Here is an 88,984-nt window from a genome sequence, read left to right on the forward strand (position 1 = left end):
AAAGCTGTTCGCCAACGACATCGACGTAACGCTGCAAGGTCGCTTGACATTTGGGCTTCTGCCTTAACTTGACACCAATGGCGTCTCGCCCGCCCTTAAGCAAAGGCTGACTCGACAAAAACTTTAGGTACTTCTGGAACTCTAGCAGGGCAAAATGAAATCAATATAATAGTTAGCACAGGGGCAACATTGCAATTAAAAAAGTCCACCATCACTTATTCGCAGCATTTTTGTTGCTCAGACTACCTTTCGGTGGTATCTTTTGCCCTGATGATTTTCTGGCTATACTAGTGACTTAAGCCGATTGATTGATAAATTTCATCCTCCAGCATAAAATACACAAAAACTCTAAATTTTGGACAGATAGGACATATATTCAGTATGCATTTACTTCTAACTGACACAAAAATATTGTCTGATGTTGGAGTAAATTAATTTTCTTGGAGGCTACAAAAATTCGATCGCTAAGGTTAACACTAACACTACAGAGTGAATCTACATCAATCAAACATCTTCCGAGTAAGCACCTATGAAAGAAGAATTGATAGCCAGAGTCGTGCAGGTCTTGCGAATTAATATGAGTTGGATGACTTGGAATTTGTTTCTGGCTTTTATACCTTTGGCTTTGAGTGTCTGGCTATTTCGCATGAGGCGCGGCGGCACTTGGCTTTGGTGGCTAGGATTCTTAGTTTTCTATGCTTTCTTACCAAATGCACCATATTTGTTAACCGATGTAATTCACTTGATAGATGATATCCGCACGATTCAATCGGTGTGGATGATTACTTTAGTACTTATTCCTGTGTATTTGCTAGTAATTCTCGGTGGATTTGAAGCTTATGTAATATCGTTAATTAATTGGGGTCACTACTTACATCGCATCGGTAAGAGCCAATGGATTTGGCGCGTTGAGACGATTACACATTTTCTCTGTGCTGTTGGTGTTTATTGGGGGCGATTTTTGCGTTTCAACAGTTGGGATTTTATTACTCAACCCGATGCCGTAATAACCAAAGGGGTAGAAGAAATTCTGGGAAAACAGCCCTTGGTGATTATTGCTATCACCTTTGTGGTACTTGCAGGTTTGTACTGGATTATGAAACGAGTAACTTTAGGTCTTAGCCAATCAAATAGCAGAATAGGGATAAACTCAGAACGCACGAACTCTAACACGCCGAATATTTGATCGAGATGGCGATTTTGGCTATATTGAACATTTTGCTGGTGTTGTATAAAGTTGAATGTGCTATATACAACACCAATGATGATTACTATTCGCTCCTTTAGCAGTCAGTCTCTAATCTGTTTAGCTCTTTTGAGCGCAACGGCTGTATTTACCCAGACGGCAATAGCAGAAACAATAACTGGGCAATCAGGCAATGTGCGGGCAGAAATATCTTACGAGAAGCCAGAGGAATATCAGTATAAAAATGTCCGGTTGAAAATTATCCGGGCGGGTAAAACTGTTTTGGATCAAAAACTGCCGCAAGAAGATGAATATGACAGACCTGTAGGGAATATATCTGAACAAGAAAATAACTTACCAGTGCAAGACTTGGACGGTAACAAAGAACCAGAAATAATTACCGATTTCTTTACAGGTGGAGCGCACTGTTGTACTTATTCATTGATTTACCGCTACGACAGCAAATCTCAGAAGTATATTAAGATTCGTCATGAATGGGGTAATGGTGGTTATCAACTTAAAGATTTAGACAAAGATGGACTTCCAGAGTTTGATAGTCGAGACGATCGCTTTGCCTATGCTTTTACAGCTTATGCTGCTTCTGCCTACCCCCTACAAATTTGGCGTTATCGCCAAGGGAAAATGGTTGATGTGACTCGTAGCTATCCCAAATTAATCTTCAATCATGCCTCAGAGCTATGGCAAACTTATACCCAGGCAACGGCAACAAGGCGATGATGGCAAGGGCTTTTTAGCAGCTTATTTGGCAGATAAATATCTGCTGAATCAAGGACAGGATGGATGGGGGCGAGTGCAACAAGCTTATAAAAAAAGCGAATCTCCTTCGGAGACGCTTCGCGAACGCACTAAATTCTTCGCCGATTTACGGAAGTTTTTGCGCGAAACTGGCTACATCAAATAAATTAGTAGTGAGCAATTAATTCATAACTCCTAACTCCTAATTCCTAACTCCTAACTCCTAACTAATTAAGTTTTCGTCGTGCTGCTGCTAAAATTATGCGTTGTTCAGCACGAGCGATCGCTTGATATGTTCGTTCGACTGCTTCCGGTTCAACAGAAATGGAAGTAATACCCCATTCCACTAACTTATCAATAATTTCTGGATAGAGGGCTGGTGCTTGACCGCAGATTGAACAAGGTATACCGGCACTTTTAGCCATCTGGATCAGTTGAGCGATCGCACTCATAACGGCTGGATGACGTTCATTAAATACTTTTGCTAGCTGTCCTTGTTCTCGATCCACTCCTAGCAATAATTGGGTCAGGTCATTTGTACCAATAGAAATTCCGGCCACACCTGCTTTTACATATTCTGGTAATAAAAACAAGACACTTGGTACTTCTGCCATCATCCACAATTGAAACTGTGCCACTTCGGTTAAAAAAGCTTGCTCAACTTTGCGACGGCAAAAAATAAATTCTTCTACAGTCCGCACAAAAGGCAACAGTAGGTTGACATTGGTATAACCAGCTTGCTGTACACTCGCCAAAGCTTGTAGTTCCAACTCAAATACTGCGGGATTTCGTAAATAACTAAAGGTGCCGCGTTCACCTAACATCGATTGTGGCGAAGATTCTAAACTATCACGCAATGATGGTAAATCCTGCGATCGCCAATCTAAAGAACGATAAAAAACTGGTCTTGGTGCAAAGGCACGAGCAAATTGCATAATCTGCTCAGACCATAGCTCTAACAATTCTGCCTGACGCCCGCTTAAAATCCAACTATTGGGATGTTGCCCGTTCAATATATTTAGTACCATCAATTCGGAACGCAACAATCCCACTCCATCCACAGGCAAGTTTTGCACTTGTTCTATTAAAGTGGATTGACTCAAGTTAACCAGCAGTTGGGTAGCAATCATAGGTAGATGAGACGTAACAGCAGGATGAGGCGCTTTCGGATTGGGGTAATGGGAGGAAAGAAGATTTTCTTCTCTCCCTCTCTCCATCTCCTCCTTTGAGTCTCCTTTGATGCGATAAACTTCTCCTCTGTCGCCATCAAGCAGCAATCGTTCGCCAGTTTGGATTAAAGTTGTGGCAGATGTTGCGTTTACTACTGCTGTAATACCTAATTCTCTAGCTAGAATTGCCGCGTGACTGGTTAATCCCCCTTGTTCTGTGATAATACCACCAACTTGTTGTAAGAATGGCAACCAATCAGGTGTAATCGTTGGTATTACTAAAATGACTCCCTTCGGTAGTTGTTCGGGTTTCTGTTGCGGATTAATTACCAGGGCAGTGGCTGCAACACGTCCCCCGGCTGCTCCTAGTCCCCGAATGAAGTGTAAGTGGGGAATTACAGATTGTGAAGGACTAACTTGTGTGATGTAGAGCTTTCCAGATGTAGTTTGCTCGGCGATAGTCCATTTAATAGTAAAGGTTTTACCTAGTTCACTTACCAGTTGAGTTCCCAGAGCAATTATTTGTTGTAAGTATTCTTCTTGTAAAGAGTACTGTTTTTGTTGCGCTTCTGGAAGTAGATAGGTAATCAGACAGGTGCGATCTGGTGTTAACGCTGAGTTCGGCAAGGGTTGCGAAAAAACTTTAGGCGCTGCATCATCAACGCCATAAGCCAAGATTTTATTGCCCAGTTGTTGCTCAAGCACAACCCCAGTTTCCGGTTGAATGTAGTAAACATCTGGCTGGACTTCGCCAAGAGCGATCGCAATTCCTAATCCGAAAGTCGCTTCAATTTCCCAGCCAGAGGGATTGGTTGTGAGCGAACCACTGGCGATCGCATTTTCAACAGGTTGCACCAAAACTGCGAGATTAATTTGTTGCAGATTAATTCCTAAGTGCTGCCAATATAATAGACTCCGGGCCCGAAATATTTGACTCCAGGTACGCTTTAAAGCCAGTGCGATCGCTTCCGGTTCGCACTGGCAAAATACCGACTCCAGTAAACCCGATATATTGTTGTTTATACCTGGAGTAGCAGTTGATACTGCCAAAGAAGGCCGAAGAATCAAACAGCTAGTTTGCCATTCCCTAGCGGCTTGGAAAATTGGACTCACCCACTCCTGGGTTACAGTCGCAGTCAGAATTTCTTGGCGCAAGCGACTAGCCACCTGCTGGAGTTGACGCCAATTAGTGACATCAAGGTGTAGCGAAGAATGGGGTAAGTCAGCTACTAATGATTCTGAACTATTGAGATTTTCGAGAAATTGCCGCAAAATTTCTGCCGAAACTACAAAACTAGGCATCACCGGATAGCCACGCTGGATAATTTTGCTCAAGTAAAAGGCTTTGTCACCTACTTTGGCACGGTCTTGTAGTTTAATTTGATCTAGCCAGTAGAGTTTATTCACTCAATTTGTTATTTGTAGCCACAGCTATTTCTTTTTGGTATGTTATCAGGTTAATCCACTGACTTCTAAATAAAAAGTACTCAGGACTTACAGCAGTTTTCTTTTGCATAAATTACAAAGTTACGGGTTTTGAAGCAGGATAGAGGAGAATTCAGAATGGGCTACGCCCCGCTGCGCTAACAGGAGTCAGAAATCAGAAGTAAAACAGGCTTGATAGCTGGTTTTGAGACGAATCGTTGTGTACTTCAGTAACTTTAAATACGCTGTATAGCTGATTTGCTCTACTTATACATGGTCGGATCCTATTTAATTGTTGAGTATATATAGCAATCCGATTTGATTTCTGAATCACTCATAGAGGTAAGGGACTGGGGACTGGGGAACTCGGGGCCCCCTCTGGGGATTAGGGGCAATGGGGACTGGAAAGAAGGAATAAAGGTGTACTGAGTTTTGTTCAAAAATCAAATATGAGTCCTATAGGTTAAATCTAACAATTTAAGGTATAATTTTTTAGCTCAGTCATTTTAAATAGTCAAACAACTATTTAATAAACTTAAAATTCATGTAGTTTGCCCAAATGACGATCGTTGCCACAATTTAACAATGCAAATCTCTATTCCTTGACCAGAATAATATTATATTGTTGAAAAATAATCCTAATAATGGAAAATGTTAATTTTCCGTTTCAAAAGCATTCCTGAATTGATAGATTCCAATATGAGATAGACTATTGCACTACACCCATTGGATTAAACTCCATTAATTAAACATTAGAATAGTTTTGTACTATTTTTATAAAAATATTACGATTTAACCTAGTATATAGAATTCTCCATATCAGACTAAACATTGTCAAACACTTACTACCTTGCAACTAATGATTGGCTGAATATCAGCTTCCGGCTATGTATTGCATTGTTTATTGGAGCAATCATCGGCTTAGAACGTCAAATTAGGCGTAAACCAGCTGGTTTAAGAACTCATATGCTGGTAAGTTTAGGTTCAGCCTTATTTACCTTAATAATCATGCAAACAGGAGGACTGCAAGCTAGTCCTGATGCACTTAGCCGTGTGATTCAAGGGATTGCAGCTGGTGTAGGATTTCTCGGTGCTGGAGAAATTGTGCGCCAATCTTCCCAAGAGTCACAGCAACTTGAAATTCACGGACTCACCTCAGCAGCGGCTATTTGGGTTTCGTCTGCATTGGGAATTGCTGCTGGCTGTGGTTTATGGCAGTTAGGATTAATCAGTGCTATGCTGACTTTTTTGGTTCTCAATGTTTTTAAAAGGTTTGAAAAACGTCAATAGTAAATTAGGATGTGATTAAAATTTTAGGTTTATACATAAATTTTTAATTATTTGATTTTTTGCTAATAACCCTTGTAATTCAGGCTATCTCTAGGGAATTAAACAGCCCTGCTCTCAGCAAAGGCTGTCTTTTACGCCCGTGAAAACTTTTTGCGTAGCCATCCCAATGGAAACTTTATAAACTCTTGAGAAAATTAAACAGTTCTGCTTTCAGCAAAGGCTGTCTTTTCTGCCCGTGAAAACTTTTTGCGTAGCTGTCCCAAGGGAAACTCTATAAACTTGTAAATCAGATAGGCTAATCCCAAAGAAATGAATAGAGCAATTCCTGCTTGGAGAACTTTAGGCAAGTTGGGTAAATACTTCCAAACAGCGAATATCACAGTATAGTGGGTAAGGTAAAGTGAATAAGAAAGTATGCCGAGAAAGCGCATCCACTTCCAATTTAGCGCTGCGAATAATCCCCAGTTGGGAAAAGTGATAGCGGTAATAAAGACTGGGTATAAGGCAAATCCTTGGATGGTATAACGAATGGTCGATCGAAACTCAGGTGAGCGAGATATGCATGTAAAAAGAATCACGATTATTCCTAGAGGTAACAAGAAATACCTCCAGAGTTTATTAGAGTAATCTTGGGTATCCAGCATTGGATTACCACTGACCGCTAATGCACAACCAAAAAGAATACTATCTACCTGGGTATCTGTTCCAAAAAATATACGTTGTTCAGGTACGTGAAAACTATAAACCAGAACACACCGCCAAAGTAAGACAACTAAACATAATCCCCAAAAAATTAATCTTTGTCTGCGTGAACTGACACGAAGTTTACGTAGAGCTAGATAAAGGAGTGGAAAAAGTAAATAAAAGTGTTCTTCGACAGCGAGAGACCAGTATACTGAACTACCAAGAGTTTCTCCAGCCCTGCCAACAAAAATTTGATAGTAGTTAGCATAGTGTAGAAACTGAGACAAGAAGCCTGGTAGGAGAATTTCTCCATCAAGTAATTTTAAGACAGTTAAGCCCGCTCCTAAGCACAAGACTAGATAAAATGGCGGCCAAATACGCAGGATTCGTCTTAGATAGAAGAGCTTAAAATTAATAGTCTCATCGCGATCGTACTCTTGCCTCAAAAGAGTTGTAATTAAGTAACCACTGAGAAAGAAAAATATTGTTACGCCGAAACTTCCGGGAAAAACCTTCGCAATTCCTGTATGGGAAAAGAAAACAAGCATGAAAGCAACAATTCTAATTCCATCAAGGGATGGGATGTAAAATTTTGAGTGAGTATTCACACCGGACAAAGGTTCTGGATTACTTCCAGGTGAAGGTTTTAAGGATTTTTCCACAAATCTTTCTTAATGAGGATGTAACAGAACATTTTGAATTATCCCATCTTCCGTACCAGAACTGTCATATACCCTGAAAAGAGGTATATCTATAGGATATTACGTAAGATTTAACTGAAAACTTGATTCTGACGTAGCGGTAATTCCTGAATTACCGCTACTTTCATTGTTTTGTGTGTAACGTAAGTTCTGATCTAGTACAAAACAACTGTTTACTCGAAGATTTCACTAAAACAGGACTTACGCAAACAGTAGCCGAAACCCTAATTTAACGTGAGTTTCCAACGGAGGCACACGTTAATTTTCAGGTAGGAGCAATTCATGAATTGCCCCTACAGCACGTAGTTTTGCGTAAGTCCTATAGGACTCCTATTTGATTTTTGAACAAGACTCAGTACGGATATATACCTTCTTTCCTTTTCCCTATCCCCTGCCCACGCAAGTAAATTCAGGAATCAAACCGGATTCCTATATAAAGCTAAATAATAATTACTAGTATTAAGCTGAGGTGCATACACTCAGCGAAAAAACTGAATAAAAAGAATCATTATGAGAAAAAGAAATGTTTGCAATAGGATGATGGGATTAATTAATTATAAATTAAAAATTCTCAGCAATTTAGCCTCGACAAAAAGTAGCATATATTCAATCGCAATTCTTATAAATTTGGGATTATTTCCCCTGCTTTCACAAAAAGAATTTGAGAGGACTTCAACCACTGGGAATCAAAAGAACCCAAGTGAGTAGTAGTAATTAAGGTCTGAAAGCGGTCTTGAATAGCATCAAGCAATTGATTTTGGCGGGATAAATCTAGTTCGGCAAGAACATCATCAAGCAATAGTAGCGGTGGCTCTTTAACGACTTCTTCAATTAATTGTAATTCGGCTAATTTTAAAGCTAGAACCAGAGTTCGTTGTTGACCTTGAGAACCATATTGGCGAGCGGGTGTCTGGTTAATAGTTAATTCTATTTCGTCTCGATGCGGGCCGACAAGGGTCGTGCCTTGGTGCATTTCAGCAACGGCTCGCTGCTGAATTTTTGCTAAAAAAGCTTGCTGTACTTCTTCTGGATGGTTATCTTCTAAAGGAATATTCGGCACGTAGTTGATTTGCAGAACTTCTGTACTGCCGCTGATACTGGCGTGCCAAGTGGTAGCAATGGGAGCTAATCTTTGGATGGCGCGATCGCGTCGTCTAATTACTCTAGTTCCTGTGGTCGCTAACTGTGCATCCCACACCGCTAGTTCTGATTGCTCTGTATCCAGTGCTGAGTCTTGAGTTTTTTTTAAAAAGGCATTGCGCTGGCGTAACACATGGTTATACTGCTGTAAAATGTGAGCATAAACTGGTTCCAGTTGAATTAAGAGTGTATCTAACCAGTTGCGGCGACCTTCCGGGCCGCCGCGTACTAGTTCTAAATCTAAGCTGGAAAATTGGACTGCATTGAGAACGCCGAGAAAATCCATTTGACGGCGGATAGATTCACCATTGAGAGCAACGCTACGGCGACCATTGCGGCGCAGGGTTAAGGTCAGGTCACTAACACCTGTTTGTCGTTCAAGGGTGGCATCAATTTGGGCTATGGCTTCCCCTTCTTGAACTAAATCGCGATCGCGGGTCATTCGGTGCGATCGCAATGTCGCCAGCAACTCCACCGCCTCCAACAAATTTGACTTTCCCTGAGCGTTATTACCTACCAAAATTGTTTTGGCAGCATTAAACTCAACGTTCTGGTCTTGATAATTGCGAAATTGTCGGAGGTTTAGAGTTTTGAGGTACATAAGTTCAATTTTGGATTTTAAATTTTAGATTTTGGATTGAAGATAAATCTAAAATCTAAAATCTAAAATCTCCTTTTCAGACGGCCTTCTTGCCCATAATCCGCAAAAATATCTTCTCCGCTTCAATCCACACAAACATTAAGGCACTGAAACCAATACAAACTCCCAATTCCTCTAGAGTCAGGTAGTGAGTACCAAAGAAATCTCGCAGAGGCGGGACATAAACTAGCATCAGCTGCAAAATCGTGGTGACGACAACCGCCGCTAGTACAAAGATATTAGAGAAGGGATTCATCTCGATTGTCAGTCGGTTGTTGGAGCGAATAGCGATCGCATGGCCCATTTGGGCAATACACAAGGTAGTAAATACCATTGTTTTCCAAGTATCGGGATCGCCCTGATACCCGGCAGCATGGGTATGTTGATAAGCCCACCACATCAAGGCAATGGTGATAATGGCAAAGATTATCCCAATGCGAATCATATAAGAACCCAATCCTCTAGCGAAGATACTTTCGCGGGGACTAAAAGGCGGACGTTGCATGACATCCGGTTCTGGAGGTTCCACAGCTAATGCCAAGGCTGGTAAACCGTCTGTAACCAAATTCATCCACAAAATTTGTAAGGGAGTAAGAGGAACGCCTCCCAAGCCAATTAAGGGTGCGGCTGCAATTGTGAGAACTTCACCAATGTTACTGCCCAGGATGTATTTAATAAAACGGCGGATATTAGTGTAAACTACTCTACCTTCCTTGGTGGCGCTAACAATGGTGGCGAAGTTGTCATCAAGTAACACCATGTCGCTGGCTTCTTTACTGACATCAGTGCCAGTAATGCCCATTGCGATACCGATGTCGGCTTGTTTGAGGGCTGGAGCATCGTTGACACCATCGCCTGTCATGGCGACAAATCGACCCCGGCGTTGCAGTGCTTGGACAATTCGCAGTTTGTGTTCTGGGGAAACTCTGGCATAGATGCTCACCAGGTCAACGTTTTGCTCTAATTCCTGGTCAGTCATCCGTTGCAATTCTTGACCTGTGAGTACCCTATCGCCTTCTTGGGCAATTCCCAAATCTGTCGCGATCGCTCGTGCTGTTAATTGGTGGTCGCCAGTAATCATTACTGGGCGAATACCTGCTTCTCGACACTCTTGCACCGCTGCCCTGACCTCTGGGCGCGGCGCATCTAGCATTCCCACCAATCCCAGCCACACTAAACCTTGCTCAGATACTTCATCTGAACCTTCCGGTGGAATCTCTAACAAAGGTTTGTAGGCAAAACCTAGCACCCGTAAACCTTTACTCGCCATTTTGTCATTTTCTGCCAAAATTTGCTGGCGTTGTGCTTCGGTTACAGTACCCGTATCATTACCCAAATGAATCTGAGTGCAACGTGCCAAGATTAACTCTGGAGAACCTTTGGTAAACATTAAGTAAGGTTCTGATTGGAGAAAACCTGCGATCGCAGGATCGATACCCCTCGATGATGCTTCACCTGTGACTACTTGCTGCACCTGAGCAATCACGCTCATCCGCTTCCGTTCTGAGGAAAAGGGAAACTCCGCAACGCGAGGTAACTTACTATTCCACTGGTCTTTTTCAATTCCGGCTTTTCCCGCCAGGGTGAGTAATGCCCCTTCTGTAGGATCTCCCAAAATCGCCCATTCACCTTGTTCTTTTTGCAATACTGAATCATTACAAACAGCACAGGCTACTGATAACGCGGAAATTTCTGGAGACTCCTCTAGGGAAATTTTTTGACCATTTAACTGAAAGTCTCCTGTGGGAGCATAACCTTCGCCGCTGACGCGAAAAGTTTTGTTATTGGTGGAAATCGATTGCACCACCATTTTATTTTGAGTCAGGGTGCCGGTTTTATCAGAACAGATGGTCGTTACAGAACCCAACGTTTCCACTGCTGGCAATTTGCGAATCAAGGCATTTTGGCGCACCATTCGCTGGGTTCCCAGTGCCAAGGTGACGGTAATTACAGCTGGTAAGCCTTCTGGAACTACAGCAACCGCCATACTCAAGGAAACTTCCAAGAGTTCTTGAATATTTTTAAAACCTCCGTCCTTGATGACACCGCCAACGACGACGATCGCCACGAGAATTAAAGAACCCGTAACCAGGACATTACCCAGTTGAGTCATCCGCTGCTGTAAAGGCGTAGGTTCACTTTCTACTGCCTGCAACATTGCAGCAATTTTACCCAATTCTGTAGTCATGCCGGTGTTCGTCACCAGAACCTTGCCGCGTCCTTGGACTACTTCAGTGCCTTGAAACACAACATTGAGGCGATCGCCTAATGAAGTTTCCTCCGGCAATTTTAGTGATGCCTGTTTATTCACCGCTTCGGCTTCACCAGTTAAGGCCGACTCGCGTATTTGTAAATTAGATTGTTCGATCAAGCGTCCATCTGCCGCTATCTGCATCCCAGCTTCCAGCAGCATTACATCCCCTGGAACTAGCTCCTTAGCTGCTATCTCCACAAATCTGGTGTCGCGGATTACGCGCACTAAGGGAGAGGTCATTTTTTTCAAGGCTGCCAAGGCTTTTTCGGCACGGCTTTCTTGAACGTAGCCGAGTATGCCGTTGAGGATGACAATTGCTAAAATAGCGATGGTATCTTTAAACGGCACTTCACCAGGCTTTAAAGTGCCCGTCCGCCAACCCCATAAATCTATCAAACCAGAAATCAGAGCGACGCCGATCAGCATCAACAACATAATGTTCTTGAACTGATCCAGCAGAATTTCCCAAGTACTACGGCCAGCAATTTCTTCAAGTTCGTTGGGGCCGTATTTTTGCAATCTCTGTTGAATTTCTTGGGGTGTTAAGCCGCTCTCTGCATTACTATCAAGCAGGTCTAGCGCTTTATCAACTTCTAAACTATGCCAAACGGCGGCACCTTCAGGCAGAGAATTAGCAGACATCGTGTAGGTCACAGCAAATGGTTACAAAATTCGATCATAATTGAGTGATGCCAGGAATTCCATCTTCTAAAGTTACATTAAGGCGATCCCCCAATTGTATGAGTGTATATGTAATTCTTAACATTTGTAAATTCCTCCTATTTTGACATAGTATTATTTCTCACGAAAGAGTTTATCGGAACACATTGTACCGATAATTATTAGTAGCCCGCTGTAAACGTGGCGATCGAAAACCACTAGATGTACTTGGTAAGAGCAACGCCCATTGTGGGCAGTCTTTTAACTCACCACTCTTCATCTACCCCAATTAGGGGAGCCATTGCTCGACTAGGATTTTCTATATCCAGCAATTGGTGTGACGGCGGTTAAAACCGCTTGAGTCATGTTTCCTCCCCTACCTAAAGGTGAGGGTTTTTTACACTTACCATAAGGTTTTATGAGTTTTGCACTCCCCACTTTGACCGTTAGCCAGATGTTTGGGCAAAAAACAATTCGACCGCTTACTGCTGCTGCCCTGTGTGGCATTACTTTCATCAAAGATAGACTGATTGCTATTGACAGTATCAAAGGGCATCTACTAGAGATCGATCCCACCTCTGACAACAGCAAAATTCTCAATTCCCATCAAGTTGAAGAATTTACCGATGTCACTGGTTTAGCTGCGTGGGATGATACCCTGTGGGTGAGCCGAGAAAATAGTGTTTATTTGTGCAAGCTGGATGCTTTGAGTCTGGAACATTTTGTAACATTGCCTTATGCCGCTGATGGCGTTGCTGTTTGGGAAACAACAGTTTATGTCAGTTGCCAAAGGCTAGGCTACATTCTGGTTTTTGACCGCGAAACGCGAAAAGAAATTACCAGATTTTATGCCCCTGGAGTTGGGATAGAGAATTTGGCAGTCAACCAAGAAATGCTATGGATTTGCGATCGCACCGAACAATCAGTTTACGCGATGGACAGAGCCACGGGAGAGTTGCAATTTAGCGTCCTGACACCCTTTGAATGTCCCACAGGCATAGCAATCCATAAAAATGCCGAAACAGGCAAAGAAAGTATTTACGTCGCCTACGCCTCAGAGGAGCCTTATATTCGGGATAACCCCAATGCCGATCCGAGTCATGAATTAACATTCCGCGATCGCACTTTTATTCACCCTCTGTATTATCATTACGATCCAGATAAGCGCTATGCCCTCTCTAATGGCTATCTGATTGAAATGTCCTATGCTGAGGAAATTGCCCCCTTAGACGAAGTTTTTTTACCCGATGTCGAATGGCGCATCGCCCTACCATCGGAAACAGAGCGTCAAAAGGTAAAACACGTTGAACCGATTGGTATACCCTTTACCGAAGAAGTGGTACAGGGGCAACGTGTAGCAGTGTTTAAATTTGACTCTCTTGCCCCAGGAGAACGGCATATATTTGGCTGGAAAGCACTTTTGGAAGTTCGCGGTATTAAGTATCGCATCACACCCAGAGATGTAGAAAACATACCTAAATTGTCTTCAGAATTAGAAACACGCTACCTAGTGGATGACGACGATTTAGCAATGGATACTACCATTGTTCGCCGTGCTGCCAGAGAAGCGATTGGTTCTGAAACCAATGTGCTGCGGAAAATGCACAGCATTCGTAACTATGTTTATGATCAATTATCATACGGTATCAAACCTTACATTGACACACCAGATACAGTTTTAGAACGGGGCGTCGGTTCCTGTGGCGAATATGTCGGCGTTTTACTTGCTTTATCCCGTTTAAATGGCATCCCCTGCCGCACCGTAGGTAGATACAAATGTCCTCCCCATAGTGACTTCGTAGGAGTACCGCTACAACCCGACTTTAATCATGTTTGGCTAGAATTTTACGTCCCAAATTTCGGCTGGTTGCCAATGGAATCAAATCCTGATGATATCGGTGAAGGTGGGCCTTATCCAACGCGATTTTTTATGGGCTTATGCTGGTATCACATTGAAATTGGCAAAGGCATCACCTTTGAAACGGTGACAAGCAAAGGTGAACGGCTAACCAAAGAAGATATCCCCATTGGTGATTTGGCGATAAATCATATTCGGTTCACAATTCTTAAAGAATTACCGCCTTTTTGAATTTAGGCATTGGTTATTGGGGAAAAACCCAGAGAAAATGAGTAGGGTGTGTCATGCCGTAAGCTAATGCACCTTAATACTCTCTGTTTAATCACAAATTTCGTCTACTTCTGAACTCTTATTCCTATTCAAGTATTCTTCAAACAATTCAAAAAATTTCTGTAGTGCCTCATGCTCGTCTACAGAATAGAAAAGGATTATCTTAGACCATGACTGACCTGAGTTAATGCCATATTTTTCTTCAATCCATGATTGAAAACCTTCAAATTCCCTTTCTGGCTCGCTTGGAGGTATGCCAACTTCTCTTCGAGCCAGACTGTATCCTCGCAAAAGCATATCTAGTTCAGTGATTGGACTAGTTCTTAAGTATATACCCGGCCTTTTCTTTATGCCCTTTAGAATCTCGTCGTAAATATCAAATTTACGAAACTTTGAATTATCTTTAGTAGAGCTAGCTTTTTCTTCACTTTCTTGAATTTTGGAATCATCTTTGTGTTTTAGAAACTGTTCATATTCTTCAAAAAATCTGTAGAAAGCATTTCTCTCAGTCCAACAAAGAAACAGAATTATCTCAGTCCACGATCGGGAAACTGTAGTTTTTGCTCTTTCTTGCATCCACTCGTCAAATCCTTGCATTGGGTAGCCTTGTGGATTTAATCCGAAATGCTCTATTCGACTAAAATACCACCCGCTTACAAAGGAACGAAGGCAAGTAATTGATGGCTTATCTATGTATATGACGGGATTTTCTTTGATCTTTTGGAGAAGTGTAGAAAGATTCATCATATTGATTACTCCAATTTAATTTAGGGACTAGGGTGTGTTATGCCGTAGGATAATGCACTTTAATGCTTCCTGCTTAACCACTAATTTCGTTTACATCTAAACTCTTGTTCCTATTCAAGTATTCTTCAAACAATTCAAAAAATTTCTGTAGTGCCTCATGCTCCTCTACAGAATAGAAAAGAATTATTTTAGACCATGACTGACCTGAGTTAATTCCGTATTTCTCTTCAACCCATGATTGAAAACCTTCAAATTCCCTTTCTGGCTCAGTTGGAGGTACGCCAACTTCTCTTCGAGCCAGACTATATCCTCGCAGAAGCATATCAAGTCTAGTAATTGAACTTCTGCCTAAATACATTCCTGGTCTTTTCTTTATATTAGTTGAAATCTCATTATAAATATCAAACTGAGGAAACCACAAATCTTGACGAAGCCTTAAAAGGTCTTCACTCTGTTGAATTTTTGAATTATCTTTCTGTTCTCTGAACTTTTCAAAAAGTTCAAAAAATTTATAGAAGGCATTTCTTTCACCAGGAAAAAGAAATAGAATTATTCTAGCCCAAGATTTAATTAAATTAGTTTCTGCTATTTCTTGCATCCACTCGTCAAATCCTTCCATTGGGTATCCTTCTGGAGTTGCTCCTAAGTCACTTAGTTGACCTAAATACCCACCTACAAAGAAATCAAGACAAGTAATTGATGGCTTATCTATGTACATAACTGGATTTTCTTTAATCTTTTGGAGAAGCGTAGAAAGCTCATTCATGCCAGCAACCTCTAATTTGATGAAAATTTATTAATTGAACAGCCACATCGCGCTTTTATTGAAGTTAATCTTTCATATCACGAGGGGATGAATTATCTGGCAGTGTATCAGCACGAACCACATCGCTAATCCATTCTCCCTCAATATTATTGTTAGAATAATTTGCATAATCATCCCATGTCATGGTGTCGCCAGTTGAATATTCATAAACGACCCCACGAGTTTGATTATTACCATCTCCATCATTTAAATGAATCCAGGTTACATAATCACCAGATGGAGGATAACCACCACCAAATTCAATACTTGGAGGTTGAGCTAAACTTCTAATTGCCCCTGGCGCAGGTCGCCAACTTTGAAAATGATGAGTTACAAATTTGTCAGGAGAACCAGACCTCCTGTAATGTACTGTTTGGTGGAATTTGTAATTATAAAGAACTGAAGATTGACCTTGTGGCCCACAAACTAAATTAAGTGGATAAAAAGAACAATATCTCTCTTGAGCTTTATTTAGAACCTGCTCATTTTGAGCTTTAGTTGTGCTAATTGCAGCCTTCGCAGTAGGAGCTAATTCTGAACCAGCAGCGGCACATTCAGGTTGAATAGCACAAGCGTCTAAAGACGACAGCAATGCATAAACAGTTTGAGGTAAAATCCCCTTAAATATTGGAAGTAAAATAAACGTCGAAATTCCTACTAATCTAAATACAGATTTATTTGTGGTTAACCGCACTAATCTTAACTCCTTACAACCAAAGATAAGAATCGATGTATCTGACATCTAGGTTGTCTGGTAGGAGAAGAGAATCAGTGCAGTAAAAATACGAGTATTTAGTAGATTTTTTTGAAAATTTAACCAAGACAAATAGGTAAACTAATTAGCTATTAATTCTTAAACTTCTTAAACTAGGCAGTGGATATGATTGATGCTGCTTAAAATCGGCAAACTCACAGATGGAGTTAAATGGGCAAAAACGGCAGTGAGAGCCAGGATTAGGAGGGAATATTTTACTAAAATTAGTATTTTCTTCCTGATATTTTTGCAAATCGTGCTGATGTTTATGAGCAATATTCGCTAACTCAAATTTTAAGGATTCTAACTCACTATTATTAATGCTAATTAAGTCAGATTTTTTACATATTTCTAAATTATAAAATGATGCAACAGCTTCTCGTCCAGGGTAAAGATAACGAGCAGCTAATAAGTAAACTAATGCCTGTCGTTTGTCAAAAGCCGATTTACCAGTTTTGAAATCTAAAATATGTAAAGTGCTATCGCTCTCAATGAAAACGCAGTCCATAGCCGCATATAAGCGAAAGCAATAATCTTCTTGTTCCACTACTATCGGTTTAGGAAAGCCTTCATCACCCGGAGTTAATTGGATAATATCTTTATCCAAAAGCAACGGCGCATCGTGATATTTTTGCAAAATTTGCAGCACGCGTTGCTGGACTTGAAGGCTTGAGTTGCCTAATTTAAGTAGCTGTGCAACTCTTTCTACACCATCTGCTTGCTTCAACAGATGCCTGTGATGATGAAACTCATAAATGCCTTTTTGGGCGAGTATGCCAATGCGCTGGGGTGCGGTGGCTTGCCCTAAAAGCGCTTTGACTTGTGGTTCGTGTTGCCGCGCTTTGATAAACCCCCGTCTCATCTGGCAATGCCAGCGTTCTTGCCCGGTCGCTGGGGCAACTAGAGACCAAAGGTGATAACTGGCAAAAGGTCGATCGGGGGTTGACATTGCTCAGAAACAGTGAGAGAAAATACGGTGGGGAGAAGTTTAAACTAAGGCTTCCTTAGAAAAGAACTTCGGAGGATACTTGCTGCCACACAAGCTTTACGGGAAGCTTTTATAGTACTGATAATGTACCGGAGCAAGTGGCAAAAATGTCTAGCAAGATAAAATTTGGTACCGATGGGTGGCGAGGGATTATTGCCGATGACTTTACTTTCCCCAATGTGAGAAAAGTAACAAGGGCAATCGCCACTTATTTAGATACAGCCTATACAAAAAATAGACCAGTACTTATTGCCTACGATACTCGCTTTTTAGCTGACCAGTTTGCCCAAACAGCGGCCCAAGTATTAGCAGATTTGGGTTGGACTGTAAAAATTACCGATCGGGATTGCCCTACACCAGTAATTGCCTACAACGCCCGTCACCTAAATTCCGCTGGGGCGTTAATGTTTACTGCTAGCCATAATCCAGCACCTTACTGTGGAATTAAATATATACCCGATTATGCTGGGCCTGCCACTCCAGAGATTACTGATACTATTGTGGCAAATATAGAAGGTGCATCGGATGAGTTACCTGGGAGCAACCCATCAGGTTCAATTTCAATTTTCGATCCGAAACCAGATTACCTGAAATTTATCTACACTCTACTTGATGTAGAAAAGATCAGAAGCGCTAATTTAAAGGTAAAGTACGATGCTTTGTATTCTACCTCTCGCGGCTATTTAGATGAAGTTTTGCAACATAGTGGCGTTCAGTTAGAAAGTTTCCACGATTGGAGAGATGTTTTATTTGGGGGTGGAATGCCAGAACCCAAAGGAGAACAATTAGTTGAGTTAGTAGAAGCAGTAGTTCGCGATCGCGCTGATTTGGGTTTGGCGACAGATGGAGATAGCGATCGCTTTGGTATTGTTGATGAACAAGGAACCGTCCTGACTCCTAATACTGTCCTGCTACTTCTAGCACGTCATTTAATCAAAAATAAAGGTAAAAGCGGCGCCATAGTCCGCACTGTCGCTACAACCCACCTGCTGGATAATTTTGCTGCTAAAAATGGGCTGCAAATTTACGAAACAGCAGTTGGTTTTAAATACATCGGCGAAAAAATGCGGGAAACTGCTGTATTAATCGGTGGAGAAGAATCAGGTGGTTTGAGTATTATTGGGCATATTCCCGAAAAAGATGGGGTATTAGCCGATATGCTGGTGGCAGAAGCGATCGCTTATGAAGGTAAGCCTTTAAGTCTACTCGTTAAGGAAGGGATCGCCGAAGCCGATGGCCCACTTTACAACAACCGCCTAGACTTGCACCTCACAGAGGCGCACAAAAACGCCGTCATCGACTCTTTTACCAAAAATCCACCTACAGAGGTAGCAGGAATTAAAGTCAAGGAAGTGGGGCGTAAAGACGGTATTAAGCTGTATTTAGAAGAAGGTAGCTGGATTTTACTGCGTCCTTCCGGTACAGAACCACTGGTGCGCGTCTACCTAGAAACCAACACTCCCGAAAAACTCACCCAAATCGCTCAAGAGTTAGAGAGTGTCATTGCTAAACTAGAGGCATAAGAATTAGGAGTTAAGAGTTGTAAATTAACAATTATTAACTTTCAACTACTATTAACAGTTATGAGTTCTAAATTAATAACTTTTAACTTCTCACTATTAAGTTCAATCAAAATATGAAAATCGCTCCTTTTTTGACATCTCTAGTTGTAGCGGTTTGGGTAATTGCGATCGCAATTATTTCAGTTCAAAATGCCACACCCGTATCGTTAAAATTCTTAACATTCCAATCGATTCAGATACCAATGGGTTTAGTGCTAGCTTTTAGTGCCGTTGTCGGGTTAATTGGTATGGCACTGCTGCAACCTCTCTGGGGACTTGCTGGTATTGGACAGGGTAATTCTCGATTAGAAGACGATGCCGAATTTTTTGTTGATGATGAAGATTTTTAAGGGTTGAATAGCTGTGCAGTACCAAAACATTATTACAATCGAACCAGGAAAACGAGGTGGTAAGCCTTGTATTCGAGGAATGCGAATTACTGTATACGATGTTTTATCTTATCTTGCCTCTGGGATGACCTACGAGGAAGTGCTTGATGACTTTCCTTATTTGACACAAGAGGATATTTTGGCTTGCCTAAGCTATGCAACCGATCGAGAACGGCAAATGCTGACAATGCAAGCATGAAGTTATTGTTTGACAAAAATCCAGATTTGGGAGTTTTGACACTGTATTAGATTTGGAAATTATGGAAGCTGAGTATGATTTTAGCCAAGGCAAGCGGGGAGCGATTGAATTAACACCAACAGGCAAAACTCGAATTACAATTCGTTTAGATGATGAAGTACTGGCATGGTTTCGTGACCAAGTTCATGCAGCAGGTGGGGGAAATTACCAAACTTTGATTAACGATGCCTTGCATGAGTACATTCAGCAGCGACGTGAACCCTTAGAAGATACATTACGGCGAGTATTGCGAGAAGAACTTGAGCGTATTGAAAAATAAGGATCTATTGGCTTGTCTTAAGCTATGCAGCCGATCAAAAAATAGCGATCGCTAACCCAAGCAATAATGGTGAAAAATATAGATATTACTCTCAACAGATAATTAACTATGACTGAAGCCAAGTCTGCTCGTGCAGTACGCCGAGGTAGGATTTTTCCAGAAATTCAGTGGACAGAACACCACAAAGCCCAATGGAAAGCTGAACGCCAAGCATTTAAAGAGCGTTGCCAGTCAATTTTTGAGCAAGTACAACCGCAATTGATTAAAACTCACTATAACTGGTACATGGCAGTCGAACCCGAAAGTGGAAAATATTTCATTGATCGGGATGCTTTAGTAGTTGCAGATAAAGCACATGAAGAATATCCCAATGCCAAGCTGTACGTTTTCCGCATCAATGAAACTGGGGTGTGTGGCAGGATATGATTTCGGGCAAGTTTGGTGATGAGGATGAATTATTTTTTGAAATAGATTTGATAGCTGCGGATGGATTAGAGATACCAGTAGATGCGCTTTTTGATACAGGATTTTCTTGGTGGCTGGCAATTAATAACCAAGATTTAGAAGCACTTGATTGGATTTATGTAGAACAGCAAACAATGCTTACAGCCCAAGGAGATGCAGAATTTGATATTTATTTAGGGAAAGTGCGAATGGACGGACAAGATTTTGATATTCCTGTTCATGTGGGTGAAGGAGTACCAGAAGTTTTACTTGGTCGGCAGTGGTTAAAACATCGACGGGAAACAGTACTCTTCTTTCTCAAACTGTTTAATGATTTAGAAAATCTTGGTTTGAAAATTGCTTCAGAACGTCCACTCCAAACAAAACGTAACACTATACGTCCTGATGTTAGTGTCTGGCGTGGCGATGAATTACTTGCCATTATTGAATGCAAAACACAACTTGGTTGGCATCGACAAAATTGGGATGAGCATTTTCAATATCGGGAACATAAATTAAAAGAAGTCTCCGAAAATGCAAAGATATTTCTTGTAGTTATGACTAGTTGTAATTGGGGTGGTTTTGGTAATGATTCAAGAGTTGGGGAACAGCTATTTTGTTTACTGAATGAGAAATGGCCAACAGACGATTTTCTGACGTTAGATAGTCCTATTGAACAACTTTTTGATAAAGTAAGGGCAATTGCTTGCGTGTAGATTAGTAAATTGATTTGAAGCAAGAAAACCCAGAAATTTATGTATCTTTAGCAACTACACTTTGTGAATAGTAGCTTTTTAATGGCTTGCCGCAGGTATCGCAACTGTTAGAATAAGGGACAGGAGGGTTTATCATGTCCAATAGTGCCCAAGAGATATACAGCCAAGTTGTTTGTAACTTGTCACCAACTGAACGGCTACGCTTGGCAACCCTAATTCTAAATGAGCTAGTCGAGCAAAACTTGTCGATGATCATCGACCAAAGTGATGCTTGGACTGAGCAAGATCAGCTTGATTTAGCATCCTTTTCCTTGGAGTACGCAACTTCAATTTTCTCTGAAAGTGAGGAGACAGTTTAGTGACGTTCCATCCCGGTGATGTAGTCACAGTTGATTTTCCCGGTGTTACTGGTATTAAGCGCCGTCCTGCTGTAGTTCTGTCATCTGCTACTTATCAGGCAATCCGTCCCGATGTAATCATTGGACTCATTACTACTCAGACAACTGCCCTTGGAATTACTGATTATACACTTCAGGATTGGGCAGCAGCAGGTTTGCGGGTTGCGTCTGTTTTCAGAAGTTTTATCGTCACCTTACCACCCTCTGCTAATTTGGTTTTGATTGGTCACTTGTCAGAACTTGATTGGAAAGGTGTTCGTGCGTGTGTCAAGATAGCTCTGGCTGAGTTAGATGATTCTAAAGCATCATCGGATACATGATCTGCTTCAGAGAAATTTATGTGTCTTTAGCAACTACACTACTTGTGCGATCGCACAGGGGCTAAAATCTCAATGCAATAGACAACGCTAGAATATTAGTCGCAATCTTGTGGAGATGATTGGTAATGAAAATTAAAGCAGTTATCTGGCAAGAAGACGGTGTGTGGTGTGCTTCTGTACCTGCCCTACCCGGATGTCACACTTGGGGAGACAGCTATGAACATTTGTTAGAGATGCTGCAAGATGCAATTCAAGGTTGGTTGGAAGTTGCTAGCGAACGAGAAGAACTTGACCCTGAGAAACAGTTGGTTGAAATATCGCTATGAAAGCGGTTTCAGGTAAAGCACTTTGTAAAATTTTGGAACGGCAGGGTTGGGAATTGAAACGGATTACTGGCAGTCATCATATTTACGTAAAAGAAGGTGTTGATGTTATCCTCTCCGTTCCGGTTCATAGTAATCGAGATTTACCGATTGGAACTTTGAAAAGCATTATGAAAGATGCTGGACTTACCGAAGAAGAATTGGACTAAAAGCGATCGCAATTATCCAAAGTTCACATAACAGCACCTGAATTTAGCAATTTTAGGTTAGTTGTAGCTTCAGATAATCAATGAAATCCAGAATTTCTATATCAGTAAGTTGTAGACGCGATCGCTTGCCATATCTTTGCTGTAAATATTCCCTTCCCTGCTCTGGAGTCCAATTTAATTGAGCTAAATATGTGTCAGTTTTAGCTATAAAAACATCACGCGGTTCAGGCGTTTTTATATTGTCACTTACTTCTGATTGAGATTGATTTTTCTCTTGATTAAAATTATGAATATTATTAATTTTTAAACTTAGTCTTTGTCCTAAAGCTTGCCAATCTAATTCCTTATGCCCATCCCAACTAACACCTACAGAACGATAAGTTATTGGATCGTAAATTTTACAAAAAACTACATTACTATCTCCAGGACTAACGGCGATCGTTAGTGGATTACACAATTCTTTATAAGTAAGGGTATCTAAAGATAATAATAAACTTTTAGAAAAGAAAGAGTCGCTACCGGAACGGATAATATAAGGTTTATCTGCCAAAATATATAAATCGTTTTTTTCAACTGTCCCGAATTTAGTTTCAACCTTTTTATTAACTTCTATCTCTGTAATTACCCCAGTCAAGGCTCTTTCATAAATTGGGATACGTTTTTCATCTTCAGCAAGCATATACCAGCAGTGATCGGGTTCTTTGCTGACAAAGACATATTGAGGTTTTGGTACTGCTCCAAATCCTAATTTAACTTCCATATTTTTGATGCAGGTTTTGGTAAATATATTTATTGAGCAACCAGCCTTTACGATTTGTACCGTCAAGCTATAAGTTACTTTATAGATATAATTCCCCAGCCAGGAAGCAAATTAACATTAAGGCAGCAAAAAATACAAAATTTGGTGAATCTATAACAAAGTTTCTGGATCGACACCTAGGGCATTCAACCTTTCAATTAACATTTTCACCTGTTGTTCTGCTTCCACTCGTCGCTGTTCTTCAAAAGTTGTGCGTTCTTCGGCTTCCCTGATGCGTTCTTCTGGTGTCAGCAATTTTTGCCCTTCCTCGTCATACCAGTACAGCCACTCCCGCACAATACCTTGATAAATTCCCCGTTCTCCCCCAATTCCTAAACCAATTTCTGGCAGCCAAACTGGATTTCCTGACATTAAGATATATTCCCCATCAACTAGGTGATACACCTCCAAAGGTGTCTTTCTACGCCGAAGCGGACTATATACAACGTAGTACAAAATTCCTAATTCTTTGGCATAGAATTCTTTCTTGGTGCTATATTCTTCTCGATATATTTGAGAAACAACTTCTAGCGCTAAAATTGGCAGTTTATTTTCTTCCCACAGCACATAACTTAGGCGTAAATCCTCATCGATGAAGCGTTTAACTCCTAAGCTGAGAAACCCATCAGGGACAATGGCTGGTTTGTCTGGGTGATAATAAATACCCATATCAACACCAAAGAACCAATCCCAGCGATCGCACCAAACCAAAGCTAGTATCGTTTTTAGCAAGCCGGGAATTAAATTTTGGAGTTCATTATCCACAGCAGTATCATCTGAGTCGGGTAGTTCTTCGGAAGATGGCAAACAATGCAGTGGATTGTAGTTTAACATGAGCGGTTTTGCCAAATCTGATTCTAGATAGATTGTACGTAATCTATTGATGTGCGATCGCAGCACAAGAATGAAAAACCATTTTTAGCGTAGACATCGCCTGATGTTTCTCTTCTCAGTATCAAAATACTTAGGAGTGTAAAATCTTTACATCGGACTCGTATTTTTTCGGTACTGATTATCAGAGTGTCTAACTGACAATAGCAAAAAAGGGCGGAACATTGTTCAAATAGAACATTCCAGAAGTCGCAGAGTATTCAATTTCATGGTGAATTTGGTAGCAGGGCTGATTACCTATACCTACCAGGAGAAAAAGTTTCTCTCAACCTTGACTCAGAAAACGTGGCGTAGCTGGAAATTAGCTAATTTCCAGCCCGATTTTTGAGTTGTACCTAAGTATCAGATATGCCACCACAGATCCATTCACGAATTTTAATCAGACACTTTCTAACGGTTTTTTTGCCATTGTCAGCGTTAGTTGGGGTTGTTATTGGGACTATCTATTACCAACAGGTACAAACCGAGCAAGTTTTGCTCAAAACAAATGAACTCCGTAAGGTAGATTTAGAAACTAAAGTCATCAGCGGAGACTTTCACTCGGTTGTCTCAGATTTGATGGTTATCTCTAAACAAAATGAGCTACAAAGAGTTTTAGAGGGAGTAAATGGACAACAACAGGCACTTTCCCAAGAACTTTTATTATTTTCTGGATATAAAAAATTTTACGACCAAATTCGTTTTTTGGATCGGTCGGGTAAGGAAGTTGTCAGAGTCAACTTTAACAAGGGTGAACCAGGGATTGTCCCCGAAGAAAAACTGCAAGTTCAAGCCAAGCGCTACTGGTTTAATGACACTTTGCGGCTAAACCAAGGACAAGTATTTGTCTCTCCCCTTGACCTCAACATCGAACGAGGTCAGGTTGAACAACCTTTGAAGCCAATGATCCGCTTTGGCACTCCCGTTTTTGATCGCCGTGGAGAGAAACGAGGCATTGTAGTGTTAAATTATTTCGGCACAAAACTGCTGGACAATTTTAATCAAGCTTTCGCTAACGCCCCTAGCCAGGGAATGCTACTGAATGCCGATGGCTACTGGTTAAAAGGAGCGAAGCCTGAAGATGAATGGGGATTTATGTTTCCCAATCGCAAAAACCACACTTTTGGCACAGCTTTCCCTCAAGCATGGCAGCAGATTTCTCAAAAAGAATCGGGACAATTCCAAACTGCTGAAGGAATGTTCACTTTTACCACAGTCTACCCGCTAATCGAAGGGCAAAAATCCAGTACGGGAGCAGGACAGGCTTCTGCACCAAGCCAACATCAAATTGATACTAAAAAATCCTATTACTGGAAGATTGTTTCATGGGTGTCGCCAGAGACGTTGACAACCAAATCAAACCGATTTTTGAGTCAATTACTACTGCTATATGCTGGCTTAGTAGGATTAACTGGCATTGGTTCTTGGCTACTAGCAAGAGCTAGTGTCAATCGTAACATGGCCCAGCTAGAGTTAAGGCAAGCTGAACTTGAATTGCGAAAGCTAGTTGAGCAAGAAAAAATTCTTAAAACTCGTCTATCTAGTCAAATTCGCAACTCGTTGGATCTAAATACGATTTTGAGTACAGTAGTAGTTGAAGTTCGAGAATTGTTACAGATCGATCGATGCCAGTTTTTTTGGTGTCATCAAGAAGATGAATCTACTAGCTTGGAACTGAGTCAGCAAGCTTGCGCTCCCGATTTAACAGAACCTTTAGGCTGTTCTCCTATCCAGAATGTGGAAGCGCTCAGTGAAGCTGTTATGCAAGGGAATTTGCTTTGCTTTGATGACATTGCGACCGATTCGTGGCTTGATTCCAAGAGTCAGAATTTACTGGTGACATTGGGCTTTAAGTCTTTGCTAACAGTTTCGGTTCAAACTCAGTCGGGTCGCTTGGGTGTGATTGTCTGCGAACATAGTAGAGAGCTTCGCCCCTGGAGTGATGATGAGGTGGAAATCATTCGAGGTGTGGCTGACCAGTTAGCGATCGCTATTGACCAAGCCCAATTATATAATCAAAGCCGCGCTGCTACTGCTGCTGCTACTATTCAGGCAGAGCAACTCAACCAAGTTCTACACAATCTCAAAGAAACCCAAGCCCAACTGATTCAGACCGAAAAAATGTCGAGTTTAGGCCAATTAGTGGCTGGAGTAGCTCACGAAATCAATAACCCAGTTAACTTTATCTACGGCAATTTAACCCATGTAAGTGAATATACGCTGGGCTTGTTGGAACTAGTAGAACTTTATCAACAGTCTAATGCTCATTTAACACCTGAAGTACAAGCTCATATCGAAGCGATCGACCTTGACTTTATGGCTGAAGATTTACCTAAAATATTAGTTTCAATGAAAATGGGAGCTAATCGCATTCGTGAAATAGTTCTCTCTTTGCGGAATTTTTCTCGACTTGACGAAGCGGATATGAAGCCTGTCAACATTCATGAAGGTATTGATAGCACACTACTGATTTTACAAAATCGCTTCAAACAAACGTCTGGAAATGTCGGAATTGAAATAGTCAAGGAATATGGTGATATCCCTTTAGTAGAATGCTATGCCGGACAATTAAATCAGGTATTTATGAATCTGATTGGTAATGCCATTGATGCCCTGGATAGTTATAACAGTAAGCGAACTCTAGAGGAGATAGAAGCTAAACCCAGCCAGATTGTAATTCGTACTGAGTTACACAACTTAGATCGCATAACTGTAAAAATTGCAGATAATGGCCCTGGCATGACCGAAGCAGTTAAGCAACGATTATTTGACCCTTTCTTTACCACAAAAGCCGCAGGTAAAGGCACTGGATTAGGATTAGCAATTAGCGCTCAAATTGTCACAGAAAAACACAACGGAGCTATTTGGTGTATTTCGGAACCTGGACAAGGAGCAGAATTTTGGGTTGAGATTCCGATTAAACAAAGTTCTAAACTAGCGACTGCAAGTACTGCTACTCTATCCATAATTTGAAAAATCACATGACTAACATTAGCGATGTCTACGACGAGCTACGCCTACACGCTGATTTTGACAGCCCTTGGAAAGAAATTATAGAAGCTTATTTTCCCCAAGCAATGCCTTTCTTTTTTCCAGAAACTTCTGCATTAATTGATTGGGAACGTCCCTACGAATTTCTAGATAAAGAATTTCAATCAACTTGCTCGTGAAGCCGAACAGGGTAAGAGATATGCCGATCAATTAGTCAAAGTTTGGCAAACCCAAGGAGAAGAACTTTGGTTATTAATCCATGTTGAAATTCAGGGACAAAAAGAAGATAACTTTAGCAAGCGGATGTTTACCTACAATTTTCGCATATTTGACCGCTTTGACCGACCAGCAATAAGCCTTGCAATTCTCTGCGATCCAAACCGCGAATGGCGACCAAATAAATTACAGTTACAATTATCCCAATACTCGCTTAATTTTTGAATTTGGCAGTATTAAACTTTTGGATTACGAAAATCGCTTTCACGAGTTAGAAAATAGCGATAATCCATTTGCAACTGTCGTCATGGCGCATTTGAAAACGCAGCAGACGCGCTCATCACCTGAACAACGCAAAATATGGAAATTTAGCTTAATTCGCAGACTATATTATTTGGGGTTAGGAGAGCAGGATATTCGCAATCTATATCGATTTATCGATTGGGTTATGATATTACCAAAGGCATTGGAAAATCAGTTTTGGGAAGAATTTAAACAATTTGAGCAGGAGCGGACTATGAGATATGTAACTACAGGTGAGCGCATCGGCTACGAGCGCGGGAAACAAGAAGGTAAACAAGAAGGTGAACAACAGCTTCTTTTAAGGTTACTACAAAGACGAGTGGGAGAATTATCACCAGAATTACAAGAGCGCATCCGATCTCTTTCTTTAAATCAGTTAGAAACCCTTGGCGAAGCTTTGTTAGATTTTACTGCTATGGAAGATTTACTTAACTGGTTACAAACAAATCAATCAGCTTAAAATCTAGGGCAGCTTAATTTGATAGAAAATTATTACCCAAGTTGGCTTTGTCAAGAGCTTATTAATAATTGCTTACCTTGGCAGGAAGGCAAAAATATGAGCTTCGGAGATTTTAATGAACAATATACATTACATGATTCTTGTTGGATAGGCATTTTCTATAACATTGGATACGAACAAGCTATAACATTAGCTATTCAGTGGGATGAGGTTTGGTTTCCTGATGAAATAAAAAAAAGTATTACCGTAGGTGAACCTTATCTTTTCATCCGATTAACGGGTATTGAACAGATAAGTACGGCTAATTATCTTGATATTGGAAATATTTCTAGAATCATAGGGAGTTGCGAATTTGAAGAGATAGATGGCAAGAAGTTTTTAGCTATTGATGATGTGTTTGGAGGACAAATTAATATTGTCTACAGAGGTGAGGAAACCTTCTTGGCATTAGAAAAAATAGAAGGATTTTGAAGATTTAAACTAGAAAATTGATTAAGCGATCGCTTGTAAATAATGTACATAAAAAAGGGCAGGTATAGAACCCGCCCTCGAAGTAATAAATATTTAAACTAAACTATCGTTCGCAACTTAATTACCAATTTCCGGCGCACTCAAAGAAACCTTTATTGTTTCGTCTTTTTGTTGTGCTAATGTCGGCACGGAATCACGCAATCTTGCCGTTAATTGTACAGTTGTAGCGTCGTACATTTGAGTCAGCAATTTGGGATAGAAACCAATACCAATAATTGGAATTAACAAACAGGCAATGATAAATACTTCACGGGGTTCGGCATCTATCAAAGCTTGGTGAGAAACTAATTCTTCGTTCTCTTTGCCGTAGAAAATTTCTCGCAACATCGACAGCAGATAAATCGGAGTTAAAATCACTCCCACTGCCATCAAGAACACCACAATCACTTTGAAGGTAGAGCTATAAGCATCGCTAGTAGCGAAGCCCACAAATACCATTAATTCTGCCACGAAACCGCTCATCCCTGGCAATGCCAAAGAAGCCATCGAACAGGTAGTGAACATCGCGAAAATCTTCGGCATTCTCTTCGCTACACCGCCCATTTCATCCAACATTAGGGTGTGGGTGCGATCGTAAGTTGCGCCAACCAGGAAGAACAAACTCGCCCCAATTAATCCGTGGGAAACCATTTGTAATACTGCCCCACTCAATCCCAAATCGGTGAAGGAGGCAATACCAATCATCACAAAGCCCATGTGAGAAATTGAGGAGTACGCAATTTTTCGCTTTAGGTTTCGCTGGGCAAAGGATGTTAAGGCAGCGTAGATGATATTAACTACCCCCAAAACTACGAACACTGGTGCAAAATAAGCGTGGGCATCGGGGAGCATTTGGGCATTCATCCGAACTAAGGCGTAACCGCCCATTTTCAGGAGAATACCTGCTAATAACATGTGTACTGGGGCTGTAGCTTCACCGTGGGCATCAGGTAGCCAGGTGTGCAAGGGAATAATCGGCAACTTGACGGCGTAAGCAATCAGGAAGCCAGCATAGAGGGCAAGTTGGAAATTCAGGGCGAAATCTTTTAAGGCGATCGCTCTCATGTCGAATGTCACCGTATCGCCGTAAAATCCCATTGTCAGGGCAGACAACAAAATAAACAGCGAACCGCCAGCGGTGTATAAAATAAATTTGGTTGCTGCATATTGCCGCCTTTTGCCTCCCCAAATCGACAGCAGAAAGTATATCGGCACCAGTTCCAGTTCCCACACCAGGAAAAACAACAGCATATCCTGGACAGCGAACACGGCAATCTGGCCGCCATACATTGCCAAAATCAAGAAGTAGAATAGCTTGGGCTTGAAGGTGACAGGCCAAGCTGCTAAAATCGCCAGCGTGGTAATGAATCCAGTCAAAATAATTAGGGGCATGGATAAGCCATCAGCCCCTACTGACCAATTCAAACCCAATTGTGGTACCCAGGGGTAACTTTCCACCAACTGCAAATCTGGATTGGAGAAATCATACCCAGTATAAAAAGCGTAAACAATTAGTGCAAAATCTATCAACCCCACGATGAGGGAGTACCAGCGCACTGTTTTGCCTTCTTTGTCAGGAATGATGGGAAGAAGTAGCGATGCGGCTATCGGAAACAGAATAATCGTCGTCAGCCACGGAAAATTAGCTATATTCATCACAATTAGTCTGCTATCAAAATCATGTTTGGCAAAAAGTCACTAGTTATTAAGTAACAGCTTTTTGGGGATTTCGTCTTCCTCGTTAGGTTGATTTAATTAAATTGGCAATCCCCCGTTTCTTCTCTTGGGAGTCTTTTTTGACATTTGGGGGTGTGGAATGTGCGTTGTGATACTCCCAGTAAAGTCAAAAATTTACCCTAAATAAAGTTGGTAAAATTATAATATTAGCCGATTTGCAAGAGTCTGTGCGACAAGCAGCAGTAGAACAAACTTTGCCAGTTTCAGAGCTTTGGGACTACAGTAGACGATTTGATTGAGTTTTCTTAGTAAAATAGACAGGGAAAGTTGATAAAGGAAATTCGATTATGTCATCTCCAGCGATCGCTACTGTAATTAAGATGATGGAATCTTTATCTGAAGATGTGCAAGAAAGAGTTGCAGAACATCTCCGAGAGTACCTGGAAGATTTGCAAGATGAATTGAAATGGAATAAATCATTTAACAAAACTCAACAAATGATTGCATCTGCCCAATCTGCTAAAAGAGAGATTTCGCAAAGCTTACCTTCTATAAAATCCAATATTAGATAACTGGGGTAGGGTGTATCATCAGGATTTTCTTCTATCACTTCCCCATAAGAAATCGCAGTTTTTACTTCTTTTTGACTGATGCGACGATAAAACATTTGCTGGATAGCATGACGGGAGAAAACTAGATTTTCATAATACATGAATTATTTTTTTTAATTGTAATTAGTGATAAATTTATTATTTTACTAAATGTTGGGCTTCTATTGACCGCGATCGCATATCATTTATCTACTGTGTAGTCTGTCTCCCATAGCAATAACTTCATGCCTTTCTCCGATTTCACTAATCCTTACCAGAATGCGGCTGACATACCACAGAAGTATCGCCAGCATATAAATCTACAGAAACTTCTTTTGTCTGATGGTTCTGGTAAATACGTACGTCCGCTTGAAGACCCCGTGACAATATGGGCAATTCAGATTTTAGAAGAGGAGTATGGTGTTCCATTAAACGCAATGGAGCTAGAACTTTCCAATATAACTGCATCTAGACAGATGTTTGGTAGGTCTGATCTAATAATTTATGATGATCGCTATGTTGGCTCTGGCACAGGCTTAGATGTGGCTTTCATCATGTTAGAAGCGATGGAACCTAACAAAAAGTTTGAAGGTAATGAAGAACTGGGATGGAATTACCATTTCAAACAACTAGAAGTTTACATGAGTGCTTCACCTTCTGCCCGTTATGCAATTTTAACCAGTGGAAAGCATACAGAAATTTATCGTCGTGACCTTGACTACCCAAGAAAATTAGAGCCAATTGGCAAGTTGCCAAAGTATGAAAGCGCCCGTGAAGCTGCAAACCATAGTCCTTATAAAGTTATCCGTAATCCCAGCGAACCGGATGGTATTCAAACAGGGCTAAATCCTTTAACCCGTGATAAATTTCGTGAGGTTTTAGGAGATACGCGATCTGGATGTCACTCTATCTTGCGGGATAACGAGGGTTTGCAGCCACAAGAAGCAGTCGATGCAATGGTTAAATTCTTGTTTGCTAAGTGGTACGACGAGCAAGCAACAATTGATTTAGTAAAGAAAACGGGCGAAGATCGAGCTTATGTTTTTAGCGTCAGTAATGAAACTGACCCAGAGCGTTTATTAGTTCAAGTAAAAGACACATTTGAAAAAGCGAAGCAGTGGGAACGCGATACTTTAGAAAGAAAGTTTGGTGATGATCTTTCGGCACGGTTGGCATTTAATGAGGCTGATGTGCTTCAATTTAAACCCCACACAACTTTTGAAATCGTCAAGCGGTTAGAACGTTGGAGTTTGCGAAAATCTTCAGCAGATGTCAAAGGTGGAGTGTTTGAGGATTTTTTAAGCAAGACTTTCCGAGATGATTTGGGGCAATATTTCACACCTACACCTGTAATTAATTTAATGGTAGGGATTTTGCAACCTACAGTAAATGATTATGTTGGCGATCCGGCTTGCGGTTCAGCGCGGATGTTGACGCACGTTTTGGATTATGTGCGTAAGCAGGAGTTTGCAAAAGCGATCGCAAATAATAGTGGTAATTCTGAAGGGATTAATCCTGAAGAACCAACGCAAGAGTTTATCAAGTTTCGAGATAATCATTTATTTGGGGCTGAATATTCTCGAAATGTGATGCACGTAGCGCGAGTTAATACTTTAATGAATGGCGCACAATATGCCGATTTAAAAGTAATGGATTCGCTGGAGCGATTGAGTAGCATTACAGGAGGAATTACAGAGGGTCTTCCAGAACGTCCTGGGTTTTATCTAGGAGGATTGACGATGATTTTGACTAATCCTCCATTTGGTTCTAAATTGACAAATGAAAGTGTTTTAAAGGATTTTGCTGGACGGGATGGAGTGACAAAGAAAAAGGGCAAAGTTGTTAAAAGTATTCCTCAAGAAGTTGCTTTTTTAAATCGTTGTTTGGAATATCTTGCACCCAATGGAAAGTTAGCAATTGTTTTACCTGATGGGGTATTGGCTAATAGTTCAATGCAGGATATTAGAGATTGGGTTTTACGTTGGGCAAGATTAAAAGCAGTTATTAGTTTACCACAAGCTACATTTGCACCTTATGGTGCAGGTGTTAAAACTAGCATAGTTGTTTTAGAAAAGCGGAAAATACCTTTATTAGCTGAAGGGCAGTTAGAAATAGGACAAGCACTTGTCGAAATAGGTGAAGATTACGACGTTTACATGGCTCGTATTGATGATATTGGCTATGATGCTACAGGTCGGTTTACTGTACCTGAAGAAAAAACACATTTCCCTCTTGAAGTAGTAGAAACAGTTACAGAGTTTGAAAGTCTAGCAGGATGGTAATGGATATTAATAAATATGATATAAAGCAATTTTTAGTTAAATCAAGTGATTTGATAAAAAAGAAACTTTTTGTTGAATTTTATCAACCTAAATTTCAATTTCTATTTAAAAAGTTGCATGAATGTCCATATCCTGTTCATTCCTTAAAGAAATTAAGTAACCGGATGTTCGACGGCCCTTTTGGTAGTAACCGTAAAGTTGATATGTATCAGGATAGTGGAATACCTTACATTAGAGTTAAGGATGTTCTACCTTCAGGAATTTTTTTAGATGAACTTAAATACATATCTCTAGAAAAACACAATGAATTGATTCGTAGCCGTGTAGTTCCAGGAAATATTTTGATAACAATAGCAGGTAGACTTGGGACTGCTGCTGTATTTCCTGAAAGTCTAAAAGAAGGTAATATTACAGGTCATATTGTTGGTTTAGAACTTTCAAAAGAAATAAATCCTCATTATGTTGCAACATTTATTAATTCTCAATTAGGTGAATTTCAAGCTATTAGATTAGGGCATAGAACAACAAGACCAGAATTGAATTTATCTGAAGTTGGAGAATTTATAATCCCTGTTCCTCCTCGACCTATTCAAGACCGTATTGCTCAAATAATGCAGAATGCTTATGTTGCACGAAAACAGTTACTCAATAAAGCTAAAGATTTGAATATAGAAATCAAAGATTATATTTTAGAGAAACTCGGCATTAGTCAAAATTTCCCGGACAATAAATTAAGCTTTGTTATTCAAGAGTCACAAATTTACTCTAAAAGATGGGATTTTGAGTATTTTGATCCGAAATCTACTAATACTATTCAAAAAATTATCCAATGCCATTGGCCTGTAAGAACTTTGGGTGAAATAGTATCAACTTTAACTGACGGTCAGCATGGTTATCTTAAGCATTTGCCTGATGGTATACCACTACTTCGCACAACTAACATTTTTGAAAATGAAATAAAACTTCATGACCTCAGATATATTGCTCCAGAAGTTCATGCTGCAATTAAACGCTCTCAACTCAAACCAGGTGATGTCCTTTTAACAACCATTGGTTCTATTGGAATAGCAGCAGTTGTTGACGACTCTCTTGGAGAAGCCAACATTAATCAAAACCTTGTAAAGCTAACTCCACAGGCTGATATCAATCCTTACTATCTTGCTCTGTTTTTAAATAGTTCTATGGGCAGAATTCAAACCGAACGAACTGCATCAAAAAGTGTTGTACCGATTGTAAACTATACTCGCTTGCGAGAAATTTTAATTCCTATCCCCCCTTATTCTGTCCAAGAGCATATTGCAGAAGTTATGCAAAATTCTTACACTCACATCAAGCATATTCGTAGTGATGCAGAAAATTTGGTTATTGAAGCAAAAGCCTGTGTAGAACGGATGATATTAGGAGAAGAAGAAGTTAGATGAAGGAGGGCAGCAAATACCAGCCACTCCTCGAATTTTTACGTGGCAATGATCAAAATGAAATAACTCTATCATTTGCTGAAATTGAGACTTTAATAAATGATGTGTTGCCTGAATCGGCAAGAAATAAACAGGCATGGTGGAGTAACCGCAAACAAGGCTCATCACAAGCTTACGCTTGGATGGAAGCTGGATATCGTGTTGAGAAAGTGGATTTTGATCAGCAACAAGTGATATTCCGTAAACCTCCTGATAAATATCAAGTTCAGCTTCAGGGTGATACTGTACTGTGGAATGCTGAGTTAATCAAAGCACTGCGGCAACACATGGATTTAACACAAGCGGAGTTTGCACAAAGGCTAGGTGTACGACAAGCAACAGTAAGCCAATGGGAAAAAAATGTATATGAGCCGACTTTAGCCACATCAAAGTATTTGACCTTAATTGCAAAACAAGCTGGATTCAAAATTTAAACTCAAACTATTTACATAATAATACCTTACCGCATGTAGTGTTTTTAATCAAACATTTTATTCGGTAAAGTATGAATATTCAAAACACCGAACCCAAAGCCCTCTTCCTTTCCCCTAATGGCAACGTATACCCGGACAGCCTAATTTGCTCCGGCATCATCCCCGCAGAATTGGACGGCAAACCCTGCCCCCATTTCCAAGCAGGGCGCTTTCCTGGCATCAAACCCCTAAATTCTGAAGACTCAAACTACACCATAGACAAAGGAAAACCAGGCGACCTCTGCCCAATCTGCGCCAAACAACAACTTGCACACCTTGGACACTGGCAAGGTCACAGAAATCAAATATTCCCTGAAGAACTTCTATCATTGCGGCTTTTCAAGTGCCGAATGTGGTTATGGCTAGTTGTCCCAGGACTGCACGATCGCAACGCAACCCAGCTTTTACCGCAAAAGCTATGAGATGAGAGTGTTTAGAAGCGATGAAAACACACTCAAACTTACAGCAACCCCGCAACAAAAATACAAATCTTGTCAGAAGCCAGCAAATAAGTTTCCGAGGCTTCCTGCTGGCTCTTGGCTCCCTAACAAAAGGAGACATTCACCATGATAAAACCAGTTATTGTCCAAAATCATCCTTGGGTAATAGTAAAAACTGTAGTGATTACCCAATCTCACACCGTCGCCCGTTTTGCTAACCGCCAAGATGCAGACGACCATTTAAGATTTTTGCGTCGAACTATTCCCAATGGAGGTTTTGAGATTATGTTTGAACCGCCAGATGTAAAAGAAGACTTTAATATTTAATTGCTGATTATCAGCCAAAGGAGTCTAATTTAGGCTCCTAAGAAACAAGGCAGGAGAGAAGAGGATTTTACTTGTTTCTTCCATTCATAGGAGTGACGCACCGCCCGTCGGATGCTTTCAAAGATCGGCTCTAACTTAATGTTAGCCAGCTTCATCACTAAGCATCTTAATAATATGTTTTGCAAGTTGCTCTTTGATTTCTCTATGTCTGGGAACAGCTTGAGAAATTTTTGTTATTGGATTCTGATACCAATCATGTTTGCCACCATGACGAACGAAGATACAACCCATTTCTTCAAGCTTACTAATTAAATCTCTTCGTTTCACGAAACTTCAAGTTCTGCAACTCTACGAATATTTTGGATATTTCCACTTGTTAATTCACTGTAAATATCAAGTAGATTTTCTCTTAGCTCCTCTTCTGTTTCACCCTGAGTCCAATAGTCAGGATATTCTTCGAGATAACCTAACCACATATCATCATCTTGCCAGTAAATGTATTTCTTCTTTGTCATGTGCCTATTCGCTGCCTTTTTTTAAACTATCGAATTACTGAACTATCAGCCAAAAAAAAGGAGTCTAATTTAGACTCTTAAAAAACTTAGGGGCGGACAGTCGCCCACCCCAATGAAAATCAGGTGACACCAAAGACAATCACTAAACCCAAAACCGCCCCAAACACAATCAAGGCATAGAATTGAGCGCGACCGTTTTCTAGGTACTTCAGACCTTCACCGCTAACAAGGGTGAAAAAGCCTGTGAGGTTAACAGCACCATCGACAACGCGGAAGTCAACTTCCATAACTTGTCTAGCTAGGCGACGCAAGCCGAGAACAAAAACCCGATGGTAAATGTCATCAAAATACCACTTGTTGAGGGATAACTCGTAAAGTGGTTGGATTTTAGCAGCGATCGCAGCCGGGTCAATTTTACGGCGCAAATACATCAGCGAAGCCAGGGTAATCGCAATCAAAGATATTCCGACTGAGGCACCCGCCATGATGTAGAATTCCGTCGGATTGAACTCGGAAGCCTTTTCTATAACTTCGGAAAGGGTTTCACTAGGAGGAAAGATAAACTCTTCAAAATAATTGGCGTAGGGAGTTCCCACCAAACCAATCAAAATCGAAGGCACAGCCAACAGTGCCAACGGCAGCGTCATTGTCCACGGAGATTCGTGGGGGGAGTCGCTGTGATGTCCGTGGGAGTCATGAGAGTCATGCTGCTGACTAGTTGCCGCCAATTCTCCTTTCTTCATCGCCCCAGGCCCAAAATTCGGGACTGGTTCTTCTGACTCTAATTCCAGGACAATTGTCGCCGCAGCCTTCTTGAGTTTTTCCTTGATTTTCTCGTCAGTACCCCGGAATTTGCCTTCAAATGTCATGAAATACATTCTAAACATGTAGAAAGCTGTAATCCCGGCAGTTAGCCAGCCGATAAACCAGAGGAGTGGGTTAGCCTCAAAAGCCTTCCCTAAAATTTCATCTTTTGACCAGAAACCAGCAAAGGGTGGAATACCAGAAATTGCCAAGCAACCAATCAAAAAGGTAGTTGCTGTGACGGGCATATACTTTCGCAGTCCACCCATCAAGCGCATATCTTGCGCTAAGGCGGGGTCGTGTCCAACCACACCTTCCATACCATGAATTACTGAACCTGAACCCAAGAACAGCATCGCCTTGAAATAGGCATGGGTCATCAGGTGGAATAGTCCAGCACTGTAGGAACCTATTCCCATTGCCATCACCATGTAACCAAGTTGGGAAATGGTGGAGTAAGCCAAGCCCTTTTTGATGTCGTTTTGGGTAATAGCAATGCTTGCACCCAAAAACGCCGTAAACGCCCCAGTAAAGGCAATGACATTCATTGCGGCTGGAACGTCTTCAAATACTGGGTACATCCGGGCAATCAGGAAAACACCCGCCGCCACCATTGTTGCCGCGTGAATCAAGGCAGAAATGGGGGTGGGGCCTTCCATTGCATCTGGTAGCCAGACGTGAAGGGGGAATTGGGCTGATTTCGCTACTGGCCCTAAGAAAACTAAAATCGCAAACAGGACAGCGAGAAAATTGCTGATAGAACCTGATTCGACAAGTTGGGCGAGGCGATCGCCCATGACATTAAAATCAAAGCTTCCTGTTGCCCAGTACAGCCCTAAAATGCCGAGTAATAGACCAAAGTCGCCCACGCGGTTGGTCACAAACGCTTTTTGAGCGGCATCTGCTGCTGACTTGCGATCGTACCAAAAGCCGACCAGCAAGTAGGAACACATCCCGACCAGTTCCCAGAATATATAAATCTGTACTAGGTTGGGGCTGATCACCAGACCTAACATTGAGGAGCCAAACAAACTGAGATAGGCGTAAAACCTCACGTAACCGGGATCGTGAGCCATGTAGCCATCGGTGTAAACCATGACCAAGCAGGCTACCGTTGTGACAATCACCAGCATTAAGGCTGTCAGGTGGTCAATAGTGTAGCCCATGCTCAGGTGAAAATTACCTGCTGCCGCCCACTCAAAGGTGCGAATATAAGACGCATGTCCTTGAATTTGACTCCATAGCAACGCAAACGACAGCCCCATAGCTGCTGCCATCATGGAGATAATCACCACAGCGTTAAGCTGGCGGAGGCGGTTTGTCACCTGATTCAACGAGATTAACCCTAGACCGACCAGCATTGCCCCAAGAAGAGGGAACACCGGAATCAGCCAGGCATACTGATAGATTACTTCCATCACTGACGCCTACTTTTAGAATTCTTAATTAGCGTGTCCAAACTGTTAATAATTGTGACACACACCCTTTAGGATAAAATAACCCACCCAAGGCTGATTGGGTGGGGTATTAAGCATGGTTTTAGATTTGGTCATCTGTCATTGGTCATTGGTTATTAGTCATTAGTCCAATGCCCCATGCCCCACACCCAATATCCATCAGGCTGACCGATACTCTAAGTCCACTGTTTTTGAACTTTTGTAGATTTTGGGATAATTGCTGTAGCTGGCCTTAATCTCTTCTAAAGCTAGACGTAAATCTTCCCTGCCGCGAAAGCATTCCAAGCGATGGCGAACAGTGCCATTTTCAATCAATAGTAAAGTGGGTAGTGATTTTAGCCTATAGGTAGTAGACAATTTAAAATTTTGATCGGCGTTAACCCCGACTAATTTAATTTCATCCCCGCACTGGGACTGAAATTCCAACAACAGCGGGTGGATAACTCGACACAAGCCACACCAAGGTGCTTCAAAGTTAACTAAAACAGGAATAGGAGATTGTAAAACTTCTTGAGTAAATGTCCGCTCACTAACCGAGAACACCATGACGCCTCTTGGATTATAAGGTTTTTATATCAAACTAGCTATCAGTACTGAATTGAGTAGTGCTGAGTTCCGAGTTCTGGTTTCTGAGTAGAAGTCCATAACTAAAGTTAGCGGATTGAATGAGGAACTCGTTTCTTTTTCTTCTTATAGTAAAGCGGGGATTGGGACTAATTGCCAAGCAATGAATACTAAGTTGCTTGCTTTTACTCAGGACTTAGGACTCAGCTACTGCTTCAGTGGAGGATTGGCAAGTTAGTAACTGCCGATAGATGCATTCAGGACACAAATATTTAGGACACAGAATAATTGGCAAAAATTGAGCGTGTTAATGTGTCTCTGACAGAAAAGCCACCTTAGAAGTCGCGTTGGCTTTTTTGGATCTTAAACTCCTGATTGCCGTGACCGCTTGGGGATTTGACTGAATCTGCCACTTTCTTTCAAGGAAAGGCAACTGACCAACAACTACCAATATAAAATCTCAAGCTGACTGAACGCACCCTCCACTGAATAGATGTTTTAATTTATCCTACATTGATTTGGGGCAATTGATAAGCTGAAATTTCCATCTATTTCGGATTTTCTCCTGACACTGGGGATCGTCTAAAGTTACCATCCTACCCTACTAGTTACTTCCAGTAACAGAGGGTGTGACCACCAAAGCAAAGCGATAAAAATCGTAACTCCCAAATAGGCAGGGCGGAGAAATTCCTGCCATTTGAGAGATTGACGCCCGTCAATAATTGCTTTAAAGGGAATAATTGAAGTCCGCTGTTTGGCAATTTCAAAAGCTTCCCCATAGCGATCGCTCAAGCGGCGATCCCCGTGCCAAACCCCAAACAAGTGATGCAATATCAATCCAATGGAAGTCACAAGGGTAAAGGTAGTACCCAGCCAGAGAGTGTGGGCAACACACCAAATTATTTGTCCTACCATCTGGGGATGACGGGTAATCCGAATAATTCCTGTTTCGTAGAGATGAACTTGGGGCTTTTGAATAGCAGCAATTTCTAGTAGATTGAAGGTAGCAGGATATAAAAACAAGAACGAGATTGCTGATAGCAGCCAAACAAATTCTCGGACTCCTGGCACCCCTTGTACCTGCCAAATTTGCAAACCATCATAACGGTGCCCAAAAAAGTAAATAATTAATATCACAGCCAACGGTAGGCTGACTAATGCAAAGAGAATGCGATAAAACCTTGGGCCAATGTATTTTTCTGCCCAAGGGCGTAAAGCAGCGCCTCCACTGTGAGCGATCGCAAAAACTATTTGTAACCCCAGTATGACAAAATGACTGGGTGTCAACCAAGAAATCAGCAGCATATACACAGGTGAAGTAATTTAAAGAAAACCGAATTCAGTACAACCAATACCACAAAGTATTCAAAAGGGGACTTTAGTCAAGATGTTGTGCTACTGTCTTTTTCGAGTCAAGCCTTCAAGTTTAATATGCAACAAATCATGTCCGGCTGATTGCTGCCAAACCGGATTTATTACGTGCATCTGCTCCTTTAAAAGTTTGTGGGTTGAGCCTTATGTCTGACCTTCCTTTCACTTTAGATCAGTTACGTATCCTGAAAGCGATCGCTCAAGAAGGAAGCTTCAAGCGTGCCGCTGATAGTCTTTACGTTTCCCAGCCCGCTGTTAGTTTGCAAGTCCAAAATCTCGAACGGCAGCTCGATGTCCCCTTATTCGATCGCGGAGGACGACGCGCCCAATTAACCGAAGCCGGGCATCTACTCTTAAACTATGGTGAAAAAATCCTTAGTCTCTGTCAGGAAACTTGCCGCGCCATTGAGGATTTACAAAATCTCCAAGGTGGTACTTTAATTGTCGGTGCTTCTCAAACCACCGGCACTTATCTTTTGCCCAGAATGATCGGTATGTTCCGACAAAAATATCCAGATGTGGCAGTACAATTACACGTCCACTCAACTAGGCGAACTGCTTGGAGTGTCGCTAACGGACAAGTCGATCTGGCAATTATCGGCGGTGAAATTCCCGGTGAACTGTCAGAATCTTTAGAAGTTATTCCTTACGCTGAGGACGAGCTAGCGCTGATTTTACCTGTTTTTCATCCTTTTACCAAACTTGAAAAAATCCAGAAAGAAGACCTATATAAATTACAATTCATTGCCCTAGATTCCCAATCGACTATCCGCAAAGTAATAGACCAAGTGCTAGGACGCTGCGAGATTGATACCAGACGTTTTAAAGTTGAAATGGAATTGAATTCCATTGAAGCGATTAAAAATGCTGTGCAATCTGGTTTAGGGGCTGCCTTTGTCTCAACTAGTGCGATCGCTAAAGAGTTACAAATGGGCGTTTTGCACCGTACTCCCATTGAAGGCGTTGTCGTCAAACGGACGCTGTGGCTGATTTGTAATCCCAATCGCTATAGATCCAAGGCCGCAGAAGCCTTTAGTCAAGAAATTTTGCCCCAGTTTGCTAACCCAGGATGGAATCAAGATGTGTTAAAATTAACACAAAAAAGTCTAATGTTAACTACATTGGAGGTAGCAACACCCACCTCATCTGGTGAAGACTAAAATCAGGTTATTAGTCCCTTGTCATTTTTCCTTTGTTTTTTGTAAATGACCAAATAATTCGTAATGACGCTCCTCTGTCGCTAACTTAATTCGTAATTATTAACCCATTGTGTTCGTGCAGAGTGCTGTAGGCAAGCCAATGGTTTGACATCAGGAAAAAAGTTTCCTGTTCCTCATTAACAAATTTAGTTACTCTGTAACCGGAACTAATTACGAATTACGTAGCTTGCTTCTTGCCATTCGCGTAGCATCTCGTAGAGAAGGCGAGTATTATCAATTGCGAATTATTTTGACTAATCACGAAAATGGAAGTTTACTGCACTCGTCCGCGTTGTCCACGCCCACAAAACTATTTTGCCGATTTAGATGATGTTACGACACTAAAAACAACCCAGCAAAAGTATTGCACTACCTGTGGTATGCCATTGATGCTAGATGGTCGATATGTGCCAAGTAAACTGCTGGGAAGGGGCGGGTTTGGAGCAGCATTTTTGGCACGCGATCGCCGAATACCGGGAATGCGTCAATGCGTGGTTAAGCAGTTTCAACCATCGGGAAATTTAACCTTAACTCAACTGCAACAAGCGCAGTTAATGTTTGAAAGAGAAGCAGAAGTTTTATCACAGCTTGGTAACGATCACGAGCAGATTCCTGACTTGTTTGCTTTCTTTCCAGTGATAGTTAATAGCTTGCAACCAGGAGAGCAAGACCAATTTTTTTATTTGGTGCAAGAATACATCGATGGGCAAACCCTAGAAGAAGAATTATCTCAACAAGGCAAATTTTCTGAACAGCAAGTATTAGAAGTATTACAAGGAATTCTGAGGGTACTAGAGTTTGTCCATGACAGAGGCATTATCCACAGAGATATCAAACCTTCAAACATTATGCGTCGTCGTGATGGTAAACTTTTCTTACTAGACTTTGGCGCAGTCAAGCAAGTAACCAATGCTGCACTTGGTTCTGCTGCTTCTTCCACAGGAATTTATTCTATGGGATTTGCACCGCCTGAACAGATGGCTGGGGGGCAAGTATTTCCATCTACGGATTTATACGCTTTAGCTGTAACTCTAATTACCTTGTTAACAAATAAGGAAGCAATTCAACTATTTGATGCTTATAGTAACCAGTGGAAATGGCGAACCCAAGTGAGTGTCAACCCTCACCTTGCTGACATTTTAGACAAGATGCTGCTACCTGCGGCTAATCAGCGCTTCCAGTCAGCCCAGGAGGTTCTACGCGCACTTAACTCACAGGCGGCTCAATCTCCCACACAACTTAATTCGCCCTCTGTAACCCTGCCGCCACAACCACCCCAAGGTTCTAACCCTGTTGTTCCCCGTCGTCCATCAACTCAACCAGCGTTTTCGACATTGGAATTATTGGGAGGGGCGGGATTTAGTGGATTTCAGGGTGCATTGATCGCGATCGCCCTTTTCAGTCTAGTAAAATCACCAATAGTTACTTTGACTACTTCTGCCTTGATTTTAGGTATACTAATTTTTGCCCAAACTAGGCGGTGGATTGAAAAGTTCGATTTATTAATTATTCCCATAATTACTTTTGCAATTATTTTTTTTATTCCCTTTTTACGGGGAGGCCTTGACCTTCCGTCAGTGGTAATTTTAGCAGTTGGAGCAGGCTTAATAGCTATTTCATTGACAGCCGTATTTCGACTTATTTATAAATTATTATCTCTCTTACTTTAAAAAACTATTGGTGCTAACAGCTACATAAATGTCTCAGAAAAACGAAACACTTAGTCTTTTTTTAGCCGTTGTCATCACTATTGGTTTAATCTTTGGTGGTCTATGGTTTCTTATGGAACGGTGGGCGCAATTAACTGGAACTGTTCCTAAAACTTCCGGGAATGGTAACACGGGTAATCCCATAAACCAGTTTGTCAACAACAGATGTAACGTCCCAAACCTCCCAGAAGGGACATTCAACTATGGTGGTAGTACAACCTGGGCACCCATCCGTAAAGACGTAGACTCTGTACTAGAAAGCCTGTGTCCTCAATTTACTTTACGTTATACTCAACCTGCTTCAGGTCAAGCAGGATCTGGAACTGGGATTCGGATGTTGATAGATAATCAACTAGCTTTTTCTCAATCTTCTCGCTCAGTTAAAGCTGAAGAAAATACCGAAGCGAAACAAAAAGAATTTGGTTTGAAAGAAATTCCAGTGGCGATTGATGGTATTGCGATCGCAGTTAACCAAAATCTCAATATCCCTGGTTTAACTGTCGCCCAACTTAAAGACATCTACACTGGCAAGATTACTAATTGGCAACAAGTGGGTGGGCCAAATTTACCAATTCAAGTCTACTCTCGCACCAAAGAAGCCGGGGGAACAGTAGAATTCTTTATTGAAAATGTTTTAAATAAAGAAAATTTTGGTACTAACGTTAGTTATGTTGGCACAACCACAGAAGCAGTACGAAAAGTAGCCGCGAATAGTGGCGCAATTTATTATGCTTCTGCCCCATAGGTTGTACCACAATGTACTATTAAGTCGCTACCATTAGGGCGAATCAGCGGTCAATTTGTGCCTCCTTATCAACAACCTGTTGTATCTCCATCTGAATGTCCCAGTAAACGTAACCAGTTGAATAGTCAAGCATTTCGTAGTGGAGACTATGCAATTACCCGCAATTTATTTGTAATCGTTAAACAGAATGGTCAAAGAGATCAGCAAGCTGGCGAAGCTTATGCAAATTGGCTGCTGACATCTCAAGGTCAAGAACTGATCGAAAAAGCTGGATTTGTCAGAATTAAATGATCAAAATGCTTAGATTTAGACAAATAATCAAATATTAAATATTTTTACTTTATTTAAACTTGTTCATGTCACAAAAGAATGAAACCACAATTTTAGCTTTGGCTCTGCTGCTGACAGTTGGCATAGTTGGCGGTGGGTTTTGGTGGTTTAGTAACAATGGGGCCAAAATTGGTAATAACATTATTCCAAATCAACAACCAGGCAACAATTCATCCTTACAAGACCGTATTAGTTTTGGGGAAAAATCTTTTACTCAAGGTGACATTTCTCCTGTGAAAAAAGAAGGAATACAGGCGATCGCAACTAAAAGTTATGATAAAGCGATCGCCAATTTCACAGCTGCTCTAAAACTCAACCGTAACGATCCAGAAGCATTAATTTTTCTTAACAATGCCCGCATCGGTTCTTCCAAGAGCTATACCATCGTGGCTTCTGTACCATTCGGCACTGACCCTAATGCTGCTTTAGAAATTTTACGTGGGATAGCCCAAGCTCAAAATCAAGTTAATAGCTCTGGAGGAATCAAGGGAGTACCGTTGAGGGTAGGGATAGCTAATGACGACGACAATCCAGAAATAGCCAAGCAAATCGCTTCTACCCTAGTCAGCAATTCCGAAGTATTAGGTGTAGTTGGGCCGAATACTAGCGATTCCACGTTAGGCGCAGGTACTATCTATACTTCTGGACAACTTGTAGCTATATCTCCCACTAGTACATCTGTCAAAATTTCTAACTTTAGCCGCTACGTTTTTCGGACAGTTCCCAGTGATTTTACGGCTGCGAGAAGTTTAGCCAACTATATGGTGAGAACCTTGCAGAAAAAAAATGCAGTGGTTTTCTTTAATTCTCAGAGTAACTATAGTCAGTCTTTGAAGTCTGAGTTTGTTTCATCCGTTTCCCTAGAGGGTGGACAGGTAGCCAGCGAATTTGACTTATCCAAGGCGGATTTTAGTGCAGCTAGAAGTGTAGAACAAGCAACTAAACAAGGTGCAGAAGTTTTGATGTTAGCTGCTAACACTGAAACTCTCGATAAAGCGCTGCAAGTAATTCAGATTAATCAGAAAAAGTTAACTTTGTTAGCGGGAGATGATGTTTACACCGCTAAAACTTTGGAAATTGGCAGAGAACAAGCTGTGGGGATGGTATTAGCAGTTCCCTGGCATATTGATAGCGATCCTAAGTCAGATTTTCCCCAGAAATCGCGGCAGTTATGGGGCGGTGATGTGAGTTGGCGAAGCGCCCTTAGCTATGATGCCACTGTAGCTCTAATTGCGGCATTAGAACGCAATCCCACGCGAGATGGAGTCCAACAAGCACTCTTGTCATCTGACTTTTCTGCCACTGGCGCTTCTGGTACAATTCGGTTTTTAGCATCAGGCGATCGCAATGCCTCAGTGCAACTTGTAAAAATTGTTCCTGGTTCTCGCTCTCGCACTGGTTATGACTTTGAACCAGTGCGTTAATCAGCAATAAAAAATTAAAAATTAACCAATAGTTAACCTGGAAAAACCCTCAAGATGAGAAATTGAGCTTTACGGGGAAAATTCTTAGTATCAACTAATAACTTATCCTCACTAACACTCAAGTCTTGAGAAAAGAGACGATTAATCCAAGAAAAATTTATTATACCTTGGCATCTATTGTAGTCAGAAGTGAGTATTTGTCAGCAGTTTTAATAAAACACCCGTCCTCCAAATACAATCTCAAGTAGCAAGCACTTGTCAAGTCAAGCACTTATATTGAATGGACGCGCGGGTAATTATACTATGTCCCAAAAAAATGAAACAACTATTCTTGTATTATCCATCCTAATCACCGTCGGGCTAATAGCTGGCGGTTTTTGGTGGTTTACGAGAAAATCTGGTGTCGATTTAAATACAATTAATCCTAGTAGTACCAAAACGCCCCATGCCGGATCGGAACAACCTAGTGGCAATACTTTCACTTCAGTAAAGGATGTTCCTACAGGATTATTCAATTACGGAGGCAGTACATCTTGGGCACCGATTCGACTAGTAGTCGATCCGGCAATTCAAGCCGCACGGCCAGAGTTACGGCTGCGTTATGTAGAACCCAGCAATGCATCTCCTGGTACTGGTACTGGCATTCAGTCCTTGATAGACGGTCAACTAGCCTTTGCCCAGTCCTCCCGACCAGTTCTAGATCCGGAGTTAAGCCGTGCCCAGCAGCGTGGGTTCAGTTTGAAACAAATTCCTGTGGCAATTGATGGTTTAGCAGTTGCAGTTAACCCCAACCTGAATATTCCAGGACTAACAGTAGAACAGTTAAAGTCAATTTACACGGGCAAAATCAATAATTGGAGCCAGGTGGGCGGCCCCAATATCCCAATAAAGCCCTATTCCCGCCGCATTGCTGATGGCGGTACTGTCGAACTTTTTGTCCAAGACATCTTGGGTGGTCAAGCTTTCAGCTCCAATGTAGAATTTATCTCTACAACCACCCAAGCCTTGCAAAAATTGGCTGATAGTCCTGGTAGCATCTACTACGCTTCTGCCCCAGAGGTGATTCCTCAATGCTCAATCAAAGCCTTGCCGTTGGGGCGCACGCAAGGGCAATACATTGCTCCATACCAAGAACCTTCTGTCCTCCCGTCTGAATGTCCTGGTAAACGGAACAAGTTGAACATTGAGGCTTTCCAATCAGGAAAATACCCGATTACCCGCAATCTGTTTGTGGTGGTCAAACAGAATGGTCAGACTGAGCAGCAAGCAGGTGTCGCTTACGCCAACTTACTGCTGACTGAGCAGGGACAGCAACTGATTACCCAAGCGGGATTTGTCAAAATTCGCTGACAAGAGCGATCGCACTCAAGACAGAGTGGCGGAAATCGCCGCTCTGAACTGTACCTTAACCAGCTCTATTAATCGACTCTGCTGGCAAGCAAATGAGATTATCCCCTTGAGTCAAGATTAAACCACGTTGACGCAGCTTACCCATCAAGCGGGTGACGGTGACACGAGTGGAACCAATCGCGCTACCAATTTGGGCATGAGTGAGGGGAAAGGGCAGACAATAACCGCGAATCACATCAGGATCGGTGTCGCTCATTGCTGGCTCTCCATATTCCTCAATTAACAATGTGAGAAATCCTAAGAGTCGGTCAATTGTGCGGCGTTGTCCCAAGGCACTCAACCACAGCAGCTTACGCTGGTGCTGATACCTAAAGGCATCCATAACTTCGCGACGGAAGTGAGGCCAGTTGTCTAAATCGTGCCAGTACATCCACAGCACCGCAGTTTGGTCAACATGGGCGTAAGCCTGGAGTGTGAATGGTGATTGGGCAACAATTTCAAATGGCTGTCCCGCTCCTACAAAACCCAAGAACGCTTCTTCTGGAGTTCTGTTGATTCGTCGAGACGTTAGCTGACTAGCAGTCGCACTAACTTGGGCGGTTCCTACCATGCGGATCGCACCCCTTTGCACCAAATACAGCAATCCAGGTCGGGCTGGAATGCGCTCATCTTTGCTAAAGGTGCGGCAGCGATAGTGTTCTTGAGCCCAGTCAAGAATGCGTTGCCAAGTCAAAAAAGGCCGTGATGCCTCAGAAAAGGAGGATGGAGATTGCATAGGTAACAAAGAGCGTTCGGCTGAAGACAAAGACGTAAATAAAAGGGTGCAAGGAGTGTCTTTGTGTTGACGAGGCAGGCTTAACGCCTAACAGCGCCAGCCAATCCAAAGAATAGAAAGCAAATTACTCTCTACTCTTTTGTTATACTTCCTACTGTACAATGGTGGTAGTAAAGTTTACTTACTATTCATCGATTATTCATCAAATTTTATCCTCTTCTCATTTTTCTTCATCTAAATTAAATTTATACCGCAAGATAGATGACAGAAATGTAACAAATATATCTTACATGAGTCTTTAAATAATATTACGTGCATTATAAATTACCAGTTAGCAAATATACGTCAATCAAACAGTTATTATATAGTTATTTAATAAAATCAATAAGCATTGATACTTATAATGCAAAAAACAGATACATAAAAGGAGAAAAAATTCCTCTATATAAAGGTAGAGATGACAAGAGAATTTTCTATACCTCAGGTGTGTCTCTGCGACTATCAAAATCTCAGAATCGAAAAGCGATGGAGCTTGCCAGTGCGATCGCTTCAGATTTATCAGGGATTTGTGAGGACGTTTTTAGCATCCAAATAGTTCCCCCTGGTTGGATAAATTTTGAATTAACTCACTCAACCTTAGCGACTTGGTTACAAAGTCTCGTAGTGGGGAGTTTGGGGGAAGAGGGGGAGATCGGGGGCAGGGAGCAGGGAGCAGGGGGAGAAATCAATTCAAAATTCAAAATTCAAAATTCAAAATTAAAGAACTTCTGCCTCCTGCCTCCTCTTTCCCAATCCCCAATGCCCAATTCATTGTTTGCTGTTGAATATGCTCATGCACGTTGCTGTTCCCTAGTGCTTCTGGCTCATCGAGAGGGATTGATTAAACTTAGAGAACCAGTTCCAAATACTAGTCCAGCTTTTTGGGATGTTATTTTTCCTAACCCCCTACCTTGGGTTAATTGCGACGGAATACTACGACTCAATCACCCAGATGAGCGTCGTCTAATTGGCGAATTAATACAAGTGGTAGACAACATAGAGTGCCCTGATGTTAGCGGTTCTGTGAAATGGGAAAAAGTAGCGCTGAATTTGAGCCAAGCTTTTGAAAAGTTTTGGTCTAATTGCCGGATTTGGGGTGAGGTGAAAATTACGTCACCAGAACTGGCCCAAGCTAGACTCGGATTGCTCATGGCTACTCAGTCAGTATTAAGATTTGTCCTAGAGGAGAATCTGCGGGTTTTTGCGCCTTTGGAGCTATAAATCGGTAATGTCGCTTAGGCAAAAATAAAAACTTTTTATATAGCTATTGACTCAATGCACCACCTCGGATACATTAGCAGGTGTGTGAGGAGCGAACCAGCTAGGGCACCGAGACGAAACACGGCCAGTCGTCGGTGTCCTTTCTGATTTATATGGGTTAGATTCTAAAAAGTGCCCTCAGTACAGCAAAAACTTTTCAATTGCTACTGCTGCCCCATCTTCTTCTACGCTAGGAGCTATCCACTTAGCGATCGCTTGCACTCCTGTTGGTGCGTTACCCATAGCTACACCAAGTCCGGCATACTCCAGCATTTCCACATCATTGAAGTTATCGCCAATCGCCATAACGTTGGCTAATTGTAATCCCAGCAATTCTTCGGCTAGGTAACGGACAGCAGTACCCTTATTTACAGAGGCGTTAGTTGCTTCAAAAAAGGTAGCAACAGATGTCGTCATATAAAGTTCAGCGGGTGTGTATTGGCGGCGCAAATTTCCTAATAACTTATCGATTACGTCAGTGTCATCAGATAAAGCAAGAATTTTTGTCGGTTCATTCGTTAAGGCTTGACGTAAATCACCTACAGGAATCGCAATAATACCAGAACGCTCTGCATAAATTTTGGTTTCTCTGGTTAACTCACGAACGTATAGCTGATCGTTGATGTAAAAGTGAACAGATAGAAGCGATCGCAACTCAGGTTGTTCAAAATAGTCGAGTAACTGGTGGGCGATTTCTCTAGAAACAACGCAATGGCGATGAATTTTTTGGGTGATTGGGTCTTGAATCCAAGCTCCTTGATAGGCCATTAATGGTAGAGTAGAGCCGATATCTTGGTGGAAGCGCAAAGCTGAACGATACATTCTACCTGTGGCGATCGCCACTTGAATTCCTCGTGCTTGCGCCGCAAAGATTGCTTGCTTTACAGGTTCGCTGATAGTGTTAGAGTGTCCTGCGATCGTGCCATCTACATCCAAAACTAGTAGCTTAATGTCTTTTGCAGCAGCCTGATTGTCAGTAGATGCTTTCTGCATAATTTCCTAGATTTTAAGTTCCAGTAAGAGGTTAACAGGCTCTGGCAACCAGTGGGGAGTAGTAGCAAAAATTGGGTTGACTAGAAAACCCAATTTTTCTAACATGAGAATGTTGAATCATACAATTTTAGATTGGTATAGTATTTTTTAAATATTGTTCAAAATTCTGGATAATAATCGCCACAAAAAAACCCGATTCTCGAAAAAATCGGGTTTTTTGATTTAAATTAGATAGCTGATCGATAGATAGAACAGGAAAAACCTACCTATTGAAGAAAGTCTATGAATTGGACACCTTGATCCAGCTTTTTTTGCGTTGTGACAATAGACAAAGCCCAGCAATTAAACCAACTCCAAGTGTGGCAGAGGGTTCAGGTACTGATTTCACCTCATCGTAGTCATAGGTTACTTTGATACCTGCTTTGGCATAAGTATCAATATAGGATCTCATGTTGCCCGAACCCGTAACTACTGAGTTGACTAAAGCTGAGAACAAAAAGTCTATGTCGCCATTACCAGTGAAAGACTGCAAGAATTGGGTATTGGTGAAAGACTGAGTAGCAGATTGTGTGGCAGTTAAGTTAGAAATAGTCTTTCCAGAGGTGCCACTATAATCAGTCTTACCGTCATATTTAGAAGCTTGATAACTCGATATATCTTGTGGATTGAGCGCAAACAGAGACTGATTATTTAGTTTTAAGCTGAGTTGACTAGCAAGATTTACTGTCACCTGAGTCGGGGTTGGACTCCTGTTTTCAAAACCTGCATTTCCAAGTATGTCGCCAGTAAAACTTATCGTTACACCCTTAAGTGTACCCAGAGATGAGTTAAATTTTTGGACGCTCAGAGGTGCATCAATGATATTGGTGAAATCGTAATCAAGGGCACTAGTGTAGGAGAGAGAAGCTGCATTAGCTGCTCCAGATGTTGCAACAATTCCTGCCAAGGTTGTGGCAGCAGCTAGAGTGTTGAATAGTTTTGTTGTCATGGATAAAAGATGCTTTTCTGAAACGAATCATTACGGGATTACTAACCTATTTTTAACTCTGAAACTTGGCTTGTAGTCTTGATAAATACACGTAACTTTATGTAAAGTTATTATGTTCAAATTTCTTCGACAAATAGACTTTTTGATTGGTATATATAAAGTTTTGTTAAGGCAGAGAGGTTTTGATAGTGGCAATCTTATGTCGAAATATTAAGCTAGTTTTTGTTGTTCCTGAGAACTAAGCTAAGTCAACCTAATTAAACATAAAATGCTCAGGAGGTAGATCCCCGACTTCTGGTTACAAATGGGGGAATCTAGCTACTATCTGGTTACTATGCTTATACTCAGGTACTTAATTGGGCTGGTATCTCTGCCAAAAGTTGGTTCTACTTGCCTTCCGTACTAAAGCTGCAAATGCTTAGAGATAAATTTGTCTAAAATCATACTCAAGAGCAATTGGTACGTCAAAACTGGGCTATTAGTCACCAAAGCCAAGCTGAACAAGCATCGGAAATTGCTAACTATGTGACAAAGCTTCTGGCTAAAATAGGGCTATGTCTGAAACTTTCACTTCTGCAACTGCAACACGCCCCACGTTCATCCTTGTCGATGGACACTCGCTGGCTTATCGTTCATACTTTGCTTTCGCCAAAGGGCGAGATGGAGGACTGCGTACTAAAGCAGGGATTCCTACGAGTATATGTTTTGGTTTTGTGAAGTGCCTGCTAGAGGTAATGGCAACACAACAGCCTCAAGCAATGGCGATCGCTTTTGATTTGGCTGAGGCAACTTTTCGCCACGAAGCTGACGAGACTTATAAAGCCGATCGCCCGGAAACCCCAGAAGACTTTATTCCCGACTTAGAAAACCTGCATGAGTTGCTGAATGGCTTCAATCTACCCTTTTTCACTGCCCCTGGTTTTGAGGCTGATGATGTTTTGGGAACCTTAGCACAGAGAGTAACTGCGGCTGGTTATAGGGTGAAAATTTTAACTGGCGATCGCGATTTATTTCAACTAATCGACTCTGACAAAGAAATTACTGTTCTGAATTTTAGTCCAGATGCCCTAAAGCGCTCTACAAATAGCATCACAGAATTTAAAGCAGAACAAGTCAAAGAGAAGATGGGCGTTTTACCTTCACAAATTGTTGATTTCAAAGCTCTTTGTGGTGATAAATCAGATAATATTCCCGGTGTTAAGGGAATTGGGGAAAAAACAGCAGTGCAACTGCTAAATACCTATGGTTCACTTGACCATGTTTATGCTGCGTTAGATGAAATTAAAGGCGCAACTCAGAAAAAACTGGCAGCGGGTAAAGAAGATGCCGAAAAGTCTCGCTATTTAGCAACCATAGTTTTAGATGTTCCTATAGAATTTGATTTAGAAGATTGCAGATTAAAAGGCTTTGATACAAGCGTCTTATCACCAATTTTAGAAAAATTAGAATTTAAGTCTTTTTTAGGCAGGATAAACGACCTTCAGCAGCGTTTTGGTGGCAAACTTGAAGAGACCAAAGAAACCAAAACAGACGCAATCAATCCCAACTTTCCTAACTTAGAATTCAGTGGTGATGAAGATAATGATTTGTGGTTTTTCAGTGCTAGTGATACAGCAGCAGTTCCACAACAATCTACTTCTCCAATTACACCACGCATCATTAATACCGAAGCCAAACTCACTGAGTTAGTGAAACTTTTACAAAAATTTACTAACCCAGAAACACCCGTTGCTTGGGACACTGAAACTACAGCTTTAGAACCAAGAGATGCTGAGTTAGTAGGAATTGGTTGCTGTTGGGGAACGGAACCAGATGAAGTAGCCTATATTCCTGTGGGGCATAAAACTGGGGAAAATTTACATAAAGATTTAGCACTAGAAGCATTACGCCCGATTCTCGAAAGTGCCGATTATCCCAAAGCTTTACAGAATGCCAAATTTGACCGCTTAGTTCTCAGGTGTCAAGGAATTAACTTGGCGGGAGTGGTGTTTGATCCGATGCTGGCAAGTTACATTCTAAATCCAGATTCAAGTCATAATTTGATGGATTTGTCACAGCGATATTTAGGATTGACGGCTAAAAGTTACTTAGATTTAGTTCCTAAAGGCAAAACCATCGCTGATATAGATATTCCCGCCGTAGCTGACTACTGCGGGATGGATGCTTATTCTACCTTTGGTTTAGTGACGAAATTGCGTGAAGAACTGGATAAAATTCCGTCTTTGTCTAAGCTGTTAGCAGAAGTGGAACAGCCACTAGAAGCAGTTTTAGCCGAAATGGAATACACAGGTGTTCGGATTAATTCAGCTTATTTACAAGAACTTTCGCAGCATTTAGAAACAGAGTTAGCCAGGTTAAAAGAGGAAGCAACTGAAATAGCTGGGGAAAATTTTAACTTGGGTTCTCCTAAGCAATTGAGCCAAATATTGTTTGAAAAATTGGGGTTAAGTACTAGACATTCTCGTAAAATTCAAACAGGATTCTCTACAGACGCAGCAACTCTGGAAAGACTTCAAGAAGATGATAATACTGGGTTTGTTGAGGCGATTATTGAGTATCGCACCCTATCTAAATTAAAGTCTACTTATGTTGATGCATTACCTGCATTGGTGCGTCAAGATACCAAACGAGTACATACTGATTTTAATCAAGCAGCAACATCAACGGGTAGGTTATCTTCTTCTAATCCGAATTTGCAAAATATCCCCATTCGTACAGCTTTTAGTCGCCAAATTCGCAAGGCATTTTTGCCTGAAGCTGGTTGGTTAATGGTGGCTGCTGATTACTCACAAATTGAATTGCGGATTTTGGCTCATTTGAGTCAAGAGCCGATATTAGTGCAAGCATATCAGCAAAATGAAGATGTTCACACTGTTACAGCGCGGTTAGTTTTTGAAAAAGAAAATATCACCTCCGAAGAACGAGGGATGGCAAAAACTATCAATTTTGGTGTGATTTATGGAATGGGTTCTCTCAGGTTTTCGCGCTCAACTGGGATAGATAAGACTATTGCCAACGAGTTCATTAAGCGGTTTAATGAACGATATCCCAAAGTTTTTGCATATTTGGAGCGAGTGAAAAAAGAAGCGATCGCTCTTGGTTATGTAGAAACTATTTTCGGTCGCCGTCGTTATTTTGACTTTACTAATAACAGTTTACGTAAATTAAAAGGCAGTAATCCAGAAGATATTGATTTGAGTAAGTTGAAGAATTTGGGTGCTTACGATGCAGGTTTATTACGCTCTGCGGCTAATGCACCAATTCAAGGTTCTAACGCTGATATTATCAAAATTGCAATGGTGAGATTGCATGAGGTTTTGAAGAACTATCAGGCGCGTTTGTTGTTGCAAGTTCACGATGAATTAGTGTTTGAAATTCCCCCTAATGAGTGGCAAGAATTACAAGTGCAAATTAAATCGGTGATGGAAAATGCAGTCCAGTTGAGTGTGCCGTTATTGGTAGAGGCGCGTGTCGGTGACAATTGGATGGAGACAAAGTAAGCTTAACTGGGGATTGGGGACTGGAAGAATTACATTGAGATGGGCGTACATTGGTCTTAGCAGTTACAACAGACCTAATCGATATCAATATTTAAAGGATGCTTTAAAAGTATTGGGCGATTGGAAATCGCGGCTACACAAACAAAGTCCACCTCCGTGGACTAAGAAAAAATTAAGGAGTTTTAACCTGCGGAGGCAGGTTTCGTCTGTGTAGCCGCGACTTCTAGTCACCAGGGCTTTGAAAACATTCTGTTATACCATTCTTAGTTATATAAGGAATTTTAATATGCATCGTCGTTGGCTCTTATCTGTTTTAGCAATTTTGTTGAGTATAGTTTTAGTTGCTTGCACCACTGCAAATACTCAGCAAGCACAAACCAAAGTCGAAAATAGCACTGAGGCGACTAACACGAACTCTCAGCAATTAGCAAAAGAATCAGCAAAAAGAGTTGTTGCTCTTTCTTCTCTTTCTGCTGATATTATCTCTCGACTCGAACCAACAAAAATTGTTGGAATTACTGGGAGTAGATTATTTAAGAATGATTCAAGATTCAAGGATATTCCCCGCGTTAGTGAAGGTCAAAGTCCGCCAAATTTAGAGAAAGTGGTAGCACTCAAACCAGATTTAGTTATTGGTGCTGAAGGTTTTTCTAACATCCCAATTCAAAAACTTCAGCAGCTAGGAATTTCGACTCTGCTCACTAAGGTGAATAGCTGGGAATCTCTAGAAGAACTTACTATAAAGCTGGCTGAGTTAATTAATGCCGATCCTGAGCCTTTATTAAATCGTTATAAAACTTTCTTGCCAGATAAGCCAACTCAGAGTCCTTCTACTCTAGCGCTGGTTAGTCGTCAACCAATTCTAGCGCCGAATAAAAACAGTTGGGCAGGGGATTTACTGGCGAAATTCCAGGCGAAAAATATAGCCGCAGATTTACAAGGTAAAAGTCCAGTTGGTGGATATGTGACGCTTTCGGCTGAGAAAGTTTTAGAAGCAAATCCAGAGGTGATAATTTTAGTTAATGCTCCACAAGGAAATTCGGAAGCGGCGCTTTTAGATTCGCTGAAAAAGGAAGCTTTTTGGCAGCAATTGCAAGCAACTAAAAATAACCGAGTCTATGTGTTTGATTATTTTGGTCTGGTGAATCCGGGTAGTATAGACGCAATTGAAAAGGCTTGTCAGCAGCTTAAGCAAGCGTTGTTTGCACCATAGGGCACTTAGAGGGTGTTTGAAAAGTCTTCTTGTCGGTAGCAAAACGTTATAGATCCCCCTAAATCCCCCTTAAAAAGGGGGACTTTGATTCTGGTTCCCCCTTTTTTAAGGGGGGCTAGGGGGGATCTAGAAGTACTTAAAATCACAGCCAAACACTTTTCAAACAACCTCTTAGATTAATATTAGATTAATAATGGAAGAACGTCGCAGTGAATCAAGGATGTATTTCTCGGAGGTGATTTTAGATAAAACCCTGATCAAACGAGTTTTCAGTCTCAGAATCTTTTCAAAAATCAAACCTAAATCCTATATTAACGAGTATTCTTTACTTATAGATACTAGTATTGAAAAATGCAGATTGCTAAACTTCTCAAAAAATTTTGGCGATGGGTTCGTTTGTTCTTAATTAGTAGACTTGATAGACCTTCAGACAACTTAGTTGTTATTATAATTAGTCTAATACCACTCATTTTGAACTGGGATTTAAATTGGTCAAGTAAAATTATTTTTGAGTTTGATCTATTTAACAAGATTATCAGGCTATATTTTTATATCACACCTTTCTTGCTATTTATCAATAGTTTTTTATTCAAAGAAAACTTGCTAAAATTTTTTAGTATTTTAATAGCAGGATTTTTTGGCTGTTTCATTCTTTTTGTATTTATCGTACAATTAGCTCTAGGTAATCATATTAACCTGGTTGAGCGAGTAGAATGTCCAAATGGTAAAATTTTTAGTGTTTATGAGAACTTTGAACCAAGTTTTCTCACGTCTGATGACGCTATTTGCCGATTTGAGTTACAACAAGAGAAAATTTTTATAGGATTTATCAAAAACATCAAGGAAGTTGGAGAAAAAAAGTGTCAAGTTAATACTAGAGAACCTAGTTTTCAAAACCGTCTTATAAATACGTGTACCCGATAGCAAGATAACGTAAATTTGACAATTACTCTGATTACTTCAACATTCAAATCACTTTGAAACTACTGGAAAATACCTTTGTAGTTTTTTTGTACAAAAAATCATTAACCAATTCATTTAGGTTGAGTTTATTGTCTAAACCTAAAGTTTTTATTTTGCCTTTTCTGGCACATACCTATGCTGCATAAACAATTTGATAAATTTAGTGTTTGAGTTACATATTAGAACTCAAACACTATGGGTTTTAATCTTTTGCAGAACTAATTGGTTTTTGACCAAAAGCGATATTTTTTTTACGTTGAGGAGAAGCACCTCCAAGACTGCGGAAATACAGTCCTCCAATGGTGAGTAAAAATGTCACATATCCCACTGCTTGCACAAGATAGAGATTGTCTCTATAGCCAAATAAAGATTTGAGAATAATCCCAGGAAACTGTTCGTCAGGCAAGATTGTGGAAGTATTGGAAACCATTGGCCCCAAAATACAGGAGTGGACTTTTGTAAAACGTTCGTAATAAAAACAAAGGTTTTCTGTGGCACGACTGCTCAGGGCAAGATTCGCTACAGCTTCGTCAAAGTGTTTCAAGGCTGAAACTACCAATCCAGCGACAATCAACACTAACAAAATGCCCATTACCTGGAAAAACTGGCGGATGTTAATTTTGACACCCCATTTAAATAGCAGCACTCCAATGGCAGATGCAGCTACCAAACCACCAATAGCGCCCAAGGCTGGCATTAATCCCTGTTGAAAATTAGCGGCAACGAAGAGAACAGTTTCAAAGCCTTCGCGAACAACGGCAATTAAAATTAAGGTAAAAACACCCCAGCCAGCATTTGAGTTTTGTGTCAGCGCTTCTGTTACTGCTCCCTCAACTGTCGCTTTCATGAATCTGGCTTGTTTAGTCATCCAGATTAGCATCCAACTGAGCATTGCGATCGCTAATACACTAAATACACCTTCTAGCGCTGGCTCAACTACGGTGGTGTATTGAGGATTCGCGGCTCCCAGTATTTGAATTATCCAACTGAATAGCACGCCTATTAAGGCACTGACGACAATGCCAACGCCGACACCAGCATATACCCATGAATTAAGTCGGGATTGTTTAGCTTTTTTCAGCAAAGCTAGCACAATACCAACAACAAGGGCAGCTTCCACTCCTTCTCGAAGTGTGATTACAAAAGTAGGTAGAGCAGTACTAAAATTCATCTTTTGTCCTTTGTCTTTTGTCTTTTGTCATTAGTCCTTTGTCCTTTGTCCTTTGTCATCTGTCCTTTGAATTTATTTTTGACTAATGACTAAGGACTAATGACTAATGACTATTAACCAAAATCGCGTAACATCTTTTTCAGTTCGAGATTATGCATCTCTTCTTGTCCAATCATACCGCGAGCGAATTCTTCAAGGTAAATGCTGGCATTGGTGACAGTTTCGAGCAATTTTTTATACAGATCCAATGCCTTTTTTTCATGGGATAAGCTTTCTTCCAAGATATCCTTGACTTTATGCTGGTAGGTTTCTTCCATTGGGGCGATTTTCAGGGAAGGATGCCCATCTAAACCTGTGAGAATTTCTCCCACTTGTTCGGCATGAAGTAAAGATTCACTTGCCTGTGCTTTGAAAAAAGCCACAATTGGAATACGGTTAGGGCCAGTTACCATCAAAGAATAATGTGTGTAGCGCACTACTCCTGCTAGTTCAAATTCCATGATGGCGTTTAGCAGGTCAATAGTCTTTTTATGGTCAAGTTCTTGCATCAGTTGTTAGTTAAAGTAACGAAGGGAGTGTAATTAGTTAGGAGTTATAAGTTAAGAGTTAGGAGTTAGAAGTTTGGGATTCATAACTCATAATTCATAATTAATAACTCCTAACTCCTAACTATTTTAAACTCCTTAACCTATACTTTCCATTAAATTAAAGTGTTATCGCTGTGCTTGGGTATTGGATTTGTCAACCACTTTTTGAGAGTTTTCCTCAATGGTTTTCACCAGTTTGGTAACATCATTAGGTGTTTTGACTGCTTTTGCTGGTGGGATGGCGGCGGGCCAAACTTTTATTAGTTCAGTAAAACTAGTGTCGATCGCTTTGTGTGCTTCGGGATCCGCTTGAGCTACTTGACTAGAAATTCCTTTGTATAATTCATTGGCGTAAAAGACAAAACCACGGGAGTCTTGATACTCAATTGGTGCGGTTACTTTACCATCTGCGATCGCCGCGCCATATTCGGAGTTGGCTGAATCTAGTAGTTCGTTAATTACCTGTAGCGTAAATCCTGGTTTTGAGCGTTGAGCTTCTGGCAAAGCTGCGATCGCTCCATCAACTGCTTGCACTGAAGAAGCAAAATTAGTTTTAACTTTGCTATCCTTCGGACTAGATTTCACTAAATCTTGCAAGCTTACCAAAGTTGTCTTAAATTCTTTGACTTTGCGCTCATTAAGTTGATCTTCTACATCAACATAGATTTCCTCAACTGGGTGTCCAATATGGGGTTCTGCCTGTTTCGGCTGATTCTGATCCAGAAGTTCTCGTGCTACTAAAAGATGCCCTTTCATTAAGCCTAACTTAGACATATAGTCAACATCTTTTGCCTCACCTGTAAGTACCACTTCTTGAACACCAACCTGATCCTTAATTTGGTCGAACTGTTCTTGAGTAATTACTTTTTTAGTAACTAAATCTTCTGGGCTACCGTAGGGACGATTTGCCTGGATTTTGTTGGATAAAGCCGGGATACCTAGCTTGGCTTCAAACTTATCCAATTCTGACAATATAGCGCTGTTAATGTTAATTTTTTCTTTGCTACCGTGACCACTATGACTGTTACTACTTACTGCCTCTGTAGCGGGAGTGCTAGCAACTGGTGCTGATGGATTTTCTGCGGTTGGGGTATTACTACAGGAACTCAAGGTAACTATTACCGCTGCTGCTGCTGCTAAACATATATAACGAAGTTTTATCATCTTTGCTCCTCACACGAATTAAAAGGTATTAATTGAAACATTTCAAACTATTACTAGAAAGTAGTTTGTTTGACAGATTGTCATAGATTTTACTGTTGCATATAATGAGATTTCTTATCAACTAGTTTGCTAAAGTTTTAATAAATTAATTACAAATTACTAAGAATATTGTCAGGAATGTTTAACATTATTTTGAGAGTTACTCTCAGCAAGTACTTCAAATTGACCCATGCAACCGTTTTCTGCGATCGCATCTTGATGGGGATGGAACATATACTTACCTGGGTAACGAAAAGCAAACTCTAAGATGTGCCTTTCTGCAACACCCATCGTAATCACATCTGCTTTCTCGCTAGGAGTCATAGTCATGCCATAGCGATAGACATCAAAGAAGTTGGCGTGGAGATGAAACGTCACTGCCGGATCGTATTCAATGATGTTGAGGACATACAGCCGAATCAACTGATCTTTGTAAATGCCAATGGGATGATGCATGTAATAGTGGGGCAGACCATTGAAGGCGTAATAGTCATTATGGCTATCATCATTCACGTCATACCCACCCATCACTAGTACGATTTCATCAGCCGGGGGACGGGGAGTAGGTGGATCGATGATAAACATTCCGTACAGCCCCTTGGCAATGTGGCGAGTGACTGGTTCAATATGGCAGTGGTATAAATGAACGCCATAAGGTTCAGCATCAAATTCGTAGATTGTGGCATTACCATTGCTGATTGGGCGAACACCATCCATTTCCGCCGGATGAACGCCATGAAAATGCAAAGAGTGAGAATGTCCCGCATTATTGAGAAATAGTACCCGGATGCGATCGCCCTGTTTTGCCCGTAGCGTTGGTCCTGGTATGCGACCGTTTAAATCCCAGATGTTGTAAGAGACAGCACTATTGAGTTTTATGATGGAAGAACCAGCAGTTAACTGAAATTCCCGGATAGTCCGCCCATTTTCTTGCTTCACTGTCCCATAATCAAAATCTCTCAACATCTTCATTGGGTTAGTAACGTCGTTTGGTGCTGACCTATCAAATGGTGGCACTTTAACGATTGACTTACTTTGTAGATTTAGCATCTGCCAAAGTCCAGCGGCACCAGTTATTCCAGCACCTGCTAGGCCCAGCTTCAACAATTGACGGCGGCTCCAAGGTTTTCCGTTACTTAGAGCGAAGTTGTTGGGCATGAAATTTAGTTACAGTTAGCACCAATAAAGAATTGCAAATCTTTTGCAATTGCTTTTAAATATTAGAGGAATTAATAATTATTGTCAATAATTTTTCAGCGCTTATAAATTGCCAGTTAAGTTGTTAAATTTAGATTGAGCTCTAAAAACTCTCGCAATATTTTCTTAATTTTAACTGTATTTATACGCTTAATTATGTATAAATAATATTTAGAGAAAACTAACTGGTTCATACCTATTCCTGATATGCTGATTGCTTCAGCAGTACTTAGAGTATAAACAATGAGTATAATAGCACCTTGAATATAGACGCGAGCAAGAAACTGTTGCTAATCTGTAGTGTATTTAATTGGTTTAGGGATAACATAAATCACGTTTCTTCAAGGAATCTTGAATGCTTGGTAATATGAGAACTTTTAATTTTTAATTTTTATCTGTTACCTTCGTGTTAGCAGCGCTGAAAATGCCATGACTCAAAACCATGTGTCATTCTTTTGTTATTTGTATGGACTTTAGGTGTAGATTTCTGCATCGCGATCGGCCGATGTCAAAGGATAGTATAGTATTCACTAAAGTCGAATTACACAAGACATTTGATACACACTTGTCAAATACAAAGTTGATGGTATATCTTTTTGCAATCAAGCGGCGTTATGCCCTTTGATTGATGAATTACCCAAATTTATTATTAGGAGGTCAAAAATGACTACTTTTTCTCATATTTCACTATTGCAGAAGACCGCAGGTATTACCTTATCCAAACCTGTGCAGGTAACACTTTATATGATGCTATCTTCTTTAGTTATCTGGACTGTTTTGTTCTCCACCTATCCTGCGGTTCATAACACAGCACACTCAGCGCGTCACCACACATTAGGCGTTGCATGTCACTAAATTATCATAATCCCAAGATTTTTAGGTGCATGAAGCTTTGACGCCAAAATAACGCGGATTTCGCGCCAGTGTTTTTGCTGGTAAATAACTTTTAGGTTTTGTAGAGATGCTTTGTTTATCATCTCTACATCACCTTAATTTTAGATGATATCTGACTAATTCGTTGGCTAGAATTTTTCTGCTTAATAATAATCTGGAGTAACTTTCATCCATTACTATGAAAGCTTCAGTTGTAGAAATTACATAAGTTTCACATTTACCGTAAGCTTTTATGAAAAAATATCGGCTTTTTGGAGTTATCAGTGCTATTTGTATTACTTTGTCAGTTCTTTATTCCTTTGTGGGAAGTTCCCAAATTCCTACATCCAGAGTCTTGCTTTCCACCAACCCACCTTTAGAACGTATTCTTCCCTTTGAAGCAGAGGCAGAAAAACCACAATCTCCCGTTAAACTCACATTGCAAGCTGTTGATGCTGCGGGTAAATCTTTAGCAAATGCCAAAATTAGTTTACAAATTCTGACACCGCCGCGTAATCCTTGGTTAACAACAGATTTTCCCATTGTCGAGGGAACAAAATTGTTGCAAATGAATGCTACTGCACCTGATGGTAAGCTAGAAATACAGCAGATGTTACCCATCCGTGGTAATTACCAACTGTTAGTTAAAGTATCACCCTTAGTAGCAAATACTTTTGCTGCTTATGAACAAACTTTAAATCTAAATGTCCACGAAAATCCAATCAAATATAAATATTTTGTTGTAATCGCCGCTATTTTACTGTCACTTGGATTGTTGGGTGGTTGGGTTATCGGCGGACAAGAAGAACTACAACACGGAGAAATCGCACCACAGTCAGTCCGCCTTTTATTAAGTGCATTAACTGTAGTGGCTATAGTAACCCTATTAGTTATCAATATTAGTGCAGAAGTTGCAGAAGCTCATGGCAGTGAACATCACTCAAATAGTACTGAAACGATTGCACCATCATCTCAAAAATCTCAGGGATTAGAAATTAACCTTGGCGGAGATAAAAACGCAACTGTCGGAAAACTTGCGAACTTAGCATTACAGGTGAAAGATACCACAACCGGACAGCCTATAACAGATATAGCTTTGCAAGTGAAAGCGATCGCTACAGAACACAATTTAACAGTCTTTGACTACCAAGGTATTCCCGACGAACAAGGTAAGTTAACATGGCTTGAACAGTTTTTTGATGGTTCACCCCACAAAATCGAGGTGGAAGCAACTCCTTTACCAGGATCTAGCCGTCAATTTGCACCAGTGAAAGTAGCGCAAGAAGTTGAAGTTGAAGCGATCGCACCACCAATTTACATCCGATTAATTGGTTTATTCTACTTTACAGCCTTTGTCGGTATTGGTATGGCGATTGGATTGCTAATACAACATCGACGAAAACCACAAGCAAGGACAAATTAGTAATATCAGAGTTTTACTAAAGATTCCTGCTAATACAAAGATGTAGATTAATTAATTAAAATAGTTGTGGTAAAACCACACTATTTTTTTTGTTTAAGATTTCTTGAAAAAATTAAAAAAGTAATGTTGACAAAAATTGCGTTTGAAACAATTCTGGAACGTGCTTTGATGGGATATGACTTATCCCCCGAAGAGGGAGTGGTATTGTTGCAACAAACTGAGCCAGAAGCGATCGCAGCAATACGTACTACATCCGATACACTCCGCCACACACAAGCAGGCGATACTGTCACCTACATAATTAACCGTAATATTAACTTTACTAATATTTGTGAGCAGCACTGTAGTTTTTGTGCATTCCGTCGAGATGATGGTGATGCCGATGCATACTGGTTAGATTCGGCGCAAATTTTGGAAAAAGCCACAGATGCAGTAAAACGGGGTGCGACAGAAATCTGTATGCAGGGGGGATTAAATCCACAAGCACTGATAAATGGTAAATCTTTGCCGTACTACCTCAAAGTTGTAGAAACCATTAAACAGGAATTTCCCCAGATACATTTACACGCTTTCTCTCCCCAAGAAGTGCAATTTATCGCCAGACTTGACGGACTGGAATATGCTGAGGTGATTACTGCTTTGCGCGATGCTGGTGTTGGCTCAATGCCAGGAACAGCAGCGGAAGTATTAGACGATGAAGTTAGGCGAATATTGTGTCCAGAGAAGATTGACACAGCCACTTGGCTAGAAATTGTCAGCACCGCTCACAAATTAGGCTTGCATACTACCAGCACCATGTTATCCGGGCATATTGAAACCCACGAACAGCAAATCGGGCATTTAGAAAAATTGCGATCGCTCCAAAAAACCGCCATCAATCGGGGATATCCAGCCAGGATCACAGAGTTTATTTTATTACCCTTCGTGGGTCAAGAAGCGCCCAAATCCTTACGTCGTCGTGTCGGACGCGATCAACCAGTTTTGAGTGATGCACTGTTGTTAGGAGCTGTAGCGCGAATTTACTTAGGTAATTGGATTCCCAACCATCAGCAGAGTTGGGTAAAATTGGGGCTTGCAGGTGCGACAGAAGCCTTAGCTTGGGGTTGTAATGATATCGGCGGCACATTGATGGAGGAGCATATTACCACAATGGCAGGTGCTTTAGGCGGTACGTGTATGGAAGTAGAAACTTTGCAAACTGCGATCGCTTCTTTAGGAAGACCTTACCAACAACGAGATACTCTTTATCAGAAAATGAGGAGTTAAGAAAAAAATTCCTCTTCAATCTCCTTACTCTGTGCCTCTGTGGCTAAATAAATTCCTTTTCAACCGCAAAGGCACAGAGCGATCGGAGAGAAAAAACAGATTTTACGAGTCAGTTTAAAAAAGCTAATCTTCAACGCTTAACTGATTTGTTTGCGTTGTCTCCATAGAGAGACAGTTAACATCAAACCCATAAAAGATAACAAGCCAAGATTTGTATTTGGCTCTGGGACTGCATCGATATCAGAAATCCCTAACCCTGGTAACTTTTTAGTACCTTCCTTCACCGCACCCTGTAATAAATCGGGATTTAACCCCAACGCATCTAGAGCAGTAACAGCTATTTGAGTTGTTTTTACCGCCTGTGTTTGGATTGTACCTTTGAGTCCAGAAGCTAAAATCCCGCTAGCAGCAATTAATCCAACATGGGTATCGTCTTCTGAAAAACCCCCATGTTCAGCCCTTTTTGTACTATCTGAAATCACATATCCAGGGTTCAATTTGATAATGAAATCTGGTGTCCGGTCATCTGACAAAGGATTACCAAAGCCTGCTTGTTGTAATGCGTTACCAGATAAAATCTCATTAATCGCCGGATTGTTGAGATTTTTTAAAAGAGTTGTCGCAGTATCAGCTTGGCTTTGATCTGCAAGCCAAAACAACCCAATATCATCTTGTGTTGCATGATTTACGGTAATCCCAGCTTTTTCTAAAACATCTGTAAATGTGTTTTCGGAAATCAGTGTAGCTGTTCCTTGACGGGGACTTTGACCGTGTTTTGCTGTTAATACCACTAATGTTGAATCAAACAAATTTTGTTGCTTCAATGCATTAACTATGTTTCCGATACTAGCGTCTGTATGTTCTAAGGCATTAATTAATCCTGGTGAAGGTGTTCCATCAGCAGCAATCCCACCATTGCTACTAGCATCTTTCTGAGCGACGCTAAGAGCTTGAAAATTCATGCCAAAAATAGCAGGAGTTCCCGGAGTAGTAGTTCCTTGAGAATTCTTACCAGCTATTTGCTTTAAAAGTGCATTTACCTTCAGATCATCATAAGCCTCTGTAAGGCTAGTGCTTTTAGTTGTCGTTTTAAATGTGAGATTGCTAGGATTTTGGGCTGTTGATTGATCGACTAATTTGCCATTTTCCAAAGCTACTTTAGCATTGATTTCTGGAGCATAAAAGTCGTCAATTCCCTTGCCTGAAGGCCCATTAGCAAGGTCATAGGCAGGATGTTTATCAATAAATGCCGTGTGTAAACCAGCATCGTGAGCTACCTCAAAAATTGTATTAACATTCAGGTAGTTATGAGGATAAATGGGTTTTCCTGTGCTATCTACAGGTAACTTACTTGAATCAATGCTACCTTTCCCAAAATCACCACCTCCACTAATAAGATTTGGGTTTTTATCAATACTTTCATCAAATAGAACTCCAGTACCAGTAGGACTCCCGATTTGACTTAATAATGAGCGACTATATGAATTGTCATAATAAACCCCTGTAGTTTTTGGACTTGCTCCTGTTAGATAGTTCAACTCGCCAGGAAAAGAATCGGAGGGTGTACTGGTAAAGGCATTAGTGTAAGTGACACCATTTGCTTGCAAATTATTAATATTTGATAAATAAGGTTGAAGCAAAGGATCGTTGATGTCAGCATCATGCAGTCCATCAACTGATAAGAGTAATACATGTTGGTAAAGGCTGGCTGCTGTTGCTGCTGAGTTATTAAATTGTAAAAATGTCTGGCCTGTTAAAAGAACTGTGCTAAAAATCACTGTTTTTAAAACAGTAGGTAGATGAGAATTGCTAAATCGAGTCATTCTATTTATTTCCTTTGCTGATAAAGTACCCTATGTATTGTTCTAGGCTTGTGGTTATTAGTGTTATGAATCAACGTCAATTAACAGTTCTAGATCCAAATCTGACTAAGCTAAAACAATACGAAAATTTTTGAATACGCTTGGTTACAAAGGTATTTGGTTACTAAATAGCAAAAGTTTAAATTCCTCTATTTGTCGTTACCCCTGCTGAAGTAAGCATTTAATTTAGGAATTTATCATTTGATGAATCAGCTTGATGGGTATTGCATATCTTGAGCGCTCATACGAAACATTAATCAGATAAGATTAAGTTCAAGTTAAGAATATATGATAAAAAATTTAAGATTAACCTTGTAGGTAAGATAACCCCCGTTCGTATTAGAAAGCCTTAATAATTTAGAGATAAAGTATTATGAGAATTTTGCTAGTTGAAGATGACGATCGCATTGCGAAGCCATTAGCTGAATTTTTAAGAAGACAACACCATATTGTGGATATAACAACTGATGGGTTGGCAGCTTGGGAATGGTCGCAATCAGCATTATATGAGCTAATTTTGTTAGATTTAATGCTTCCTAAATTAGATGGAATTACTCTATGTAAGCGTTTACGTGCTGCTTCATCTAATGTTCTGATTTTAATGCTGACGGCACGAGATACAACAGGCGACAAAATTATAGGACTCGATGCTGGTGCTGATGATTACTTGGTTAAGCCATTTGAATTAAAAGAGTTAGCAGCACGCATCAGAGCTTTAGCTCGAAGAACTCCAGAGATTCGTCCCCAGATTTTAACCCACGGTGATTTGCAACTAGACCCAGCAACTCAACAGGTTACTTATGCAGGCAATATCATATCATTAACTCCTAAAGAATATATGATATTAGAATATTTTCTAAAAAGCCCAAATCAAGTTATTACTCGTTCGGCAATTCTTGATAAATTGTGGGACTTTGATAAATCTTCGGGAGAAGGAAGTATTAAAACTCATATTACAAATTTGCGGAATAAACTTAGAGCATCTGGAAGTTCAGAAGATTTGATTGAAAATATCTATGGCATTGGTTATCGTTTAGGACACAATTAAAATGATTTTATATATTTTTTTATAACAGAAAAAATGTGTTTCAAAGAATCCGATATCGTTTATTGTTGTCTTATTTAGTTGTATTCGCATCGCTACTAGGAATATTTGCGATCGCAGTCCGATTTGCTTTCACTCGCAGCTTGACTGAACAAATCACAGATAAACTCATAGCAATAGGAAAAGGTGCTGCTGCAAATGTCGAGTTGGAAAAAGGTCGCCTGACAGTTGAAAGTGACTTTCGCCCACAAGACTTAATTGCTTCTCATCAAGCTTTGCAGTGGTTTGATACTCAAGGAAATTTGATTACCCAACAGGGAAAAAATGTTTTAATTTTACCTTTTTTACCAAACAAAATAGTACAATTTCAGACTGGGAAAATCTCTATCCAAGCAGTAAATGTACCAATTATTGCTAGCGATAATGGTGAGCTAGTTGGGTATGTGAGGGTAAGTCAATCTTTAGAAGAATTTGATGAAACCCTCCAAAAATTGGATTGGGGATTAAGCGGTGGGATTATTATAACTTTGGTTCTGAGTGGTATTGGCGGAATTTTACTAACTCATCAAGCAATGCAACCCATTGAAGAGAGTTTTGAAAGACTCAAACAATTTACTGCTGATGCTTCCCACGAACTACGCAGTCCGTTAATGGCTATCAAAATTAATGCTGAGTTACCGCTGGAATATCCAGAAGAAATAGGCCCAAAAGATGCAGAAAAATTTCAGGCGATCGCCAACGCTACCAACCAGATGACTCGCCTCACAGAAGACTTACTGATGTTAGCACGCACTGATAGAGTTTCCAATCAAAATAGGGATACTCTCAATTTAACGTCAATATTAGAGAACCTAATCCAAATGTATAAACCTCAAACTGAAGCGAAACAAATTAACTTTAAATTTCAATTAGTTGCTAATCTTCAGCTAATAGGTGATTCAGTTCAATTAACGCGATTGTTTACTAATTTAATTGAAAACGCAATCAACTATACACCATCAGGAGGTGTAGTAGAAATTAAAACCAGTCGTGTGGGTTCCCAACTTTATGTCAACGTGCAAGATACAGGTGTGGGAATAGCACCAGAGCATATCGACAAGGTTTTTGAGCGTTTTTGGCGAGCAGATCAGTCTCGTTCTTATTGGTCAGGTGGTTCTGGTTTAGGACTGGCGATCGCTCAAGCGATCGCCCAAAATCACGGTGGATTAATTAGTGTTACCAGTCAATTAGGAGTTGGTAGTTGTTTTACTGTGCGTTTACCGACTTCTTGACAATGTAATTTTACTTTCCTTACTTAGCATCATCATTGGTTTCGCGATCGCCATCACGACTTTCTTTAACTTGAATACTACTCTTCGGACGAGTGGCTTCATTCTTCTCGTTTTGTTGATTGGCATTTTCAGCGTAGAGAACTTTGCCATTACCAGCATCCACTGTAACTTCTTGCTGACCAATTTCTACAGCATAAATTAAGTTGCCATCTTCATTTTCAAGTTTGACACTTTTTGCTTTACCTCCTATAGATGCTTCAACTGCTTGTTGTGCTTGTTGGGCTGTAATTTTAGCTAGGGGTTGCAGTTTTGCCGCTTCTTGTGCATCGTCGTTTGTTTCACCGTCACCATCACTAGCTTCAGCAACTTTAGTAACAAGATGATGGTGAGGCACAATTGCTACGAAAGATTGTGGTTGTTTTGCAGAAACAACTCTCGACAATCCAGCAAATCCCAAAGTACCAACAAAAGCTGCTGCCAAAATAATTTTTGTTGAAGTCTTCATACTTGTGAAATCCCTTGAAGTCTGGGTTTGTATTTTCACAATAGGTAATAAAAGTCAAGAAATAGTCAAGATTGGTTTTAAGTTAACAAATTTAATATCAAGTGGTGAAATTAATTTTTAATGAGACATTTCAGCTATTTGTAGTGCCTATATTAGAAGAAAATTACTTTTTCAATGAAATCTTGACTATTTCTTGACTTTTGGTGTGTAAAGTACAATCACTCAGCAATTTCTGACAACACAGGTAACTTTAAGATGTGATGTAATCTCACTTATATGGAAAAATCATCGAGGAAAAAGATTATGAATAAAATTTTAAATAGGGTTCCAGAGGTTACAATTTACTTCTGGATTATTAAGGTTTTGGCAACTACAGTAGGTGAAACCGCAGCAGATTTTCTGTCAGCAACCCTGAACCTTGGTTTAGGCATTACATCTTACATTATGAGCGGTGTGTTACTGATTGCGCTGTTGAATCAATTTAAGCTTAAACGTTATGTTCCAGCAAGCTTCTGGTTTGTGGTCGTTTTGATAAGTATCGTTGGCACACTGATCACTGATAGATTAGTAGACGAGCTTGGAGTTAGTTTAGTAACAACTACTGTAATTTTTAGTATTTCCTTGTTGGTAGTTTTTGCGCTCTGGTATTTAAACGAAAAGACATTAGCTATGCACTCCATCAATACAGCTAAAAGAGAGCTTTTTTATTGGGTAGCTGTTTTGTTTACCTTTGCCTTGGGCACTGCAACAGGAGACCTATTAGCAGAGTATTTACGGCTGGGCTATGCACAATCAGCGCTGATATTTGGCGCTTCAATTGCAATTATAGCGAGCGCTTATTATTACTTGTGGATGAATGCAGTTTTGGCATTCTGGTTAGCTTACATATTGACTCGTCCACTTGGAGCATCTATAGGTGATTTACTATCCCAATCTCCTACAAATGGTGGTTTTGGTTTTGGTACTGTCGGAACCAGTATACTTTTTCTTTCTATAATCGTCAGCCTGGTTATTTACTTAAGCCTTAAGCAAAAGAAATTAGCTTTACAGCCGATTGACCGACAAGACTAATTAGCGTCTAGTTAATTTAATGTCATGAGTGTTAAAAACGATGACTTACTATTTTTTATTGGGAAAAATAAATGAACAAAGTTGCAAAAGTCACAATTTTTTTCTGGATCATGAAGATCATCGCCACGACGCTCGGCGAGACGGCAGGTGACTTCATCTCAATGACTCTTGGGCTGGGATATTACATAGGCTTTGCCGTAACGTTCGCCATTCTGGCTATTCTCCTATTTTTTCAAATTCAATCCGACAGATATCGTCCAGCCCTTTACTGGGCGGCCATCATTGCAACAACTACAGCCGGAACCGAAGTTTCAGACTTGATGGATCGATCTTTCGGGCTGGGCTATGCAGTGGGATCGCTTATTCTGGTAGCTGGTCTGTTGAGTGTTCTTGCTATTTGGTACTACCGAGATCGGGATCTGAGCGTTTATCCGATCATAAGGAAAGACGCAGAGACTACCTATTGGCTGGCCATTGTATTCTCCAACAGTTTGGGAACGGCCTTTGGTGACTTTCTGACAAGCAACTTGGGACTGAGCTATATCCAGGGCGCATTCGTGACGGCCAGCGTCATTGGTGTTGTCATAGCCCTTCACTACATAACAAAGTTGAGTGATATTTTCCTATTCTGGCTCGCGTTCATCTTCACGCGACCCTTCGGAGCGACCTTCGGAGATTTTTTGACAAAACCAGTCAAAAATGGTGGTCTATCACTGCCAAGGGGTTATGCTTCGGCGCTCGCCTTTATTCTACTAGCAGTTGTGTTATTCTTTTCCGTGCGAAAGGAGAAAAAAGTGCGTCACCCAATTGAGTGATGATTTTAAGCATAATGAATAAAATTAAAGTATGCTCCGAAAAATTTCTAGTTTCTGGTTGCGTCATATACATCCTCGTTTTGCTCCCTTAATTGCCACAATTGGTATTGTTGGACTTGCTAGTTGTCTGCTCATACTTTTTGTTTTAGCAAAATTAGCTGAAGAGGTTTTGGAGCGAGAAGCTTTTGCATTTGATACTAGTTTTTTGTTATGGCTACATCAGTTTGCCAATCCGCATTTAGATAATTTAATGCTGTTTATTACAAATCTTGGTAATCCTAGTACAGTGGTTATAGTTGCAGGCGCAACTTTTTTGTTACTTTGGTGGCAACGTTACCGAGAAGAAGCAAAAATTTTTGTACTTGTTTGCTTGGGAGGGCTAATTTTAAATACAGGGCTAAAGTTGCTTTTTTCTAAACCTCGCCCTGAATTGTGGCATCGCTTAATTACTGAAAAATCTTTTAGTTTTCCTAGTGGTCATGCACTAGGTTCTATGGTGCTTTATGGTTTTATTGCTTACGAATTGGCAATTCACTATCCTCATTTTGCTAAAATTATCTACACTTTGACAGTTATTTTTATTGCTGCTATTGGTATCAGCCGCTTATATTTAGGAGTCCATTGGCCCACAGACATAATTGCAGGATATGGAGTTGGTTTTTTGTGGCTGATGATATGTATTACGATGTTGAAATTGCAAAGATTGAGGCAGAGAAATTTAGTTGATTAAATCCTATCAACCTCTAATTCCATAACTTCGCAGAGAAACCATAGCAATGATAATTTTCCAATCAGACAGATTTTTTAATCACCTGATTTTTGCCCAAGATGCTTGTAGATGAGCGCCCTTGAGGGAATGAAACAGCCCTGCTCCCTACTCCCCACCCTTCACTCCTCACTCAATTGATCCCCAAGTTACCAATCCAAGATAGGATGGACGTTGATTTACGTATTCTTTTACTTAATGCATATGAAGCGCTATTGGTCGCGTTTGCTTGCGCTGGTTTTGGTTGTAGCTATCGGCTTAATGGGTTGTTCTGGCAGTCCAGATAGTTTGACTGGGGATTATCGTCAAGACACCTTAGCTGTGGTCAATATTATGAGACAAGCTCTGGATCTTTCACAAGATTCACCAGACAAGGCAGCAATTCAAGCAGAAGCGCGTCAAAAAATTAATGACTTTTCAGCTCGCTACCAGCGGGTTAACTCTGTTTCTGGTCTTGGCTCGTTTACAACCATACGAACAGCCCTCAATTCCCTAGCTGGACACTACAGTTCTTACCCAAATCGTCCCGTACCCGAAAAACTCAAAAATCGTCTAGAGAAAGAGTTGCAGCAGGTAGAGACGGCGTTGAAACGTGGCGGTTAGCTATTAACTATTGCTTACTCCATCATCAATAGTCAGGTGTCAAAACTTTTGATTCCTGACTATTTTGTTTATCAAGGCAGAAGGCAGGAGGCAGGAGGCAGAAGGCAGAAACTCTTTTGCGTAAGTCCTGCATTTTATAGCTCATTTACTTGAAAACTGCTGTCATAATGCAAGCCGACGCATTAACAATGCAAGCCGATGCATTCACATTGAGGGTGAAGTTTTAATATCTACTTCATGCACTGGAAACCGCTATACAAAAATACGGCAACAGAAATAGACCTTTGAGAGTCTTAAAAAAATAGGTTTTAAAACCCTTAGTATTTAACTATATAATTCGATACACGTTGCTCAGAATTATTTGAATTGGGATCGATGATTATCGCAAATTAAAGACTTTAAGACCGAACGTCAATACGTAGCTCAGAGTTAGAGCCACTCTGTCTTTGCTCAGTTACCCTGTGGTAAACAAGTTACAGTCGGAATTTAAATCCCTGTCTGAAACTCTTTTGAATTTGTTCATCTACTGGTAGGTATGTCTAACTGTCCCTTGAAGGTTGCAAGATCGATATTATTTTGGCGGCGCTTATTCGCTGTTGTTTTTACTAGTAGTTTGTTGCTCCCCAACTTGGGAAGCGAACCAGCAAAGGCGCAAGTAACTGAGTATTGTCAGTTATCATCAGCGGCGGCGCAACAAAAAGAAAGCTTACGTCTGTCAGCGCTCAAAGGTAAACAAGATGCTCAAACGCGCTACCAAAGCATAATACAAGAACAGGCGCAGAAATTAAAGCAATGTCGCTCTCGAACTTGGCCGCAAACCCAAGCCCTTTGGTTACGCTTGTATCCCTGTGACATTCAGCCAGGAATAATCGATCAGGTTATGGATCGGATTGTTAATGGTGGCTATAACCAAGTTTATATAGAAGTATTTTACGATGGGCAGGTACTATTACCAGCAAGAGCTAACCCGACGGTTTGGCCTGCTGTGATTCGCACTCCAGGGGCAGAAAACATTGATATACTCGCCACGGCAATCAAAAAAGGTCGGCAACGTGGTTTGAAGGTCTATGCTTGGATGTTTACCACAAATTTCGGTTATACTTACGCCCAACGCCCAGATAGAGAAGGTGCGATCGCTCGTAATGGCAAAGGTCAAACGAGTTTATATGTGGTAGATAATGGCTCTCAACTATTTATCGATCCCTACAACCTGCAAGCAAAACGCGACTACTACCAATTGGTACAAGAAGTTTTGCGCCGTCGTCCAGATGGCTTGCTATTGGATTACGTGCGTTATCCCCGCCAAGCTGGAAGTGATTCCATCGCCACTAAAGTTTCAGATTTATGGCTATTTAGTCCCGCAACCCAAGAAGCTTTATTTAAACGGGCACAGAATTACAAAGCACTGGACTTAATTCGTCGCTTTTTGAGTAAGGGATTCGTCACTGGGGGAGATGTAGCGGAAGTTGATAAACTTTATCCCCAGGAAGGAGAACCTCTTTGGCAAGGACGCATCCCAGTAGCGCAAAAGTCAATCCTGCCTGCAACCGATAGACAAAGAGTTTTACAATGGGAGTTGTGGCAGCTTGCCGTTGCCCATGCTATGCAAGGAATTCTAGATTTTGTCACCATCGCTAGTTACCCAGCAAAGCAGCAAGGTGTTTCCACAGGAGTAGTATTTTTTCCTGATGGCAACCAAACTGTAGGACAAGGGTATGATTCTCGTTTGCAACCTTGGGATCGGTTCCCTAATACATTAGAGTGGCATCCTATGGCTTATGGGAATTGCGGTAACGTCAGTTGTATCGTGTCGCAAGTGCAACGGGTTTTGAGTATGGCAAAACCGGGTACGCAGATAATCCCAGCTTTAGCCGGTCAGTGGGGAAAATCTGTTAGTAATCGTCCATCCTTAGAAGTGCAAATGCAAGCACTCCGCCAATTTGCCCCCCAACTGAAGGGAGTTAGCCATTTTGCCTATTCTTGGCAATATCCTCAGAATGATAGCGATCGCAAATTCTGTCGAGTTAAGTAGACTTCTGATCAGAATTAGTGGAAAGGGATTGAATTTCCCTTTCAACTTATAGAATCACACACTTTACAAATTCATACCAAATATAGTTAACACAGTCATAACTACAGCTTAAGTATAGTGTGTAGCGAGTCGTTGGAATGACGACGGTGCTGGACTATCTGCGAGGTACTGGCGTATCATCTCAGCACACGCACCTGGGCTTAACAAAGAGGTATCCACTTCAAGGTCATAGATGCCAGGGATGTGGACTTCACGTTGCCATAACTGAACCGGATGTGGTATCGGGGAGTCAGATGTACTTCCCACGTTCCACCCCGTGTTTTGTCGTCGTTCCATAACGATCTCGATGGGGCAGTAAACACCTACGAACAAAACCGGCAATCCTTTCAAACGTTGGGCACTATCAGCCAGAATGGCCCGTTCTATTGCGTAGGCGTCATGGTGTCCGACATCAACCACGACATTCAGACCCAAACGGCTGTGGGCAGCGATAGACTCATACATAGCGCTGTACAGAATGGGAACAAGGGGTTCGATGTCCTGGCGTTCTCCCCCTGGTCGCAAACCGATCCCAGGTAAGTATCGTGCGGGAGTCATTTGCATAAATCTATCAACACCCAAATTCATCCACAGACCATCAAATGTCTCCTGAATCACTGCGACAATGCTCGACTTCCCCGATCGCGGGACACCATTCAGGATGATAATCTGTCCAAGCTCCTGTGTCTGCCCCATGATTCCTCCTTGCATCCTTTATACACATAGTTAGCAGTTCCACGTTACGGCTAAAACGTTGAATAGGCAAGAATTCAGGAGTCAGAATTCAGAATTCAGAATCAAGACGCTGCGCGTAGATCATCCCAAAAATGACTTTATTACCAGAGTTTCCCTAGGTTCAGTTCACGATTAAGTCCCCACTCTCAAACTCAATTTAAAGCCAAGTCCTCTGGTGTATTACAGTTAAATAGCATTTCGGGTTCTTCTAAGGGCAAAACTTCTACCGGATATTGCCGAAGCCACTGCTGAAACGATCGCCCCCCTTGGTTGATAAACTCTAAGAGTTGTGGCAAACAGCGACGGCGATAGAAACCACACAGGGGTTCCCAGCCTTTGGGATGACAAGCTAAAGCTGCGATCGCATTATCCCCCACACTATCAAGTCTACTTGCCCAATCTTGCAACACTTCAACCCGCAACCTCGGCAAATCGCAAGCTAGCAACAGCACCCATTCTGTCTCTACTTCGGCTAGTCCTTGAGCAAATCCAACTAAAGGCCCGTGGGCTAGAGATTCTCTAGACAAAGGTACTTCCCGAATAAACTCACAACCAGGCAAAAGCAAATCTTGATAGCGTTCTGGCCAGGGAGTTACTACATAAACAACATCAGCACAGCTTTGAGCCATCCCACAAACTCGCTGCAACAACGGTACTCCTTCAATGGGAATCAAGGCTTTATCTTGACCCATCCGAGAACTCTTTCCCCCAGCTAACACAATCGCTGTTAATTTGCTTCGGTTCGTCATAATTTTGTAAGTTCGTAGCAAATTCTCTTAAAAAACTCTGCGTACCTCTGCGCTTTCCTCAGCGTCCCTCTGCGTTTAAAAACCGCTACGAATTAAAAATTACCCTCTATTCTGACTTTTCTCCACCTGCTGCAATAAATGCTCTACACTTTCTGCTGGTGCAAGACACTTCAAGCCTTGGCAAACTAACCCAACGCTTCTCTCTGGTAAATCAGATGTGATGGCAAACGCAGCCACCGGCAAATACTTGGGGATCAAAGAGTTTATTTGCTCAGTTGTGCTGCGAATCAAGGTAGAATTACGATACCAATCCAAAGCTGTAAACAAGCTGGGACAAGCTTGGGGAGCGCGATGCATTACACTTTTAAAAGCTTTCAAACCAAGTTCCGCTAAATCCAAATAATCTAGATTATCGGTGAGTAAAGCGAGACGGACAAGATTAGCGATCGCAATTCCATTAGCTGACGGTGTCGCATTATCTGCGTAACTACGCTCTCTAACAATTAAATCTTGACTAAAATCGCTCGATGTGTTATTATAGCCGCCTAATTCTACACTCCAGAGAAATTCGTTAAATTCATCTTGGATAGCGATCGCATTTTCTAACCATTGCTCATGCTCAGGGTTACAAGCTTGTAAATCTAGTAGAGCTTTAACAAACAAAGCATAATCTTCAGACTGCGCTAAAACAGTTGGTTCTCCTTGATAATTGAGTCTCTGGAAACGACCATCGACAAACTGATTTTCCAAAATAAAATTCGCCGCTCGTGCTGCTAATTCCAAATACAAAGGTTGTTGGAAAACCCCAGCAGCCCTAGCTAGCCCGGAAATCATCAAGCTATTCCAGGCGACAATCATCTTTGTATCTGTCACCGAGGGAATGCGACCTGGCCAATTAGTGGTTTTTGCTTCCTGGTTGTTCCGAGCCGGGGGAAAAGTTTCCAGCGACTCAGGACTAACGCCATAACGAGCGCTAAACAGCTTACTCAGTGCCATTTCCAGCGTTGCACTCAGTTGACCTGAATGGCGTCTTTGCAAAACATTATGTCCTTCAAAGTTGCCGTTAGGCGTCACCGTAAACTGTTGTTGTAATTCCGTTAATTCTTCAGGCGTTAACAGTTGTTGTAATTCGCTGTAACTCCAGATGTAAAAGGCTCCTTCTTCTGGTTCTACCGCCGTTGGTTCAGTGAAGCTATCGGCATCTTGAGAAGCATAGAAATAACCTTCAGGCGCAGTCATTTCCCGCTTCAGCCATTGTACAGTCCCAGCAACCGCCCTCTCAAAGGATGGCTCTTGTACTCCTGCACTCCATAAAGAAGCCAGATACTCGACAATCTGTCCATTGTCGTAGAGCATCTTTTCAAAATGCGGTACTGTCCAAGTCGGGTCAACAGTATAGCGATGAAAACCACCGCCTACATGGTCATAAATACCGCCCAGCGCTAAGTCTAGTCCTCGTTGGCTACAAACTTGCTTGCCATCATAGCGAGATTCAAAATTAAATCGAGTTCCCCGCAGTGCTAATTCTGTGTAGGGAATCATCGGAAAACTGTTACCAGATTGATTAGGAGTAATTACACCTGTACTAATTTCCCAACCTTGGCGGAGTAATTCATGGTCTTCAAGCTCAGTTGTTGTACCGTCTTGCAACACCGCAGACGTGAGCAGAGACTCAATAATTAAGGCTTTACGTTGTTGTAATTCTTGTTTTTCTGTATCGTAATAACGGCGAAGCGCTTGCAACACCTGCAAAAATCCCGGACGACCATAGCGCGGGTCTACAGGAAAATAAGTACCAGCGTAAAACGGCACTAAATCTTCTGGGGAAAGAAAAATATTTAAAGGCCAACCCCCTTGACCGCTCATCATCTGCAAAGCTTGCATATAGATGCTATCGAGGTCTGGTCTTTCTTCCCTGTCTACTTTGATGGGAAGATAATTGGTATTCATGTAGTCAGCGATCGCAATATCAGAAAAAGCCTCGCCTTCCATGACAGTACACCAGTGGCAACTAGAATAGCCAATGGAAAGAAAAATCGGTTTATTTTGCGCCCTTGCAGTTGCAAGTGCTTCGTCACACCAAGGCCACCAATCAATCGGGTTTTCGGCGTGTTTGCGGAGATAGAGGCTCTTAGCTTCAGCAAGGCGATTAGTCATAATCAAACGCAAGTTAGTTGCCTTCTTTGCTCAGTCTAGCCTGTTCTCAGGCTTGTTAGCCTAGACAACTATGTACATTCAGTAAGAAACTCAACGAGCGAATTATCCCTTTGTTTTTAATATCGCCTAGTAAGTTGGTGTAAAAAAAATGCAGTTTTGTAGTTAGCGCTAACTACAAGGGAAGCATCTATACAAGAATTGGGTTTATTTACGGTAACTTACTTATACCTGTGCAACTTCTGAAACATTCTTATTGAAAAGATCGCAATAGCAAGCTAACAATATTTGGTGGCGTTTCTTGCATAGGTGATGCTGTCTTTGTTTGAATTAAAGTATTTGGGCTAAGTCCTGCTATCAGATGGAGCAAGAAGGTGATGATGGCGGCTTGTATAAGTTTTTCCAGCATGGCACGTCTCTCTCTGAATGGATAGCATTTCAACTACGACTGGTTATTCTAAATACACCTCGTACTGCCGATTTACTGAATCTAACAAAAATAACTTGATAAATGCCGAAGAAAATCCTAAAAAAATGTTTAAAATGTTACTGATAGTTAACATAATTCCCTAAGCAAGTCGGATTTCGGTTATCGGTCTAATCAATACATCGCCAAGGTTGTACAGCAAAGTCCGAGATATAAGATTGGCGACAATTGAAGTTTTTTGATTTATTCTTCCCTAAACCGGGATATCTTCTTAGACAGCTTTTGTTGCTAAAAAGTGCCCTTGGAGGTTGAATCTATTGCAAAATCACATTTTGCTCCTTTGTTGAAAAAGACAGAATAGCCAAGATTTACTTATATCTACCTGGGAATAGTAGAGATCAGCCCCAGTTTCGTGCTGTCACCGATAAAATGTATTTAAAGTAGCCACAAACACGCTTCCATGATTCCTATCGTTATTGAACAATCGGGTCGAGGTGAACGCGCCTTTGACATCTACTCACGGCTGTTACGTGAGCGCATCATCTTTTTGGGACAACAAGTTGATAACAATATTGCCAACTTGATTGTTGCCCAACTGCTGTATTTGGATGCTGAAGACCCGGAGAAAGACATTTATATGTACATCAATTCTCCCGGTGGTTCGGTGACGGCTGGTATGGGCATTTTTGACACTATGAAGCATATTCGCCCTGATGTCTGTACAATTTGTACCGGATTGGCAGCGAGTATGGGTGCTTTTCTCCTCAGCGCGGGTGCTAAGGGTAAGCGGATGAGTTTACCCCATTCTCGGATTATGATTCATCAACCTTTAGGCGGCGCTCAAGGACAGGCGACTGATATTGAAATTCAGGCGCGGGAAATTTTGTACCATAAGAAGCGGCTAAATGACTATTTAGCTGACCATACAGGTCAACCAATTGAGCGCATTGCTGAAGATACTGAACGTGACTTTTTCATGTCACCAGAGGAAGCCAGGGACTACGGTTTGATTGACCAAGTGATTGACCGTCACTCCGCTGGTAGCCGCCCAGCAGTTGCTGCTGTTAATTAATAGTCGCGATTGGTAAATGGTTATTTACCACTTTTAATTCCCTTAAACCCCAAAAATAACCCCTCTTCATAACTGAAGAGGGGTTATTTGACTTAAACAACTCGATTTAGAAGTCGCGCTAGTAGGTTGGGTTGAGGAACGAAACCCAACATTCCCTGGGCTTTGTTGGGTTGCGCTTTGCTTAACCCAACCTACAATTTTTCACAAAGCCAAGCGTATTGGTACTTAATACCGATTTGGACAAATGACCAACTAAAATCCCGCTATTGGGTTTGGCTGAGATTGTAAGTATTTGAGGAATCCGTGTAATTCTTCTTCAGTAAGCAAAGTACGCGTTTGATTTCAAAATTAATTTTAGCAATCAGAACTTCGTGTAATGTTGGTGTCGGTTGAGATACAAGGTATTGGAGGAATTCATGCAATTGCTCATCGGTTAGCAAAAAACGCGATCGCTTCCCATAGCTTTTAATCAGATGATCCCGTCCCTGTTCTTTTGTCAACCCTAAACGCTGCATTTCGATATCTGTTTTAGCAAGTAGTTCAGCAAAATTCACAGGTTCCATAGCTTCGTTACTGTTTCAAGAGCCTATGTTATTAGTCATTAGTCCTTACAAATGACTAATGACCAATAACAAATGACTAATCAAAATCCCGCTATTGGGTCTGGCTGCGATTGTAAGTATTTGAGGAATCCGTGTAATTCTTCTTCAGTAAGCAAAGTCCGCCCACGCTTACCGTAGGTTTCAATCAGATGCTCTCGTCCCTGTTCTGGTGTCCAGCCTAAACGCTGAAGTTCGACATCTGTTTTAGCAATTACATCTGATAAATCCACTGGTTCAGCTTTCTTCTTTCTTTTTCCTGTCACTGACGGGGTAGTGGCATTTTCTTGGGGGCTGTAACTCCGGGGTGTAAATGGCGTGACATTGTTGGCAGAAATTGCTGGAAAGGTTTGATTTTCTGGCTGGGTATCAAAATTTATTTCCAAGTTCTCAACTGGAGGATCGAATTTTAGCTCCTGCTTGGCAGGCATAGGAAAGTTTTGACCTAAATCCTGGCTATAAGTATCGTTTAGAGGCGCAGCATTGCTGTACCCATATTGTTCGTTACTAGTTGTTACTACTTCTGGTTTGATGTTCCGTTCTTTGGAAGGCGGTATAGAGATTTCTTTGTCGCTGACTGCTGGCCACTGACTACTAACAAAATCCTCAGCTTTTGCAGAGGAATAAGCAGCAGGGTCACTCAATCCACCTTTAGTATTCAAGGAAGGATTTAGCTGTGCTGGGGGAACTGGATTTGAGGTCAACGCCACTGATTCTAGTGGCGCGTTTGTAATACCCAAAACTATCAGTGCCCTAGTTCTGGCTTGGTCTTCTGCTGCTTCTACTGTTTCTGCTGCTGCCATACCCGTAGCACGGGTTACACCTTCAATTTGCACGCTTGCCCGGACAATATATTTTCCTTGAAAAATTTGCACTAATTCAGAAATCAAACTGCCCTGGGGATACAAGCTCTGGAATTGAGCCAACATAATACTGCTACCAATCTAAATATTTTTAATAACGAGGTTGATACTGCTTGTATGTTCAAGCGAGATCGGTTGCCCTTACTTTAATTTACATCCACTCGATACCCAGGATGCCTGCCAATATTGCATTTATTCATTTTTAATTGCTTACTATGTGTCATCAGTTTCTTGGCAGGCGATGAGTAGGTATAATTCTCTGCTCTGAGCCGTCAAGGTGATATTCTTGCTTTGCCTTGTGTCCCAATTGTAGCAGTAGCTCTTTTTTGACGAAATTTTTAGCGAGTGCTAACTTATCTGGGTAGTCTTGCTTGCAATGCTATACTGATTACCCAACTCTATATCTAGAACTATTTTCTGGAAGTGCGCTCTAAATCTACAATAATGGAGATAAGGTTCGCCCTCGCTGCTTATTAAGCTGCTTACCTAATTGTTACCGATTCTACATGTGGGAAAATTGGGTTCACCAGCAGTTCCTCCTAGTTAAAAATCAGAGTCTAATGGCGTAAAATTACCTTCTCTCTAGACAATCAAACACCTGTAGTTTCCACGCCACTTGACGGCAGTTGCTCCACTTGGGGAGACCCCTTGGCGCTAGCCTCTCCCTTTGGGAGAAGACCGCACTGCCTCCTCCACTTGGGAGACCCAGACGCTCGCAGACTCGCTAACGCTGCGCTAACGCTTTTAGCGTCTCCCCTTGGAGAAGACCACAGTGGCTCCCCTGCATAGCGCTTTTGGGCAGTATGGATTCTCTAAACCCAACTTCTCAAAAACCCGTCGCGTAATTACCTAGCGGGGCTAAATTGTAATCAGGCGTGCAATCTTAAGTTTGGTTAGGTGAAGGAAGTTGAACGCAGGCGAATTCTGAGAGCATTGTGCAGTGAGAAGTTCGTAAACGCCCAGAGCTGTCCGTGGGTCGGCTTCTTTGCCAAGGAACTGCGGGAGTAGTTTCCCGCTCTTACTGGGTCGGGCTTCCTTTCCTTAGAACTGAGGAAGCTTGATTCAGGGCAATTAGTTTCCAGCTTGTTTCTGTAAGCCGTGAGGGTATACAGAAAAGAACCAGATTAAACAACAAATGATGTTTTGACCAAAGGTCGGTTCACTGCATGGAATTTTCAATCGCTACACTCCTTGCCAATTTCACCGATGATAAATTGGTAGCTCGGAAGGTTTTAGAAAAGAAACTTGGCTGTGAAGATGAAAAAAGTTTACAAAAACTTCACATTGCCTTAGATGTTCTTGAAAAAATCGGTATTTTAGTGAAGGAACGGGGCAAGTACCGTCGTGTCTCAGAAGAGGGAATAATCGAGGCAAAACTCCGTTGTTCTAGTAAAGGCTTTTGCTTTGCTATTCAAGATGTGGAAGGAGCCGAGGATATTTACATCCGCGAAAGTCATCTGAGTAATGCTTGGAATGGCGATCGCGTTTTGGTGAGAGTTCTGAAAGAAGGCAGTCGCCGTCGCTCTCCTGAAGGGGAAGTAAAGCTGATTCTCGAACGTTCTAACCACACTTTGTTGGCACGAATCAAGCAGGTAGAAACTGGTTTTCGGGCTGTGCCTTTAGACGATCGCTTGCTGTTTGAACTCAAGATTCAACCTAACGGGGCAAAGTTAGAAGAAGCGATCGATCATCTGGTTCATGTGGAAGTTTTGCGTTACCCGTTGGCACAATATCCTCCCCTTGGTCGAGTGGTGCAAATCCTCGGCAGTGATGCCGAAGCCGCTGCTGATATAGATTTAGTTACGTGCAAACACGACCTTTCCCGGACTTTTCCAGATAATGTTCTAGAAGCAGCCGCCAAGTTGCCCAAAAAGCTCCTCAAAGCAGACCTGAAAAATCGGCTGGATTTGCGTAATTTGTTTACTCTCACTATTGAAGGGGTAAATAGCGATACCAAAATTATAGAGAACGCTTTTAGTTTAGAAAAAAACTTAGCCGGAAATTGGCTTTTGGGCGTTCATATCACCGATGTTTCTCACTATGTCCAACCTGACGAACCCCTAGATAGAGAAGCACTCAAACGGGGCAAATCAGTGTATCTTGGAGAATTGGTGTTGCCAATCTTGCCCCCAGGTGTAGCAGAACGCTGTTCTTTAGTACCTGGGAGCGATCGCTTAACCATCTCTTTTTTAATTACCATTGATCCCCAATCGGGAGAAGTGCTGGAATGGGAAATTCAACCCAGCGTCATCAATGTCGAGACTGCACTGACTACTGAACAAGCCCAAGCAATTCTCACAGGTGAAGCTCAAGATAAATCATCACAGGTTTCCCAAATACTGGAAAACCTCCAAAGCTTGCAAACATCTGTGAAACAGGTACGCTTGACTCGTGGTAGTCTCCAGTTGAATCTGCCGCCTAGCCAAAACGCCTATTATGATGAGGGGATTCTCGGCGCTGTCGTGCTGAATGATTTACCAGTGCGATCGCTGCTCACGGAGTTGGTACTGTTAGTTAATCAACTGTTCGCAACTCACTTAAATGCTCTTGGTGTTCCCGCTATCTGGCGAGTCCAAGGTACTCCTGATGTTGAAGATGTCCAGGAAATGCTGAAATTGGCAGTCAATTTAGGCGTTGACCTCACATTAGATCCAGAAGTTGATATCCAACCTTTAGATTACCAACATTTGACTACAGCTTTTGCTGAATCTCCTTCTGAGCAAGTTCTTACTTACTTATTACAAGATACACTTAAGCCGTCTGCATACAGTACCACCAAAGGATCTCACTTTGGTCTGGCACTACCGCAATATGTCCACTTTAGCGCTCCCTTGCGGCGTTTCCCAGATTTGCTGATGCAGAGAGTGTATTACACGCTACTCGAAAACGGACGCGATCGCCGCAATACCCGTGTCAGAGAGCGGGTTAATCTACGCCACTCCTCTAGCCACGAGGAAATTAACTGGAACGTTTTACCCCCAGAATTGCAACAAGAACTGCAAAGCGATTTGACTAGGGTAATTGTCCAAATTAACGACCGAGAAAAAGAAGTCCAAGAAGCTGAAGCCGATTTAGCAGGACTGCAAAAAGCTCAACTGATGAAGCAACGCATCGGTCAGGTATTTCAAGGCGTAATTACCGGGGTGCAATCCTACGGTTTCTTTGTGGAAATTGAAGTACCCGCAGCTGAGGTAGAGTCCAGCAGTAATCCTGGTGTGCCTTTGCGGGTAGAGGGATTGGTACACGTCAGTTCTCTCAAAGATGATTGGTATGAATATCGCGCCAGACAACAGGCACTATTTGGGCGCAAAAATCGCGCTTCTTATCGATTAGGCGATCGCGTCGCCGTGCAAGTGAAGAGTGTCGATTACTACCGTCAGCAAATTGATTTGATAACAGTCGGCAGCGATGGCGTCGCCAAAGGTTTAACTGGCAATGATTCTCGTGAAGACCTTTCAGACCTCTACTTACCAAATGATATGGAGCCTGATGACCTAGACCCTTACTCTGAGGATGAGTAAAATCCAGTAGAACTTACGTGTCAAATAACACCAAGCCTTTAATTTTAGGCGTATCGGGCGCATCTGGTCTGATTTACGCTGTTCGCGCGATCAAATTTTTGCTAGAAGCTGAGTATAGTATTGAATTGGTTGCCTCTAAATCAACTTACATGGTTTGGCAGTCAGAACAGGAAATTCGGATGCCATCAGAACCAACTGGGCAAGAACAATTCTGGCGAGAGCAAGCTGGTGTTGCACTTTTGGGTAAACTTCGCTGTCATCCTTGGAGCGATGTCGGAGCCGGAATTGCCAGCGGTTCCTTTGCCACTCTGGGGATGATGATTATTCCATGCAGCATGAGTACAGTGGCAAAGCTAGCAGTTGGCTTGAGTTCCGATTTACTAGAACGGGCAGCGGATGTTCAACTCAAAGAAGGGCGAAAGCTGGTTATTGTCCCGCGTGAAACGCCTTTTAGTCTCATCCACCTACGTAACTTAACCTCTTTAGCAGAAGTTGGAGTGAGAATTGTCCCCGCTATTCCCGCCTGGTATCACAATCCCCAAACCATCGAGGATTTAGTTGATTTTGTAGTTGCCCGTGCTTTAGATCAGCTAGATATTGACTGTATTCCAATTCAGCGGTGGCAAGGTCGTCGTTAACAACCTCAGTGGATTCTATTGTAAATCTCACAATAGTCCTAAAAAGGTAATGATAGAGATGGCTGATAGTGTCAGTGGTCAGCGAACAGTAATTAGTGAAGAATAACCAGACTGATCGCTGACTATTGATAACTGACCACTGATAATTGACAACTGACAAAATTGCTATGGCTGTAATTCGCTTAATTCTATTGGTGGCAGTACTGGGAGGACTAACGCTGTTATTAGTCCAAAATTTCTCACCTGCCCTATCGCTAGTATTTTTGGGCGTGCGAACTCAACCATTACCACTAGCGATATGGATTTTGTTCAGTACTGCCACTGGTGCTTTCACATCGATATTGATTGCTACCTTATTTAATTTATCCAATTATTTTGTGGCAGGACAACGCCAAACTCCTAGAAGAGCAACCGCCCCTTCAAGTCGTGCGAAGGCAACCCGGAGAGAAGAACCGACATCTCGCCCTGCCAGTCCTCCACCACCAGCTAGTAAAAATGAAGAGCCTAGCAGTGAGGAATTTGATGATTGGGAGACAAATAGCAGTAGAGATGATGATTGGAACTTTGATGAAAAGTCAGAGGAAGCGCCTATTCCCAATTCTCAAGCTCAACAACCTAGAGACTCAACAACTGACGAACGTCAATCAGAAGCCAAAAGCAGTTCTCGGTCTGGTTCAGTTTACTCCTATAGCTACCGCGAGCCAAAAAATACGGCTGCGGGAAAAACTGAATCAATTTACGATGCTGATTACCGAGTAATTATCCCCCCTTACCAGCCGCCAACTACCAATCAAGCAGATGATGATGATTGGGAGTTTTTTGAGGATGATGATGATTTTGAAGATGATGGTAAACGCCCCCGTCGGTGAGGTGTAGCAGGCGACATCTCTATTTAATGCCACACCGTTCTCTAGACTCCTGCTTGACCTTACCAATCATGGCAGCTTCCTGCAAAGTCATGAAAGCATTAAAATCTTCCAAGTCATATCGGGTAGTCAACAGTTGTCGTAGTTGATCTTCAGCTTCAACTGTCAAATAACCAGTTGCTAAAGCTCTTTCTACAACGTCACGAATTCGAGTCATGGTTGACACCTCATTCATTCTATATTTATTCATTCAGGCTTATCGGGGTGGAATATGCAGTAGTCTTTGTGTCGAAACTTCAATTTCTTTGCAAGCTTTTTTTGGGCGATCGCGGTAAATTAGTCATTATTTACACCTTTATTAGAAACATTTAATTGAGCGGGTCTTGTTATAACTGAACTTTGAGATATAACGACCCTGTGCTGTTAGAAACACAGTATTCTATATACTTAAAACTAATCATCAAGGTAAAAACCCTGATTATTTAGATAGACAGATATTGTTTAAATAAAGTTTCAAACAAGCTAGGTTAATTTTTTGGTTAAGCATAGCGATCGATATACAGCAATTACCTAGTTACTTCAGAAAAATTACTACATTCCTAAGAAATTCGTCGGTCATTAGTGATATTAATTTCACAGAAGAATCGTTAATTTATTGCCTAAGTTACTTTAAATACATTCGTAATAGTAATAACAGTAATTTATGCAACTCAAATAGAAGATGTATTTGTATAAGATCAAACAATATGTCGTTAAGTTTATAATTAGAAACTGTGACTCAGCACTCAGAATTGGAGCGAAGAAACTGGTGAGCAACTTATTACAAGGAGTCAACCTGTACTTAATTGGGATTATGGGCGTTGGTAAGACGACAGTAGGGCGCTTACTAGCAAAAGAACTGGGTTATGGGTTTGTGGATACCGATAATGTTATTGCCCAAGCAACAGGTAAATCTATCAATCAGTTATTTGCACAAGTTGGTGAAGCAGGGTTTCGCCAGTTAGAAAGCGACGTACTCTCACAAGTTTGTGCTTTTACAAAGTTAACTATCGCAACCGGTGGCGGAATTGTACTGCGGCGAGAAAACTGGGGTTACTTGCACCACGGTTTGATAGTGTGGCTAGATACGCCAGTGGAGATAATTTACAGCCGTTTAGCTGAGGATACCACAAGGCCACTGCTGCAAGATGCCGATCCTAAAGCTAAGTTGCGATCGCTCCTCGAACAACGAACACCACTTTACTCTCAAGCCGATTTGCACATAATTGAGCGAGAGGGAGATACACCTGAAGACGTTGCCAAGCGAATACTTGAGGGAATTCCTGGCATACTGAAAACACAAGTTTCTCATTAATGGGGAATGGGAAATATCAAATCTAAAAAAGATATTTTTACTAACTGTGTCTGCAAAAGATATTTTTCATGAATCAGTTAAAAAAGCTTTGCAAAAAGAACAATGGAGGATTACGAGCGATCCATTAAAATTTAAATTTGGGGAAGTCAATTTCCAAATTGATTTAGGCGTAGAGAAAATAATTGCCGCAGAAAAAGGAAATGAAAAAATAGCAATTGAAATCAAAAGCTTTTTAAACCCCTCGGCAATTACAGACTTTTACTCTGCTTTGGGACAATTCCTGAGTTACCGTCTAGCATTAGCAGAATATGAACCAAAGCGAGTCTTATACTTAGCAGTTCCATTGGATACGTACAAAACATTTTTTAAACTGGAGTTTACTCAAACTGCGATTGAACACTATCAGGTGCTATTAATTATTTACAATCCAGTAGATGAGGTGATTGTAGAGTGGATAAACTAGCAAAATATCAAGAATATGTTAAAACATTGTTGACGAACTATGCCAGTGATGATGTCTCGGATAACAATGTCGAAGTTCAACTGATTTTAGATACAGAACGCAATCATTATCAATGGATGAATGTCGGTTGGCAAGGATTTAATCGTATTTATCGATGCGTAATACATTTTGATATTAAAGATGGCAAAATCTGGCTACAACAGAATTTAACCGATCGCAATCCAGCAGAGGAATTAGTGATGATGGGAGTACCACGAGAGGATATTGTCTTGGGTTTGCAAGCTCCATACAAGCGTCAGTATACAGATTATGGCGTAGCGTAATGCGATCGCTCCTCGAACAACGAAGATCCCTTTACTCTCAGCGAATACTTGAAGCAATTTCTAACGTTTTCAAAACACAAGTTTCTGATTAGGAAAACTCAAGTTACCAAATTTTGCCCATCCGTAGGACAAACCCTGGTAATTCTGGATTGCCACTAACTGCTTCGGGATTTTCCAAAATTTTAACTTCTCGATTCGGAAGGAGCGATCGCTTGCTTGTTGTGTCGGGTAATCTGGCAACAGTAATTTATTTAGTATCAGTTATTCCGAACACTACCATCAGGCATAATAGTTGTACTGAATATTGCTCCTTCCAAATTTGCACTATCTAAAATCGCGCCTTCCAAATTGGCATTAGTTAGATTAGCATTACTAAGGTTTGCATAACTTAGGTCAATATACTTTAAAATTGAATTACTTAAGTTTGTGTTGGATAAATTAACTCCACTTAAATCGGCTCCTCGCAAATCAGAAAGCCTTAATTCAACACAACTGAAATTGTTTGTAAAATCTCGTTCTCCTAATGCGTAACGTTGCAACAAAATATCTTTAATCGCAGCAGGATTACAATTGTCGTTGCAAATATAGCCGCTTGGCATACAGCACTTGCGTCTATTATGAGGTACACTAGATTAAAATATAAATCCTTTTAAATGAAGTCCTACTCTGTCGATCTTCGAGAAAAAATAGT

The 88,984-nt window shown here is 41.2% G+C and carries 84 protein-coding genes and 2 pseudogenes; 50 read left to right on the plus strand and 36 right to left on the minus strand.

Translation table 11 applies throughout. From position 1 onward, the window contains the following. The first annotated feature begins 529 nt into the window (after positions 1-529). The 3 genes from V7K44_RS00005 to V7K44_RS00015 all read left to right on the plus strand — a co-directional run bounded on the left by V7K44_RS00005 (position 530) and on the right by V7K44_RS00015 (position 2,108). Entirely contained in the window at positions 530-1,186 is a 657-nt protein-coding gene (locus V7K44_RS00005) for a DUF1361 domain-containing protein (protein ID WP_334927436.1), read from the plus strand. A gap of 75 nt (positions 1,187-1,261) precedes the next feature. Continuing rightward, positions 1,262-1,924, plus strand: coding sequence for a hypothetical protein (locus V7K44_RS00010; protein WP_334927438.1), 663 nt, complete (start codon positions 1,262-1,264; stop codon positions 1,922-1,924). Continuing rightward, entirely contained in the window at positions 1,872-2,108 is a 237-nt protein-coding gene (locus V7K44_RS00015) for a hypothetical protein (RefSeq protein WP_334927440.1), read from the plus strand. Before V7K44_RS00010 ends, V7K44_RS00015 begins: the two co-directional genes overlap by 53 nt. 61 nt (positions 2,109-2,169) lie before the next feature. Here the strand turns inward: V7K44_RS00015 and V7K44_RS00020 are convergent, their stop codons facing one another. Further along, entirely contained in the window at positions 2,170-4,518 is a 2,349-nt protein-coding gene (locus tag V7K44_RS00020; protein ID WP_334927443.1) for a putative PEP-binding protein, read from the minus strand. A gap of 849 nt (positions 4,519-5,367) precedes the next feature. Here V7K44_RS00020 and V7K44_RS00025 point away from each other — a divergent pair. After that, positions 5,368-5,826 carry an MgtC/SapB family protein gene (locus V7K44_RS00025; protein ID WP_334927445.1) on the plus strand — a complete coding sequence of 153 codons (459 nt, stop codon included), beginning with the start codon at positions 5,368-5,370 and terminating at the stop codon, positions 5,824-5,826. Between the two features lie 194 nt (positions 5,827-6,020). On the opposite strand, the gene V7K44_RS00030 is transcribed toward V7K44_RS00025, so the two are convergent. The 3 genes from V7K44_RS00030 to V7K44_RS00040 all read right to left on the minus strand — a co-directional run bounded on the left by V7K44_RS00030 (position 6,021) and on the right by V7K44_RS00040 (position 11,887). Further along, the gene (locus V7K44_RS00030) at positions 6,021-7,172 is read right to left on the minus strand and encodes an acyltransferase family protein (RefSeq protein WP_334927447.1); all 1,152 of its coding nucleotides are present in this window, start codon (positions 7,170-7,172) and stop codon (positions 6,021-6,023) included. A 658-nt stretch (positions 7,173-7,830) separates the two neighbouring features. Then, on the minus strand, positions 7,831-8,952 hold the full coding sequence (gene recF / locus V7K44_RS00035; RefSeq protein WP_334927449.1) for a DNA replication/repair protein RecF: 1,122 nt from the start codon (positions 8,950-8,952) through the stop codon (positions 7,831-7,833). A gap of 76 nt (positions 8,953-9,028) precedes the next feature. Beyond that, positions 9,029-11,887 (minus strand): cation-translocating P-type ATPase, encoded by a 2,859-nt coding sequence (locus V7K44_RS00040; RefSeq protein ID WP_334927603.1) that lies wholly within the window; start codon positions 11,885-11,887, stop codon positions 9,029-9,031. Positions 11,888-12,323: 436 nt separating this feature from the next. On the opposite strand from V7K44_RS00040, the gene V7K44_RS00045 reads away from it, so the two are divergent. Further along, on the plus strand, positions 12,324-13,994 hold the full coding sequence (locus V7K44_RS00045) for a transglutaminase family protein (RefSeq protein WP_334927451.1): 1,671 nt from the start codon (positions 12,324-12,326) through the stop codon (positions 13,992-13,994). Between the two features lie 87 nt (positions 13,995-14,081). Here the strand turns inward: V7K44_RS00045 and V7K44_RS00050 are convergent, their stop codons facing one another. From V7K44_RS00050 to V7K44_RS00065, 4 genes are all read right to left on the minus strand, one after another. Further along, complete coding sequence (locus tag V7K44_RS00050; RefSeq protein ID WP_334927453.1) at positions 14,082-14,780, minus strand: hypothetical protein; 699 nt, start codon at positions 14,778-14,780, stop codon at positions 14,082-14,084. A 73-nt stretch (positions 14,781-14,853) separates the two neighbouring features. Then, positions 14,854-15,546, minus strand: coding sequence for a hypothetical protein (locus V7K44_RS00055; protein ID WP_334927455.1), 693 nt, complete (start codon positions 15,544-15,546; stop codon positions 14,854-14,856). A gap of 64 nt (positions 15,547-15,610) precedes the next feature. Continuing rightward, entirely contained in the window at positions 15,611-16,327 is a 717-nt protein-coding gene (locus V7K44_RS00060; RefSeq protein ID WP_334927457.1) for a hypothetical protein, read from the minus strand. Between the two features lie 97 nt (positions 16,328-16,424). Then, entirely contained in the window at positions 16,425-17,288 is an 864-nt protein-coding gene (locus V7K44_RS00065; RefSeq protein ID WP_334927459.1) for a PD-(D/E)XK nuclease family protein, read from the minus strand. Between the two features lie 146 nt (positions 17,289-17,434). Here V7K44_RS00065 and V7K44_RS00070 point away from each other — a divergent pair, with 146 nt between their 5' ends. The 10 genes from V7K44_RS00070 to V7K44_RS00115 all read left to right on the plus strand — a co-directional run bounded on the left by V7K44_RS00070 (position 17,435) and on the right by V7K44_RS00115 (position 22,206). Then, positions 17,435-18,850 carry a phosphoglucomutase/phosphomannomutase family protein gene (locus tag V7K44_RS00070; protein ID WP_334927461.1) on the plus strand — a complete coding sequence of 472 codons (1,416 nt, stop codon included), beginning with the start codon at positions 17,435-17,437 and terminating at the stop codon, positions 18,848-18,850. A gap of 113 nt (positions 18,851-18,963) precedes the next feature. Beyond that, the gene (locus V7K44_RS00075; RefSeq protein WP_322650706.1) at positions 18,964-19,239 is read left to right on the plus strand and encodes a LapA family protein; all 276 of its coding nucleotides are present in this window, start codon (positions 18,964-18,966) and stop codon (positions 19,237-19,239) included. 13 nt (positions 19,240-19,252) lie between these two features. After that, positions 19,253-19,477: a DUF433 domain-containing protein gene (locus tag V7K44_RS00080; protein ID WP_334927464.1), complete on the plus strand. Its 225-nt coding sequence runs from the start codon at positions 19,253-19,255 to the stop codon at positions 19,475-19,477. A 61-nt stretch (positions 19,478-19,538) separates the two neighbouring features. Then, positions 19,539-19,796, plus strand: coding sequence for a BrnA antitoxin family protein (locus tag V7K44_RS00085; RefSeq protein WP_334927466.1), 258 nt, complete (start codon positions 19,539-19,541; stop codon positions 19,794-19,796). Positions 19,797-19,904: 108 nt separating this feature from the next. Beyond that, the gene (locus tag V7K44_RS00090) at positions 19,905-20,222 is read left to right on the plus strand and encodes a hypothetical protein (protein ID WP_334927467.1); all 318 of its coding nucleotides are present in this window, start codon (positions 19,905-19,907) and stop codon (positions 20,220-20,222) included. Next, entirely contained in the window at positions 20,219-20,956 is a 738-nt protein-coding gene (locus V7K44_RS00095; protein WP_334927469.1) for a hypothetical protein, read from the plus strand. The genes V7K44_RS00090 and V7K44_RS00095 overlap by 4 nt, the downstream gene beginning before the upstream one ends. Positions 20,957-21,090: 134 nt before the next feature. Next, positions 21,091-21,315, plus strand: coding sequence for a hypothetical protein (locus tag V7K44_RS00100; RefSeq protein ID WP_334927471.1), 225 nt, complete (start codon positions 21,091-21,093; stop codon positions 21,313-21,315). Beyond that, positions 21,315-21,674, plus strand: a complete 360-nt coding sequence (locus V7K44_RS00105) for a type II toxin-antitoxin system PemK/MazF family toxin (RefSeq protein WP_334927473.1) — start codon at positions 21,315-21,317, stop codon at positions 21,672-21,674. The genes V7K44_RS00100 and V7K44_RS00105 overlap by 1 nt, the downstream gene beginning before the upstream one ends. Positions 21,675-21,799: 125 nt before the next feature. Further along, positions 21,800-22,000, plus strand: a complete 201-nt coding sequence (locus tag V7K44_RS00110) for a type II toxin-antitoxin system HicB family antitoxin (RefSeq protein WP_114084373.1) — start codon at positions 21,800-21,802, stop codon at positions 21,998-22,000. Continuing rightward, a complete protein-coding gene (locus tag V7K44_RS00115; protein WP_334927476.1) occupies positions 21,997-22,206 on the plus strand; it encodes a type II toxin-antitoxin system HicA family toxin in 210 nt (69 codons plus the stop codon). The genes V7K44_RS00110 and V7K44_RS00115 overlap by 4 nt, the downstream gene beginning before the upstream one ends. Positions 22,207-22,258: 52 nt before the next feature. Here V7K44_RS00115 and V7K44_RS00120 read toward each other — a convergent pair whose 3' ends face one another. Both V7K44_RS00120 and V7K44_RS00125 read right to left on the minus strand, forming a co-directional pair. Next, positions 22,259-22,966: a hypothetical protein gene (locus V7K44_RS00120; protein ID WP_334927478.1), complete on the minus strand. Its 708-nt coding sequence runs from the start codon at positions 22,964-22,966 to the stop codon at positions 22,259-22,261. Between the two features lie 150 nt (positions 22,967-23,116). Beyond that, on the minus strand, positions 23,117-23,839 hold the full coding sequence (locus V7K44_RS00125; RefSeq protein ID WP_334927480.1) for a Uma2 family endonuclease: 723 nt from the start codon (positions 23,837-23,839) through the stop codon (positions 23,117-23,119). 465 nt (positions 23,840-24,304) lie between these two features. Between V7K44_RS00125 and V7K44_RS00130 the strand changes: the two genes are divergently transcribed. From V7K44_RS00130 to V7K44_RS00140, 3 genes and pseudogenes are all read left to right on the plus strand, one after another. After that, positions 24,305-26,848, plus strand: coding sequence for an ATP-binding protein (locus V7K44_RS00130; protein ID WP_334927482.1), 2,544 nt, complete (start codon positions 24,305-24,307; stop codon positions 26,846-26,848). Positions 26,849-26,856: 8 nt separating this feature from the next. Then, positions 26,857-27,845: pseudogene (locus V7K44_RS00135) on the plus strand (DUF4351 domain-containing protein). Between the two features lie 18 nt (positions 27,846-27,863). After that, complete coding sequence (locus tag V7K44_RS00140; protein WP_334927484.1) at positions 27,864-28,316, plus strand: hypothetical protein; 453 nt, start codon at positions 27,864-27,866, stop codon at positions 28,314-28,316. Between the two features lie 117 nt (positions 28,317-28,433). Here the strand turns inward: V7K44_RS00140 and V7K44_RS00145 are convergent, their stop codons facing one another. Beyond that, a complete protein-coding gene (locus V7K44_RS00145; protein WP_334927605.1) occupies positions 28,434-30,011 on the minus strand; it encodes an NAD(P)H-quinone oxidoreductase subunit 4 in 1,578 nt (525 codons plus the stop codon). 368 nt (positions 30,012-30,379) lie between these two features. On the opposite strand from V7K44_RS00145, the gene V7K44_RS00150 reads away from it, so the two are divergent. Continuing rightward, on the plus strand, positions 30,380-30,604 hold the full coding sequence (locus V7K44_RS00150) for a hypothetical protein (RefSeq protein ID WP_334927486.1): 225 nt from the start codon (positions 30,380-30,382) through the stop codon (positions 30,602-30,604). Here the strand turns inward: V7K44_RS00150 and V7K44_RS00155 are convergent. Then, positions 30,523-30,744, minus strand: coding sequence for a DUF4258 domain-containing protein (locus V7K44_RS00155; RefSeq protein ID WP_334927488.1), 222 nt, complete (start codon positions 30,742-30,744; stop codon positions 30,523-30,525). The two genes, V7K44_RS00150 and V7K44_RS00155, sit on opposite strands and share 82 nt — an antisense overlap. A 123-nt stretch (positions 30,745-30,867) precedes the next feature. Here V7K44_RS00155 and V7K44_RS00160 point away from each other — a divergent pair, with 123 nt between their 5' ends. The 5 genes from V7K44_RS00160 to V7K44_RS00180 all read left to right on the plus strand — a co-directional run bounded on the left by V7K44_RS00160 (position 30,868) and on the right by V7K44_RS00180 (position 35,601). Then, a complete protein-coding gene (locus V7K44_RS00160; protein WP_334927517.1) occupies positions 30,868-32,904 on the plus strand; it encodes an HsdM family class I SAM-dependent methyltransferase in 2,037 nt (678 codons plus the stop codon). Beyond that, a complete protein-coding gene (locus V7K44_RS00165; protein WP_334927519.1) occupies positions 32,904-34,325 on the plus strand; it encodes a restriction endonuclease subunit S in 1,422 nt (473 codons plus the stop codon). Before V7K44_RS00160 ends, V7K44_RS00165 begins: the two co-directional genes overlap by 1 nt. After that, positions 34,322-34,795 carry a helix-turn-helix domain-containing protein gene (locus V7K44_RS00170; RefSeq protein WP_334927521.1) on the plus strand — a complete coding sequence of 158 codons (474 nt, stop codon included), beginning with the start codon at positions 34,322-34,324 and terminating at the stop codon, positions 34,793-34,795. Before V7K44_RS00165 ends, V7K44_RS00170 begins: the two co-directional genes overlap by 4 nt. Positions 34,796-34,866: 71 nt before the next feature. After that, positions 34,867-35,256: a hypothetical protein gene (locus tag V7K44_RS00175; RefSeq protein WP_334927523.1), complete on the plus strand. Its 390-nt coding sequence runs from the start codon at positions 34,867-34,869 to the stop codon at positions 35,254-35,256. Between the two features lie 144 nt (positions 35,257-35,400). Continuing rightward, positions 35,401-35,601 carry a hypothetical protein gene (locus tag V7K44_RS00180; RefSeq protein WP_334927525.1) on the plus strand — a complete coding sequence of 67 codons (201 nt, stop codon included), beginning with the start codon at positions 35,401-35,403 and terminating at the stop codon, positions 35,599-35,601. A 141-nt stretch (positions 35,602-35,742) separates the two neighbouring features. Here the strand turns inward: V7K44_RS00180 and V7K44_RS00185 are convergent, their stop codons facing one another. From V7K44_RS00185 to V7K44_RS00205, 5 genes are all read right to left on the minus strand, one after another. Then, positions 35,743-35,928: a type II toxin-antitoxin system HicA family toxin gene (locus V7K44_RS00185; protein WP_193918417.1), complete on the minus strand. Its 186-nt coding sequence runs from the start codon at positions 35,926-35,928 to the stop codon at positions 35,743-35,745. Then, positions 35,925-36,116: a type II toxin-antitoxin system HicB family antitoxin gene (locus V7K44_RS00190; RefSeq protein WP_118162850.1), complete on the minus strand. Its 192-nt coding sequence runs from the start codon at positions 36,114-36,116 to the stop codon at positions 35,925-35,927. Before V7K44_RS00190 ends, V7K44_RS00185 begins: the two co-directional genes overlap by 4 nt. Before the next feature lie 119 nt (positions 36,117-36,235). Beyond that, positions 36,236-38,338, minus strand: coding sequence for an NAD(P)H-quinone oxidoreductase subunit 5 (locus V7K44_RS00195; protein ID WP_334927531.1), 2,103 nt, complete (start codon positions 38,336-38,338; stop codon positions 36,236-36,238). A 198-nt stretch (positions 38,339-38,536) separates the two neighbouring features. Continuing rightward, complete coding sequence (locus V7K44_RS00200; protein ID WP_099102715.1) at positions 38,537-38,923, minus strand: thioredoxin family protein; 387 nt, start codon at positions 38,921-38,923, stop codon at positions 38,537-38,539. A gap of 606 nt (positions 38,924-39,529) precedes the next feature. Next, complete coding sequence (locus V7K44_RS00205; protein ID WP_334895766.1) at positions 39,530-40,246, minus strand: NnrU family protein; 717 nt, start codon at positions 40,244-40,246, stop codon at positions 39,530-39,532. 212 nt (positions 40,247-40,458) lie between these two features. Between V7K44_RS00205 and V7K44_RS00210 the strand changes: the two genes are divergently transcribed. From V7K44_RS00210 to V7K44_RS00230, 5 genes and pseudogenes are all read left to right on the plus strand, one after another. After that, on the plus strand, positions 40,459-41,472 hold the full coding sequence (locus V7K44_RS00210; RefSeq protein WP_334927534.1) for a LysR family transcriptional regulator: 1,014 nt from the start codon (positions 40,459-40,461) through the stop codon (positions 41,470-41,472). A gap of 305 nt (positions 41,473-41,777) precedes the next feature. After that, positions 41,778-43,181, plus strand: a complete 1,404-nt coding sequence (locus tag V7K44_RS00215) for a serine/threonine-protein kinase (RefSeq protein ID WP_334927536.1) — start codon at positions 41,778-41,780, stop codon at positions 43,179-43,181. A gap of 28 nt (positions 43,182-43,209) precedes the next feature. Then, positions 43,210-44,256: pseudogene (locus tag V7K44_RS00220) on the plus strand (substrate-binding domain-containing protein). 65 nt (positions 44,257-44,321) lie between these two features. Continuing rightward, positions 44,322-45,719 (plus strand): ABC transporter substrate-binding protein, encoded by a 1,398-nt coding sequence (locus V7K44_RS00225; protein WP_334927538.1) that lies wholly within the window; start codon positions 44,322-44,324, stop codon positions 45,717-45,719. Between the two features lie 303 nt (positions 45,720-46,022). Next, entirely contained in the window at positions 46,023-47,069 is a 1,047-nt protein-coding gene (locus tag V7K44_RS00230) for a PstS family phosphate ABC transporter substrate-binding protein (RefSeq protein WP_334927540.1), read from the plus strand. Positions 47,070-47,124: 55 nt separating this feature from the next. On the opposite strand, the gene V7K44_RS00235 is transcribed toward V7K44_RS00230, so the two are convergent. Further along, a complete protein-coding gene (locus tag V7K44_RS00235) occupies positions 47,125-47,844 on the minus strand; it encodes a Crp/Fnr family transcriptional regulator (RefSeq protein ID WP_012412419.1) in 720 nt (239 codons plus the stop codon). A 525-nt stretch (positions 47,845-48,369) separates the two neighbouring features. On the opposite strand from V7K44_RS00235, the gene V7K44_RS00240 reads away from it, so the two are divergent. After that, positions 48,370-49,104: a DALR anticodon-binding domain-containing protein gene (locus V7K44_RS00240; protein ID WP_334927542.1), complete on the plus strand. Its 735-nt coding sequence runs from the start codon at positions 48,370-48,372 to the stop codon at positions 49,102-49,104. A gap of 177 nt (positions 49,105-49,281) precedes the next feature. Here V7K44_RS00240 and V7K44_RS00245 read toward each other — a convergent pair whose 3' ends face one another. After that, on the minus strand, positions 49,282-50,136 hold the full coding sequence (locus V7K44_RS00245) for a Cof-type HAD-IIB family hydrolase (protein ID WP_334927544.1): 855 nt from the start codon (positions 50,134-50,136) through the stop codon (positions 49,282-49,284). A 280-nt stretch (positions 50,137-50,416) separates the two neighbouring features. After that, on the minus strand, positions 50,417-51,124 hold the full coding sequence (locus tag V7K44_RS00250; protein WP_334927546.1) for a PEP-CTERM sorting domain-containing protein: 708 nt from the start codon (positions 51,122-51,124) through the stop codon (positions 50,417-50,419). A gap of 554 nt (positions 51,125-51,678) precedes the next feature. Between V7K44_RS00250 and polA the strand changes: the two genes are divergently transcribed. The 3 genes from polA to V7K44_RS00265 all read left to right on the plus strand — a co-directional run bounded on the left by polA (position 51,679) and on the right by V7K44_RS00265 (position 56,761). Further along, entirely contained in the window at positions 51,679-54,624 is a 2,946-nt protein-coding gene (gene polA, locus V7K44_RS00255) for a DNA polymerase I (protein ID WP_334927548.1), read from the plus strand. Positions 54,625-54,910: 286 nt separating this feature from the next. Further along, the gene (locus tag V7K44_RS00260; RefSeq protein WP_334927550.1) at positions 54,911-55,837 is read left to right on the plus strand and encodes an ABC transporter substrate-binding protein; all 927 of its coding nucleotides are present in this window, start codon (positions 54,911-54,913) and stop codon (positions 55,835-55,837) included. 351 nt (positions 55,838-56,188) lie between these two features. Further along, on the plus strand, positions 56,189-56,761 hold the full coding sequence (locus tag V7K44_RS00265) for a hypothetical protein (RefSeq protein WP_334927552.1): 573 nt from the start codon (positions 56,189-56,191) through the stop codon (positions 56,759-56,761). Positions 56,762-57,002: 241 nt separating this feature from the next. Here the strand turns inward: V7K44_RS00265 and V7K44_RS00270 are convergent, their stop codons facing one another. The 4 genes from V7K44_RS00270 to V7K44_RS00285 form a co-directional block, all read right to left on the minus strand. Beyond that, on the minus strand, positions 57,003-57,971 hold the full coding sequence (locus tag V7K44_RS00270) for an FTR1 family iron permease (RefSeq protein ID WP_334927554.1): 969 nt from the start codon (positions 57,969-57,971) through the stop codon (positions 57,003-57,005). 113 nt (positions 57,972-58,084) lie between these two features. Next, a complete protein-coding gene (locus V7K44_RS00275) occupies positions 58,085-58,519 on the minus strand; it encodes a ferritin-like domain-containing protein (RefSeq protein WP_322663110.1) in 435 nt (144 codons plus the stop codon). Positions 58,520-58,684: 165 nt separating this feature from the next. After that, complete coding sequence (locus tag V7K44_RS00280) at positions 58,685-59,722, minus strand: ComEA family DNA-binding protein (protein WP_334927557.1); 1,038 nt, start codon at positions 59,720-59,722, stop codon at positions 58,685-58,687. A gap of 171 nt (positions 59,723-59,893) precedes the next feature. Continuing rightward, a complete protein-coding gene (locus tag V7K44_RS00285) occupies positions 59,894-60,919 on the minus strand; it encodes a multicopper oxidase domain-containing protein (RefSeq protein ID WP_334927559.1) in 1,026 nt (341 codons plus the stop codon). 702 nt (positions 60,920-61,621) lie between these two features. On the opposite strand from V7K44_RS00285, the gene V7K44_RS00290 reads away from it, so the two are divergent. The 3 genes from V7K44_RS00290 (at position 61,622) to cofH (ending at position 64,520) form a co-directional block, all read left to right on the plus strand. Further along, positions 61,622-61,813 carry a CbtB domain-containing protein gene (locus tag V7K44_RS00290; protein ID WP_094347816.1) on the plus strand — a complete coding sequence of 64 codons (192 nt, stop codon included), beginning with the start codon at positions 61,622-61,624 and terminating at the stop codon, positions 61,811-61,813. Between the two features lie 271 nt (positions 61,814-62,084). Further along, positions 62,085-63,254 (plus strand): hypothetical protein, encoded by a 1,170-nt coding sequence (locus V7K44_RS00295; RefSeq protein WP_334927561.1) that lies wholly within the window; start codon positions 62,085-62,087, stop codon positions 63,252-63,254. A 123-nt stretch (positions 63,255-63,377) separates the two neighbouring features. Next, positions 63,378-64,520: a 7,8-didemethyl-8-hydroxy-5-deazariboflavin synthase subunit CofH gene (gene cofH / locus V7K44_RS00300; RefSeq protein ID WP_334927563.1), complete on the plus strand. Its 1,143-nt coding sequence runs from the start codon at positions 63,378-63,380 to the stop codon at positions 64,518-64,520. Positions 64,521-64,657: 137 nt separating this feature from the next. Here the strand turns inward: cofH and V7K44_RS00305 are convergent, their stop codons facing one another. After that, the gene (locus V7K44_RS00305; RefSeq protein WP_334927565.1) at positions 64,658-66,343 is read right to left on the minus strand and encodes an alkaline phosphatase family protein; all 1,686 of its coding nucleotides are present in this window, start codon (positions 66,341-66,343) and stop codon (positions 64,658-64,660) included. Positions 66,344-66,755: 412 nt separating this feature from the next. Here V7K44_RS00305 and V7K44_RS00310 point away from each other — a divergent pair, with 412 nt between their 5' ends. Both V7K44_RS00310 and V7K44_RS00315 read left to right on the plus strand, forming a co-directional pair. Beyond that, on the plus strand, positions 66,756-67,430 hold the full coding sequence (locus tag V7K44_RS00310; protein ID WP_334927567.1) for a response regulator transcription factor: 675 nt from the start codon (positions 66,756-66,758) through the stop codon (positions 67,428-67,430). A gap of 35 nt (positions 67,431-67,465) precedes the next feature. Next, positions 67,466-68,698 carry a sensor histidine kinase gene (locus V7K44_RS00315; RefSeq protein WP_334927569.1) on the plus strand — a complete coding sequence of 411 codons (1,233 nt, stop codon included), beginning with the start codon at positions 67,466-67,468 and terminating at the stop codon, positions 68,696-68,698. A gap of 19 nt (positions 68,699-68,717) precedes the next feature. Here V7K44_RS00315 and V7K44_RS00320 read toward each other — a convergent pair whose 3' ends face one another. Beyond that, the gene (locus V7K44_RS00320) at positions 68,718-69,203 is read right to left on the minus strand and encodes a PepSY domain-containing protein (protein ID WP_334927571.1); all 486 of its coding nucleotides are present in this window, start codon (positions 69,201-69,203) and stop codon (positions 68,718-68,720) included. 303 nt (positions 69,204-69,506) lie between these two features. Here V7K44_RS00320 and V7K44_RS00325 point away from each other — a divergent pair, with 303 nt between their 5' ends. The 5 genes from V7K44_RS00325 to V7K44_RS00345 all read left to right on the plus strand — a co-directional run bounded on the left by V7K44_RS00325 (position 69,507) and on the right by V7K44_RS00345 (position 74,490). Further along, positions 69,507-70,274 carry a COG4705 family protein gene (locus tag V7K44_RS00325; protein ID WP_334927573.1) on the plus strand — a complete coding sequence of 256 codons (768 nt, stop codon included), beginning with the start codon at positions 69,507-69,509 and terminating at the stop codon, positions 70,272-70,274. A gap of 71 nt (positions 70,275-70,345) precedes the next feature. Beyond that, a complete protein-coding gene (locus V7K44_RS00330) occupies positions 70,346-71,089 on the plus strand; it encodes a COG4705 family protein (protein WP_334927575.1) in 744 nt (247 codons plus the stop codon). A gap of 31 nt (positions 71,090-71,120) precedes the next feature. Beyond that, positions 71,121-71,819, plus strand: coding sequence for a phosphatase PAP2 family protein (locus V7K44_RS00335; RefSeq protein WP_334927577.1), 699 nt, complete (start codon positions 71,121-71,123; stop codon positions 71,817-71,819). A gap of 234 nt (positions 71,820-72,053) precedes the next feature. Beyond that, positions 72,054-72,458, plus strand: coding sequence for a photosystem II protein Psb27 (gene psb27, locus V7K44_RS00340; RefSeq protein ID WP_190240755.1), 405 nt, complete (start codon positions 72,054-72,056; stop codon positions 72,456-72,458). 535 nt (positions 72,459-72,993) lie between these two features. Beyond that, entirely contained in the window at positions 72,994-74,490 is a 1,497-nt protein-coding gene (locus tag V7K44_RS00345) for a family 10 glycosylhydrolase (RefSeq protein ID WP_334927580.1), read from the plus strand. Positions 74,491-74,598: 108 nt separating this feature from the next. On the opposite strand, the gene V7K44_RS00350 is transcribed toward V7K44_RS00345, so the two are convergent. The 5 genes from V7K44_RS00350 to V7K44_RS00370 form a co-directional block, all read right to left on the minus strand. After that, the gene (locus tag V7K44_RS00350; RefSeq protein ID WP_334927607.1) at positions 74,599-75,147 is read right to left on the minus strand and encodes a chloramphenicol phosphotransferase CPT family protein; all 549 of its coding nucleotides are present in this window, start codon (positions 75,145-75,147) and stop codon (positions 74,599-74,601) included. Continuing rightward, a complete protein-coding gene (locus V7K44_RS00355) occupies positions 75,128-75,295 on the minus strand; it encodes a hypothetical protein (protein WP_334927609.1) in 168 nt (55 codons plus the stop codon). Before V7K44_RS00355 ends, V7K44_RS00350 begins: the two co-directional genes overlap by 20 nt. Before the next feature lie 121 nt (positions 75,296-75,416). Beyond that, positions 75,417-76,013: a molybdenum cofactor guanylyltransferase gene (locus tag V7K44_RS00360; protein WP_442940651.1), complete on the minus strand. Its 597-nt coding sequence runs from the start codon at positions 76,011-76,013 to the stop codon at positions 75,417-75,419. Positions 76,014-76,112: 99 nt separating this feature from the next. Then, the gene (locus tag V7K44_RS00365) at positions 76,113-78,170 is read right to left on the minus strand and encodes a thioredoxin domain-containing protein (RefSeq protein WP_334927582.1); all 2,058 of its coding nucleotides are present in this window, start codon (positions 78,168-78,170) and stop codon (positions 76,113-76,115) included. Positions 78,171-78,420: 250 nt separating this feature from the next. Beyond that, positions 78,421-78,576, minus strand: coding sequence for a hypothetical protein (locus V7K44_RS00370; protein WP_179065022.1), 156 nt, complete (start codon positions 78,574-78,576; stop codon positions 78,421-78,423). A 478-nt stretch (positions 78,577-79,054) separates the two neighbouring features. Here V7K44_RS00370 and clpP point away from each other — a divergent pair, with 478 nt between their 5' ends. Then, entirely contained in the window at positions 79,055-79,666 is a 612-nt protein-coding gene (gene clpP, locus V7K44_RS00375; RefSeq protein WP_334927584.1) for an ATP-dependent Clp endopeptidase proteolytic subunit ClpP, read from the plus strand. A 263-nt stretch (positions 79,667-79,929) separates the two neighbouring features. Here the strand turns inward: clpP and V7K44_RS33085 are convergent, their stop codons facing one another. Together V7K44_RS33085 and V7K44_RS00385 are read right to left on the minus strand one after the other, a co-directional pair. Further along, positions 79,930-80,229 (minus strand): hypothetical protein, encoded by a 300-nt coding sequence (locus tag V7K44_RS33085; protein ID WP_442940652.1) that lies wholly within the window; start codon positions 80,227-80,229, stop codon positions 79,930-79,932. Between the two features lie 80 nt (positions 80,230-80,309). Further along, complete coding sequence (locus V7K44_RS00385; protein ID WP_334927586.1) at positions 80,310-81,194, minus strand: hypothetical protein; 885 nt, start codon at positions 81,192-81,194, stop codon at positions 80,310-80,312. Between the two features lie 1,100 nt (positions 81,195-82,294). Here V7K44_RS00385 and V7K44_RS00390 point away from each other — a divergent pair. The 3 genes from V7K44_RS00390 to V7K44_RS00400 all read left to right on the plus strand — a co-directional run bounded on the left by V7K44_RS00390 (position 82,295) and on the right by V7K44_RS00400 (position 86,156). Continuing rightward, entirely contained in the window at positions 82,295-84,649 is a 2,355-nt protein-coding gene (locus V7K44_RS00390; RefSeq protein WP_334927588.1) for a ribonuclease R family protein, read from the plus strand. A gap of 17 nt (positions 84,650-84,666) precedes the next feature. Next, positions 84,667-85,287, plus strand: a complete 621-nt coding sequence (locus V7K44_RS00395; protein WP_094347835.1) for a flavin prenyltransferase UbiX — start codon at positions 84,667-84,669, stop codon at positions 85,285-85,287. 167 nt (positions 85,288-85,454) lie between these two features. Further along, the gene (locus V7K44_RS00400; protein ID WP_334927591.1) at positions 85,455-86,156 is read left to right on the plus strand and encodes a LapA family protein; all 702 of its coding nucleotides are present in this window, start codon (positions 85,455-85,457) and stop codon (positions 86,154-86,156) included. Positions 86,157-86,175: 19 nt separating this feature from the next. On the opposite strand, the gene V7K44_RS00405 is transcribed toward V7K44_RS00400, so the two are convergent. Continuing rightward, positions 86,176-86,370, minus strand: a complete 195-nt coding sequence (locus tag V7K44_RS00405) for a hypothetical protein (RefSeq protein WP_322729499.1) — start codon at positions 86,368-86,370, stop codon at positions 86,176-86,178. A gap of 591 nt (positions 86,371-86,961) precedes the next feature. Here V7K44_RS00405 and V7K44_RS00410 point away from each other — a divergent pair. The 3 genes from V7K44_RS00410 to V7K44_RS00420 are packed head-to-tail and all read left to right on the plus strand — an operon-like array spanning position 86,962 to position 88,293. After that, positions 86,962-87,507: a shikimate kinase gene (locus V7K44_RS00410; protein WP_334927594.1), complete on the plus strand. Its 546-nt coding sequence runs from the start codon at positions 86,962-86,964 to the stop codon at positions 87,505-87,507. 46 nt (positions 87,508-87,553) lie between these two features. Then, positions 87,554-87,970 carry a XisH family protein gene (locus V7K44_RS00415; RefSeq protein ID WP_334927596.1) on the plus strand — a complete coding sequence of 139 codons (417 nt, stop codon included), beginning with the start codon at positions 87,554-87,556 and terminating at the stop codon, positions 87,968-87,970. After that, positions 87,958-88,293 carry a XisI protein gene (locus V7K44_RS00420; protein WP_109007494.1) on the plus strand — a complete coding sequence of 112 codons (336 nt, stop codon included), beginning with the start codon at positions 87,958-87,960 and terminating at the stop codon, positions 88,291-88,293. Before V7K44_RS00415 ends, V7K44_RS00420 begins: the two co-directional genes overlap by 13 nt. 69 nt (positions 88,294-88,362) lie before the next feature. On the opposite strand, the gene V7K44_RS00425 is transcribed toward V7K44_RS00420, so the two are convergent. Together V7K44_RS00425 and V7K44_RS00430 are read right to left on the minus strand one after the other, a co-directional pair. Beyond that, entirely contained in the window at positions 88,363-88,533 is a 171-nt protein-coding gene (locus V7K44_RS00425; protein WP_334927600.1) for a hypothetical protein, read from the minus strand. A 17-nt stretch (positions 88,534-88,550) separates the two neighbouring features. Next, positions 88,551-88,892 (minus strand): pentapeptide repeat-containing protein, encoded by a 342-nt coding sequence (locus V7K44_RS00430; RefSeq protein WP_334927602.1) that lies wholly within the window; start codon positions 88,890-88,892, stop codon positions 88,551-88,553. Positions 88,893-88,984 lie beyond the last annotated feature (92 nt).

This window comes from Nostoc sp. (genome assembly GCF_036917235.1).
Taxonomy (GTDB): Bacteria; Cyanobacteriota; Cyanobacteriia; order Cyanobacteriales; family Nostocaceae; genus Nostoc.

Bases quoted from the DNA above. Each gene is read 5' to 3' on its own strand.
- V7K44_RS00205 (WP_334895766.1), bottom strand. From the start codon at position 40,246: ATGCTGCTGATTTCTTGGTTGACACCCAGTCATTTTGTCATACTGGGG.
- V7K44_RS00170 (WP_334927521.1), top strand. From the start codon at position 34,322: ATGAAGGAGGGCAGCAAATACCAGCCACTCCTCGAATTTTTACGTGGC.
- V7K44_RS00245 (WP_334927544.1), bottom strand. From the start codon at position 50,136: ATGCAGAAAGCATCTACTGACAATCAGGCTGCTGCAAAAGACATTAAG.
- V7K44_RS00050 (WP_334927453.1), bottom strand. From the start codon at position 14,780: ATGATGAATCTTTCTACACTTCTCCAAAAGATCAAAGAAAATCCCGTC.
- V7K44_RS00165 (WP_334927519.1), top strand. From the start codon at position 32,904: ATGGATATTAATAAATATGATATAAAGCAATTTTTAGTTAAATCAAGT.
- V7K44_RS00155 (WP_334927488.1), bottom strand. From the start codon at position 30,744: ATGTATTATGAAAATCTAGTTTTCTCCCGTCATGCTATCCAGCAAATG.
- V7K44_RS00010 (WP_334927438.1), top strand. From the start codon at position 1,262: ATGATGATTACTATTCGCTCCTTTAGCAGTCAGTCTCTAATCTGTTTA.
- V7K44_RS00115 (WP_334927476.1), top strand. From the start codon at position 21,997: ATGAAAGCGGTTTCAGGTAAAGCACTTTGTAAAATTTTGGAACGGCAG.
- V7K44_RS00335 (WP_334927577.1), top strand. From the start codon at position 71,121: ATGCTCCGAAAAATTTCTAGTTTCTGGTTGCGTCATATACATCCTCGT.
- V7K44_RS00320 (WP_334927571.1), bottom strand. From the start codon at position 69,203: ATGAAGACTTCAACAAAAATTATTTTGGCAGCAGCTTTTGTTGGTACT.
- V7K44_RS00270 (WP_334927554.1), bottom strand. From the start codon at position 57,971: ATGAATTTTAGTACTGCTCTACCTACTTTTGTAATCACACTTCGAGAA.
- V7K44_RS00190 (WP_118162850.1), bottom strand. From the start codon at position 36,116: ATGACAAAGAAGAAATACATTTACTGGCAAGATGATGATATGTGGTTA.
- V7K44_RS00145 (WP_334927605.1), bottom strand. From the start codon at position 30,011: ATGAATATAGCTAATTTTCCGTGGCTGACGACGATTATTCTGTTTCCG.
- V7K44_RS00095 (WP_334927469.1), top strand. From the start codon at position 20,219: ATGATTTCGGGCAAGTTTGGTGATGAGGATGAATTATTTTTTGAAATA.
- V7K44_RS00285 (WP_334927559.1), bottom strand. From the start codon at position 60,919: ATGCCCAACAACTTCGCTCTAAGTAACGGAAAACCTTGGAGCCGCCGT.
- recF (WP_334927449.1), bottom strand. From the start codon at position 8,952: ATGTACCTCAAAACTCTAAACCTCCGACAATTTCGCAATTATCAAGAC.
- V7K44_RS00390 (WP_334927588.1), top strand. From the start codon at position 82,295: ATGGAATTTTCAATCGCTACACTCCTTGCCAATTTCACCGATGATAAA.
- V7K44_RS00280 (WP_334927557.1), bottom strand. From the start codon at position 59,722: ATGATAAAACTTCGTTATATATGTTTAGCAGCAGCAGCAGCGGTAATA.
- V7K44_RS00430 (WP_334927602.1), bottom strand. From the start codon at position 88,892: ATGCCAAGCGGCTATATTTGCAACGACAATTGTAATCCTGCTGCGATT.
- V7K44_RS00240 (WP_334927542.1), top strand. From the start codon at position 48,370: ATGGAGCTTGCCAGTGCGATCGCTTCAGATTTATCAGGGATTTGTGAG.
- V7K44_RS00345 (WP_334927580.1), top strand. From the start codon at position 72,994: ATGTCTAACTGTCCCTTGAAGGTTGCAAGATCGATATTATTTTGGCGG.
- V7K44_RS00260 (WP_334927550.1), top strand. From the start codon at position 54,911: ATGCATCGTCGTTGGCTCTTATCTGTTTTAGCAATTTTGTTGAGTATA.
- V7K44_RS00265 (WP_334927552.1), top strand. From the start codon at position 56,189: ATGCAGATTGCTAAACTTCTCAAAAAATTTTGGCGATGGGTTCGTTTG.
- clpP (WP_334927584.1), top strand. From the start codon at position 79,055: ATGATTCCTATCGTTATTGAACAATCGGGTCGAGGTGAACGCGCCTTT.
- V7K44_RS00365 (WP_334927582.1), bottom strand. From the start codon at position 78,170: ATGACTAATCGCCTTGCTGAAGCTAAGAGCCTCTATCTCCGCAAACAC.
- V7K44_RS00005 (WP_334927436.1), top strand. From the start codon at position 530: ATGAAAGAAGAATTGATAGCCAGAGTCGTGCAGGTCTTGCGAATTAAT.
- V7K44_RS00360 (WP_442940651.1), bottom strand. From the start codon at position 76,013: ATGACGAACCGAAGCAAATTAACAGCGATTGTGTTAGCTGGGGGAAAG.
- V7K44_RS00310 (WP_334927567.1), top strand. From the start codon at position 66,756: ATGAGAATTTTGCTAGTTGAAGATGACGATCGCATTGCGAAGCCATTA.
- V7K44_RS00055 (WP_334927455.1), bottom strand. From the start codon at position 15,546: ATGAATGAGCTTTCTACGCTTCTCCAAAAGATTAAAGAAAATCCAGTT.
- V7K44_RS00235 (WP_012412419.1), bottom strand. From the start codon at position 47,844: ATGCAATCTCCATCCTCCTTTTCTGAGGCATCACGGCCTTTTTTGACT.
- V7K44_RS00070 (WP_334927461.1), top strand. From the start codon at position 17,435: ATGTCTAGCAAGATAAAATTTGGTACCGATGGGTGGCGAGGGATTATT.
- psb27 (WP_190240755.1), top strand. From the start codon at position 72,054: ATGCATATGAAGCGCTATTGGTCGCGTTTGCTTGCGCTGGTTTTGGTT.
- V7K44_RS00085 (WP_334927466.1), top strand. From the start codon at position 19,539: ATGGAAGCTGAGTATGATTTTAGCCAAGGCAAGCGGGGAGCGATTGAA.
- V7K44_RS00275 (WP_322663110.1), bottom strand. From the start codon at position 58,519: ATGCAAGAACTTGACCATAAAAAGACTATTGACCTGCTAAACGCCATC.
- V7K44_RS00015 (WP_334927440.1), top strand. From the start codon at position 1,872: ATGCCTCAGAGCTATGGCAAACTTATACCCAGGCAACGGCAACAAGGC.
- V7K44_RS00385 (WP_334927586.1), bottom strand. From the start codon at position 81,194: ATGTTGGCTCAATTCCAGAGCTTGTATCCCCAGGGCAGTTTGATTTCT.
- V7K44_RS00075 (WP_322650706.1), top strand. From the start codon at position 18,964: ATGAAAATCGCTCCTTTTTTGACATCTCTAGTTGTAGCGGTTTGGGTA.
- cofH (WP_334927563.1), top strand. From the start codon at position 63,378: ATGTTGACAAAAATTGCGTTTGAAACAATTCTGGAACGTGCTTTGATG.
- V7K44_RS00225 (WP_334927538.1), top strand. From the start codon at position 44,322: ATGTCACAAAAGAATGAAACCACAATTTTAGCTTTGGCTCTGCTGCTG.
- V7K44_RS00045 (WP_334927451.1), top strand. From the start codon at position 12,324: ATGAGTTTTGCACTCCCCACTTTGACCGTTAGCCAGATGTTTGGGCAA.
- V7K44_RS00370 (WP_179065022.1), bottom strand. From the start codon at position 78,576: ATGCTGGAAAAACTTATACAAGCCGCCATCATCACCTTCTTGCTCCAT.
- V7K44_RS00290 (WP_094347816.1), top strand. From the start codon at position 61,622: ATGACTACTTTTTCTCATATTTCACTATTGCAGAAGACCGCAGGTATT.
- V7K44_RS33085 (WP_442940652.1), bottom strand. From the start codon at position 80,229: ATGGAACCTGTGAATTTTGCTGAACTACTTGCTAAAACAGATATCGAA.
- polA (WP_334927548.1), top strand. From the start codon at position 51,679: ATGTCTGAAACTTTCACTTCTGCAACTGCAACACGCCCCACGTTCATC.
- V7K44_RS00150 (WP_334927486.1), top strand. From the start codon at position 30,380: ATGTCATCTCCAGCGATCGCTACTGTAATTAAGATGATGGAATCTTTA.
- V7K44_RS00175 (WP_334927523.1), top strand. From the start codon at position 34,867: ATGAATATTCAAAACACCGAACCCAAAGCCCTCTTCCTTTCCCCTAAT.
- V7K44_RS00295 (WP_334927561.1), top strand. From the start codon at position 62,085: ATGAAAAAATATCGGCTTTTTGGAGTTATCAGTGCTATTTGTATTACT.
- V7K44_RS00230 (WP_334927540.1), top strand. From the start codon at position 46,023: ATGTCCCAAAAAAATGAAACAACTATTCTTGTATTATCCATCCTAATC.
- V7K44_RS00210 (WP_334927534.1), top strand. From the start codon at position 40,459: ATGTCTGACCTTCCTTTCACTTTAGATCAGTTACGTATCCTGAAAGCG.
- V7K44_RS00215 (WP_334927536.1), top strand. From the start codon at position 41,778: ATGGAAGTTTACTGCACTCGTCCGCGTTGTCCACGCCCACAAAACTAT.
- V7K44_RS00110 (WP_114084373.1), top strand. From the start codon at position 21,800: ATGAAAATTAAAGCAGTTATCTGGCAAGAAGACGGTGTGTGGTGTGCT.
- V7K44_RS00065 (WP_334927459.1), bottom strand. From the start codon at position 17,288: ATGTCAACCCCCGATCGACCTTTTGCCAGTTATCACCTTTGGTCTCTA.
- V7K44_RS00250 (WP_334927546.1), bottom strand. From the start codon at position 51,124: ATGACAACAAAACTATTCAACACTCTAGCTGCTGCCACAACCTTGGCA.
- V7K44_RS00330 (WP_334927575.1), top strand. From the start codon at position 70,346: ATGAACAAAGTTGCAAAAGTCACAATTTTTTTCTGGATCATGAAGATC.
- V7K44_RS00200 (WP_099102715.1), bottom strand. From the start codon at position 38,923: ATGGTGTTCTCGGTTAGTGAGCGGACATTTACTCAAGAAGTTTTACAA.
- V7K44_RS00090 (WP_334927467.1), top strand. From the start codon at position 19,905: ATGACTGAAGCCAAGTCTGCTCGTGCAGTACGCCGAGGTAGGATTTTT.
- V7K44_RS00305 (WP_334927565.1), bottom strand. From the start codon at position 66,343: ATGACTCGATTTAGCAATTCTCATCTACCTACTGTTTTAAAAACAGTG.
- V7K44_RS00040 (WP_334927603.1), bottom strand. From the start codon at position 11,887: ATGTCTGCTAATTCTCTGCCTGAAGGTGCCGCCGTTTGGCATAGTTTA.
- V7K44_RS00180 (WP_334927525.1), top strand. From the start codon at position 35,401: ATGATAAAACCAGTTATTGTCCAAAATCATCCTTGGGTAATAGTAAAA.
- V7K44_RS00400 (WP_334927591.1), top strand. From the start codon at position 85,455: ATGGCTGTAATTCGCTTAATTCTATTGGTGGCAGTACTGGGAGGACTA.
- V7K44_RS00120 (WP_334927478.1), bottom strand. From the start codon at position 22,966: ATGGAAGTTAAATTAGGATTTGGAGCAGTACCAAAACCTCAATATGTC.
- V7K44_RS00125 (WP_334927480.1), bottom strand. From the start codon at position 23,839: ATGTTAAACTACAATCCACTGCATTGTTTGCCATCTTCCGAAGAACTA.
- V7K44_RS00405 (WP_322729499.1), bottom strand. From the start codon at position 86,370: ATGACTCGAATTCGTGACGTTGTAGAAAGAGCTTTAGCAACTGGTTAT.
- V7K44_RS00195 (WP_334927531.1), bottom strand. From the start codon at position 38,338: ATGGAAGTAATCTATCAGTATGCCTGGCTGATTCCGGTGTTCCCTCTT.
- V7K44_RS00325 (WP_334927573.1), top strand. From the start codon at position 69,507: ATGAATAAAATTTTAAATAGGGTTCCAGAGGTTACAATTTACTTCTGG.
- V7K44_RS00160 (WP_334927517.1), top strand. From the start codon at position 30,868: ATGCCTTTCTCCGATTTCACTAATCCTTACCAGAATGCGGCTGACATA.
- V7K44_RS00100 (WP_334927471.1), top strand. From the start codon at position 21,091: ATGTCCAATAGTGCCCAAGAGATATACAGCCAAGTTGTTTGTAACTTG.
- V7K44_RS00060 (WP_334927457.1), bottom strand. From the start codon at position 16,327: ATGTCAGATACATCGATTCTTATCTTTGGTTGTAAGGAGTTAAGATTA.